This is a genomic window from Amycolatopsis decaplanina DSM 44594 (assembly GCF_000342005.1).
GTDB lineage: Bacteria > Actinomycetota > Actinomycetes > Mycobacteriales > Pseudonocardiaceae > Amycolatopsis > Amycolatopsis decaplanina.
Genome location: NZ_AOHO01000048.1, coordinates 57,672 through 170,647, shown reverse-complemented (window position 1 = coordinate 170,647; position 112,976 = coordinate 57,672). Strand labels below are relative to the sequence as shown.

115 protein-coding genes and 1 tRNA gene (1 of these 116 only partly in view) are annotated in these 112,976 nt (G+C 68.7%); 45 read left to right on the top strand and 71 right to left on the bottom strand.

What is annotated here, in order from left to right; genetic code table 11:
* Positions 1-729, bottom strand: the 5' portion of a protein-coding gene (serS, locus tag H074_RS13365) for a serine--tRNA ligase (RefSeq protein WP_007030577.1). 540 nt of this gene lie to the left of the window's left edge; only the first 729 of its 1,269 coding nucleotides appear in the window; the start codon lies at positions 727-729; its stop codon lies off the left edge, out of view.
* 166 nt (positions 730-895) lie between these two features.
* On the opposite strand from serS, the gene H074_RS13360 reads away from it, so the two are divergent.
* Positions 896-2,179: an aspartate aminotransferase family protein gene (locus tag H074_RS13360; protein ID WP_007030576.1), complete on the top strand. Its 1,284-nt coding sequence runs from the start codon at positions 896-898 to the stop codon at positions 2,177-2,179.
* 52 nt (positions 2,180-2,231) lie between these two features.
* Here the strand turns inward: H074_RS13360 and H074_RS13355 are convergent, their stop codons facing one another.
* From H074_RS13355 to H074_RS13340, 4 genes are all read right to left on the bottom strand, one after another.
* The gene (locus H074_RS13355; protein WP_007030575.1) at positions 2,232-3,137 is read right to left on the bottom strand and encodes a haloalkane dehalogenase; all 906 of its coding nucleotides are present in this window, start codon (positions 3,135-3,137) and stop codon (positions 2,232-2,234) included.
* Between the two features lie 55 nt (positions 3,138-3,192).
* Positions 3,193-3,645, bottom strand: coding sequence for a DUF350 domain-containing protein (locus H074_RS13350; RefSeq protein WP_007030574.1), 453 nt, complete (start codon positions 3,643-3,645; stop codon positions 3,193-3,195).
* 111 nt (positions 3,646-3,756) lie between these two features.
* Positions 3,757-4,923: a glutathionylspermidine synthase family protein gene (locus H074_RS13345; RefSeq protein ID WP_007030573.1), complete on the bottom strand. Its 1,167-nt coding sequence runs from the start codon at positions 4,921-4,923 to the stop codon at positions 3,757-3,759.
* A complete protein-coding gene (locus H074_RS13340; protein ID WP_007030572.1) occupies positions 4,924-5,475 on the bottom strand; it encodes a hypothetical protein in 552 nt (183 codons plus the stop codon).
* Between the two features lie 154 nt (positions 5,476-5,629).
* Between H074_RS13340 and H074_RS13335 the strand changes: the two genes are divergently transcribed.
* The 4 genes from H074_RS13335 to H074_RS13320 all read left to right on the top strand — a co-directional run bounded on the left by H074_RS13335 (position 5,630) and on the right by H074_RS13320 (position 8,961).
* On the top strand, positions 5,630-6,634 hold the full coding sequence (locus tag H074_RS13335) for a septum formation family protein (RefSeq protein ID WP_007030571.1): 1,005 nt from the start codon (positions 5,630-5,632) through the stop codon (positions 6,632-6,634).
* Between the two features lie 4 nt (positions 6,635-6,638).
* On the top strand, positions 6,639-6,989 hold the full coding sequence (locus H074_RS13330) for a metallopeptidase family protein (protein WP_007030570.1): 351 nt from the start codon (positions 6,639-6,641) through the stop codon (positions 6,987-6,989).
* Positions 6,990-7,202: 213 nt separating this feature from the next.
* Entirely contained in the window at positions 7,203-8,462 is a 1,260-nt protein-coding gene (locus tag H074_RS13325; protein WP_007030569.1) for an MFS transporter, read from the top strand.
* 61 nt (positions 8,463-8,523) lie between these two features.
* Positions 8,524-8,961 carry a hypothetical protein gene (locus H074_RS13320; RefSeq protein WP_007030568.1) on the top strand — a complete coding sequence of 146 codons (438 nt, stop codon included), beginning with the start codon at positions 8,524-8,526 and terminating at the stop codon, positions 8,959-8,961.
* Here H074_RS13320 and H074_RS13315 read toward each other — a convergent pair.
* The 3 genes from H074_RS13315 to pheA all read right to left on the bottom strand — a co-directional run bounded on the left by H074_RS13315 (position 8,958) and on the right by pheA (position 11,284).
* Complete coding sequence (locus H074_RS13315; RefSeq protein ID WP_007030567.1) at positions 8,958-9,602, bottom strand: DUF4232 domain-containing protein; 645 nt, start codon at positions 9,600-9,602, stop codon at positions 8,958-8,960. The two genes, H074_RS13320 and H074_RS13315, sit on opposite strands and share 4 nt — an antisense overlap.
* A gap of 156 nt (positions 9,603-9,758) precedes the next feature.
* Positions 9,759-10,379, bottom strand: a complete 621-nt coding sequence (locus H074_RS13310; protein WP_007030566.1) for a histidine phosphatase family protein — start codon at positions 10,377-10,379, stop codon at positions 9,759-9,761.
* On the bottom strand, positions 10,376-11,284 hold the full coding sequence (gene pheA, locus H074_RS13305; protein ID WP_007030565.1) for a prephenate dehydratase: 909 nt from the start codon (positions 11,282-11,284) through the stop codon (positions 10,376-10,378). The genes H074_RS13310 and pheA overlap by 4 nt, the downstream gene beginning before the upstream one ends.
* A 97-nt stretch (positions 11,285-11,381) precedes the next feature.
* Here pheA and H074_RS13300 point away from each other — a divergent pair, with 97 nt between their 5' ends.
* From H074_RS13300 to H074_RS40985, 3 genes are all read left to right on the top strand, one after another.
* The gene (locus H074_RS13300; protein WP_007030564.1) at positions 11,382-12,023 is read left to right on the top strand and encodes a macro domain-containing protein; all 642 of its coding nucleotides are present in this window, start codon (positions 11,382-11,384) and stop codon (positions 12,021-12,023) included.
* 157 nt (positions 12,024-12,180) lie between these two features.
* On the top strand, positions 12,181-13,113 hold the full coding sequence (coaA, locus tag H074_RS13295) for a type I pantothenate kinase (protein WP_007030563.1): 933 nt from the start codon (positions 12,181-12,183) through the stop codon (positions 13,111-13,113).
* A gap of 347 nt (positions 13,114-13,460) precedes the next feature.
* Positions 13,461-13,631: a hypothetical protein gene (locus H074_RS40985; protein ID WP_007030562.1), complete on the top strand. Its 171-nt coding sequence runs from the start codon at positions 13,461-13,463 to the stop codon at positions 13,629-13,631.
* 53 nt (positions 13,632-13,684) lie between these two features.
* Here the strand turns inward: H074_RS40985 and H074_RS13290 are convergent, their stop codons facing one another.
* From H074_RS13290 to H074_RS13270, 5 genes are all read right to left on the bottom strand, one after another.
* Positions 13,685-14,101, bottom strand: coding sequence for a type II toxin-antitoxin system VapC family toxin (locus H074_RS13290; protein WP_007030561.1), 417 nt, complete (start codon positions 14,099-14,101; stop codon positions 13,685-13,687).
* Entirely contained in the window at positions 14,098-14,397 is a 300-nt protein-coding gene (locus H074_RS13285; RefSeq protein ID WP_039922337.1) for a type II toxin-antitoxin system Phd/YefM family antitoxin, read from the bottom strand. Before H074_RS13285 ends, H074_RS13290 begins: the two co-directional genes overlap by 4 nt.
* Before the next feature lie 69 nt (positions 14,398-14,466).
* The gene (locus H074_RS13280; protein WP_007030559.1) at positions 14,467-16,023 is read right to left on the bottom strand and encodes a DUF1841 family protein; all 1,557 of its coding nucleotides are present in this window, start codon (positions 16,021-16,023) and stop codon (positions 14,467-14,469) included.
* 198 nt (positions 16,024-16,221) lie between these two features.
* On the bottom strand, positions 16,222-17,535 hold the full coding sequence (locus H074_RS13275) for a hypothetical protein (RefSeq protein WP_007030558.1): 1,314 nt from the start codon (positions 17,533-17,535) through the stop codon (positions 16,222-16,224).
* Positions 17,532-18,425 carry a nitrate- and nitrite sensing domain-containing protein gene (locus tag H074_RS13270; RefSeq protein ID WP_007030557.1) on the bottom strand — a complete coding sequence of 298 codons (894 nt, stop codon included), beginning with the start codon at positions 18,423-18,425 and terminating at the stop codon, positions 17,532-17,534. The genes H074_RS13275 and H074_RS13270 overlap by 4 nt, the downstream gene beginning before the upstream one ends.
* Before the next feature lie 151 nt (positions 18,426-18,576).
* Between H074_RS13270 and H074_RS13265 the strand changes: the two genes are divergently transcribed.
* Together H074_RS13265 and H074_RS13260 are read left to right on the top strand one after the other, a co-directional pair.
* Positions 18,577-18,894: a nucleotide pyrophosphohydrolase gene (locus tag H074_RS13265; RefSeq protein ID WP_007030556.1), complete on the top strand. Its 318-nt coding sequence runs from the start codon at positions 18,577-18,579 to the stop codon at positions 18,892-18,894.
* Positions 18,895-19,031: 137 nt separating this feature from the next.
* On the top strand, positions 19,032-19,658 hold the full coding sequence (locus H074_RS13260) for a response regulator (RefSeq protein ID WP_007030555.1): 627 nt from the start codon (positions 19,032-19,034) through the stop codon (positions 19,656-19,658).
* Positions 19,659-19,662: 4 nt separating this feature from the next.
* On the opposite strand, the gene H074_RS13255 is transcribed toward H074_RS13260, so the two are convergent.
* From H074_RS13255 to H074_RS42045, 8 genes are all read right to left on the bottom strand, one after another.
* Entirely contained in the window at positions 19,663-20,928 is a 1,266-nt protein-coding gene (locus H074_RS13255; RefSeq protein ID WP_007030554.1) for an HAD family hydrolase, read from the bottom strand.
* Between the two features lie 135 nt (positions 20,929-21,063).
* Positions 21,064-21,696 (bottom strand): class F sortase, encoded by a 633-nt coding sequence (locus H074_RS13250; RefSeq protein ID WP_051071933.1) that lies wholly within the window; start codon positions 21,694-21,696, stop codon positions 21,064-21,066.
* Between the two features lie 2 nt (positions 21,697-21,698).
* Entirely contained in the window at positions 21,699-22,310 is a 612-nt protein-coding gene (locus H074_RS13245) for an excalibur calcium-binding domain-containing protein (protein ID WP_007030552.1), read from the bottom strand.
* Between the two features lie 133 nt (positions 22,311-22,443).
* On the bottom strand, positions 22,444-23,589 hold the full coding sequence (locus tag H074_RS13240) for a GAF domain-containing sensor histidine kinase (protein WP_007030551.1): 1,146 nt from the start codon (positions 23,587-23,589) through the stop codon (positions 22,444-22,446).
* A gap of 14 nt (positions 23,590-23,603) precedes the next feature.
* Positions 23,604-26,855 carry a thiol reductant ABC exporter subunit CydC gene (cydC, locus tag H074_RS13235; RefSeq protein ID WP_083920413.1) on the bottom strand — a complete coding sequence of 1,084 codons (3,252 nt, stop codon included), beginning with the start codon at positions 26,853-26,855 and terminating at the stop codon, positions 23,604-23,606.
* Positions 26,852-27,859, bottom strand: coding sequence for a cytochrome d ubiquinol oxidase subunit II (gene cydB, locus H074_RS13230; RefSeq protein WP_007030549.1), 1,008 nt, complete (start codon positions 27,857-27,859; stop codon positions 26,852-26,854). Before cydB ends, cydC begins: the two co-directional genes overlap by 4 nt.
* 501 nt (positions 27,860-28,360) lie before the next feature.
* Positions 28,361-29,872 carry a cytochrome ubiquinol oxidase subunit I gene (locus tag H074_RS13225; protein WP_007030548.1) on the bottom strand — a complete coding sequence of 504 codons (1,512 nt, stop codon included), beginning with the start codon at positions 29,870-29,872 and terminating at the stop codon, positions 28,361-28,363.
* An 81-nt stretch (positions 29,873-29,953) separates the two neighbouring features.
* Entirely contained in the window at positions 29,954-30,088 is a 135-nt protein-coding gene (locus H074_RS42045) for a hypothetical protein (protein ID WP_007030547.1), read from the bottom strand.
* Positions 30,089-30,282: 194 nt separating this feature from the next.
* Between H074_RS42045 and H074_RS13220 the strand changes: the two genes are divergently transcribed.
* Entirely contained in the window at positions 30,283-30,870 is a 588-nt protein-coding gene (locus tag H074_RS13220) for a TMEM165/GDT1 family protein (RefSeq protein ID WP_007030546.1), read from the top strand.
* Positions 30,871-30,958: 88 nt separating this feature from the next.
* A complete protein-coding gene (locus tag H074_RS13215; RefSeq protein WP_007030545.1) occupies positions 30,959-31,630 on the top strand; it encodes a DUF998 domain-containing protein in 672 nt (223 codons plus the stop codon).
* A gap of 4 nt (positions 31,631-31,634) precedes the next feature.
* Here H074_RS13215 and H074_RS13210 read toward each other — a convergent pair whose 3' ends face one another.
* Together H074_RS13210 and H074_RS13205 are read right to left on the bottom strand one after the other, a co-directional pair.
* Positions 31,635-32,276, bottom strand: coding sequence for an IclR family transcriptional regulator (locus H074_RS13210; RefSeq protein WP_007030544.1), 642 nt, complete (start codon positions 32,274-32,276; stop codon positions 31,635-31,637).
* A complete protein-coding gene (locus tag H074_RS13205) occupies positions 32,273-33,127 on the bottom strand; it encodes a hypothetical protein (RefSeq protein ID WP_007030543.1) in 855 nt (284 codons plus the stop codon). The genes H074_RS13210 and H074_RS13205 overlap by 4 nt, the downstream gene beginning before the upstream one ends.
* A gap of 85 nt (positions 33,128-33,212) precedes the next feature.
* Here H074_RS13205 and H074_RS13200 point away from each other — a divergent pair, with 85 nt between their 5' ends.
* The 3 genes from H074_RS13200 to H074_RS13190 all read left to right on the top strand — a co-directional run bounded on the left by H074_RS13200 (position 33,213) and on the right by H074_RS13190 (position 37,154).
* Positions 33,213-34,391 carry a homogentisate 1,2-dioxygenase gene (locus H074_RS13200; RefSeq protein WP_007030542.1) on the top strand — a complete coding sequence of 393 codons (1,179 nt, stop codon included), beginning with the start codon at positions 33,213-33,215 and terminating at the stop codon, positions 34,389-34,391.
* Positions 34,392-34,581: 190 nt separating this feature from the next.
* Positions 34,582-36,399 (top strand): substrate-binding and VWA domain-containing protein, encoded by a 1,818-nt coding sequence (locus tag H074_RS13195; RefSeq protein ID WP_007030541.1) that lies wholly within the window; start codon positions 34,582-34,584, stop codon positions 36,397-36,399.
* Positions 36,400-36,410: 11 nt separating this feature from the next.
* Positions 36,411-37,154 carry a hypothetical protein gene (locus H074_RS13190; protein WP_007030540.1) on the top strand — a complete coding sequence of 248 codons (744 nt, stop codon included), beginning with the start codon at positions 36,411-36,413 and terminating at the stop codon, positions 37,152-37,154.
* Between the two features lie 32 nt (positions 37,155-37,186).
* On the opposite strand, the gene H074_RS13185 is transcribed toward H074_RS13190, so the two are convergent.
* Together H074_RS13185 and H074_RS41555 are read right to left on the bottom strand one after the other, a co-directional pair.
* Entirely contained in the window at positions 37,187-37,990 is an 804-nt protein-coding gene (locus H074_RS13185; RefSeq protein WP_235096749.1) for a hypothetical protein, read from the bottom strand.
* Positions 37,987-38,193, bottom strand: coding sequence for a hypothetical protein (locus H074_RS41555; RefSeq protein ID WP_235096748.1), 207 nt, complete (start codon positions 38,191-38,193; stop codon positions 37,987-37,989). Before H074_RS41555 ends, H074_RS13185 begins: the two co-directional genes overlap by 4 nt.
* A gap of 93 nt (positions 38,194-38,286) precedes the next feature.
* Between H074_RS41555 and H074_RS13180 the strand changes: the two genes are divergently transcribed.
* Positions 38,287-39,078 carry a DUF2470 domain-containing protein gene (locus H074_RS13180; protein ID WP_007030537.1) on the top strand — a complete coding sequence of 264 codons (792 nt, stop codon included), beginning with the start codon at positions 38,287-38,289 and terminating at the stop codon, positions 39,076-39,078.
* Here the strand turns inward: H074_RS13180 and H074_RS13175 are convergent.
* Positions 39,075-39,536 (bottom strand): PPOX class F420-dependent oxidoreductase, encoded by a 462-nt coding sequence (locus tag H074_RS13175; RefSeq protein ID WP_007030536.1) that lies wholly within the window; start codon positions 39,534-39,536, stop codon positions 39,075-39,077. The two genes, H074_RS13180 and H074_RS13175, sit on opposite strands and share 4 nt — an antisense overlap.
* 23 nt (positions 39,537-39,559) lie before the next feature.
* Here H074_RS13175 and H074_RS13170 point away from each other — a divergent pair, with 23 nt between their 5' ends.
* From H074_RS13170 to H074_RS13160, 3 genes are all read left to right on the top strand, one after another.
* On the top strand, positions 39,560-40,357 hold the full coding sequence (locus tag H074_RS13170; protein ID WP_007030535.1) for a CPBP family intramembrane glutamic endopeptidase: 798 nt from the start codon (positions 39,560-39,562) through the stop codon (positions 40,355-40,357).
* Positions 40,358-40,370: 13 nt separating this feature from the next.
* The gene (locus H074_RS13165; RefSeq protein WP_083920412.1) at positions 40,371-41,582 is read left to right on the top strand and encodes an arginine deiminase; all 1,212 of its coding nucleotides are present in this window, start codon (positions 40,371-40,373) and stop codon (positions 41,580-41,582) included.
* Positions 41,583-41,737: 155 nt separating this feature from the next.
* Positions 41,738-42,289, top strand: a complete 552-nt coding sequence (locus H074_RS13160) for a ferritin (RefSeq protein WP_007030533.1) — start codon at positions 41,738-41,740, stop codon at positions 42,287-42,289.
* A gap of 76 nt (positions 42,290-42,365) precedes the next feature.
* Here the strand turns inward: H074_RS13160 and H074_RS13155 are convergent, their stop codons facing one another.
* The 5 genes from H074_RS13155 to H074_RS13135 form a co-directional block, all read right to left on the bottom strand.
* Entirely contained in the window at positions 42,366-43,208 is an 843-nt protein-coding gene (locus H074_RS13155) for a hypothetical protein (protein ID WP_007030532.1), read from the bottom strand.
* Positions 43,205-43,717: a SigE family RNA polymerase sigma factor gene (locus H074_RS13150; RefSeq protein WP_007030531.1), complete on the bottom strand. Its 513-nt coding sequence runs from the start codon at positions 43,715-43,717 to the stop codon at positions 43,205-43,207. The genes H074_RS13155 and H074_RS13150 overlap by 4 nt, the downstream gene beginning before the upstream one ends.
* Positions 43,718-43,922: 205 nt before the next feature.
* Positions 43,923-44,276 carry a DUF952 domain-containing protein gene (locus H074_RS13145; RefSeq protein ID WP_007030530.1) on the bottom strand — a complete coding sequence of 118 codons (354 nt, stop codon included), beginning with the start codon at positions 44,274-44,276 and terminating at the stop codon, positions 43,923-43,925.
* An 86-nt stretch (positions 44,277-44,362) separates the two neighbouring features.
* Positions 44,363-45,247: a DUF5926 family protein gene (locus H074_RS13140; RefSeq protein WP_007030529.1), complete on the bottom strand. Its 885-nt coding sequence runs from the start codon at positions 45,245-45,247 to the stop codon at positions 44,363-44,365.
* An 82-nt stretch (positions 45,248-45,329) separates the two neighbouring features.
* Positions 45,330-45,887: a hypothetical protein gene (locus tag H074_RS13135; RefSeq protein WP_007030528.1), complete on the bottom strand. Its 558-nt coding sequence runs from the start codon at positions 45,885-45,887 to the stop codon at positions 45,330-45,332.
* Between the two features lie 347 nt (positions 45,888-46,234).
* Here H074_RS13135 and H074_RS13130 point away from each other — a divergent pair, with 347 nt between their 5' ends.
* Positions 46,235-46,447 (top strand): hypothetical protein, encoded by a 213-nt coding sequence (locus H074_RS13130; RefSeq protein ID WP_007030527.1) that lies wholly within the window; start codon positions 46,235-46,237, stop codon positions 46,445-46,447.
* Positions 46,448-46,507: 60 nt separating this feature from the next.
* Positions 46,508-47,677, top strand: coding sequence for a cytochrome P450 (locus tag H074_RS13125; protein WP_007030526.1), 1,170 nt, complete (start codon positions 46,508-46,510; stop codon positions 47,675-47,677).
* Positions 47,678-47,775: 98 nt separating this feature from the next.
* On the opposite strand, the gene H074_RS13120 is transcribed toward H074_RS13125, so the two are convergent.
* From H074_RS13120 to H074_RS13075, 10 genes are all read right to left on the bottom strand, one after another.
* A complete protein-coding gene (locus H074_RS13120; protein WP_007030525.1) occupies positions 47,776-48,702 on the bottom strand; it encodes a DUF4328 domain-containing protein in 927 nt (308 codons plus the stop codon).
* 35 nt (positions 48,703-48,737) lie between these two features.
* Positions 48,738-49,088, bottom strand: a complete 351-nt coding sequence (locus H074_RS13115) for a rhodanese-like domain-containing protein (RefSeq protein ID WP_007030524.1) — start codon at positions 49,086-49,088, stop codon at positions 48,738-48,740.
* Positions 49,089-49,135: 47 nt separating this feature from the next.
* Positions 49,136-50,767: a solute symporter family protein gene (locus H074_RS13110; protein ID WP_007030523.1), complete on the bottom strand. Its 1,632-nt coding sequence runs from the start codon at positions 50,765-50,767 to the stop codon at positions 49,136-49,138.
* Complete coding sequence (locus H074_RS13105; RefSeq protein ID WP_007030522.1) at positions 50,764-51,135, bottom strand: DUF485 domain-containing protein; 372 nt, start codon at positions 51,133-51,135, stop codon at positions 50,764-50,766. Before H074_RS13105 ends, H074_RS13110 begins: the two co-directional genes overlap by 4 nt.
* 113 nt (positions 51,136-51,248) lie before the next feature.
* Positions 51,249-53,039, bottom strand: coding sequence for a sodium/solute symporter (locus H074_RS13100; protein WP_039922332.1), 1,791 nt, complete (start codon positions 53,037-53,039; stop codon positions 51,249-51,251).
* A gap of 73 nt (positions 53,040-53,112) precedes the next feature.
* Positions 53,113-53,637: a hypothetical protein gene (locus H074_RS13095; RefSeq protein ID WP_007030520.1), complete on the bottom strand. Its 525-nt coding sequence runs from the start codon at positions 53,635-53,637 to the stop codon at positions 53,113-53,115.
* Positions 53,634-54,470, bottom strand: a complete 837-nt coding sequence (locus H074_RS13090) for a LytR/AlgR family response regulator transcription factor (RefSeq protein ID WP_039922511.1) — start codon at positions 54,468-54,470, stop codon at positions 53,634-53,636. The genes H074_RS13095 and H074_RS13090 overlap by 4 nt, the downstream gene beginning before the upstream one ends.
* 143 nt (positions 54,471-54,613) lie before the next feature.
* Positions 54,614-56,026 carry a carbohydrate-binding protein gene (locus H074_RS13085; protein WP_007030518.1) on the bottom strand — a complete coding sequence of 471 codons (1,413 nt, stop codon included), beginning with the start codon at positions 56,024-56,026 and terminating at the stop codon, positions 54,614-54,616.
* A 174-nt stretch (positions 56,027-56,200) separates the two neighbouring features.
* A complete protein-coding gene (locus tag H074_RS13080) occupies positions 56,201-57,046 on the bottom strand; it encodes a S49 family peptidase (RefSeq protein WP_039922331.1) in 846 nt (281 codons plus the stop codon).
* Between the two features lie 19 nt (positions 57,047-57,065).
* Positions 57,066-58,361 (bottom strand): histidine kinase, encoded by a 1,296-nt coding sequence (locus tag H074_RS13075; RefSeq protein WP_007030516.1) that lies wholly within the window; start codon positions 58,359-58,361, stop codon positions 57,066-57,068.
* Between the two features lie 169 nt (positions 58,362-58,530).
* On the opposite strand from H074_RS13075, the gene H074_RS13070 reads away from it, so the two are divergent.
* Positions 58,531-59,646 (top strand): serine hydrolase domain-containing protein, encoded by a 1,116-nt coding sequence (locus H074_RS13070; protein ID WP_007030515.1) that lies wholly within the window; start codon positions 58,531-58,533, stop codon positions 59,644-59,646.
* Positions 59,647-59,693: 47 nt separating this feature from the next.
* Here H074_RS13070 and H074_RS13065 read toward each other — a convergent pair whose 3' ends face one another.
* The 3 genes from H074_RS13065 to H074_RS13055 all read right to left on the bottom strand — a co-directional run bounded on the left by H074_RS13065 (position 59,694) and on the right by H074_RS13055 (position 62,689).
* Complete coding sequence (locus tag H074_RS13065; RefSeq protein WP_007030514.1) at positions 59,694-60,557, bottom strand: Fpg/Nei family DNA glycosylase; 864 nt, start codon at positions 60,555-60,557, stop codon at positions 59,694-59,696.
* A gap of 32 nt (positions 60,558-60,589) precedes the next feature.
* Positions 60,590-61,030, bottom strand: a complete 441-nt coding sequence (locus H074_RS13060) for a hypothetical protein (RefSeq protein WP_005161585.1) — start codon at positions 61,028-61,030, stop codon at positions 60,590-60,592.
* A gap of 105 nt (positions 61,031-61,135) precedes the next feature.
* Positions 61,136-62,689 (bottom strand): sigma-70 family RNA polymerase sigma factor, encoded by a 1,554-nt coding sequence (locus H074_RS13055; RefSeq protein WP_007030513.1) that lies wholly within the window; start codon positions 62,687-62,689, stop codon positions 61,136-61,138.
* Positions 62,690-62,886: 197 nt separating this feature from the next.
* Here H074_RS13055 and H074_RS13050 point away from each other — a divergent pair.
* Positions 62,887-62,959 (top strand) — tRNA-Gly (locus H074_RS13050).
* A 278-nt stretch (positions 62,960-63,237) separates the two neighbouring features.
* Here H074_RS13050 and H074_RS13045 read toward each other — a convergent pair.
* From H074_RS13045 to H074_RS13020, 6 genes are all read right to left on the bottom strand, one after another.
* Positions 63,238-64,980, bottom strand: coding sequence for an ArnT family glycosyltransferase (locus H074_RS13045; RefSeq protein ID WP_235096747.1), 1,743 nt, complete (start codon positions 64,978-64,980; stop codon positions 63,238-63,240).
* A gap of 31 nt (positions 64,981-65,011) precedes the next feature.
* Positions 65,012-65,305, bottom strand: a complete 294-nt coding sequence (locus tag H074_RS13040; RefSeq protein WP_007030511.1) for a YiaA/YiaB family inner membrane protein — start codon at positions 65,303-65,305, stop codon at positions 65,012-65,014.
* A gap of 65 nt (positions 65,306-65,370) precedes the next feature.
* The gene (locus H074_RS13035) at positions 65,371-65,772 is read right to left on the bottom strand and encodes an immunity 7 family protein (RefSeq protein WP_007030510.1); all 402 of its coding nucleotides are present in this window, start codon (positions 65,770-65,772) and stop codon (positions 65,371-65,373) included.
* A gap of 38 nt (positions 65,773-65,810) precedes the next feature.
* The gene (locus H074_RS13030) at positions 65,811-66,350 is read right to left on the bottom strand and encodes a DUF2716 domain-containing protein (protein ID WP_007030509.1); all 540 of its coding nucleotides are present in this window, start codon (positions 66,348-66,350) and stop codon (positions 65,811-65,813) included.
* A 187-nt stretch (positions 66,351-66,537) separates the two neighbouring features.
* Entirely contained in the window at positions 66,538-67,146 is a 609-nt protein-coding gene (locus tag H074_RS13025) for a hypothetical protein (protein ID WP_007030508.1), read from the bottom strand.
* A 75-nt stretch (positions 67,147-67,221) separates the two neighbouring features.
* Positions 67,222-67,728: a hypothetical protein gene (locus H074_RS13020; protein WP_007030507.1), complete on the bottom strand. Its 507-nt coding sequence runs from the start codon at positions 67,726-67,728 to the stop codon at positions 67,222-67,224.
* Positions 67,729-67,956: 228 nt separating this feature from the next.
* Here H074_RS13020 and H074_RS13015 point away from each other — a divergent pair, with 228 nt between their 5' ends.
* From H074_RS13015 to H074_RS12990, 6 genes are all read left to right on the top strand, one after another.
* Positions 67,957-69,099: a flagellar basal body-associated FliL family protein gene (locus tag H074_RS13015; RefSeq protein WP_007030506.1), complete on the top strand. Its 1,143-nt coding sequence runs from the start codon at positions 67,957-67,959 to the stop codon at positions 69,097-69,099.
* A 144-nt stretch (positions 69,100-69,243) separates the two neighbouring features.
* Positions 69,244-70,584, top strand: a complete 1,341-nt coding sequence (locus H074_RS38770) for a flagellar basal body-associated FliL family protein (RefSeq protein WP_007030505.1) — start codon at positions 69,244-69,246, stop codon at positions 70,582-70,584.
* A 3-nt stretch (positions 70,585-70,587) separates the two neighbouring features.
* Complete coding sequence (locus tag H074_RS13005) at positions 70,588-71,931, top strand: methyltransferase (RefSeq protein WP_039922507.1); 1,344 nt, start codon at positions 70,588-70,590, stop codon at positions 71,929-71,931.
* Entirely contained in the window at positions 71,928-73,829 is a 1,902-nt protein-coding gene (locus tag H074_RS13000) for a glycosyltransferase family 4 protein (protein ID WP_007030503.1), read from the top strand. Before H074_RS13005 ends, H074_RS13000 begins: the two co-directional genes overlap by 4 nt.
* A complete protein-coding gene (locus tag H074_RS12995; RefSeq protein WP_235096746.1) occupies positions 73,822-74,361 on the top strand; it encodes a hypothetical protein in 540 nt (179 codons plus the stop codon). The genes H074_RS13000 and H074_RS12995 overlap by 8 nt, the downstream gene beginning before the upstream one ends.
* Entirely contained in the window at positions 74,358-76,127 is a 1,770-nt protein-coding gene (locus tag H074_RS12990; protein ID WP_007030501.1) for a glycosyltransferase family protein, read from the top strand. Before H074_RS12995 ends, H074_RS12990 begins: the two co-directional genes overlap by 4 nt.
* A 350-nt stretch (positions 76,128-76,477) precedes the next feature.
* Here H074_RS12990 and H074_RS12985 read toward each other — a convergent pair whose 3' ends face one another.
* The 3 genes from H074_RS12985 to H074_RS12975 all read right to left on the bottom strand — a co-directional run bounded on the left by H074_RS12985 (position 76,478) and on the right by H074_RS12975 (position 79,613).
* Positions 76,478-77,209 carry a Crp/Fnr family transcriptional regulator gene (locus H074_RS12985; protein WP_007030500.1) on the bottom strand — a complete coding sequence of 244 codons (732 nt, stop codon included), beginning with the start codon at positions 77,207-77,209 and terminating at the stop codon, positions 76,478-76,480.
* Between the two features lie 614 nt (positions 77,210-77,823).
* Positions 77,824-78,492 (bottom strand): response regulator, encoded by a 669-nt coding sequence (locus H074_RS12980; RefSeq protein ID WP_007030499.1) that lies wholly within the window; start codon positions 78,490-78,492, stop codon positions 77,824-77,826.
* The gene (locus H074_RS12975) at positions 78,489-79,613 is read right to left on the bottom strand and encodes a sensor histidine kinase (protein ID WP_007030498.1); all 1,125 of its coding nucleotides are present in this window, start codon (positions 79,611-79,613) and stop codon (positions 78,489-78,491) included. Before H074_RS12975 ends, H074_RS12980 begins: the two co-directional genes overlap by 4 nt.
* 27 nt (positions 79,614-79,640) lie before the next feature.
* Between H074_RS12975 and H074_RS12970 the strand changes: the two genes are divergently transcribed.
* Positions 79,641-80,249 (top strand): helix-turn-helix domain-containing protein, encoded by a 609-nt coding sequence (locus tag H074_RS12970; protein WP_235096745.1) that lies wholly within the window; start codon positions 79,641-79,643, stop codon positions 80,247-80,249.
* 2 nt (positions 80,250-80,251) lie between these two features.
* Positions 80,252-80,809 (top strand): PIN domain-containing protein, encoded by a 558-nt coding sequence (locus H074_RS12965; RefSeq protein WP_039922328.1) that lies wholly within the window; start codon positions 80,252-80,254, stop codon positions 80,807-80,809.
* Here H074_RS12965 and H074_RS12960 read toward each other — a convergent pair.
* Positions 80,783-81,640 (bottom strand): MPN domain-containing protein, encoded by an 858-nt coding sequence (locus H074_RS12960; protein ID WP_235096744.1) that lies wholly within the window; start codon positions 81,638-81,640, stop codon positions 80,783-80,785. The genes H074_RS12965 and H074_RS12960 overlap by 27 nt on opposite strands.
* A 64-nt stretch (positions 81,641-81,704) precedes the next feature.
* Positions 81,705-82,538 (bottom strand): helix-turn-helix transcriptional regulator, encoded by an 834-nt coding sequence (locus tag H074_RS12955; protein WP_007030494.1) that lies wholly within the window; start codon positions 82,536-82,538, stop codon positions 81,705-81,707.
* Positions 82,539-82,646: 108 nt separating this feature from the next.
* On the opposite strand from H074_RS12955, the gene H074_RS12950 reads away from it, so the two are divergent.
* The 3 genes from H074_RS12950 to H074_RS12940 are packed head-to-tail and all read left to right on the top strand — an operon-like array spanning position 82,647 to position 85,520.
* Positions 82,647-84,077, top strand: coding sequence for an MFS transporter (locus H074_RS12950; RefSeq protein ID WP_007030493.1), 1,431 nt, complete (start codon positions 82,647-82,649; stop codon positions 84,075-84,077).
* Between the two features lie 53 nt (positions 84,078-84,130).
* Entirely contained in the window at positions 84,131-84,649 is a 519-nt protein-coding gene (locus tag H074_RS12945) for an RNA polymerase sigma factor (RefSeq protein ID WP_007030492.1), read from the top strand.
* A complete protein-coding gene (locus tag H074_RS12940; protein WP_007030491.1) occupies positions 84,642-85,520 on the top strand; it encodes a VOC family protein in 879 nt (292 codons plus the stop codon). The genes H074_RS12945 and H074_RS12940 overlap by 8 nt, the downstream gene beginning before the upstream one ends.
* Before the next feature lie 58 nt (positions 85,521-85,578).
* Here H074_RS12940 and H074_RS12935 read toward each other — a convergent pair whose 3' ends face one another.
* The 3 genes from H074_RS12935 to H074_RS12925 are packed head-to-tail and all read right to left on the bottom strand — an operon-like array spanning position 85,579 to position 88,973.
* Complete coding sequence (locus tag H074_RS12935) at positions 85,579-87,342, bottom strand: gamma-glutamyltransferase family protein (RefSeq protein WP_007030490.1); 1,764 nt, start codon at positions 87,340-87,342, stop codon at positions 85,579-85,581.
* 32 nt (positions 87,343-87,374) lie between these two features.
* The gene (locus H074_RS12930) at positions 87,375-87,770 is read right to left on the bottom strand and encodes a hypothetical protein (protein ID WP_007030489.1); all 396 of its coding nucleotides are present in this window, start codon (positions 87,768-87,770) and stop codon (positions 87,375-87,377) included.
* 9 nt (positions 87,771-87,779) lie between these two features.
* Positions 87,780-88,973 carry an FAD-dependent monooxygenase gene (locus H074_RS12925; RefSeq protein WP_007030488.1) on the bottom strand — a complete coding sequence of 398 codons (1,194 nt, stop codon included), beginning with the start codon at positions 88,971-88,973 and terminating at the stop codon, positions 87,780-87,782.
* A 112-nt stretch (positions 88,974-89,085) separates the two neighbouring features.
* Between H074_RS12925 and H074_RS12920 the strand changes: the two genes are divergently transcribed.
* Positions 89,086-89,664: a TetR/AcrR family transcriptional regulator gene (locus tag H074_RS12920; protein ID WP_007030487.1), complete on the top strand. Its 579-nt coding sequence runs from the start codon at positions 89,086-89,088 to the stop codon at positions 89,662-89,664.
* Here the strand turns inward: H074_RS12920 and H074_RS12915 are convergent.
* The gene (locus H074_RS12915; RefSeq protein WP_083920411.1) at positions 89,659-90,969 is read right to left on the bottom strand and encodes a UDP-glucose dehydrogenase family protein; all 1,311 of its coding nucleotides are present in this window, start codon (positions 90,967-90,969) and stop codon (positions 89,659-89,661) included. The two genes, H074_RS12920 and H074_RS12915, sit on opposite strands and share 6 nt — an antisense overlap.
* A 160-nt stretch (positions 90,970-91,129) precedes the next feature.
* Here H074_RS12915 and H074_RS12910 point away from each other — a divergent pair, with 160 nt between their 5' ends.
* Positions 91,130-91,888 (top strand): SDR family NAD(P)-dependent oxidoreductase, encoded by a 759-nt coding sequence (locus H074_RS12910; RefSeq protein ID WP_007030485.1) that lies wholly within the window; start codon positions 91,130-91,132, stop codon positions 91,886-91,888.
* A 70-nt stretch (positions 91,889-91,958) separates the two neighbouring features.
* On the opposite strand, the gene H074_RS12905 is transcribed toward H074_RS12910, so the two are convergent.
* The 3 genes from H074_RS12905 to H074_RS12895 all read right to left on the bottom strand — a co-directional run bounded on the left by H074_RS12905 (position 91,959) and on the right by H074_RS12895 (position 95,141).
* Positions 91,959-92,633 (bottom strand): class I SAM-dependent methyltransferase, encoded by a 675-nt coding sequence (locus tag H074_RS12905; RefSeq protein WP_007030484.1) that lies wholly within the window; start codon positions 92,631-92,633, stop codon positions 91,959-91,961.
* A gap of 117 nt (positions 92,634-92,750) precedes the next feature.
* A complete protein-coding gene (locus H074_RS12900) occupies positions 92,751-93,377 on the bottom strand; it encodes a PadR family transcriptional regulator (RefSeq protein ID WP_152521424.1) in 627 nt (208 codons plus the stop codon).
* A gap of 81 nt (positions 93,378-93,458) precedes the next feature.
* Positions 93,459-95,141: a TM0106 family RecB-like putative nuclease gene (locus H074_RS12895; RefSeq protein ID WP_420805386.1), complete on the bottom strand. Its 1,683-nt coding sequence runs from the start codon at positions 95,139-95,141 to the stop codon at positions 93,459-93,461.
* A 54-nt stretch (positions 95,142-95,195) separates the two neighbouring features.
* Between H074_RS12895 and H074_RS12890 the strand changes: the two genes are divergently transcribed.
* Positions 95,196-95,660, top strand: a complete 465-nt coding sequence (locus H074_RS12890; protein WP_007030481.1) for a DUF6474 family protein — start codon at positions 95,196-95,198, stop codon at positions 95,658-95,660.
* Between the two features lie 221 nt (positions 95,661-95,881).
* Here the strand turns inward: H074_RS12890 and H074_RS12885 are convergent, their stop codons facing one another.
* Genes H074_RS12885 through H074_RS12870 form a run of 4 tightly spaced genes read right to left on the bottom strand, consistent with a single transcriptional unit; the run spans position 95,882 to position 99,450 of the window.
* The gene (locus H074_RS12885) at positions 95,882-96,856 is read right to left on the bottom strand and encodes a glycine betaine ABC transporter substrate-binding protein (protein WP_039922322.1); all 975 of its coding nucleotides are present in this window, start codon (positions 96,854-96,856) and stop codon (positions 95,882-95,884) included.
* Between the two features lie 2 nt (positions 96,857-96,858).
* The gene (locus H074_RS12880; protein ID WP_007030479.1) at positions 96,859-97,635 is read right to left on the bottom strand and encodes an ABC transporter permease; all 777 of its coding nucleotides are present in this window, start codon (positions 97,633-97,635) and stop codon (positions 96,859-96,861) included.
* Positions 97,632-98,816 carry an ABC transporter ATP-binding protein gene (locus H074_RS12875; protein ID WP_420805377.1) on the bottom strand — a complete coding sequence of 395 codons (1,185 nt, stop codon included), beginning with the start codon at positions 98,814-98,816 and terminating at the stop codon, positions 97,632-97,634. The genes H074_RS12880 and H074_RS12875 overlap by 4 nt, the downstream gene beginning before the upstream one ends.
* Positions 98,803-99,450, bottom strand: a complete 648-nt coding sequence (locus tag H074_RS12870; RefSeq protein ID WP_007030477.1) for an ABC transporter permease — start codon at positions 99,448-99,450, stop codon at positions 98,803-98,805. Before H074_RS12870 ends, H074_RS12875 begins: the two co-directional genes overlap by 14 nt.
* Positions 99,451-99,753: 303 nt before the next feature.
* Between H074_RS12870 and H074_RS12865 the strand changes: the two genes are divergently transcribed.
* The 4 genes from H074_RS12865 (at position 99,754) to H074_RS12850 (ending at position 102,695) form a co-directional block, all read left to right on the top strand.
* Positions 99,754-100,260, top strand: a complete 507-nt coding sequence (locus H074_RS12865) for a hypothetical protein (RefSeq protein ID WP_007030476.1) — start codon at positions 99,754-99,756, stop codon at positions 100,258-100,260.
* A gap of 69 nt (positions 100,261-100,329) precedes the next feature.
* Positions 100,330-101,103 (top strand): YcnI family copper-binding membrane protein, encoded by a 774-nt coding sequence (locus tag H074_RS12860; protein WP_007030475.1) that lies wholly within the window; start codon positions 100,330-100,332, stop codon positions 101,101-101,103.
* Positions 101,104-101,667, top strand: a complete 564-nt coding sequence (locus H074_RS12855) for a copper resistance CopC family protein (protein WP_007030474.1) — start codon at positions 101,104-101,106, stop codon at positions 101,665-101,667. It begins immediately after the preceding gene.
* Positions 101,664-102,695: a copper resistance D family protein gene (locus H074_RS12850; protein ID WP_007030473.1), complete on the top strand. Its 1,032-nt coding sequence runs from the start codon at positions 101,664-101,666 to the stop codon at positions 102,693-102,695. The genes H074_RS12855 and H074_RS12850 overlap by 4 nt, the downstream gene beginning before the upstream one ends.
* Here H074_RS12850 and H074_RS12845 read toward each other — a convergent pair.
* Positions 102,692-103,258 carry a dihydrofolate reductase family protein gene (locus H074_RS12845; RefSeq protein WP_007030472.1) on the bottom strand — a complete coding sequence of 189 codons (567 nt, stop codon included), beginning with the start codon at positions 103,256-103,258 and terminating at the stop codon, positions 102,692-102,694. The genes H074_RS12850 and H074_RS12845 overlap by 4 nt on opposite strands.
* A gap of 279 nt (positions 103,259-103,537) precedes the next feature.
* On the opposite strand from H074_RS12845, the gene H074_RS12840 reads away from it, so the two are divergent.
* Positions 103,538-105,547: a tetratricopeptide repeat protein gene (locus tag H074_RS12840; RefSeq protein ID WP_235096743.1), complete on the top strand. Its 2,010-nt coding sequence runs from the start codon at positions 103,538-103,540 to the stop codon at positions 105,545-105,547.
* A 211-nt stretch (positions 105,548-105,758) separates the two neighbouring features.
* On the opposite strand, the gene H074_RS12835 is transcribed toward H074_RS12840, so the two are convergent.
* Together H074_RS12835 and H074_RS12830 are read right to left on the bottom strand one after the other, a co-directional pair.
* Complete coding sequence (locus H074_RS12835) at positions 105,759-106,697, bottom strand: phosphotransferase family protein (protein ID WP_268744762.1); 939 nt, start codon at positions 106,695-106,697, stop codon at positions 105,759-105,761.
* A complete protein-coding gene (locus H074_RS12830) occupies positions 106,657-108,060 on the bottom strand; it encodes a helix-turn-helix transcriptional regulator (RefSeq protein ID WP_007030469.1) in 1,404 nt (467 codons plus the stop codon). Before H074_RS12830 ends, H074_RS12835 begins: the two co-directional genes overlap by 41 nt.
* Positions 108,061-108,378: 318 nt before the next feature.
* Between H074_RS12830 and H074_RS12825 the strand changes: the two genes are divergently transcribed.
* Positions 108,379-108,753, top strand: a complete 375-nt coding sequence (locus H074_RS12825) for a hypothetical protein (RefSeq protein WP_007030468.1) — start codon at positions 108,379-108,381, stop codon at positions 108,751-108,753.
* A gap of 13 nt (positions 108,754-108,766) precedes the next feature.
* Positions 108,767-109,192, top strand: coding sequence for a hypothetical protein (locus H074_RS12820; protein WP_007030467.1), 426 nt, complete (start codon positions 108,767-108,769; stop codon positions 109,190-109,192).
* Between the two features lie 314 nt (positions 109,193-109,506).
* On the opposite strand, the gene H074_RS12815 is transcribed toward H074_RS12820, so the two are convergent.
* Together H074_RS12815 and H074_RS12810 are read right to left on the bottom strand one after the other, a co-directional pair.
* Positions 109,507-110,763, bottom strand: coding sequence for an MFS transporter (locus H074_RS12815; RefSeq protein WP_007030466.1), 1,257 nt, complete (start codon positions 110,761-110,763; stop codon positions 109,507-109,509).
* Positions 110,756-112,078: a GH1 family beta-glucosidase gene (locus tag H074_RS12810; protein ID WP_007030465.1), complete on the bottom strand. Its 1,323-nt coding sequence runs from the start codon at positions 112,076-112,078 to the stop codon at positions 110,756-110,758. Before H074_RS12810 ends, H074_RS12815 begins: the two co-directional genes overlap by 8 nt.
* Before the next feature lie 126 nt (positions 112,079-112,204).
* Here H074_RS12810 and H074_RS12805 point away from each other — a divergent pair, with 126 nt between their 5' ends.
* Positions 112,205-112,846 (top strand): TetR/AcrR family transcriptional regulator, encoded by a 642-nt coding sequence (locus H074_RS12805; protein ID WP_007030464.1) that lies wholly within the window; start codon positions 112,205-112,207, stop codon positions 112,844-112,846.
* Positions 112,847-112,976 lie beyond the last annotated feature (130 nt).

Below are 112,976 nucleotides of genomic sequence, written 5' to 3'. Positions count from 1 at the left end.
CAGGTCGAGGATCTCGTCGGCGTGGTAGCCGGCGAGCGGGACCTCGGAGGTGCCGACGAGGTACAGGTCGTCGTCGCGCAGCCGGTAGACCTCCGACGAGTGCGCGCCGAGGAAGCCGGTGCCGGCCATGATCTCCGGCCGCACCAGGGTCGGCGTGATCATCGGGGTGAAACCGTTCGCGGTCGCCTGCGCGATCGCCATGTTCAGCAGGCCGAGCTGCAGCTGGGCGCCGACGCCGGTGAGGAAGTAGAACCGCGAGCCCGACACCTTCGCGCCGCGCTCCATGTCGAGCGCGCCGAGGCCCTCGCAGAGTTCGAGGTGGTCCTTCGGCTCGAAGTCGAACTTCTTCGGCTCGCCGACGTGCTTGAGCACGACGTAGTCGTCCTCGCCGCCTTCGGGCGCGTCAGGGTGGACGAGGTTCGGCACCAGGCGGTGCAGCTGCTCGAACTCCTCCGACGCCTCGGTCTGCTCGACCTCGGCAGTCTTGACCTGGGCGGCGAGGTCCTTCGCCTTGGCGAGGAGCTCGGCCCGCTCGTCACCCTGAGCCTTGGGGATGAGCTTGCCCAGCGACTTCTGCTCGGCGCGCAGCTTGTCGGCGGCGGCGATGGAGGACCGGCGGCGGGAGTCGAGGGAGAGCAGTTTGTCGACCACTCCTTCGTCCTCGCCACGGGCGCGCTGCGAAGCGCGCACGACGTCCGGGTCATCGCGCAGAGTCCTGGGGTCAATCACGAGTGCAGAGGGTAGTCCGTGGCCTTCACGCACTTCGAGGCAGTTTCCCCGTACACACTGTGCGGGCCGCTGCGGATAACCCGACAGTCTGATCGTTGTCGCCCGTTTCGGACCGTCCCCATACTGAGCCCGGCCCCGGATTCCCTGCTGCGGACGGAGAAACCCGATGACCGATGCGGACCTGCTGGCGCGGCACAAGGCGGTACTCCCGTCGTGGCTTGCGCTCTACTACGACGAGCCGATCGAGATCGTGCACGCGCAGGACCGCCGGGTCATCGACTCGACCGGGCGCACCTACCTCGACTTCTTCGCGGGCATCCTGACGAACTCGATGGGCTACGACGTCTCGGCGATCAGCGACGCCGTGCGCAAGCAGCTCGACACCGGCATCCTGCACACCTCGACGCTGTACCTGATCCGCTCGCAGGTCGAACTGGCCGAGCGCATCGCGAAGCTCTCCGGCATCCCCGACGCGAAGGTGTTCTTCACCAACTCCGGGACCGAAGCCAACGACACCGCGCTCATGCTCGCCACCCAGTACCGGCGCAGCAACCAGGTGCTGGCGATGCGGAACTCGTACCACGGCCGGTCGTTCGCGACGGTCGGCATCACGGGCAACCGCGGCTGGTCGGCGTCGTCGCTCAGCCCGGTGAAGGTGAGCTACGTGCACGGCGGCTACCGGTACCGCAGCCCGTTCCGGGCGCTTTCGGACACGGAGTACATCGACGCGTGCGTCGCGGACCTGGTCGACGTCCTGGAGACGGGCACCTCGGGCGACGTCGCCTGCATGATCGCCGAGCCGATCCAGGGCGTCGGCGGCTTCAGCTCACCGCCGGACGGCCTGTTCAAGGCGATGAAGGAGGTCCTCGACCAGTACGGGATCCTGTTCATCTCCGACGAGGTCCAGACCGGCTGGGGGCGGACCGGGGAACACTACTGGGGGATCCAGGCGCACGACGTCGTCCCCGACGCGATGACCTTCGCGAAGGGTCTCGGCAACGGCCTCGCCATCGGCGGGCTCGTGGCGCGCGGCGACCTCGTCGACTGCCTGACCGCGAACTCGATCTCGACCTTCGGCGGCAACCCGGTCGCGATGGCGGGTGCGGCCGCGGTCCTCGACCACATCGCCGACCACGATCTGCAGGCCAACGCGCTCGCCCGTGGCAACGAACTGCTCGACGGCCTGCGCGCGGCCGGGAACCCGCTGATCGGGGACGTACGCGGCAAGGGTCTGATGATCGGCGTCGAACTGGTCGAGCCGGGCGGCATGAAGCCGAATCCGGGGGCCGCGGCGCGGATGATGGAGGAGACCAAGGCGCGCGGGCTGCTGATCGGCAAGGGCGGGCTGCACGGCAACGTCCTGCGGATCGCGCCGCCGATGACACTCACCGCCGAGGAAGCCGCCGAGGGCCTCGGGATCATCTTGGACTCGCTGGCGGCGATCTCCTGACACTCTCGTGAGTGGCAAGGACGGTTAGAACCGTCCTTGCCACTCACGAGGATCAGGACTTGACGAAACGGGCGATGACCTCGCCCAGCCGCCCGCCGGCGTCCTCCTGCAGGAAATGACCGGCGCCGGTGATCGTCGGATGCTCGAGTTCGCGAGCGCCGCGCATCGACCCCCGCAGTTCGAGACCCCACGGCGCGGTGATCGGGTCGCCGTCGGAGAACGAGACCAGGAACGGCTTGTCCAGTTCGGAAAGCACCTTCAGCGCGGCCCGGTTGGCGGCCGAGGCCGGATCGTCCGGGGTGATCGGCACCAGCGACGGCATCGCGCGCGGCGCGGCCTTGTACATCTCGTTCGGGAACGGCGCGTCGTAGGCGGCGCGGACCTCGTCGGACAGCCTGGTCTGGCAGCCCGACTGGACGAATCGCCCGACGTCGAGGACCTGGGCGTTCTCGACGGTGTCGCGGAACTTGTGCCAGAGCTCGGGCATGTCGGTGTCGCCGCTGGGGAGGCCGGTGTTGGCCGCGACGACCCTGGCGAAGCGGTCGGGGCTTTCGGCGACCAGCCGCAGGCCGATCAGGCCGCCCCAGTCCTGGCCGACCAGGGTGACGTCGGTCAGGTCGAGCACGTCGAAGGCGAACGCGCGCATCCACTCGACGTGCCGCTGGTAGGTGTGGTCGACCATGTCGCCGGGTTTGTCGGAGCGGCCGAAGCCGACCAGGTCGGGCGCGATGGCGCGCAGTCCGGCGTCGGCGAGCACCGGGATGACCTTGCGGTAGAGGTAGGACCAGGTGGGCTCGCCGTGCAGCAGGAGGACGGGCGGCCCGTCTTCGGGTCCGGCCTCCACGTACCCCACTCTGATCACGCCGCCGTGAAGGTCGACGAGTTCCGCGTAGCGCGGTTCGAAGTCGAAATCGGGCAGGTCCGAGAACCGGTCGTCCGGTGTCCTTAAAAGGCGCACGACTCCCACGTTAGTGGGAATCGTGCGCCTATGCCGGTTTCAGTGAGTCAAGAAATCACGAGATGGCAACGGCCACGATGAGGCCGAGGGCCAGGTGCGCGGAGGCCACGACGACGCTGGCCGGGGCGAACTTCTCGCTTTCGATGGTCGAGCGGATGTCGATCCGGGTCGCCCACTCCAGCAGCCGGACCGCGAGCACCTGCACGACGATGCCGAGCAGGCCGTAGACCAGCGAGGTGATGAGGCCCTCGGTCAGGTCGCTGGCGGAGTTCGCGATCGCCACGACGATGATGAAGGCCATCGACAGCAGCCCCGACGCGGTGACGATGACCGCGTTCGGCAGGCCGCGGGTGACCAGCTGGGACAGCTTGCCGGGCGTGGTCCAGTCGATCGCCCAGAACCCGGCGAACATCATCAGCAGGCCGACGACGCCGTACAGCAGGATCGCGCCGATCCCTCGCACGAGGTCGGAGCCGAACGTGTCGGACAGCGCAAGGGTGGTGGTCACAGGGTGCTCCCATAAATGCGGACAGTCAGGCGAAGCCTGTCAGTTGAGGGTGGTGGCGGGGCGGGGCCCGGGATACGGGTCGAGAATGTCAGGTTTGTGCGGTTGCTTCTATCACGACTCGACGATGCGGTGCGGGACGAACGCCGCACCGTCGTCGGTGACGAGTCCCGCGGTCTCGCGGATACCGAGGCCGGCGGCTTGGTCCCCGACGATCCACGCGCCGAGCGCGGGCCGGTAACCCTGGAACTCCGGGAGCGGGTCGAACGCCTGGTAGACGTACCCTTCCGCGCCGTAGACCCCGTCGGTCTGCGTCTCGTACCCGGTGGCGACGATCTGCACGTTCGCGCCCTCGCGGCCGAGTTTCGGCTTGCGGACGTACTCGGTCAGCAGACCGGGGTCGTCGGCGAAGGCGGGCAGCAGGTTCGGATGCCCCGGGTAGTTCTCCCACAGGATCGCGAGCAGCGTCTTGTTGGAGAGGATCATCTTCCACAACGGTTCGATCCACAGCGTGCGAGGCATCGTCTCGACGGCGAAGCGGCCGAACTCCTCGTCGACCACCCATTCCCACGGGTAGAGCTTCACCACGGTCGCCATCTGCGCCTCTTCGAGGTCGACGAACCGTTTGAGCACCGGGTCCCAGCCGATCTCCTCGATCGACAGGCCGACGGTGTCGAGCCCGGCCTCGGCCGCGGTCTCCTGCAGGTACGCCGTCGTCACGTGGTCCTCACCGGACGGATCGGCGGAAGACCAGGTGAAGTGCAGTTCGTTGGAGGGGAGCTTGTCGGCGAGTTCGCCCCAGCGCTCCACCAGCTTCTCGTGGATCGAGTTCCACTGGTCGTTCTCGGGGAAGACCGCGGTCTTCCAGTGCCACTGCAGCACCGCGGCCTCGAGCAGCGAGGTCGGGGTGTCTGCGTTGTACTCGAGCAGCTTCGCCGGGCTCTTGCCGTCGTAGCGCAGGTCGAAACGGCCGTAGACGTGCGGATCCTGCCGCTTCCACGACTCCGCGATATGCGGCCAGACCCACTCGGGGATGCCGAAGCGGTGGTACTGCTCGGTGGTGATCACATTGTCGACGGCTTCGAGGCACATCGAGTGCAGCAGTTCCACGTCCGCCTCGACGGACAGGATCTCGTCCATGTCGAAGACGTAGTGGACCGACTCGTCCCAGTACGGCCGGGACTTGCCGGAGCCGTCGCGGGCGGGGGTGCCGAAGACCAGGCCCTGTTCCTCGACGATGCGCTGCCAGTCCCGCCGGGGCGGCTTGGAATCCCGATACAACTACGAGCCCCCGCTCTTGCCGGTACCGCCGGAGGTACCGCTCTTGCCACTGATGCCGAACCCGCCGCGCTGGACGGTCTTGCCCGACTTCGTGCTGACGTTCGCGTTCGACGGTGCGGTGTACGAGCCGCCGGACACCCGCTGCCCGATGGTCCCGGTGCCGCCGTAGTTGTAGCGATAGCTGTTGTACCCGCCACCGCCGCCGATCGGGATGAAGAAGAACCCACCACTGACGTGACCACCGTGCGACCGCACGTAGTTCTCGTCGCAGTTCTGGTCGTTGTCGACGATCTCGTCCTTGGTGGTGCAGACGGCCGTGACGTTCTCCGGCTTCGCGACGGTGTAGAACGTCGCGACCAAACCGACCAGTCCGACGGTCACACCGGTGCCGATCAGGAGCTTCTTCTTGGTCGAAGACTTCTTCTCGGCGGCGCGTGCGGCTTCGGCGGCGAGCGCCTCTTGGCGTTCCTGCTCAGCCAGCGCCTGCTGCCGTGCCCGCTGCTCGGCCAACGACGGCTGCCGCGCCTGCGTGCTGCTGTCCTGAAAGCGCATGGTGCCGCGCCTTGGCGGCTCCTGAGGCGGCTGTGCCCCCTGGTTGTCATCCTGCGTCATCGAAGCTCCGTAATCGCCCGCCGGCCCGAACCCGTGTCCAACACTAACCACCCGGTACGCGCACCTTACGTGCGGCGCGGGCATCATGGAGTGGATGTCTCAACAGGCCGAGCGGTTCCGTGATCCGCGAAACGCGCTGAGCACCCTGCGCACCCGGCTCGTCATGGCCGGCGTGTTCGTGGGCGCGATCATCGCGCTTTCGCTGAGTGTGGCGTTTTCGTGGAACGTGGGCCCGGAGGGCGGTGCGGGCGGCGGCGCCCCCAAACTGTCGCCCGCCGCGGCCGAGGCGTTCCAATCTCCCCCGGGCACCTGCCTGACCTGGAACAACCTGGACGCCACCGACGCGCGGCGCGTGCCGTGCACGGAGTCCCACCTGTTCGAGGTCACCAGCATCGTCGACATCGGCGCGCAGTACCCGCCGGGCGCGCCGAGCCCGAGCCTGGAGCAGTGGCAGGAGATCTCCAGGTCACAGTGCACGATCGACGTCAAGCCGTACCTCGGCCGCACGCTGGACCCGTACGGCAAGTTGAGCATGAACCTGCTCCGGCCGACGCCCGCGCAGTGGGCCGACGGTGACCGGCAGCTGCGATGCGGGCTGCAGTGGGCCGGCCAGGGCGGCAAGCTGCAGCCGACCAAGGGACCCGCGAAGGAGCAGAACCAGTCCGCGGTGTGGGAGCCGGGCACCTGCCTCGCGCTGCTCAACAACAGCTTCGGCGATCCCATCGACTGCGCCCAGCCGCATTCGTACGAGATGATCGCGACGATAGACCTCAAAACGAAGTTCAAGGACGGCTACCCGTCGCAGGAGCAGCAGAACACCTGGCTGGACACCGAGTGCTCGACGGCCGCGCAGGAGTACAGCGGCAACGCGGACCTGGCGGCGAAGAAGCTCATCCTCAGCTGGGACGTCCGCGAGCAGGAGAGCTGGGACGCCGGGTCGACGCTGGTGAACTGCAAGGTGGCGGCGGTCCTGCCGGAGAACAAGGGGCTGGCACCGGTCACCGGGAGTATCAAGGTCGGCAACGGCGCGGGTCAGCCGTCGGACGGCGGCCAGGCGACCCCTCCGGCGTCATCTTCGGCGCCGAAGACCGGCGGGTGACCCCGTGCCCGTCGAGATGACCCAGCAGCGCTTCGAAGAGCTGGTTTCGGAGGCACTGGACGAGCTTCCGCCCGAGTTCGCGGACGCCATGGACAACGTCGTGGTACTCGTGGAGGAGTTCAACGAGGAGTCGCCCACGATTCTCGGGCTCTACCACGGGGTCGCGCTGACCGAGCGGACGCACGAGTACGGCGGGGTGCTGCCGGACCGGATCTCGATCTACCGGCGCCCGCTGCTGCAGATGTGCGACACCGAGGAAGACGTCGTCGAGGAGGTGCTGATCACGGTGGTCCACGAGGTCGGCCATCACTTCGGCATCGACGACGCGCGGCTGCACGAACTCGGCTGGGGCTGAGTCGCCGGGCGGGCGATAGCAAAGGTCCCTCGCTCCCCCGCGGCGGATTCCGCGACGAAGGTGGCATGGTCGGTGATTTTTGTGCGTGGAGCACCAAGGGTTCTCCGGATTCTTAACTGGGCGTAACAAGCCCGCCACTTTGGGCGACAGCCCCGCTAAACTTTCGCCACGTTGTCGCCGGCCCTCGCCGGCGAATGCCCGGGGAGGCGGTGCATGGCCGAGTCGACGGAGCACGGGAGGGGTGACCGGCGGTTGCGCTGGCTGCTCGCGTCCAGCGCGGCGTCGAACCTCGGCGACGGGATCGGCAAGGTCGCGTTCCCGCTGCTCGCGGTCACCCTGACCCGTGATCCGCTGCTCATCGCCGGTCTTTCGGCGACCCAGTTCCTGCCGTGGCTGCTGTTCGCGCTCCCGGCGGGCGCGCTCCTGGACCGGATCGACCGGCGGCGGGCGATGATCCTCGCGAACAGCGCCCGCGCGGTGGTGGTCGGCGGGACGGCCGTCCTGGTCGCGGCGGGCGGGGTGACCATCTGGATGGTCTACGTCGCCGCCCTGCTCATCGGCTTAGCGGAGGTGGTCGCCGACAGCGCCGCGAACGTGCTCATCCCGGCGGTCGTCGGCAAGGGTTCACTGGACAGCGCGAACAGCAAGCTCCAGGCCTGCGAGATCGTCGGCCAGACCTTCCTCGGTGGCCCCGTCGGCAGTGTCACCTTCGCGCTCTTCGCGACGTTCCCCTTCTTGCTCAACTCGGTGGGCTTCGCGATCGCGGCTGCCGTCCTGATCGGACTGGCGGGGAGCTATCGGCCACGCGGCGCCGAGAGCACGGCCACCGACCTTCGCGCCGAACTGACGGAGGGTTTCCGCTGGTTGAAGGGCAACCGGCTGGTGCTGCGCCTGGTCGTCATCGCCGGGTTGATCAGCCTGGTCAGCGAACTCGCGCAGGCGCAGTTGGTGCTGTACGCGATCGAGTACCTGCGTCTCAGCGAAGCGACCTTCGGACTCTTCGCGTTCGTCGGCGGAATTGGCGGCTTGCTCGGCGCGGCAGTCGCCCCGCGGCTGGTGAAGGCGTTCAGTCGTCGCGCAGTGCTCCTCGGGGGCACGGCCTGCTGCGGCGCGGCGTTCACCGGCATGGGCCTGACGAGTTCGCCGGTGGCGGGGGCGGCGCTGTTCGGCCTGTTCGCGGCGGCCGTCGTCGCGGTGAACATCGTGCTCGGGACGGCACGGCACACCCTCGTCCCCGGCGACCTGCTCGGCCGGGTCCTCGGCGTGTGGCGCACCGTCGTCTGGGGAGCGATCCCGATCGGCGCCCTGCTCGGCGGCGTCCTCACCCACGCCCTCGGTTCCCCGGCCCGGACGTTCCTCACGTCCGGGCTTCTGCTGTTCGGAGTAGCCGGTTTCGCGTTCGTCTCGTTACGGCGAGACGCCTTCGATGACGAATCGGCCACGGAGGTGCGGGTTCTCCACCAAGACCGGTGAAAGCAAAGGCCTTTGGTGCTGAAATAGCCCATCACCGCCACGGGTGACGGGGAGGTCCGCGATGCAGCAGACACTGGTGCCGGAGGCCGGCGTGGGGACGACAGAACCTTCCAGACGCCCGCAGGTTCTCACGGCTGTAGCCGGTTTCGTGATCGGCGGCGGCGTGATCGGCATGCTGTGGGCGCTCTCGGGCGTCGACGCGGGGGCACTCGAAGACGCGCAAGACGCGTGTTCGGCACTGGCCAGGGTCGGCACGATCCCGGACACCACCGACTCCGCGCCCGGCGACCGGACCGTGGCCGTCCTGGCGCCCGAGGTCCTGCACCGGATGACGGCCGCACGCGAACTCTCCGCCGCGGCGGCCGCCGCCAACGACACCTACCGGCCGCTGGCCGACCACATCGACGGCGTCAGCCGGATGGTGTTCAGCCTGCACTTCAACCAGATCTCGGGCCAGCGGCACCTGGTACAGGCCGAACAGCTCTGCACGCAGCTTTAGCCCTTGTGGACCGTCTTGACGGTCAACTGGTTGCCGGGAATCTTCCCTGTGCAGCCGAGTCCCTGCATCGGCACGAAGTTCGACGCCGTCTCCTGCGGCAGGTACACGCGCAGCCCTCGGGTCTCGGTGGGCTTGCAGGCCGCCTCGTCGTAGTTGCGGACGTTCACGAAGCCGACGTCGGCGATCGCGCTCTCGCCGTTGTTCAGCTGGACCGGGCCGCCCTTGGCCCCGTCCCGGTACGCGGCCTCACCGACCTGGTGGCCGTCGGCGCCGGTCACGTAGGAGATGCCGGGGAATCCCTGGATGGTGCACACGTGCCCGCTCGTGTTGGTGATGACGAGCTTCCGGTACACCGTGCCCGCCGCGGCGTCGCCGTCCTCGATGGACAGTTTGACGTCGCCCGCCTTGCAGAGCCCGTCGTTCTTCGGTGCCTGTGCGGGCGACTGGGCAGGCTGCGGGGCCGGGCTCGACGAACTCGCGCTGGGCGCGGCCGAGGTGTCCGGCGCCGAACTGGACGGCGACGCGGACGTGTTCTGCGCGACGGGCGCGGTCTCCGAACCGCAGGCGCTGAGCAGCAGGAGCCCGGCGGTACCCGCGATGAGACCGCCGATGGAGATCAGTTTCGAACGAACCATGGTCATTCGCCTCCCTGTAGTCCGACGCTGCCGGGTGACCCACCGTTGAAGTAGACGTGCTGTCCGCCGTGGGGGTTGCGCTCCACCGGTTAATTCCCCACAAGGTGTTAATCGATCTTGTGGGGTGTATTCCCCGGCGGGCGCGGAGGCAAACGCGCCCGGTCAGCGTTCGACGCGGACTTCCGCCCAGGTGAGACAGGTCCAGCCGGCAGGGGTCGCGACGAGTTCGACGACCCCGGTGTTCGGGATGAGCCCCTGGTTGGCGACCTCGGCGGTCACGTTCCCGGCGAGCCATTCGCCGCCCAGCCGGATCGCGCCGCCGTGGCTCACCAGCACCACCGTGCCGTCGGGGTCGGCCTGCTCGTGCTTGGCGCGCAGGCGGGCGACCGCGTCGAGCATCCGGGCGCGGACCTGCGCGCCGGTCTCGCCGCCGGGGATCGGCGGGTCGAGTTCGCCGAGCGTCCACCGGCGCACGACGCTCATGTAGGTCGTGATCGAGTCCTTGTCCGTCTTGCCTTCGAGGTCGCCTGCCGCGACCTCGTGCACGCCGTCGAGGACCTGGACGTCGAAGCCGAGTTTGGCGGCCAGCGGCGCGGCGGTCTGCTGGGCGCGGACCGCCTGCGAGGCGTAGACCGCGACGATCGGCTCGCCGTCCAGCCGCGTCGCGAGGTCTCGGGCCTGCTCGCGGCCCAGCTCGGTGAGCGGCGGCCCCGGCAACGCGGTGTCGAGGGCGCCTCGCACGTTGCCGTCGGTCTGACCGTGGCGGACCAGGAGAAGTTTCACGCCTGCGCTCCCTTCCGTACCGACTCGACCCAGTCGATCGCGTCGGTGAAATCCTCGTTGGCGGCCCCCGGCTCGATCTCGGTCGTGCCGTCGTCCGCGCGCGGGTGGGAACCGAGGAACCGCACGTTGCGGCACCGGCGGCGCAACGCGGCCAGCGCGTCGCCGATCCGGGGCTCGGCCACATGCCCCTCGAAGTCGATGAAGAAGCGGTACTCGCCGAAGTTGTTCCTGGTCGGGCGGGCGTCCAGTTTGGTCAGATTGATCCCGCGGACCGCCAGTTCGGTGAGCAGTTCCGCCAGCGCGCCGGTCCGGTTGGTCGCGGCGGCGACGATCGACGTGCGGTCGGCCCCGGTCGGCTCCGGCAGCTCACCGGGGGTGCGGACCAGCAGGAACCGGGTCTTGGCGTCGCGGACATCGGCGACCTCGGTGGCCAGCACCTCCAGCGGGTAGTGCTCGACCGCGACCGGCGCGGCGACGGCGGCGTCGAACTCGCCCGCGTCGACCGCGACCGCGGCCGCCGCCGTGGACGACGTCGCGACCGGATGCGCCCCGGGCAGGTTCGCCTCGACCCAGTGACGGACCTGGGCGAGTGCGTGCGGATGGCTAGCCACGGTACGGATCTCGGTCGTGCCCGGCCGGGTCAGCACGCTGAAGTGGACCGGCAGCAGCACCTCCGCCACCGCGACGAGCGGCTCGGCCTCGCTCAGGCTGTCGAGGGTGGCGGTGACCGCGCCCTCCACGGAGTTCTCGATCGGGACGCAGGCCGCGTCGGCCGCACCCGAGCGCACCGAGGCCAGTGCCGCCGGGATGGTCTCCGCGGGGATCAGCTCCTCGCCGGGGGCGAGCCGGCGCGCGGCCTGTTCGGTGAAGGTTCCCTGGGGGCCGAAGTAGGCGATCCGTGACACCCCGCCAGATTACGCACGGCGCGGGTGGCGACTTTCACTCGGACAGCCGGTACGCACACCGGTTACGCCGGGTGCCATTTTTTGCCATGCTTAGGGCGTGACCGCCGAACCGGGCACCCACACCGGCCACGACGATGTCGGCTCCTCTTTTGCTCCCCTGCCGGACCGTCCCACTCCGGAGCTGGTGCTGTGCGCCGTCGATGACCTGCTCGCACAAGCCTGGACCACCGTCGCGGACACTGTGGACGGCCGGGTCTTCGTGCACCGAGGGTCCGTGCTCGACGTCGTCGCACAGGCCGTCGTCAGCCCCGCGAACTCCTACGGCTGGATGCGCGGCGGCATCGACGCCGTCTACGCCCGTGCCTATCCCGATGTCGAACAGAACGTGCGCAGCGCCGTCCTCGCCTACCATGGCGGGGAACTCCCGATCGGCGAAGCGGTGATCGTGCCCACCGGCGAGTCTGAGCCCGCCTGGCTGATCAGCGCGCCGACGATGCGGGAACCCGGCGAACGCCTCCCCCGCGACACCGTGCATCCGTACCTCGCCGCCCGGGCGGTGTTCCAGCAGTGGCGTGACGGCAGGCTCGACCAGGGCCGGGTCCGTGATCACGTGCACACGATCGCGATGCCCGGACTCGGTACCGGCGTCGGCGGGGTCGCGCCCGCTTCCTGCGCCCGGCAGGTCGCCGCGGCGTGGGACGAGGTCTTCACGCCCGACCGTCCCCGTAACGGACGGTAACTCCCCGGAGCGGGGTACATCACATCGAAGCGCGTTCACGAGCCGTAAGCCCTACCGTTAAAGCGGCTTCATCCGGTTCGAGGCACGTTCACCCGCCGAGAACTCGTCAACACGGTTTTGTACGGCGCCAGCGCAGGCGACGGGCGAGGAGTGTGCGATGCCGCGGGTCCGTGAGCTCAGTCCCTACGTCGAGCTGCACCGTGAGCAGTGGCGCGAGTTGCGCAGGTCGACTCCACTGCCACTGACCGCCGCGGAACTGCTGCGGCTGCGCGGTCTCGGCGAACAGGTCGACCTGGCCGAGGTCGCCGAGGTCTACCTGCCGCTCTCCCGGCTGATCAATCTCCAGGTCGCCGCCCGGCAACGGTTGTACGAAGCCACCACCACCTTTCTCGGTGAAGACAGCCGGGGCACCAAGGTGCCGTACATCATCGGGATCGCCGGCAGCGTCGCCGTCGGCAAGTCGACCACCGCGCGCATCCTGCGCACCCTGCTCGCCCGCTGGCCGGATCACCCCAGGGTCGACCTGGTCACCACCGACGGGTTCCTCTACCCGCGGGCGGAACTGGTCCGGCGCGGGATCATGCACCGCAAGGGTTTCCCGGAGAGCTACGACCGGCGGGCGCTGCTGCGGTTCGTCACCGAGGTGAAGTCCGGGGCGGAACGGGTCAGCGCGCCGGTGTACTCGCACCTCGCCTACGACATCCTTCCCGACGAGGAACAGGTCGTTCAGCGGCCCGACATCCTGATCCTCGAAGGGCTGAACGTCCTCCAGCCCGGCCCTCGGCTCACCGTCTCCGATCTGTTCGATTTCTCGATCTACGTGGACGCACCGACGACCGACATCGAACGCTGGTACATCGAGCGCTTCCTCAAGTTGCGGCACACCGCGTTCGCGGACCCCGCGTCGCACTTCCACCACTTCGCCGGCCTCCCGGACGACGAGGCCCGTGCCGAGGCGCGCCATCTGTGGCGCACGATCAACGAGCCGAACCTGATGGAGAACATCAAGCCGACGCGCCCCCGGGCGACCCTCGTCCTCCGCAAGGACGCCGACCACGCGATCAACCGGGTCCGGCTGCGCAAGCTCTGAAGGATCCTCCGCACGAGACACCGCGAGCGGCATCCAGACGAAGCCAGCACCACTGTCGTGAGTGGTAAGGACGGTTAGAACCGTCCTTACCACCCACGAGCCCCACCGGCCACACGGGCGAATTCCGGCCGTTCCCTCACAAGGAGCAGCCTTCTCACCACCGGCGAGCCGGTCGTGCCCGCCGGTCGCGCACCGCTGTCGGCGAGCGGCTTTCCTCGGCCGATCGGCCGATCCACGCCCGGTACGTGTAACCGGTTGGCCGATACCGGCTACAGCCCCCCGAGGCGACCCTTGTGTCAGGGGTTGAAGAGGTCTCGAAAAGACCTTGAGCAGGGAGGAGACTCACGATGTTCTCGATCATCCTGACTTGGGTCGGCTCGATTCTCGGACTCGCACTCATGGTGGCCATGGCCGTCGGCGCCTTCGTCGTCGACTTCGACGACGCCCGCGGGGACCGTCGCCGGAAGAAGCCGCAAGTCACGGAGAGCAAGGGCACCCCCGCCGCACCGCTGGGCTGAGTACGGCCGATCAAGGCGTCCGGACGTCTTGATCCCTTCCTCGGGCCGGGATCTCAGTCGAACGGGTTGTGCACCTGCGCACCGAGCCCGGCCATGTCGGCGAGGTTCCGGGTGACCAGGGTCAGCTCGTGGACCCGGGCGGTCGCGGCGATCAGCCCGTCGATGGACGGCACTTTCCGCGGCGCGTGCTGCCTGCCCCATTCGGCCGCGATTTCGGCGGTCACCGGAAGGATCCGTTCCGAAAACTGCGCGGTGAGACCGGCCAGCCAATCGGCCAGCGCTTCCGCTCGCTCCCTGTCCTGCTCCCCTCGATGCCTGAGCTTGCTTATCCCTCTCTCGATCTCCCCCACGGTCAGCGCGCTCAGATAGAGCCTGCTCGACGACACCCCGCCCCACCACCGGTCGAAACCCGGATTCCGCGTGCGGCGCCGAGCCTCGGACACGATGTTCGTGTCCAGCAGAAAGCTCACCCGCTCACCTCCACGACATCTCTCGGCAGGTCCTCCGCGCGTTCGGCGGCGATCTCCTCCAGCACGTCGGCGAGCGCCTCCCCGTACTCGGGATGGTGCTGCTCACCGGAGAGCACGGCCTTGAAATCGACGGCTTCGCCTCCCCCGGCCAACCTGCGGTAATCCACGATGTCCAGCACCACGGCCACCTCCTCCCCGTGTTTGGTGACGAACTGCGGCCCCTCGGTCGCGGCGCGGCGCAGCAGCTCACTCAGCCGCTGCTTGGCGTCCTGCACTTGCCAGGTTGCTGCTTCCATCTAGACAGACTAGACAGAACAAGGAGGGGTGGCGAGGGCGAGAAGGGGGTGACCGGGGGAAACGAGTCGTCAGGCGAGTTCGCCGAGCGCCTTCCGGTAGTCGTCGACGTCGTAGTCCATCTCGTGTTCGCCCGCTTCGGCGAGCTGAGCGGACAGCGCGTCGATGAGACGGTCGAAGATCTCGTCGCGCTCTTGCCCGGTCTCGCTCAGCCGCCGCACGGCCTGCCAGACCTCGGCAGGTTCGTCGGCCCAGAGCTGGTCGACGATCGTGGTCTTGAGCGCGAGCCGCATCCTCGGCTCGCCGTCGAAGGTCTCCTCGGCCAGCGCCTCGTGGTACTCCGGGTGCTCGCCGATCACCAGCAGCCGTCGCTGTTCGGGATCGGCGGGCTCGAGTTCCAGCTCCTCGTCGCCGATCTCCGCGTAGACCGTCGGGACGGCGAACATCCGGCGCGCGAGGGCTTCCGCGAGTTCCGCCGGATCTTCGATCCCCTCGGAGCCGTCGAAGTAGACATCGAGCGCGGAGTCGTCGTCCTGCGCGAACTCCTCCAGGAACTCGGTCGTGCTCTCCAGCAGCGCCACACGCGCGGCCTCGGGGAGTCCGGCGCGGTCGGCGGCCCAGGTGACCCAGCCGAGCAGAGCGGGCTCCAACGCGCCTTCGTAGGCCTCGTCGATCTCGAACTCGCCGTCCAACAGCGACTCGAGGAACCGGGCGAGCTTCTCGGGCCCGACCCGCAGCGGGCTGCCCGGCTCGGTCTCACAGCCGTAATCGACGAGCAGACGCGCGTAGGACCTCGTCGCCTCCGTGTCCTCCACCAGCCCGGACCCGATGAAGTCGGCGACGACCTCTTCACGGACCTGCTCGGGCCATTCGGTGATCTCGGGCGACGGTTCGGGGGCGGGAAGCGCCCGGATCCAGGCCAGCGCGAGCGCGTGGAACCGCGCGTAGTCCTCGCTGACGTCGGGTTCCTCGACGACGTCCGTCGCGGCCAGCCCGTCCGCGAGCAGCTGGTGGGCGCGCTCGGGCAGCACCCGCTCCAGCGTGACCAGCTCCGGGTCGTCGGCGGCCTGCTGCCGCATCTCGGCCAGCACGTCCTGCGGCTTGTCGACCACGACGACGTCGCGGATCCGGCCGCCTTCGGTGGAGTCGACCAGCGCGAGCAGACCGTGCTCGACACCACCGCGGGAGAAGACGCAGAGAAGGGAGGACTCGTCACCGAAGACGTCGCCGGTCCGCCAGCAGTCCCCGACGGTCACCGCGGCCAGGCCGGCCGCCCATTCCGGTTCCGGGATCCCGCGGCCCAGCACGGTGTTCAGCGCCGAGGCGGCCGCCTCGCGCTCCTCCTCGGTCTCGGCGAAGACACGCAGCCCGGCGAGCAGCGCGGCCGCGGCGGGGGTGATCTTCCGCTCGGCGAACGCGATGAGCTCCATCCCGAGCGGCTGTTCACCCTCCTCCAGCTCGATCTCCCACCACTGGCCGAGCACCTCGGAGGTCAGCAGCTCGACGTCGAGCACCTCGGGTTCGGCGCCAAGGGTCGAGAAGTCCCGGAGGACGTCCTTGAAGAGGCCCGTCACACTCGGCGTGGAGGGCTGGGCTGCCTTCTTGCGGGCACGGCTGACCGGACTCATGGCGACATGTTTTCACGCGGACCCGATCGGGCTCGTCGCGGTGGTCCCGGGCGCGAAACACGGCGTCCCGGTCGCGGGGAGGACGCGGGCGGACACCGGTTCAGGACCACCGCGACTTCGACGGCCCGCCAGTGTGGCTCGACCTTCTTCGCCGGGTTTCCTCGGTTCACTTCAAATAACGACCGGCGGCGGATGTGGTTACGCCCTTGCCGGTTTCGGAATCGCGATCCTCGCCGCCTTGACCTCGGCGATCAGCCGCGTCTTGCGTTTGTGTATTTCCACCAATGTGCCCAGGTACGAGCTGAATTCTTCAGCGGTACCGGCATTTTTGTGCACCGTGCGCAGTTTGCGCAGTTGCCGGGCCGCCTCGCGGTAGGAGTTCGAGTCTTTCCGTGTGATCAATTCTTCGACATGGTCCCGATACACGGGAATGGTTTCGGCCGGATGGGCGACGGAACGTGAATCCGCGAGTTCGACGCGCACCGCCAAAGAGGCCTCGAAACGCACGGCGGCCCGCCATGCCTCGTCGGCGCGATCCTCGCCGAGCAACGCGCGGACGAGTTCGTCCGCGGCTTCCGTGCTTCCGGCGGCGAGTTCACGCAACCGGGCCAGCGCGGTCTTCCGCTGCGCGACCCAGTGCCCCGCGTCCATCGACTCCGCGCGCAGGGCAAGGTACGTCGCGGCGACGGGATTCTCGTCGAAGTTCTTGCGCGACAAGGGAACCGGTTGTTCCTCCGGCGGAGGCGCCTCCTCCTTCTTGTCGTGCGTGAGCGCCCGCGCCGCATGCGCGATGGCCTCGCTGTGCCGCCCCGCCGCGCGCAGTACGCGCACGATCTTGAGGCTGACATCCACCCGCGGCGGCTTGGCGGCGAGGATCGCGACGAGCGCGTCGACGTCGCCGGACACTTCCGCCAGCTCCTCGCGCAGCCGCTCGGCCGTCTCGCGTTTCGCACCGGACGGATGCTCCGCCAGCACGCTGTCCACAGTGGACTTTATACGCGCGATTCCCTTTTCCCCCAGGGCGGAAGCGAAGTCGGCCAGCTCGATGGCCGGTCGGCGGGGGCCGTCGAACTCCACTTCGAGGATCCAGGCCGCCAGGCTCTCCGGATCCGGCGGGCGCGCCACGCAGGCCCGCGCGTACAGCTCGACGGCACGGTCCAGCCTGTCCGCGACCTCGCCCGAGGCGTCGTCGATCTGCTCGAGCATCTCGCTGATGTCGTCCACGGTCCGGCGGGCGAGTGGGGCGAGATCCGCCTGGCTGCCGGCGTCGAGAAGCCGCTGAAGCGTGTCAAGGACGGAACCGACCTTCGCGGCGTACTCGACGTTGCCCGCCAGCACGGCGGTGTCGAGGAGGCGGTGCGCCTCGGCGAGATCACTCCCCTGGGTGGCGAAGCGGTTCTCCAGCGCCTGCCGTAACACAGGGTCACGCTCGGCTTGAGCGTGCAGCAGGTCCGCCAGCGTTTCCGCGTCCAAAGTACGCAGGTAGGGGCGCAGATCCGTCGGGGAACTCACCCGGACAAGTCTGCCCGACCGGTTCGCGGACTCGTGTGGGCCAACAGCGTGCTCTTTTCGGCGTAATCGTTGACCAGGTGTGACCAGGTCAGCGGCGTCGCGTCGAGGCGCGAAGGGCAGCGGACGATCGGGATCGGCAGCCGCCGGGCGAGCCGCATGACGATCGCCATCACCACCCCCGCGAGCAGCGAGATCGCCGCGGCGGCGGCGAGGGCACCGCTCAGCACCCGGCGTCCGCCGTCGATCGCGAGCTGCGCCGAGTACTCGATCTGGCGGGCGGCGAGGTCGCCGAGGGTCCGGCCGACGACACCGGCCGCGGCACGCCAGGCGACCTGGCCGAGGGGCGGCGGCATGGCCGCGGTCAACGCGGTTTCGACCGCGCCGAACCGGCTCCAGTCCTCGCTCCCGATGAGATCCCGGTAGGTCTGGCGGTTACTTTCCGTCAGCTTTCCGGCGATCGCGTCGAGCCTGGACCGGTAGGCGCCCACGGCCGCGGCGTAGTAGCGCCGCCCCTCGTCGTCGATCCCGGCGATCGCGAGGGAGTCGCTGCGGTCCATGCCTTCGACGGCGGTGAGCAGTTCGACGGCGATCGTCTGCTGGTAGCCGATCTCGGCGTCGGGGGCGGCCCGCGCGATCTCGCGCAGGGAAGAAAGCGAGGTGTCGATGCGATCGGCGTACGCGGTGTAGGTGGCGGAGCGGCTGCCAGGCGCCTTCAGCGCGTCTGCCCGCTCGCGCTGCAGCGACGCGATCCCCCGGCTCGCCTCGGCCATGGTGATCGCGCCGCTTTCGGCGTCGTCACGATCCTGGATGGCCTGCCGGACGAGGAACCCGCCGATGAACAGGGCCACGAGCAGCAAGGCCGCGCTGGGCACGAACGCGATGGACAGCATGCGAGAGCGAAGGCTTCGCTGGTACGTCAAGGCTTTCCTTCCGGATCGGTCTCCCGACGCCGAGCGACGTTATGCAGTCCGCAAATTGCCCGTCAACGCTCGTCCGCCATACGGCCGTTAGCGCACCGTGACGATCTGGTAGGCACGGCACGTGACTCTCGACGACCTCAACCAGCGCCTCCGCGACTTCGCCGCGGCACGGGCGTGGGAACCGTTCCACACACCGAAGAACCTGGTCATGGCACTGTCCGGCGAAGTCGGCGAGCTGACTTCGCTGTTCCAGTGGCTCACCCCGGAGGAGTCCGCGAAGTGGCGCTCCGACCCTGAGCTGGCGCACAACGTCGTCGACGAGATCGCCGACGTCACGCTGTACCTCCTCCAGCTGGCGAACAGCCTCGGGGTGGACCTGATCGAGGCGGCCAACGCCAAGATCGACCGGAACGAGCACCGGTTCCCGGCGCCCGATTAGCCGCCTTTCGGGTCTTGTGGGCGTTCGATCGGCGGAACCACCGTGCCACATCGGCGCGCTGATCGGTGGCCGGCCGGACGACACCGTCCGCGCTGGTGGAGGGGATGGTCGCCCAGGCGACGAAGTAACGTGGGGGTATGCCGATCCAGGTGCTGCTCATCGACGACCACGAGGTGGTGAGGCGCGGTCTGCGCGACCTCCTCACCGACGAGCCCGACATCGAGGTCGTCGCCGAAGCGAGCGGGGTCGACGAGGCCCTCGCCGTGGCGATGCACGTCGAGCCGGACGTCGCGGTGGTCGACGTGCGGCTCGGTGACGGCGACGGTATCGCGCTCTGTCGTGAACTGCGTTCGAAGGTGAACCCGCCGCAGTGCCTGATGCTGACCGCGTTCGACGACGAGGAGGCCATGGTCGGCGCGATCATGGCGGGCGCCGCCGGGTACCTGCTGAAACAGGTCCGCGGTCAGGACGTCGTCAACGCGGTCCGTGAGGTCGCGGCTGGCCGGTCGCTGCTCGACCCGTTGTCGACCGCGCGGGTGCTGGACAAGCTGCGGCATCCGCCCGAGGACGAACTCGGTTCCCTCACCGAACGCGAGCGCGAAGTGCTGGAACTGATCGGGCAGGGCATGTCCAACCGCGAGATCGCGGAACGCCTGTTCCTCGCCGAGAAGACGGTGAAGAACTACGTCACGTCCGTCCTCGCGAAGCTGGGCATGCAGCGCCGCACGCAGGCCGCGGCGTGGGTCGCGCGCCGGGACCGCTAGCGCTTCAGGGGTGCACGGTGTCCCGCTGGTCGGGGATGACCGTGCCGTCGTCGCGCAGCACCGGGCCGTGCGTGCCGTCGGCGTTTTCGTACGCCGTCGTCGAGCACGGGTAAGTGCGGTCCAACGCCGGGAAGGGCTCGATGAACATCGGGTTCACCGCCCATTTCCCGTCCGCGTTGTCGTAGGCGCGGCACATCAGCTCGTCCTTGTTGCGGTTGAGCGTGACGCGGACTCCGGTGGCGTCGCGCAGCATCGTGACGTCGGTGGTCGCGTCGCCGCCGGCGAGCGCCTGCCGTTTGTCCGCCGGCGCCGCTTCCATCGCCTTCGCGCCGCGGATCCCGAGGATGCGTTCGTTGATGTAGCAGCGTTTGCCGTCGATGTAGGTCATGATCTCGTCGGCGCCGTCGGCGTGCCCGCCGCAGCCTTCGAGGTGCCCGTTGATCCGGCCGTTCGTGGTCTGCGAGTAGATGCCGAGGGTGCGGCTCGGCGGGATGCCGACCGCCGATCCCCAGACGTCCGCGAACTCCTTGGGCGAGGCGGAAACGACCCAGGTCGAGAAGCCAGCCTTGGTCAGCGTCGCGATGAGGTCCCTGATCTCCGGGTAGTAGCGGATCCACGCGATCTGGGTGCTCGAACCGACCTTCTGGGTCGCCCCGACCGGCGCCAGCAACGCGGCGGCCCTGGCCTGCCGGGCGATCGCGCGGACCTCGTCCGGGCGGTATCCGGCGTTGATCTGCGCGACCCAGGCGTAGGCCGCCTCCATGTACCGCCGGTTGTTCCCCGCGAAGACCTCTTCGCCGGTGGTCGTCCTCGCGGTCTTCCGCACCGAGAGGAGCTCGTCGGCGCAGGCGACGTTCTTGCCGGTCGGAAGCGGTTTCCCGGCGGGGGTGGCGGTGCCGCACGCCTTGCTCAGCGCGTTCGCGCCGGCCTCGGTCATGAACCGGCTGGTCGTGCGCCAGTCCTTGTTCCGCGGCTGCAGGACCTTGTCGTGCCGGATCATCCAGAAGACGGTCTGGTCGGAGATGTCGTTCTTGATGACCGTGTTGTCCCAGTCGAACACCGCGACCGGCCGCTCGCCGCGCTTCGCGCCGCAGCGGCCGCGTTCGTCGATGACCTGCTGGATCTTCGCCGCGTTGCCGCCATACCAGTGGTCGGCCAGCCGAAGCTGCGGACAACGCGCCGCGGTCGAGGCGGCGGACGTCCCGGGCAAGGCCACCGGTACGACCGCCACGGCGGCGGCAAGGGCCACGGCTCGCAGGAACCTCGGCATGTCATCTCCCCACGTGATCGTCGACTGTCCGGGGAGATCCTGTCATTTCCCGGCGAGAGTCACGACCTGCCGATTGTGGAAGTAGTCGTCCTCCGCCCACCAGGCGGTCGACGTGGTGCGTGGCCTCCGGAGAATCTACGTGCGGGTCAGTTTCGCGAAGGCGACCACGTTGTCGAGGTAGTTGCCGGTGGAGGAGTCGAAATCCCCGCCACAGGTGATCAGCCGCAGTTCGGGTCCGGTCGTGTCGCCGTAGACCTTCTCCGTGGGGAAGGACGCCTTCGGATGCCGTTCGACGGCGTACACGGTGAACACCGCGGTGACGCCGTCCTCGCGGTGGACGATGGCTTCGTCACCGGTCTCCAGTTCCTTGAGCCGGACGAAGACACCGGGGACCTTCTTGTAGTCGACGTGCCCGGCGAGGACGGCGGGCCCGACCTCACCGGGTGCCGGGCCGCCGGTGAACCAGCCGGTGGTGATCGCGTCGTCCGGCACCTGCAAGGTGCCGTCACCGGCCAGGCCGAGGTCGACGATCTCCCCGGTGCGGACCCCGATCGCCGGGATCTCGAGTCTCGCCGGTCTCGCGGGCGGGAGCGGCGAGACCGTGGTGGGCGAAGGCGCCACCGCGGACACCGTCGAGGGCGACGGCGGTGACACGATCCTGCCCGATACACCGACGGCGCACGCGGACAGCGCGGTCGCGAGCACCACCCCGATGAGCGTGCCGATGACCAGCGGAAACGGCCGCCGGCGCCGGAAAGCCCCGGTCATCACTAGGCACGCCGCCGGAGAATCAGGGACGCGCCCGCGGTCGACGCGGTCAACAGGGCGGCACCGGTCAGCGCGACCGCGGCGATCTCCAGGAGGCCGCCGTTGGCTTCGACGGGTTCCCCGCCGCCGGTCGCGACACCGCCCACGGGCTTGACCTTCACCTGTCCGGAGTTCGCGGGCTCGCCGAACCGGGACTCGCAGGCGTAGCCGTCGTGATCACCATCGAGCTTGTGCGGGTCTCGCGGGTTCTTCTTGAGCTCGGCCTGCGCGGCGGCTTGCGAGGGGAAATCGGCGCAATCCTTGTCGGCGAATTGCGGGGCCCGCGTTTCCGTGGTGATCGGCGGAAGAGTGGGTGCGATCGTCTTGGCCGGCGGCGTTCCACGCTTGGGAAGCGTTTCACAGGCGATTCCGTCGTTGTCGTCATCCAGGCGATGCGGATCGGATCGATCTTTGTCGAGCACGGCCTGCGCGTCTTCCTGATACCGGAAGTCACGGCAGTCCAGATCGGCGATCGCGGGCGCCCCCGCCAGCGCGAAAGCGACGGAAGCCGGGCCGAACAGGGAGAACCCGGTGATGATCGCTGCCATACCGAGGGCGCGACGAACCGAGGACATGTGTAGTCCTTTCGCTGGGAATCCGCGCTCGGAGCGCGTTCGATGCACTTACAATCGCGCACCGGCCCCGGCCGTTACGGATTAATCCGAGAACACGAACTGTCGCTTGATTGTGCGACGCCGACCGTTAATTTCACACGGTTTGATCAAGTGGAACGTCGAAAGCGACCAAAGTACCCAGGCTCGGCGAAGAATTGATCGAAAAGCGTCCGCCGGACGTCGTCGCGCGTTCGGCGAGATGACGGAGACCGCGTTTCGCGACCCCCTGCGGGACCCCGGATCCGTTGTCCCGCACCCGGAGTTTGACGCCTTCCGCGTCACGGCTGAGCGTCACACGGGTTTCGCTCGCACCAGAGTGTCTGACCACATTGGACAATGCTTCGCGAAGGGCGGCGCGGATGTGGTCCGCCTGTTCGGCGGGGATGTCGGCCAGTTCTCCCGACAGTTCGAGGGTCGGCGGATAGCCGAGTAGCTCGCCCGCGATGCGCACCTCGCCGCGTGCGGACTCGGCGAGATCGGTGGCGGTGACCGTCTCGTTCGCGGGTTCGGGGCTGCGCAGGGCGCGCACGGTGCCCCGGATCTCTTCGATGGTCTGGTCGAGCTGATCGATCGCCTCGGACAGCCGCGCGCCGTCGGCCTGCGCGAAGCGTTTCCGCATGTTCTTGCGGACCCGGTCGAGCTGCATCCCGGCGCCGTAGAGACGCTGCACGATGACGTCGTGCAATTCGCGCGCGATGCGTTCGCGCTCTTGGTAGAGGGTCACGCGGTGCCGGGCGTTGGCGCCTTCCGCGAGCGCGAGCACGACGCCCGCCTGCGCCGCGAAGGCGGTGAGCACCTCGACCGTACTGGCGGAGAACGGGTCCCCGCCGTGGCGGCGGTACACGGTGAGCGCGCCGAGGACGCGCCCGCCCGCGCCGAACGCCGAAGCGGCGAAAGGTCCGAAGCCCTTGAGCTCCGGCGGCACGAACGGCGCCGTGCGGGGATCGACGGTGAAGTCCTCGCTGACCACCGGTTCCCCACCGCGGGCGACCTGGCCCGCGGCGGAATCGGCGGAAAAGGCGAGTCCTCGAAGACCCTGTGTGGTGGCCCCGTGCGCGGCCTCGGCGACCACCTGGCCGTCGTCCGCGCGCACCATGACGAGACCGAGGTCGGCCTCGGCCAGTTCGACGGCGCGGGCGACCACGGTCTCCAGCACGTCGCCGGGGTCGTCGCCGGACAAGGCGGTGCCGGTGATCTCAGTGGCGGCGGACAGTGCGCGCGCGGCAAGCGTGGGATCCATGAGCGCTATCGACATTAGTCGGCTCCGGCCAGTGCGCGCGCTGTGACGCGACCCTCTCGCACCTCCAGGATCACGTCCGCGTCGTCGGCTTCGGCGGCGTGGTGCGTGACGTGGACGACGGTCTTCCCGGCGAGCGCCTCGCCGAGCCGTTCGCGGACGGTGCGCGCGGTCGGTTCGTCGAGGTGGGCGGTGGGCTCGTCGAGCAGGACGAGGTCGGCTCGCTCGGCGCCGAGCACGGCCCGCGCCAGCGCGACCCGCTGCGCCTGCCCGCCCGAAAGCCCGGCTCCCGCGCTGTCCAGCATCGTGCTGATCTCGACGTCCTCGAGAACGGCCTGATACAGGGCTTTTCGCAGATCGGCTTCGGACGCCGACGGCTTGGCGAGGCGCAGGTTCTCGGCGACCGTGGTCGAGACGAGCATCGGTTCCTGCGGCGCCCAGGCGACGTTCTCGGGAGCGTCGACGGCGCCCTTGCTCGGCTCGAGGAAGCCGAGCAAGGCGGCGACCAGCGTCGACTTCCCGGCGCCGCTCGGGCCGATGACGGCGACGTGCGTACCGGGTGCGATGTCGAGATCGACCCCGGTGAGGACCGGGTGCTCCGTGCCGGGCCAGCCGAGATCGGCGTTCCGGATCCGCACCCCGCCGGCGCCGGGAAAGGAGCGTTCCTGACGTTCTTCGACCTGGACGACCCTTTCCTGACACTCGGCGAGGCGCAGACGGGCCTGGCGCAGGGTGTCCCAGTGCTGCGCGGCGGGCGGAAGAAGGGAGAGAACCTCCGCCAGCGCGAGCGGCACCAGGGCGACCACGGGCGCGAGCACCGGGTTCAGCGCGCCGGCGGCGACGGCGCTCACGGCGAACCCGGTGCTCGCGACGGTGGCGGCCCCCGTCGCCAGGATGATCAGGGCGTCGGCCGCGCCGGCGCCGAAAGCCTGTCGCCGGGCTTCGGCGGTCAGTGCGGCGTCCGTCGTGGCGATTCGGCGACGTCGCTCTTTGTCGACCCCGTACGCGATCAGTTCGGCGGCGCCTTCGAACAGGCTCAGCACCTGCGCCGACACCGAACGCCGTCCGGCGGCCAGCGCACTGGTCGCGCGGCGTTCCGCCCGGAGCGCGAGCAGCGGCGCGAACGCGCTGACCAGCACGGCCGCGGCCAGCGCGAGTCCGGCTTCGGGCAGCACGGCGGCCTGGACCGCGACGGCGCCGACGGCCACCAACGCGACCACGACCAGAGGCGTGATCACCCGCGGGAGCAGGTCACGCACGGTGTCGGTGTCGCCGACCAGCCGTCGCTGCTCCTCGCCCGCCCGAAGCGCTCGTGCCGGTCCGAGCCGCACCAGCGACTCCCACAGCCGGACACGCAGACTTCCGGCGATCCGGAACGCGGCGTCGTGCGTCACCAGCCGTTCGAGGTACCGCAGCCCCGCGCGGCCGAGGCCGAACGTCCGCACGCCGACGATCAGCACCGTCAAGGTCAGGATCGGCGGCTGTTGCGACGCCTTGGCGATCAGCCAGCCCGAAAGCGCGGTCAGCGCGACCCCGGCGAGCAAGGCGGCGGCGCCGAGCAGCCCGCCACCGAAGAACCGGGGGTGGAGCAGGTCACGCCAGGGCAGTGGCCGGACCGACCGCGCTTCTTCCACGACTCCGGCTTCGGCCGTCGCGATGGTCGGCATGTCGACACCGGAGCCGCGTTCGTGTGCGGCGATGATCGCGGCGGCGCCGTTGTCGACGGCCTCGTGGACCGCGGTCATGACGAGCGCGGCGTTGACCTCGTCGAGATGAGCGGTGGGTTCGTCGAGCAGGAGCAGCCACGCGCCCGACCGGACGCGCACCAGCGCCCGCGCCACCGCGACGCGCTGCCGTTGTCCCTGCGACAGCTTCGAAACCGGCCGTCCGGCGAGGCCGGTCAGCCCGAGTTCGCCGAGGATGTTTTCGGCACCGACCTCGTCGCGGACCGTGCTCCCGCCGAACACCGGCGACTGCGGCACCCAGGCGACGTTCTCGCGCCACCTCTCCAGATCGGCGTCGGCGAGGTCGGTACCGCCGACGGTGATCGTCCCGTCGGCGGTCTGCACGAAGCCGAGCAGGGTGGCGAGCGTCGTCGACTTGCCGCCGCCGCTGGGCGCGCGCAACCAGGTGATCTCACCGGGCCGGACGCTGAACGTCTCGCCGTCGGGCGCGAATCCGCCGCGCCTGGCGACGCGCAGTCCGCCGACGTGGATCTCGCCCTTGGCCGGTGTCTCGGAACCGTGGGGCGGCAAGGGTTCCGCGAGCACGTCCGCGACCCGGCGCACGGCCTCGACGCCGTCCTCGCTCGCATGGAACGCGGCACCGACCGCGCGCAGCGGCTGGTAGCACTCCGGTACGAGGATCAGCACGCCGAGCCCGATGACCAGCGACAGTTCGCCGGAGACCAGCCGGACGCCGATGACGACCGCGACCAGCGCGACCGAAAGCGTCGCGATCAGTTCCAGTGCGAACGCCGACGCGAACGCGACCTTCAACGTCTTGAGTGTCGTGCGGCGATGACGTTCGGAGATCTTCCGCACCGTCTCGGCTTGCGCGCCGGCGCGGCGGAACGCGCTGAGGATCGGCAGCGCGCGGACGAGTTCCAGCAGATGCCCCGACAGGCGTTGCTCGGCGTCGGCGGCTTCGGCGACTCGCTCGGCGGTGTGCTTGCCGATCAGGATGGCGAAAAGCGGCACCAACGGCACGGTGATCACGACGAGCACGGCCGACGGCCAGTCGGCGAACAGGATCGCGACGCCGGCGGCGAGTGGCACGATCGCGGCGGTCACCAATGCCGGGAGATACTGGGTGAAGTAGGCGTCGAGCGCGTCGAGGCCCTTGGTGGTCAACGACGTCAGCTCGCCGTGACCGCGGCGCGCGATCCATTCCGGGCCGAGTTTCAAGGCGTGGTCGAGGGCTTTGGCGCGCAGTTCCTCCTTCGCGCGGGCGGCCGCGCGAACGGAAACCGTCCGCACCGCCCAGCCGGTCACCGCGCGTCCCGCGACGAGCGCGAGCAGCACGGCCAGCTGGGCGGTGCGGTCCCCCGGTGTTCCGCGGACGACCGCGGAGAGGACGTCTGCCAGCAGGAACGCCTGTCCCACCAGCAAAACCGCGTTGACGAAGGAAAGGATCCCGCTGAGGATCAACGCCCGGCGCGCCGCACTCGAAAGCGGGGCGAGCGCGCCGAGCGGACCCTTCCCCGGTCGCGCTGGGTCCATTGTGGACTCCGTGGCGGAAAGGGTGTCGCGGCCGGGAAGTTCGGTCATGGTGCGTGCACCGGTGGGATGTGCCGGGTGCCGATGCGCTTGCGGAACACCCAGTACGTCCAGCCCTGGTAGATCAGGACGGCGGGCGCGCCGAACAGCGCGACCCAGGTCATCACGGTCAGGGTGTACGGGCTCGACGCCTCGCCCGCGATCGTCAGCGTGTCGGCTGCGTCCAAAGTGGACGGGAGCACGTTCGGGTACAGCGCGACGAAGATCGCGACCGCGGACGCCGCGATGACGCCGCCGAGCGCGGCGAACGCCTGCCCTTCGCGGCCCATGCGGATCTTGAACCACGCGAGGACCGCCGCGATCACGGCGACACCGATGAGCAACAGCGTCCACAGGTCGCCCGAGCGCAGTTGCACGACGACGAGGAACGCCAGCAGCGGCAGGAGCGCGACCGGGAGCAGACGGGTGGCCAGGTTCCGCGCGCGGTGCCGGAGGTCGCCTTCGGTCTTGAGGGCGAGGAACGCGGCGCCGTGCACCAGCGAGAACCCGACGACCGCGATCGCGCCGAGCAGGGTTTCGAACCGGACCGCGGCGAGCGGGCCGCCGACCCGGTCGCCGTCGGCGTCGAGCGGAAGGCCGAGGACGGTGGTCGCGAGGAGCAGGCCGACACCGAACGGCGGGATCCACGAGCCGATGCCGATGACGCGGTCCCAGTTGCGGCGCCAGCGGTCGGAGTCGACCTTGCCGCGGTACTCGAACGCGACGCCGCGGCCGATGAGGGCGAGCAGGACCACCAGAAGCGGGAGATACGCGGCCGAGAAGAGCGACGCGTACCAGCCGGGGAACGCGGCGAACATAGCGCCGCCCGCGACGATCAGCCAGACCTCGTTGCCGTCCCAGACCGGGCCGATCGTGTTGACCATGACGCGGCGTTCGGTGTTGTCCTTCGCGAGGACCGGCATGAGCATGCCGACGCCGAAGTCGAAGCCTTCGAGGAAGAGGTAGCCGAGCCAGAACAGCGCGATGACGCAGAACCAGATCGTTTCGAGGGTCATCGGGCACTCCTGCTTGCTTTGTTCACTTCGCGTGCTTCAGACGCTTCGAGTGCTTCGGAGGCTTTGGAGGGCTGGAGGACGCTTTCGCCGCATGCGACGCGGCGTCGGCGGGGAAGGGAACCTTCGCTGCGTGCGATGCGGTGAAGGGAACCTTCGCTGCGTGCGATGCGGCGAAGGGCCCCTTCAGCCCGCAGCCCTTCCGCTTCCCGCACCGGGCCGCCCTGCCGCTGACTGCCCTTCCCCGCCGACGCCGCGTGACGTGTCGCGAAAGCCACTTTCGGGACATCCAACGTCGCGAAAGTGGCTTTCGCGACACTCCCTACCCCACCAAGGCACTCAAACCGGCCCCTCAAACCCTCGTAGCCGTGAGTTATCCACAACCGCTCAAGTTGTCCACAGATCGGCTGTGGGTAACCCGCCTGAGCGATACCCCCGATACGCTGGGTGCGGGGCCGTCCCCCGGGAAGGGCGGGGGGCTGGGTTGGTGAGGTCAAGAGGCGATCAGTAGGCGAAGGCCAGCGCTTCATCGTCGCCGTCACCGCCTTCGGAATCGCTGTTCTTGCTGCTCGAGGCCGGTTTCTTGGGTGGCATGACGGCGTCGACGCCGCCTCGGACGTACTTGCGCATCAGGTAGACCTCGACCAAGCCGAGCACCGCGTAGACGGTCGTCAAAGCGATCAACGACGTCCAGACCTCGCCTGTGGACAACTTCGAGACCGCCTGCGCGGTGAACATCCACACCCCGTCGACACCGGTCGGGTTCGGCACCACCACGAACGGCTGACGACCCATTTCGGTGAAGATCCAGCCGGCGCTGTTGCCGATGAACGGGGTCGCGATCCCGCCGAGCACGAGCCACGGGAACCAGCGTTGCCCGGGCATCCGCCCGCGCCGGGTCAGCCACAGCGCGAGCACCCCGATCCCGGCCGAGATCGCGCCGAAGCCGATCATCGCGCGGAAGCCCCAATAGGTCACCGGCAGGCTCGGCACGTAGTCGATCGGCTTGCCCGCGAGCGAACCGAGCTGCGGGTCGTCCGGGTAGTTCGTGCCGTACTTCGCCTGGTACTCGGTCACCAGGTTCTCGACACCCTTGACCTCGGTCGAGAAGTCGTTGTGCGCCAAGAACGAGAGCAACGCGGGCACGCTGAACGTCTTGACGTCCTCGCAGTTCGCGTTCCGGACGTCGCCGATCGCGATGATCGAGAAGCTCGCCGGTTTCTCCGTGTGGCACAACGCTTCCGCCGAAGCCATCTTCATCGGCTGCTGCTCGAACATCAGCTTGCCCTGCATGTCGCCGGTGATCGCCAGCACCGCGAACGCCACCACACCGGTCCAGCCGCCGAGACGCAACGACGAACGCCACACCGCGCGGTGCTCGTCGTCCTCCGCACGCTTGCGCCACAGCTGCCAGCCCGCCACGCCGACCAGGAACGCCGCCGCCACCGAAAACGCGCCCGCGAGCGTGTGCGGGATCGCGGCCAGCGCCGTGTTGTTCGTCAGCACCGCCCAGATCGAGTTCATCGTCGGCTTCCCGTCGACGAACTCGACCCCGACCGGATGCTGCATCCACGAGTTCGCCGCCAGGATGAAGTACGCGGACGCCACGGTCGCCAGTGAATACGCCCACGCGCACGCCAGGTGGACCTTCTTCGGCAGCTTGCCCCAGCCGAAGATCCACAGTCCGAGGAAGGTCGACTCGACGAAGAACGCGACGAGCCCTTCCATCGCCAGCGGCGCGCCGAACACGTCACCGACGAAGCGCGAGTACGCGCTCCAGTTCATCCCGAACTGGAACTCCTGCACGATGCCGGTGACCACACCCATCGCGAAGTTGACCAGCAGGAGTTTCCCCCAGAACTTGGTCATCTTCAGGTACCGCTGATCACCCGTGCGGACCCAGGCCGTCTGCATCCCGGCGACCAGGACCGAAAGCCCGATGGTCAGCGGGACCATCAGGAAGTGATAGACGGTGGTGATGCCGAACTGCCACCGAGCGAGATCGAGAACTTCCACCCCTCAAGCCTGCTCAACGCCCGATGAGCTCGCCAGTTCAAGTGGTCCCGATCTTGCCGGGACGTAGGTCCCGCGCCCTGGTCAGCCGAGGCCCGCGAGTGTGAGCCGCGCCTCGTCGGCGACCTGCCGCCGCACGCCGGCGCCTTCCCAGTTGGTCCCCGTGACCGGGTTCACCGGCTGTCCATCCCGGACGGTCACCTCCAAATGGGTGTCCACTTTGTACTGCTGACACACTGCCAGTGAGGCCTGAAAAAAGAATTCGGCTCACCGAAAAGACAATTCCGCCCCGCCAAGAAATACAATTCGCCCGCACATGCCGCGCGATTCGGAAAAGCGATCAGCTTGCCTTTCTCTTAATTGCCCCTTTATCGTTGCAGTGAAAGGGGTGAAGAACCATCATGTCTAGCGCGATGCTGGCTTTGATCAGTGCATTCGGCCTGGTACTGGTCGTGGAGCTGCCGGACAAGACCCTCGTCGCCACCCTGGTTCTCACCACCCGTTTCCGCGCGTGGCCGGTATTCGTCGGGGTCACCGCCGCGTTCGCCGTGCAATGCGCGATCGCCGCCACCTTCGGCAGTGTGCTCACCTTGCTTCCGGAGACGCTGGTGACCGTCATCGTCGCCACGATGTTCGGCATCGGCGCGTACATGCTCCTTCGCGAAGGGTTCAGCCCCGGCAAGGACGGCGGAGAGGACGCCTCGCGTTCCGGCCCCGGTCCCGCGACCTTCCTCCGGTCCGCGCTGACGTCGTTCGGCGTGCTGTTCGCCGCCGAGTGGGGCGACGCGTCCCAGCTCGCGACGGCCAGCCTCACGGCACGCTTCGGCAACCCGTTCGCTGTCGCCCTCGGCTCCTTCGTCGCGCTGGTCGCCGTCGCCGGTCTCGCCGTCTTCATCGGCGCGAAGGTCCGTAGCCGGATCCGTCCCAAGCTCATCCAGCGCGTGGCGGGATTCGTCTTCGCCGGGTTCTCGCTGTTCGCGCTGGCCCAGCTCGCGTTCTGAGGCGCACGGGGTTTTCACAGGTTCGCCGGGTAACCTTTCGGGAACGAAAAGGTGAACACCCACCCCGACGTGCCTGGAGAAACCGGTCGTGACCTCGCCGAAGACCCTCGCGGCCCGTGCCGTCTCCCCCGTGCACGGCAGGCTCGCGATCTTCGGCATGGCCGTCGCCGTCGCCATCTCCATCGACCTGCACCTGAGGTTGTCCAGCCAGGTCAGCCCGATCTGGCAGACGCTGTCCGAGTACGTCTACGGCTACCTCTCGCCCGGTTCGACGGCGGCCCCGCTGTTCGGCGCGATGTGCCTGGCGCTGGGGTTCGGTTCGCTCGCCCTGCTCGGCGGGATCGCGAAGGCGCACCGCAGCGGATACGAGTCCGTTCTCGTCCTGCTCGGCGTGTGGTGCACCGGGCTGTTCGTCCTCGCGCTCGTCCCCGTCGACCCCGAAGGCCAGGCCCGTTCGCTGGCCGGGCAGATCCACAACTACGCGGCGCTGGCGGCCTTCCTCGCGCTTCCCGCCGCCGCCTGGGTGCTGACCCGCCCTGGCCGCGCGCGCTGCCCGTGGGAGCCGCGCCGCACGACGATCCGGCGGCTGTCGGTGGCCAGCTTCGCCGCGGTGGTGGTCGTGCTCGGCGGATTCGTCTGGACGATGCTCACCGGCCCGTCGCACCAGGAGGTCACGCTCGGCCTGTTCGAGCGGCTGCTGTTCGCGGTGGACCTCACCCTGCTGGCGACCATGGTGCGCCCGCTGCTCAGCCACCGCTGACGCGCTATTCGGGCTGTTTCAGCACCTCGGCCAGCCGGACGGCGGCCGCCATGACCGCAGGGCCCACCACGGAGGCGTCCAGCGGTTCGAGGGACACGACGCCGAGGCTGGCCTTCAAACCCGGCACCCCGCGCACGGGTGCGGCGACCCCGGACGCACCCGCCTCCAGTTCACCGGACGAGGTGACCCAGCCTTCGCCGCCGCCGGGGCGCAGCGTCATCGCTTTGCCCGCCGCGCCGGCGGACAGCGGATGGCGGGTGCCGACGCGATAGGCGACGTGGAAGCTCGTCCACGACGGTTCGACGACCGCGACGGCCTGTGCCTGGTCCCCCTGTGCGACCGACAGGTGCGCCGTCGCGCCGACCTTCTCCGCCAGCTCACGCAGGACCGGCCTCGCGGCCTCGCGCAGCTGCGGGAGGACCTGCCCGGCGAGCCGGAGCAGGCCGACACCCAGCCTTACCTTGTTGCCGTCGCGCCACACCAGGCCGCGTTCGGACAGGGGGACGAGCAGCCGGTAGACGGCGGCCCGGCTCGCGCCGATGGCGACGGCGAGTTCGGAGATCGTCGCCGCCTCGCCACCGGCGTCCGCGACCGCTTGGAGCAGCGCCAGCCCTCTGTCCAGGGTCAGCGACCCTTCGCGCGTCACAAGAGTCCGAGTTCCCCGAGGTCGGCGACCGGCTCGTCGAACGAGGCCGCCGCGTACGAGGCGAAGAGCCCGCGCACGGCCTTCGCGGCCGGCTCCGACATCCCCTTGGCCTCGGCGGCCAGCGCGGCGCCGTCGGTCGATTCGAGAGCGGCACGAACGTCGCCACCCGAAAGGCAGCGCGCGGACGCCACGATCAGGTTCAGGAACCCGTGGTGGGTGAAGCCGCTCGACTCCTCGGTGTGCCGGACGGCGCGGTGCAGGCTGTTCGTCGCCTTGAACGACGCCCCGGTCGAGCCGCTGACCACCGCGAGGAAGTCGGCGACCTCGTCGACGCTGGGGAAGTTCTCGCCCGCCTTGCCGCCGCAGCGGATCTTCGGCCAGCTGCCGTGCTCGATCACCTTCCGCACACCGTCCAGCCAGCCGACGCCGCGCCGCGGTTCGACCACGCGGATGACGTCCTCGGGCACGAACTCGGAGACGCGCTCCAGCCAGACCTCGTCGACGTCCGACGGCGCCGGCATCTCCACCATGCGCAGGCTGAGGATCTCGCTGCGCGATTCGACGATCGAGATCGCCTTCGGGACCCCGCCGAGGCCGGTGTCGATGATCAGCGACAGCGGCAGCGGTTCCTTGGGTTTGATCTTGATGAGTTCGGTGATGAGCTCGGGCAGCCGCGACGCCTGGCACAGGAACACGCCGAGGACGCCGGAGTGCTCACCGGCCCTCGACGCGAAGTGCGCACGCAGCGCTTCGGGCATGGACGCCTCACCGGGCGGGAACAACGCCGAGTCGTCGACGAGCCGCGCGAACAGGGGAGGGATTCCTCGGGGGCCGGGTGGCGTGAGTTCCACAGCGCTTGACACGACTGACACGCTAGTAGCGTACGACATCAGGACAAAATCGTTCGCACAACGGACACGTTCCGGGGAGATTCCGATGCCTTACTACCGGCAGGTAGGCGAGATCCCGCACAAGCGCCACACGGCATTCCGCAAGCCCGACGGCGGCCTGTACGCCGAGGAACTGATGGGTGTCGAGGGCTTCTCGGCGGACTCGGCGCTGCTCTATCACCGCGGGCTGCCCACCGCGATCGTCGACGCCGTGGCGATCGAGGACGAACGCGGTCCGATCACCCCGAACCACCCGCTCAAACCCCGTGCCTTCAAGACCCAGGACCTCAAGTTCGGCGACGCCGACGCGGTCACCGACCGGCGGCGGCTGTTCGGCAACGCCGACGTCACCATCGGCTTCGTCCACGCGACCCGGCCTTCGCCGCTGTACCGCAACGCGGCGGGCGACGAGCTCTTCTACGTCCAGGGCGGCAGCGCGACCGTCGAGACGATCTACGGCTCCCTGGAGGTCGGTGACGGCGACTATCTCGTCATCCCGACGTCGTGCACCTATCGCGTGCTCCCGCACGACGACGACGGCGGGGTCAAACTGCTGACCATCGAGGCGCGCGGCCACATCGGCCCGCCGAAGCGGTACCTGTCGGCGAAGGGCCAGTTCCTGGAGCACTCGCCGTACTGCGAACGCGACATCCGCGGCCCGTCCGAACCGCTGGTCGTCGACGGCACCGACGTCGAGGTCCTCGTGCGGCACCGCGCCGGGCTGACGCGCTACACCTACGCGACCCACCCGTTCGACGTCGTCGGCTGGGACGGCTGCCTGTATCCGTGGGCGTTCAACATCGACGACTTCGAGCCCATCACCGGCCGCGTGCATCAGCCGCCGCCCGTGCACCAGACGTTCGAGGGCCCGAACTTCGTGGTCTGCTCGTTCTGCCCGCGCAAGGTCGACTACCACCCCGAGTCGATCCCGGTGCCGTACAACCACGCGAACGTCGACTCGGACGAGCTGATGTTCTACGTCCGCGGGAACTACGAGGCGCGCAAGGGTTCCGGGATCGAGGTCGGCTCGCTTTCCCTGCACCCGTCCGGCTTCACGCACGGGCCGCAGCCCGGGGCGGCGGAGGCGTCGATCGGGGCGCAGTTCTTCGACGAGACCGCGGTCATGGTGGACACCTTCGCGCCGCTGGATCTCGGCGAGGCGGCCGACGCGTCAGAGGACCACCGCTACGCGTGGACCTGGTCCGGCCGGGGCCCCGGCGCCTGACGACCACGCAATCAGTCACCTACTTGCGGCGTTCGGAGAGGTGCACCGGCAGGCGCCCACGCAAGTAGGTGACTGATTGCGGGGAACGTGGCGGGATAAGTACCGCCATGGCCGCAACGGTTCGGCAACACCAAGCCTGGCAAGGCGAAACCTCCGGATAATCGGTGTTCCTCACCGGCGGAGGTTCTCCATGGTCGTGAATCCTCAGCAGTCCCGCGGCGGCCGCAAGGTCCTGGCGTTCGTGGCCGCGGCGGTGGTCGCCATCGGCCTGATCGTCGGTTTGCGCGCGCTCACGAGCGACTCCGGTGAGGAAGCCGCGGAAGCGAAGTGCACGACGGGTGACGCGGTCAAGCTGCAGGTGTCGTCCTCGCCGGAGAAGGCGGGCGTGGTCGCCGAGATCGCCAAGGGGTACAGCGGACGCACGGTGGCCGGACGCTGCGTCGATGTGCTCGTGCGGTCGAAGTCCTCCGGCACCGCCATGCAGGCGCTGTCGCGCGGCTGGAACGAGGCGGTGGACGGCCCGCGACCGGACGTCTGGACCCCCGCCGCGTCCGGCTGGGTGAACCTGTTGCGCCAGAACCTCACCGGCTCCGATCACCCCGCCCTGGTGCCCGAGGGTGAACCGGAATCGGTCGCGAACGCGCCGCTGGTCGTCGCGATGCCGAAACCGATGGCCGAGGCGCTCGGCTGGCCGGGCAAGGGCATCGGCTGGAAGGATCTCGCCGCGCTCGCCACGGATCCGCAGGGCTGGGCGAAGTACGGCCACCCGGAGTGGGGGAAGTTCCGGCTGGGCAAGACGAATCCGAACATCTCGACGTCCGGCCTCAACGCCACCATCGGTGCCTACTACGCGGCGACGGGCACGTCTTCGGACCTCACCGCGAACGCGCTCGCGAAGCCGGAGGCGCGGACGTTCGTGCAGAACGTCGAGCAGGCCATCGTCCACTACGGCGACAACACGCTGACCTTCCTGACGAACCTGCAGAAGGCCGACGACCGCGGCGCCGCGATGTCGTACATCTCGGCGGTGACGGTCGAGGAGAACTCGCTCGTCGGTTACAACCAGGGCGATCCCACGAACGATCCGGCGAAACGCGGGCAGCACGCGCCGCCGAAGGTGCCGCTCGTCGGGATCTACCCGAGCGACGGAACGCTCGACTCCGACCACCCGTTCACCGTGCTGAACTGGGCCGACGACCTCCACAAACAGGTCGCGGCGGACTTCCTCGCGCATCTGCGCGGCGCCGAAGCGCAGCAGAAGTTCAGCGACATCGGCTTCCGCACGTTCGACGGCAAACCCGGGTCGCAGACCACGAAGGAGAACGGCGCGGAGCCGGACTCGAAGCTCAACCTGATCCGCCCGCCGAGCCCGCCGGTGCTGACCGAGGTGCTGAAGTCGTGGAAGGACCTGCGGAAGAAGGCGAACGTGCTGCTGGTCGTCGACGTCTCCGGTTCGATGGGTGACGGCGTCAGCGGGACCGGGAAGAACAAGATGGATCTCGCGAAGCAGGCGGCCGTGGCGTCGTTGCCGCAGTTCAGCGACGCGGACAAGGTCGGGCTGTGGATGTTCTCGACGAAACTGGACGGCGACAAGGACTTCCGGGAACTCCGGCCGGTGTCGCCGATCGGCGGCGAGCCGGGCAGGCAGGAGCTGGCGTCGCGGCTGAACGGGCTGACCCCGCAGAACGGGACGGGGCTCTACGACTCGTCGCTGGCCGCCTACGAGTTCATGAAGCAGCGGCTGGATCCGAACGCGATCAACGCGGTCGTCGTGCTCACCGACGGCCGGAACGAGGATCCGGGCGGGATCGATCTGCCGAACCTCGTCGGACGGTTGCGGACCGAGGGCGGCGGCGAGGCGGTGCGGCTGTTCACCATCGCCTACGGTTCCGACGCGGACTTGGACGTGCTCAAGGAGATCGCCGAGACCACACAGGGCGTCGGGTACGACTCGTCCCGGCCGGACTCGATCGACCAGGTCTTCACCGCCGTGATCTCGAATTTCTGAGATCCTCGGATATGCGTTTCGTCCGTGAGCTGGGTGAGCCGTGGGGACTGCTCCTCGCGGCGACGTCGGCGGGTGCGGCCTGGGCGGTGCAACTACCGGTGCTCGCCGCACTCGGCGTCGGTGTGACCGTGCTGACCGCCCGCGCCGGGATCGCCGCCGCCACGCGGCCGAAACCCGTGTCAGAGCTCGAAGAACGACCGCTTCCCGACGTCGAGCCGGGCTCGCCCGAGGCGGATTGGCTGCGGCGCGCGGAAGCCGCGGCCGACGGCTTCCGCGCGATCTCCGCTTCGCTCGACACCGGCCCGCTCGCCGACCGGGTGGCCGACATGGAACCGGTGGTGCGGGAAACCGTCGACACCCTCCGGCGGCTGGCCACCCGTACGTCCGCCACCGGGAAGGCGCTGACGCGTGTGGACCTCGGCGCGGTGTCGGCCGAGAAAGCCCGGCTGCGGAAGGAATTGAAGACCGCCGACGACGACATCCGCGGCGACCTGACCCAGTCTCTCGAAGCGGTGCAGGCACAGGAAGACGTGCACGCGCGGCTTTCGAACGCGCGGCGGAAACTGCTGGCACAGCTGCGATCCGGCGCGCTCGGACTCGACGGCCTGGTCGCCAGGGCGGCCGAACTGTCGGCCGCCACCGGCGATTCGCTGCTCGACACCACCACGATCGGCGAGCTGGGCGAGCAGCTGGAAGGGATCCGGCGGGGTGTCGTGGAGACCGAGGAAGCGACGAGGCGCTGGCGAGCCTCGTGAGTGGTAAAGACGGTTAGAACCGTCCTTACCGCTCACGAGCCGAACTTGACCGGCCCGAAAACCGCGTGCCCTGGCACTCCGGCCTTCGCCATCTTCCCTGCCACGGGCACGCCTAGCACCCAAAGCCGTCCGGTCGCGGCGATGTTCGCGGCCAGCGACGGATCCGAGCCCCCGGCCTGGACGGTGACTTCGCGACCGTCGGGCAGGACCGTCCGGCCCTTCACGGTGACCATGCCGAAGAGGTTGATCGACGCCGGCCCCGGCACGACGGCGAGTTCGGTCCACGTCGGCTCGGGGAGTCTCCTGAGCAGCAGCACCGCGGCGAGGGCGAGTCCTATGGCACCGATGCCGCAGCCGATGCCGAAAAACCACGCGCATTCCACCAGGACGCTGTCCCGCCGCGGATAGTCCGCCGCCGTCCAGAGGCCGAACGCGCTCATGACGAGCAGCATCGCGACGCTGAAAAAGTAGTACGCCGACAGGAATCGGCGTTGGATCGCCAGCATCCGTCCCGGCGACACCGCTTCCGCGGCGAACGGGACCGAACCCTTCACCGGGGTGTCGCGGAACGCGCCGCGACGCGGGACGACGACACCGGGGAGCATGACGAACCGGCCGAGCACCCAGAGTCGTCGCTGGGCGGCGAGTTGCGCCCTGAGCGGGGCGGGCAACCGCACGACGAGCCACCGGCCGTCCAGCGGAACACTCACTCGCGCACCGGCGACGAGAGCGCCGTCCAGCCCGCTCACCAGGCGGAACGGCTTGTCCGCCAGCTTCCGCATCGAGGAGGATCCGGCAAGGGCGGAGTAGCCGAAGTAGAGCGAAGACGGTGTCATGAAGACGAGGAGGGCCAAGGGCGCGGCGACCCCGTATCCCCGGACACCGCGATCACGACGCCCAGCACCGCGAGCAGCCCGGTCGCGATGGCCATCGTCCCGGCGGTCACGGTGTTGCGGTCGAGAAGGGGTGTCAGGACCGGCATGTTCTTCGCCGGAATCCCTTCGGGTGGTTCGAGCACCCGGATTCTGTGGTCTTCCACCTGGTCAACGTATACGTGTGCGGTGAGACGTGATCCAGCCTACTTCCACCCCAGGCGAGATCAGGTTAGGCTCACCTAACCAGGAGGTGAGCCGTGACCACACCGACGTCCATCCGCCGCCCGCCGGCGCCGAACCCCGCGGAACGCGCGAAGACGATCGCCACCCGCAACGGGCCGGCGACGCTGATGCCGACCGCCGAGCAGCGTGACCAGCAAGGACAGTACGGCCGTGTCATCCCCGAGCTGCACCACGTGCATCCGAGCGGCAGCGTCAGCGTTCTGCTGCCGGACGAGCACCACCTGGTGAAACGCGCGCACGAGGCACAACGCGGCGAGCTCGCGGTGATGGTCGAACTGACCGATCAGGCGCCGGTCGACCTGCGTGAACCCATCCGCGGATTGCTGTGGATCACGGGCTGGCTCCGGCCGCTCTCCGAGGTCTCGGCGCGCGCCCGCGCGGTCTCCATCGCGGAAACCCGGCCGGACGAGCGGCTGCTGGACGTCGGACACGGCCTGACGCTGCTGAGGCTGACCCCGGCGTCGCTGGTGCTCGCCGACGCCGAGGGCACGCACTCGCTCCGGCCGCATATGTTCAGCGCCGCGCCGCCGGATCCGTTCCACGACTACGAGGCCGCGTGGCTGCGGCATCTGGAGACCGACCACGCCGACGTCGTCCGGCAGCTCGCCAAACACGTGCCCGCCGAACTGCGGGGCGGCTGGATCCGGCCGCTCGGGCTGGACCGCTACGGACTGCGGCTGCGGGTCGAGGCCGACTCCGGCGACCACGACGTCCGGCTCGCGTTCTCGCGTCCGGTCGAAGGGCCGCAGCAGCTGAGCGGCGAGATCCGCCGTCTCGTCGGCTGCCCGTACTTTCCCCAGGGTTAGGCCAGCTCGGCCGGGAATCCGCCCTTGGCGATCGGGCCCCACGACTCGATGGTGACGCGGATGATGCTCTTGCCCTGCTTCACCATCGCTTCGCGGTACTCGTCCCAGTCGGGATGCTCGCCGGAGATCGCGCGGTAGTAGTCGACGAGCGGCTCGACCGAATCAGGCAGGTCGAGCACCTCGGCGGTGCCGTTCAACTGGACCCATTGGTCGTTCCACTCGTCGGAGAGGACACAGGCGGACACTTTCGGTTCGCGTCGCACGTTGACGACCTTCGCGCGCTTCGGATACGTCGAGATGACCAGGCGGCCTTCCGCGTCGACTCCGCAGGTCACCGGGGAAAGCTGGGGGCCGCCGTCGGCCTTGGTGGTCATCAGGATGGCGCGGTGGCGAGTGGACAGGAAGTCGACGAGCGCGGCACGGTCGACGGTTTCGTTGGTCGCGATGCTCCTTGGCATGACTCGACGGTAGCTTGTGCGGGATGAGCTGGCTGCGTCCCGAACGCCCGGCGCTGCCGGAATTCGTGGAAGATCCGGCGCGCCGCCGCGCGATCGTCATCGAACTGGTCGTCGTCTTCGGAATCACCCTCGGCCTGTCCGGGCTGCGCAGTCTGCTGTCCCTTGTGGACTCGCTGCTGCAGCCGGTGCCGCTGGCGCGGCAGCAGGCCCAGTTGAACGTTCCCCAGGCGACGCTGAGCCTGGTCGACCTGCTCAAGCAGCTCCTGAGCGCCGGCCAGCTGGTCGGCTGGGGCGCGCTCGGGCTGTACCTGTTGTGGCGCGGCGGGATGAAGCTCGCGGAGGTCGGCCTCGACAAGCGACGTCCCGGCCGCGACGTCGTCCATGGGCTCCTGCTCGCCGCGGTGATCGGGATTCCGGGACTGGGGCTGTACTTCCTCTCCTACAGCCTCGGGTTCAGCCTGTCGGTACAACCGTCCACTTTGGGCGAGACGTGGTGGCGTCCGATCACGCTGACGTTGTCGGCCTTCGGGAACGCGTTCGCCGAAGAGGTGCTCGTCGTCGCGTACCTGCTGACCCGGCTGCGGCAACTCGGCTGGCGCGAGAACACCTCGCTGGTCGCGTCTTCGGTGCTTCGCGGGTCGTATCACCTGTATCAGGGTTTCGGCGGTTTCGTCGGCAACGTCGTGATGGGCCTGGTGTTCGGCAGGCTGTGGCAGAAGACGAACCGGCTGTGGCCGCTGATCGCCGCGCACACCGCGCTGGATTTCGTCTCCTTCGTCGGATACGCGCTGCTCAAAGGGCGAGTTTCCTGGCTTCCCTAGCTAGTGTGAACCGGTGATTGACGAGACGACTCCACCCCGAGTTGACAGCGAAGTCGGCCCCCTGCGTGCGGTGCTGCTGCACAGGCCCGGCAACGAGCTCAAAAGGCTCACGCCTCGCAACAACGACCAGCTCCTGTTCGATTCCATCCCCTGGGTGGACCGCGCCCAGGAGGAGCACGACGCGTTCGCCGAGGTGCTGCGCGGCCGCGGCGTCGAGGTGCTGCTGCTGGCCGACGCGCTGCGCACGGCGCTCTCGGACACCCGTGCCCACGCGGCCGGCGTACACGCGGCTGTCGACGAGCGGCGACTGGGACCCGACCTGGCCGATTCGCTCCGTTCCCATCTGTCGAGCATCTCCCCGGCGACGCTGGCCGAGGTCCTGATGGCGGGCATGACCTTCGAGGAACTGCCCGCGGCCGAAGGCGCCTCGCTGGTCCGGCTGATGAACCATCCGAACGACTTCGCCGTCGATCCGCTGCCGAACCTGCTGTTCACCCGTGACTCGTCGGCGTGGATCGGCGACCGGGTCGCGGTCTCCTCGCTCACCATGCCCGCCCGCGTCCGTGAGACCGCGGTGCTGGACCTCATCTACGCCTACCACCCGTGGTTCCGCCACGCGTCCCGCGCTTACGGCGCGCATTCGGCGCCGATCGAGGGCGGCGACGTCATGCTGCTCTCGCCGGGTGTCCTGGCCATCGGCGTCGGCGAGCGGACGACCGCGGCGGGCGCGGAGTCGCTGGCGCGCTCGGTGTTCGCCGACGGGATCGCGCACACCGTGCTCGCCGTCCCGATCCAGCAGACCCGCGCGACCATGCATCTGGACACCGTCTGCACGATGGTCGCGGCCGACGCCGTCGTCATGTATCCGCTTTCCCGCGATTCACTGACCGCGTTCACGATGCGACCCACCGACGACGGTTCCGTGAAGGTGGAAGGCCCGGCCCCATTCCTCACCGCGGCCGCCGCGGCAATGGGAATCGACCGGCTCCGCGTCATCGACACCGGGCTCGATCCGGTCACCGCGGAACGCGAGCAATGGGACGACGGGAACAACACCCTCGCACTCGCGCCCGGTGTCGTCGTCGGGTACGAACGCAATGTGGAAACCAACGCGCGCTTGGCGGACGCCGGTATCGAGGTACTGGCCATCGCCGGCTCCGAGCTGGGCTCCGGCCGCGGCGGGCCGCGTTGCATGTCGTGCCCGATCCGCCGCGAAAGCATCTGAAACAAATAAAGTAAGCCTTCCCTAATTGATTTCCTTTGATTAGGGAAGGCTTACTTAATTGAGGTGAACCTATTGTTGGGAATGGTAACCTAATAGGGGGGAGATCACCAGGGAAAAGTGGAAATCAAATAGGGACATGACGTATCGTCGAACACATGGCCCTCACCAAGAAGCAACCGCGCTCGAAGTTCTACGAACTGCTGCAGGCGCAGATCCACAACGAGTTCAACGCCTCCCAGCAGTACATCGCGCTGGCGGTCTGGTTCGACGCCGAGGACCTTCCGCAGCTCGCGAAGCACTTCTACAAGCAGTCCGTCGAGGAGCGGAACCACGCGATGGCGCTGGTCCAGTACATGCTGGACACCGACCACCACGTGGAGATCCCCGGCACCGGCGACGTGCGCAACGACTTCTCCGACGTCCGTGAGCTCATCGAGCTCGCGCTGCAGCAGGAGAAGGACGTCGCGACCGACATCCAGCAGCTGGCCAAGGCCGCCCGCGCCGAAGAGGACTACATCGGCGAGCAGTTCACGCAGTGGTTCCTCAAGGAGCAGGTCGAGGAGATCTCCCAGATGTCCACCCTGCTCAACATCGTCAAACGAGCCGACGGCAACCTGTTCGAGGTGGAAAACCACCTGCACCGCGAGTCCGTCGGGGACAGCGGCGCCGACTCGGGGATGCCCCCGGTCGCCGGCGGCGCGCTCTGACGCACTGACCAACGCTCCCACCACGGGAAAACCCGGGCTCTCCCCCTTGGAGCAGCCCGGGTTTTCTTCGTTCGCCTCAGCTGAACTGACAGTCCTGGTTGATGCTGGTCAACAGGATGCCGACGGCCGACCCGTCGTCGGCCACGAAGATCCGGTACGCGCTCGCCGCACTGACCGGCGCGACGTAGGCGCTGCCGTCCTTGGTGCTGCCGGGGTAGGCGGCGAGGATGTCCGCCTCGGTCGAACCGACGCCGATCCCCTCCGGGGTGTGCACCGTGCCCGCCGGGTTGATGACGGTGATCCCGTCGCTCTCGGTCAGCGACACCGACGTCGGCCCCGGAACGGCGGCTCCTTCCGCGTAGCCGTACGTGCAGGTGCCCCGGACTTCTTTCGCACGCAGCGGACCGGCGGTGGCTTCCGCCTCGGACTCGCTCATCCCGAGCCGGAGCTTGCCGAAGCCCGCGGAGGTCAGCAACGCGCCGGAGGTCACCTCGCCTTGCGTGGGCGGCTTCGTGGCGGCTGTGCTCTTCGGCGGCTTGGCGGGCCCATCGGAGACCGTCGACTGCGGTGGCACGGTCGTCTGGTTCGGCGGCCCCACCGCGGAAGACACCGGCGGCGCCGAACTCCCCGGTCCCGGCTGCACCAGGCTCGACGAGGCCGCCCCCATGGTGAGCTGGTCGCCGCCGGGGAAGGCCGCGCCGTTGTCCTTGTCGTGGATCGTGAAGACCGTGAGCCCGCCGCCCAGCAGGACCACCGCGGCGGCCATCCCGCTCGTCGTCTGCATCAGCTGACGGCGGCGACGGCGACGGCGGGCGCCCGCGACGATCGTCTCGGGATTCAGCACGGACCCCACGCCCAGTCGCTCATCGGAAAACAGGTCGCGCAGCTTCCGCTGCACGTCCTGGTCGGACATGTTCATCCCGCTTCCCTCCCTTCGTCCTCGGACTCGAACAGGGCGAGCTTCGTGCGCAACGACGCGATCGCCTTGCTCGCCTGGCTTTTGACGGTGCCCTGGCTGACCCCGAGCGAATCCGCGATCTCCGCTTCCGACAGCCCTTCGCAGTAACGCAGGACCATCACCGCGCGTTGCCTCGGCGGCAGCGCGCGTAACGCCTGCCACAGCGGCTCGTGCTCGAACGGGTCGGCCGGACTGTACGGCCGGCTGTCCGGCAGGTCGGCGACCAGGCTCTCGCGTTTGGTCCGGCGCCAGCGGCTGATGTGCGCGTTGGCCATCGAACGGCGGATGTAGGCCATCGGGTCGCCGGTCTTGTGCTGGACGTACGACCAGCGGGAACCGATCTTCTCCAGCACGGTCTGGACCAGGTCCGCGGCGTCGTGCGGATTCCCGGTGAGGGCGTGGCCGTATCTCAGCAGACCCGGCAGACTGGCCCGCACGAAGTCGCCGAAGTCGGTGAGCTCACCAGGCACGTCACTCCTCCGGCTCTCGCCGGCCCCCCAGACGTCCGTCCCCGGTATGACCGTCGCGGCAGCGGTCACCGTATCGCCTCCTCCCGGGGTCACTCGGCCAGGCCTGCCTGGCTCACCTCTCCCGAAACGCATGACCGCCCCCACAGGTTGTCTCTTGCCGCGAACCAGTTCGGGAGACGCTCATCTCCCTGAGGAGTTGCCTGCCTCACCGTCTCGACACGGACTCGGGAATTCTGAACGAACCGTCCCCCTGAACAGGGAATTCGTGTACGGCCACCACGGCGTTACGGGGTATCGGCCCGTACACGTGGGGGAACTGGAGACCGGCCGGATGCGGCGGATCGCCGTCCTCCCAGACGACGGGCGCGCCGACGAGCGCCGGGTCGATCTCCAGCAGCACCAGATCGGTGCGGCCGGGGAACACGGCGTTGGCCGGGATATGCGCCGTTCCCGGATCCGAGCAGTGGATGAATCCGTCGGAATCGAGCGATGCGGCGGTGTAGACGCCGTCTTCGGGCACCGCGGCCCAGTCGGCTTGTCCGCAGATATGGAGGATCACGCGACCATCCTCGCTCAATTCGTCATCTGGTTGCGGTAGATGCTCGTGCATCTACCGCAACCAGATGACGAAACGCGAGGGGTGGGTCAGCGGATGGTGAGCTGGCGGCCGATCAGGCCGTCGCGCGAGCGGCGCTCGGCGGCGTTGAGGGGCTCGGTGTCGAGGGACTTCAGCGCGGCATCGAGCCGGACGCCGAGCTGGTCCTTGGCGTCGGCCCACTCGCGGGCGTGGGCCTCGGGGTCGAGGTCCCACACCGGGACGAGCAGTCCGTGCGCGCGGAACGAACCGGCGTAGCGGGAACCCTCGCCGAGGCCCAGCTCACCGGCCGCGGACAGTCGCGCAAGCGCTTGCAGCAGCAGGTTCTCCGGTTCTGGGCGGACCCAGCGCAGGTGCGCCTTCTCGCCGGCGAGCACCCAGTACGCGCCCGAGCCGAGGCGTTCGGTCGGCATGATCGCCGCGTTCGCGCGCTCGAGGGACAGCGCGACGTCGCCGCTCGCGTCGGCGTCCTCGGGCAGCCACCAGGCGAAGTCGTTGTAGAGCGTGACGTCGAGTTCGACGTTCGTGTCGAGCAAGTCCTGCAGGCGGGCCTTCTCGTCGGCGGTGGGCGGCGTCGTGGTGTCCGGCACGGACAGGACGTCACCCTCCTTGGCCTCCAGCACCCACTTGAGCGCCCGGCCGAGGTCGCGGCTGATGTCCGAGGACCGGGTCTGCACCTGCATCCCGATGTAGCGCTCGCCGTCGGACCGGACGAACGCGGCCGCCGCCATCGGCAGCACCGTGCCGAGGGTGACCTTCTCGCCGGAGCCCGCCAGCGTGAGCGCCGCCGTCGCCGACGGGACGAACTCGCGCAGCGCGATCAGCTCGGTCTCCGCCGCGAGCCCCTCGAAGGGCTGGCCGACGAAGACGTCGCGCACCTTCGGCTTGCGGTCCGAGGTCGTCTTGGGACCCTTCTTGCGCGAACCCTTGCCCACGTCAGCCTCCTCGAAGTTCGGTTCGGAACGCTATCGCGGGAAGGGCGCGGGCCCGTAAGGCCCCCGCCCTTCCCGCGCGCGTTCAGGACCGCGAGGCCGGACGACGGCGCATCAGGACCGCGCCACCGGCGCCCGCCACCCCCGCTCCGGCCAGCCCGGCGATGAGCCAACCGGCCGAAGCGGGCTCGTCGACCGGCCCGCCACCGGTCTGCGGCGCGCCCGCGGGCACCTTGGAAACCTGCTTCTTGACCGGCTCCTTCTTGGCCGCCGGGACGACCTTCACCGTCGCCGCGGGCTCGACGGTGTCGCACAGCAGGACGAACAGGTGATCGCCGGGCTTGACGTTCGGCCGCACCTGGTAGGTCACCTTGACGTCGGTGCCACCGGCGCGCTTGACCGATTTGTCGGCGACCTGCGTGAATCCGTCCGGAGCGAGGAGCGAGAACCCGTGCGGCGTGACACAACGCCCCTGCGTGGTCACCTTTCCGCCCGCCTCGACCGTCTTCGGCGACACCCAGAACTTGGTGCCCTTCGGCTTCTCCGGCGCCTCTACCGGTGCTTCGGCGGCGAAAGCGGTCGCGGGCAGCAGCGCGAGCGCGGCGGCGGTGAGCCCGGCGAAAAAGGCATGACGAATACGCATGGAAATACCCCAGTTCCGATGAGTCGATTTCTTTCCGGGCCAGACGGCCACGGAATCCCCTGCCGTCCCGCGCTTCCGCGTTCCGACATCCCTAGAGACGCCACGCCGTGCCCGAGGTTCAGCGGGGTCGGTAACGAAATCATCGCGAGAAACACCCCGCCTGCCAGCGGATAGACCGGATCGGCGGGTTTCAGCGGCCATTCGGGTACCACGGAAACATGACTGAAAACGGTTGTCATCATCCGGACGATCTAATCGCGGGTGATCAGCCTGCCGTTTTCCCCTCACCGCACCGAATACTCGATCACGGCGCCACCCGGCGCCGTAGTGCGGAGAAGGGATCACAGATGAGCACCTCGAAGCGCCGGGCCGCGTTGGCCGCGTTTCCCGTGGCACTCGGGCTGATGCTGGCCGGGCCCGCGGTGGGCACGGCTTCGGCCGCGCCGCAGTCAGACAGGGACGACCAGGCCCGCCATTGCCTGCTGCTGTGCGTGGGCCATCCCCACGGGCATCACCACCACGGCATCGGCCTGCACCTGGGGCTTTGGCTGCATCTGTAGCTCCCTGCCGCGCCGGGGCGGACACCTCGGCGCGGCGCCCGGCCGGGTTACAGTCGGCGGGTGTTCGACCTCGCCGACCCGGCCTTCCTCGCGAATCCGTATCCGTACTTCGCCGACCTCCGCGAACGCGGCGAAGTCCACCGGCATGACGGCCTCGGCATCGCCGTGGCGGTGTCGCACGCGGCGTCGGCCGCCGTCCTGCGGCATCGCGGGCTCGGCCGGATCTGGCAGGACGCGCTGCCGGTGGAGCGGTTCGCGTCGTTCAACCTGCTGCACCGCAACTCGCTGCTGGAGAACGAGCCGCCCGCCCACACGCGATTGCGGCGGGTGATCGCGAGCGCGTTCGGGCGCGGCCACGTCCAGCGGCTGCGGCCGATGGTCGCCGAACTGGCGGACGGCATGGTCGACGGGCTCGCCGCCGAGATCGCCGAAACCGGCTCGGCCGACCTGCTGGCGCACCTCGCGCAGCCGCTGCCGGTCGCGGTCATCGCGGAGCTCCTGGGCGTCCCCGTCGAGGACGGGCCGCGCATGGTCACCCTGTCCAACCACATCGTGAAGATGTACGAGTACGGGCTCGCCGAGGACAAGCGCGACGCCGCCGAAGCCGCGGCCGCGGAATTCGTCGAGTACCTGCGTGACGTCGCGAAGCGGCGCGCGAACTCCCCCGGCGACGACATCGTCAGTGACCTACTGCGCAGCGAACTCACCGAGGACGAATTGGTCGCGACCGCGGTCCTGCTCCTGATGGCCGGGCACGAGGCGACGGTGAACGTCATCGGAAACGGCGTCAACGCGCTGCTGACCCACCGCGACCAGTGGGAGCGGCTGGTGGCCTCCCCGGATCTCCTGGACCCGTGCGTCGAGGAGCTGATCCGCTTCGACGCGCCGCTCCAGCTCTTCGAGCGGACGGCGACCGCCGACGTCGAGATCGCCGGGTTCCGGGTGGCCGAAGGCGAGAAGATCGGCGCGCTCCTCGGCGCCGCCGCACGGGACCCGAAGGTCTTCGACCGGCCCGACACCCTCGACATCGGCCGTACGCCCAACGCGCACCTCGGCTTCGGCATGGGCATCCACTACTGCGTCGGCGCTCCGCTCGCGCGGGTGGAGATCGCGGCGGCGCTGACCTCCCTGGCGTCGAAGCTGCCGGGATTGAAACTCGCCGAAACCCCGGAGCGACGGCCGGAGTTCGTGATCCGGGGGCTGCGCTCGCTCCCGGTCACCACGCGATAGCAAAGGTCCCCTGCTCTCCCAGCGGACAAGTCCGTGAAGGCCTCCTTGAGGGACTCTGGGTCCCTCAAGGAGGCCTTCACGGACCAAAGTTTCGCAGGTCAGCGGGCAGAAGCGGCGGGGCGTTCGCGACGTTCCGGGTCCGGCGCCCCCTCCACCTTCAGAACGCGAAGCAGGCGAAGGCGCTTCTCCGCCACAGGCGCGAGCAGGCCGGACATGCGCTTCACGAGCAGCGCCGTCACCACCGCCAGCCCGGCCGCCGACAGGTCGGTCAGCGCGACCAGCACGACCCCGTCGGCCAGTGCCTGGACGCCGTCGCGGAACCGCCAGACGATGACGAGCCCGAGCAGCACCCAGTTGAGCGCCCAGACGCCCCACCAGATCAGCACGAGCCGCGACGGCTTCGGCCGGGTTTCGCGTGTCCGGCGCAGGACGGCGTGTTCGAGTTCGGCGACGATCGGCAGCACCATGATCAGGTTCACCACCGGCACCAGCACGAACACCATCACGTGCCACAGCCGCCTCGGCGGCTCCTCGCCGGAGACGTCCGCGGCGGCGTGCCTGGCCACGAGCAGCCACCACACGGTGAGCCCGGACGGCAGCAGCGAAAGGATCGTCGTGAGCAGGCCGGCGGTGATCACGAAGCTGTCGGAGACCGAGACGACGGACGTCGACAACGCGGAGTCGCGGCTCTGCACGAGCAGGACGTAGCGCCAGATCTCGGCGGCCGAAGCGACGACGGCGAGGGCGGCGAAGGTCCACAGCACCGGCAGGAGGCTGCGCGTGATCACCCGCAGCCGCTCCCCCGCGGTGATCTCGCCGGACGCGGTCCCGGGAACCGCGGTCGGACGGCGCCACACCAAGTTCGGGAAGCCCCACCGCGGCGGGACCGGATACGACGGCGGACCGGAGTAGCGCTCGGCCACGGGTTTACGCCGCTGCGGCCAGGCACCGGGCGGCGGCGACGCGACCCAGCGGACACGATGATGCCGCGGCTGCCGCATCGGCGCGGGACGCACCGGCGGCACCGGTGTCCTCGGCGGGTAGTGGCCTGGCTGCACGATTACAGCACTTCGGGTTCGACGCCGGGATGGTCGCCGACCATCGGGCGCCCTTCCTGCTTCCAGGAGCCCATCCCGCCGGCGACGTTCACCGCGTCCCAGCCGCTCGCGTTGAGCCACGCGGCGGCGCGCGCGGACCGGCCGCCGCTGCGGCAGATCACGTAGACCGGCTGGTCGTCGGGCAGGTCGTCGAGTTCGCCGACGCGCGCGGGCAGTTCACCCATCGGGATGTGCTTGGCACCCGGGGCGTGCCCGGCGGCCCACTCGTCGTCCTCACGGACGTCGAGCAGCGCGACACCGTCCTTCGGCAGATCACGGACGGCGACGGTCGGGATGTCAGCAGGGCTCACCACCCTGCCATCCTCGCATCCCGTCCCGTTGCGCGCGCGTGAAGAGGGACTCAGTGCCGGACGGCCTTTTCGGCGCCCGCGCCGGTGAGGGATCGGACCTCCATCTCGGCGTACTTCTTCTGGTTGTGGTCCTTGGACAGCACGGTGCCGAGCCAGCCGAGGAAGAACGCGACCGGGATCGAGACGATGCCCGGGTTGTCCAGGGGGAACCAATGGAAGTCGACGCCCTGGATCATCGAGGCGCTCTTGCCGGTCTTCGGGTCGACGGGCTTGCCCGAGACCGCGGGTGAGAAGACGATCAAGACGACGCACACGATCAGCCCGCCGTAGATGCTCCACAACGCGCCCTGGGTGTTGAACCGCTTCCAGAACAGCGAGTACAGGATCGTCGGCAGGTTCGCCGACGCCGCCACCGCGAACGCGAGCGCCACCAGGAACGCCACGTTCTGGTTCTTCGCGAGGATCCCGCCGACGATGGCGACCGCCCCGATCACCAGCGCGGTGATGCGCGCGACGCGGACCTCGCTGTCGGCGTCGGTCTTGCCCTTCTTGATCACGTTGGCGTAGACGTCGTGCGCGAACGACGCCGACGCCGTGATCGTCAGGCCGGCGACCACCGCGAGGATCGTCGCGAACGCCACCGCCGCGATGAACCCGAGCAGCACCGGGCCGCCCAGTTCGAGTGCCAGCAGCGGGGCCGCCGAGTTGGTCGTCCCCGGTGCCTTCGCGATCACGTCCGGACCGACGAGCGCGCCCGCGCCGTAACCGAGCACCAGCGTGAACAGGTAGAAGATGCCGATCAGGCCGATCGCCCAGACCACCGAACGGCGCGCGTCCTTCGCGGTCGGCACCGTGTAGAAGCGCATGAGCACGTGCGGCAGACCCGCGGTACCGAGCACCAGCGCGATGCCCAGCGACAGGAAGTCGAGCTTCGTCGTGCCTGTCTTCCCGTACTGCTTGCCCGGTCCGAGCAGCGCTTCCCCCGCCTTGCCACCCTTGTCGACAGCGGCCTGGAACAGGTTGGAGAGGTTGAAGCCGTACTTCCCGAGCACCCACACCGTCATCGCGAACGCGCCCGCGATGAGCAGGACGGCCTTGATGATCTGGACCCAGGTGGTGCCCTTCATCCCGCCGATCAGCACGTACAGGATCATGATCACGCCGACGACGGCGATCACCAGGTCCTGGCCGAGGTTCCCCTCGATGCCGAGCAGCAGGTTCACCAGGCCGCCCGCCCCCGCCATCTGCGCGAGCAGGTAGAAGAACGAGACGGCGAGCGTGGAGATCGCGGCCGCCGCGCGGACCGGGCGCTGCTTCATCCGGAACGCCAGCACGTCGCCCATGGTGAACTTGCCGGTGTTGCGCAGCAGTTCCGCGACCAGCAGCAACGCCACCAGCCACGCGACGAGGAAGCCGATCGAGTAGAGGAAACCGTCGTATCCGTTGATCGCGATCGCACCGGCGATACCCAGGAACGACGCCGCGGAAAGGTAGTCTCCCGAGATCGCGATCCCGTTCTGCGGACCGGTGAACGCGCGCCCCGCGGCGTAGTAGTCGGACGCGGTCTTCGTATTCCGGCTCGCCCGGAAAACGATCACGAGTGTGATCGCGACGAACACCGCGAAAATGGTGATGTTGAGCGCCGGATTGCCGCCCTGTACGCCCGCTGCCAGCGTTTTCACCGTTCGGTCCCCTCGATCTCGTGCCGGATCTTGTCCGCGAGCGGATCGAGTTCCCGGTTCGCGTACCGGACATAGAGGCCGGTGATCACGAAGGTGGACACGAACTGCAGCAGGCCGAAGACCAGGCCGACGGTGATGTTGCCGGAGAGCTTGGTGCTCATGAACCCGGTCGCGTAGTCGGCGAGAAGCACGTAGAGCAGATACCAGAGGAGGAACAGGGCCGAGACGGGGAAAACGAATGCCCGGAGCCGTCGTCGCAGCTCGGTGAATTCCGGACTCGTCTGGACCTTTTCCCAATCGGATTCCGGATCGGACCCGGGGCCTTGATCGGTATCGCTCACGTCGGACCTCCCACCTTCCGCGACCATTCCGAAACTTCGTTGTCACGAAAGATCATGCCCCTCACGGGGCGCGATAGGGGCAATCCATTTGAGTGAACGGTAAGACTCTGGGTAGACGATCATGACCCGAAAGGGTGATTTTACTTCCGGTGGCGGCCTTTGCCGGTGGTCCGCGTCTTCTCTTCGGCCTGCCCGAACCGGGCGACCGCACGATCACGCATGAACCCGAGCGGATCGGGCGCGTGCAACCGCAGCATCACGCCGTGCACGTCGTCCGGCCGTCCGTATCCGGTCGCCCGGCTCACCACGTAGGTGGTCAGGAACGCCGCCGGCACGGTGATCAGCGCGGGCTGGTTCGAGAACCACGGCGCCCAGCCGCCTGTGTTCTTGCTGACGATGTTGACCACCAGCGCGGTCAGCACCAATCCGCCGCCGACGAGCATCCCGGCCAGCGCGCCGGGCCAGCTGAGCTTGCGCCACCAGACCCCGAGCAGCAGCAGCGGGCTGAACGTCGACGCGGCCAGTGCGAACGACATCCCGACCGAAAGCGACAGGTCGTCCGCGGGCAGCAGAAGGGCCAGCCCGAACGGGATGGCCGCGACGATCGCCGTCGCCACCCGGAAATCGCGAACGCGGCCGGGCAGGACGTCGGTGGACACCACCCCGGCCACGCTCACCAGCAGCCCGGAAGAACTCGACAGGAACGCGGCGAAGGCGCCTGCCGCCGTCACCGCGCCGAGGAGCTGACCCCAGAACCCGGGGAGGACCGCGGACGGCAGCAAGAGGATGGCGGCGTCGGTCTTCCCGGTCACCAGCAGCTCCGGGACGTACATCCGGGACAGCGCGCCCAGCAGCGTCGGGAACAGGTAGAACAGCCCGAGCAGCAGCAGGACGTGCACCGTCGTGCGGCGCGCGGCCTTCCCGTCGGGGTTGGTGTAGAAGCGGACCAGGACGTGCGGCAGGCCCATGGTGCCGAGGAAGGTCGCGAGGATCAGCGAGTAGACCTGCAGCAGATCCGTGAGACTGCCCGAACCCGGCCGGAGCCAGTCGCCATTGGACGCGGGCGCGTCGCTGACCACCGGCACCGGGGTCCCGGCGGTGAACTTCAGCGTCGTGCCCTTGGCGACCTTGTGCCCGGCCTCCGGCGTCCACACCGCGAAACCGTTGGCGCGCGCGCCTTCCACCTGACCGTAGGCCTCGAGCACGGTCACCGAGGTGACCTTCAGCGTGACGTCGGCCTGCACCGACACCGTGGTGTTCTCGGGGAACGTCGGCGGGGCGGGCTGCCCCAGCGGACGTGCGCTGCCCGGCCCGCCGGAACCGAGGAACACGATGCACAGGATGAACGCCGGCACCGCGATGGAGAACAGTTTCAGCCAGTACTGGAAGGCCTGGACGACGGTGATGGCGCGCATCCCGCCCGCGATCACGTTGAACCCGACCACACAGGTCACCAGGATCGCGCCCGCCCACGCGGGCACCGGCAGGATGGTCGCCAGTGTCAGGCCGGCGCCCTGCAGCTGCGGGACCATGTAGAGGATCCCGATGAACACCACGAACGCCGTCGAGACCCGGCGCAGCATCGTCGAACCCAGCCGCATCTCGACGAAGTCCGGCAGCGTGTACGCGCCGGACCGCCGCAGCGGCGCGGCGACGAACAGCATCAGCGCGAGATAGCCCGCGGTGAAGCCGATCGGGAACCACAGCGCGTCGGCGCCGTCCTTGAGCACGATGCCGGCGACGCCCAAGAACGACGCGGCGGACAGGTACTCACCGGAGATCGCGGCGGCGTTGCGCCGGGAGCGCACGGTGCGCCGGGCGACGAGGAAATCGTGCGTGCTGACGGCCGACCGCGAGGAGCGGTGCCCCAGGTAGAAGGTCAGCACCGCTACCAGCACGATGCCGGCCATGGCCCACGGATTCAGCTGCACGGTGTCATTTAATCGCGCGCTGACGAAAACGCGCTGCCAGGGCGCGGCGAAGGCTCTCCGTGCGGCTCCGCAATCAGTTCTCGATCATGTCGACGAAGTCGCGTTCATGACGTTCGGCGAGCCGGTTGTACCAGAGGCCGATGCCGAACAGGAACGGAAAAGGCGCCACCCCGAGGATCAACCAGGGCAACGGAATGCCCACGACGGCCACCCGTCCGAATGACGGGATCAGGTAGAAGAGCACCGGAAGCGAACACAGCGTGACCATCACCAGCAGCGCCAGCAGGGAGGCCGTCCGCAGCTGGATCTTCACCAGATCCTTGACCAGGAGCTTGCCCCAGCTGGTCTGTTCTTCGAGTTCGACCCTGGCCCGCAGGCTGCTGGTCGCCTGCCGCCGATCGGCGAGGATCACCCGCTGCCGCTTGGGTTTCGCGTGCTGTTCGGGTTTGGCCTGCTCGTGCTTCGGACCGGACGGCGCGCCCGGCACGGGCTCGACCGCGGCGCCCTCCGGTACCGCCGGTTTCCTGTTCCTGCCCTTGCCCAGCGTCGGGTCCGGTTCGCGAACGCCGTTGACCCGGCGGTAATAGTCGTCCGTCACGTCGACCGGTTCGCGCCGACCAGCCTGTCCTTGAGGGCGCGCGTGTGACGGCGGCTCACCGGCAGCACCTTCTCCTCGTTACCGATCACGACCTGATAGCCGCCCTGCCCCATGCGCAGTTCGGTGATCAGCGGCAGCGAGACCAGGAACGACCTGTGGATGCGGACGAAACCCGCCTTCTCCCAGCGTTCTTCGAGTTGGGCGAGCGGGATGCGGACCAGGTGACTGCCGTCGGTGGTGAACAGCCGGGCGTAGTCGCCCTGCGCCTCGACCCAGCGGACCGAAGACCGCGGGATGAGCTTCGTGGTGCCCGCGAGCTCGACGGGGATGACCTCGTCGTCGTTCTTGACCTGCCCTAGGCCGCCTTCCTGGCGGTACTGCGGCGCGGCGCTGGCGGCGAGCTTGTCGATCACGCGGGTGATCGCGCGGTCGAGACGATCCTGCTGGTACGGCTTGAGCACGTAGTCGAGCGCGCCGAGGTCGAAGGCGTTGACCGCTTCTTCCGCGTGGCCGGTGACGAACACCAGCGCCGGCGACGGGCGCAGCGCGGCGAACACGCGGGACATCTCCATCCCGGACAGACCGGGCATGTCGATGTCGGCGAACACCGCGTCCACGATCGGCAGGCCGCGGGCCTTGCGGTCGGCCAGCCTCGGATCGTCCGCGGACAGCAGGCGCAGCGCCTCCGAAGCGTCTATCGCCGGGTAGACCAGGGCGACGTGCGGGCTGTTCCGGAGACAGTGGACGAGTTCGTCTAGCCCTTTGGGCTCATCGTCCACCGCCAGGACGATGAGCTTTCGGGTGTCATCGTGAGCACTCACAGTGAGACGCATCCTGCCCATTGCCGGGTTCCTTGTCCAGCCCGCTTCACGAAAGTCGAACGAAAGGACGGCACCGGCACCCCCGCGCCTGGGGTGGCCGGTGCCGTCATCTTTTCCGGTGGCACGAACCGCCTCGCCGTGCCACACCTATCCCTTCACGAGGTGAAGGTGAACCAGTTGACGCTCACGAAATCGGCGGGCTGTCCGCTCGTGAAGGTCAAATAGACGTCGTGCTTCCCGGTGACGCCGCTGATGTTCGCCGGGATGGTCCGCCAGCTCTGCCAGCCTCCGGTGTTCGCGACGGCGAAGCTGCCGACGGGCGGGTTCGACCGGCTGTCGAGCCGGACTTCGACGAGGCCGCTCACGCCACCCGCCGCTCCGGACGCGACGCGCGCCTGGAACTGTCTGCCGGTCTGCGTCCCGAAGTCGATGCCTGGGTACAGCGCCCAATCCCCGTTGCCCGCGGGGCCGATGTTCTGGCCGCCGCCCGAATCGGACGTGGCCTGTTTGGCGATCCCGGCCGCCTGGCCGTACGACTCCGCCTGGATCGTGCCGTACGCGCTGCCACCGCCGGGACTTGCCGTGGTCGTCGTCGGCGTGGTGGGTGTCGTGCCGCCGCCTCGGGTCAGGACGGTGACGTAGTCGACGAGCATCGGATGCCCTGGCACGATCCCGGGTCCCGGGGCCGTGGTGCCGGAGTTGTTGTTCGGGAACGCGCCGCCAATGGCGACGTTCAGCAGCACGAAGTAGCCCGCGTGGTTCGTCATGTTCGCCCACGTCGTGGCGTCGACCTGGTTCTGGCCGACCGAATGGAACTGCTGTCCGTCCACCAGCCAGCGGAACACGTTGGGGCTGACGCTCGTGTCCCATTCGAAGGTGTAGGTGTGGAACGCGCTCTGGCAGCTCGCGCCCGGACAGGTGCGACTGCCGACGAGGCCGGTGGTCTCGTCGCACGGGCCGCCGGGGTTGACGCCGCAGTGCAGCACGCCCCAGACCGTGTTGATCCCGTTGACGTTCTCCATGATGTCGAACTCGCCCACGGCGGGCCAGTTCCAGTAGTTGCCGCGATACGGCGAGCCCAGCGCCCAGAACGCGGGCCAGTAGCCGAGCGCCGCCGCGCCGGTGACGTTCGGCATCTGGATGCGGCCTTCGATCCGCAGCGCGCCGCCCGCGGGCGGTTTGAAGTTCGTGCGCTGCGTTTCGATCCGCGCCGAGGTCCAGTTGCCGGCGCCGTCACGCAAAGGCGTGATCCGCAGGTTTCCGGCCCCGTCCTGGGCCAGGTTGGCGGGATTCGCCGTGTAGTTCTGGATCTCGCCGGTGCCCCAGTTGGCCGGGCCACCGGGATACGCGTGGCCGGTGTCGATGATCCAGTTCGCGCTCGACGGGAGCGAACCCGCGGCGCCGGTGAAGTCGTCGGTGAACACGGTGGTCCAGCCCGACGGCGGCGGTGGGACGGCGGCGGAAGCGGGGATCGTGAGCGGGACCGCGATCAAAGCCGCGCCGAGCGCCGAACCGAGCGCGATCTTCCAGCGACTCCGGCGGCTCGTATGGGGAGAAGTAACGGACATCGGACCTCCTCGTCAACGCTGTCGAGGTTTGTTGCCGTTCACAACAAAGCGGTATGTCCGATATGAGACCTGGTCTGAACCACTTACGCCTACCACCGTTCGGGTGAATCAGTCCGAGCCCGAACGCGAAGAACGGCCCGATCCGCGAAGACCGGGCCGCTCATCTCATGCGGGTCAGAGGCCGAAGCGGCTCCAAGCGGCCTTGTGCTGCACTGCGTCCAGCAGCGCGCTCGCCGCGGCGGGGGCGCCGATCCCGAGCCGCGCCAGCAGCGGCTTCTTCGGTTCGGCGACCGCGATCTCGGCGTCCGGGTACCGCTCGGTGATCACCTGGCGGAGGCTGCCGACGCCGTCGATCAGGCCGAGTTCGACCGCGCGGGCACCCAGCCAGACGTCTCCGGTGAACAGGTCGTCGGAGCCGGACAGCCGGTCCCCCCGGCGTTCGGTGACCCAGTCGACGAACAGTTCGTGGAGCTGGCCGTGCATCTTCTTCAGCCACTCGACGTCTTCCGGCTTCTCCGGGCTGAACGGGTCGAGCCGTGACTTGTTCGCCCCCGCGGTGTGCAGCCGCCGCTCGATGCCGAACCGCTCCAGCAGGCCGGTGAACCCGAATCCGCCGCTGATCACACCGATGGAGCCGACCATCGACGTCCGGTGCGCGTAGATCTCGTCGGCCGCGCAGGCCAGCCAGTACCCGCCGGACGCGGCGACGTCCTCGGCGAACGCCAGCACCGGCACGTTCTTCTCGTCGGCGAGCTGGCGGATCCGCTCGGCGACCAGACCCGACTGCGTCGGCGCCCCGCCGGGGGAGTTGATCTGCAGCGCGACGGCCTTCAGCCGCTCGTGCGCGAACGCGCGGGTCAGCGCCGATTCGACGGCGGTGAGGTTGATCGACCCCCTGGCCAAGGGTGAGGGGGTCGGCGTGATCACCCCGTGCAGCTTGACCACGGCGACGATGTCCTTGCGTTCACCCCGGTCGCCGATCATGGGTAAACGGGAGGTCAGCTTGTCCGCAACGCTCATACTCCCAGGTTACCGACGTTCAGGACGGCAGCACGCCGCTGCGCGAACCGCTCACCCCACTGGCCTCGTTCGGACCGCCCTGAGGTGGGACGGCCGCGCTGTCGGCGGAGAAGTCCGGCAGGTTCGGCCGCACGCCGGGCATGAACTTCGGCACCCGCAGGGTCACCTTCATACCGGCGCCGGGCGCCGTTTCGACCATGAGCGCGTAGTCGCGGCCGAACACCTGCTGCATCCGCTGGTTGATGTTGCCGAGGCCGACGTGCGCGCCCGTGCGGTGCTGGCTGCGGAGGTCCGCGAGCTTGGCGGGCTCCATGCCGATGCCGTCGTCCTCGACACTGATCAGCGCTTCGGCGCCGTAGTCCTCGGCGATCACCGTGACGCATCCTCCGGAAGGCTTCGACGCCAGACCGTGTTTGACGGCGTTCTCCACCAGCGGCTGGATGATCAGGAACGGGACGACCACCGAAAGCACCTCGGGCGCGATCTTCATCCGCACTTCGAGCCGTCCGCCGAAGCGAGCGTTCTCGATGGTCAGATACCGGTCGATGTTCCGCAGTTCCTCGGCGAGCGAGATGAACATGCCCGACGTCCGGAACGAGTAGCGCGTGAAGTCCGCGAAGTCCTGAAGCAGCTCTCGCGCTTCCTCCGGGTCCGTCCGGATCAGCGACGAGATGGTGTTGAGCGCGTTGTAGACGAAGTGCGGCGAGATCTGCGCGCGCAACGCCTTGATCTCCGCCTGCTGGAGCTGGTTCTTCGATTCGTCCAGGCGCGCCAGCTCGAACTGGGTGCAGACGAACTGCGCGACCGCGTCGGCCATCTGCACCAGCCGCCCGCGCGTGCGCCCGACGACCAGCAGCGCGGCCTCGGTCTCGCCCTCGACGATCAGCGGCACGATCACCGCTGTCCGCATCCGGCAGGTGCCGCGGTGGTTGCACGGCATCTTGTCGTGCGCGACGACCTCGCGGCGGTGCTTGCGGATCGCGTTGCCGATGGCGTCGACGAGGTCGACGTAGTGGTCGTTGGCCTCGCCGTCCCAGGACAGCAGCGTGCCTTCGCTGTCGGTGATGCCGACGGCGACGCAGTCGAGCATCTCCAGCAGCTGGCTGGTGATCTTGTCCGCGACCTGTTCGTCCAGTCCCTCGCGGAGATCCGGTGTCGCCTTCGACATCCGGTGGACGGCCTGCAGCACCGCGTTCTCCACGATGCTCGCGGGACGCCGCAGCTTGATCAGCAGGACGACGACGAGGATCGCGAGCAGCAACGCCACACCCCAAGGGATGATCTGCGCGATCTCGAGCCCGGACACGGCGTCCATGCTCTGCGCTCGACCAACCGGGTGCAAGGCCTGCTCCCCACTTTCCGTTGAGTTGTGACAACCGAGGGTGGGGCCGACCCTACCCAAGACCGGGGTGTCGTCCCCATGGTCGCTCCCCGTCACACGGGAAAGACTGTGGGCAGGCAATCGCTTCCGGGGGAGGAACACAATGCGCGGATCGGGGAAACTCGCGGCGGGGGTGCTGGCGGGGGTCCTGCTGGCGAGCGGGACGGCGGCCGCGACCGGGGACCCGGTGCGCGCGGCGGTCGGCGACCTGGTCGCCAAAGGGGGTTTTCCGGGAGCGGTCGTCCAGGTCCGGAACGGTGAGGCGGTCTCGCGCTTCGGCGCCGGGTACGCGAACCCGGTCACCCACGAACCCGCGGGGCCTCACCACCGGTTCCGGATCGCCAGCAACACCAAGGCCTTCGTCGCCACCGTGGTCCTGCAGTTGGCGGGCGAAGGCGCGCTTTCGCTCGACGATCCGATCGAGCGGCGGCTGCCCGGTGCCGTGCGCGGACCGGGCTACGAACCGGAGAAGATCACGCTGCGCATGCTGCTGAACCACACCAGCGGTTTGCACGACCCGCTGGATCCGCACTTCTTCGACCCGTACCTCGTCCAGGGGAACCGGGCGCACATCATCACTCCGTCCGAGGTGATCCGGCGATCGCTCGTCGATCCGCCCTCGTTCGCGCCGGGCACCGACGTGAAGTACTCGAACACCGGATACCTGTTGCTGGGCAAGGTGATCGAGAAGGTCACCCGCAACGACGTCCGCGAGGAGATCCAGCGGCGGATCCTCGATCCGCTCGGTCTCGGCCGGACGTATTTCCCGCTGTGGTCACCGTTCCTGCGCGGTCCGCATCTGCACGGCTACGACATGAGCGCGCAGGACATGACCGTGTTCAGCCCGTCGTACGACTGGACCGCGGGCGCGATGGTCTCGACCGTCGACGAGCTCGCGACGTTCCACCGCGCGTTGCTGGCGGGACGACTCCTGGAACCCGCGCAACAGGCGGAACTCAAGCGACTGGTGCCGTACAGCGAGTTGGGCGCGTACGGCGCCGGCGTCGAGACGCTCAACCTGCCTTGCGCGGGTGGCACGAAGACGGTTTGGGGCAACACCGGTGCCGGGCCGGGGTTCTACAGCGTCTCGATGAGCACCGCGGACGGCGCGAAGCAGATCGTGCTGGCGCTGAACGTGTACGACCTCGCCGCGGAATCGCGCGGCGGGAAGCGGGTGCCGAAGCCGCCGATGCCCGCGGTGATGGCCGCCCTCTGCTGACCTCGTGAGTGGCAAGGACGGTTAGAACCGTCCTCACCACTCACGAGTCACTTGAGCAGGCGCGACATCCGCCGGTCGGCCAAGGGCTTCCCGCCGGTCTGGCAGGTCGGGCAGTACTGGAACGACTTGTCCGCGAACGAGATCTCGCGGATCGTGTCGCCGCAGACCGGACACGGCAGCCCGGTGCGCGCGTGCACCCGCAGCCCGGACCGCTTCTCTCCCTTGAGCCGGGCCGCGGACTGCCCGACCGAACGCGTCACGGCGCTGGTCAGCACTTCGCGGATGGCCTCCGAGAGCCCGTCGAGCGCCCCGTCGGACAGCTTTCCGGTCGTGGCGTAGGGAGAAAGCTTCGCCATATGCATGATCTCGTCGGAGTAGGCGTTGCCGATCCCGGCGATCAGCGACTGATCGGTCAGCGCCGTCTTCAATCGTTCGGTGCGCCCGGCGAACAACTTCTCGAGCTCCGTGCGGTCCAGCGAAAGCGCGTCCGGCCCGAGCCGCGCGATACTGGCGACCTCCTTCTCCGGATCACGCACGATCCAGACCGCCAGCCCCTTCTTCGTCCCGGCCTCGGTGAGATCGAAGCCCGGCCCGGCGGCGGCGTCGAGGTGGACGCGCAGCGAGATCGGCCCCTTGCCAGGTTTGAGCGGCGTCGGCGACAACGCGTCGGACCAGCGCAGCCAGCCCGCCCTCGCCAGGTGGACGACCAGATGGAGATCCCCGGCGACGAGATCGAGATGCTTGCCGAAACGGCCGGCCCCGGTGATCTCGCGACCATGCAGCTCGGGCACGGGCGGCGTCGCCGTCTTCAGCACGCTGAGGGACGACACGTCGACGCGGAAGACCGTCTTGCCCACGGCGTGTTCACGCAGGTGGTGGGCGAGCGCTTCGACCTCGGGTAACTCGGGCATGCCCCCAGTCTCGCGCGTTCAGGCAGCCGCGACTACTCCACCGGGTGCAACGGGCCGTCGAAATCCGGCAGCGAGTGCTTCTGGATGGTCTTGGTGATCTTCGAGACCTCACCGCGCACCGTGAACATGCCGCGGATGGTGCCCACCCAGCGCTCCGACGGCCTGTCGCCCGCCAGATCGCCCTCGGTCTCGGCGACCACGGTCCACGGGCGGCGCAGGATCCACCGCAGCGGGAAGAACAAGGCGATCAGCAGAAGCGCCAGCGGAACCCACGACGGGATCATCACGTCGGCGGGGGTCCACATGATGAGCACGATCGCGAGCAGCGCCGTCACGGCGATCATCGCGATACCCGGGCCGTAGCTGCCCGCCACATCGTGCTCGAAATCGTCCGCTGTCGCGGGAGCACGCCATTCCATCTGGGCTCGGACCACCCAGTCACGGCCGTCCTCGCCGTGCACCAGCCGGTTCATTCAGTCGCCTCCCGCGCGGCCGCTCGCTCGTCGTGAGCGAGTCCCACCGTACCGTGACGGGAGCCGGATTCGCGAGAGTTCGAAGGTGATATGCCCGCTCGGGCGTTATGGGCACGTCGGGTAGTCGACACCCGGTTCCGGATAGTGGGAAGTCGGTTTCACCGGGCTCGGCTCGTCTTCCCACGGGTCGCCGGACGGTGTCCCGGTCGTGCTCCCGGGCGTACCGGTCACCGACGAAGAGGACCCTTCCGGGGCAGTCGTGTTCGACTCCGATGGCTCGGTGGAGTCCCGTGAGGTCGTCGTCGTGGTGGCGGTCGGGCTCAACGACTCCTCGGTGGGGTCGGGCGATTCCCCCGGCGGGAGGTCGTCCCGCTTCGAGGTGGTCTGGTTCGTGCCGGTGCCCGTGCCCGGGATCTCGTTCCGCGGCGAGGTCTCCTCCTGCGAGGGATTCCGCTCGTCCGGCGGCCGCACGACGTCACCGCCGCCGAGTTCCTTCCGAGACGTGCCCACGCCGGGCAGGCTCGGCATGTCGGACACACCGAGTTCGGCACTCGGGCCCCGCCCGGTCACGACCGGCTGAACGCCCATGCCGTGCAGCTGGTCTTCGGCGATCCGTTGCGGCGGGATCTCCACCGGCTGGTCATGGGCGGGCGGCGCGACCTGCGGCGGCAACAACGCCAGCTCCGGCTGCCCACCCCCGGACAGGCCGATGGTGTGGGTGAAGTCAGTGCCGAACACGGCCGGACCGGCGACGATTCCGACCGCACCCGCGGCGGCCGTCGACGCCACCGCCAGGCCGACCTTCACCTTCGAGCCGAGCAGAACCCCCTTGACCGACGCGGCGAATCCGGACAACGCCCCGCTCGCGTGGGCCCCGGCGGCCGCCGGCACCAGCAGTGCCACCACACCGGCGTGCGCCCGCAGCGAGGAACAGACGTCACGCAGCTCGTCGTGAGTGGCCCGGCAGGACTGACAGGCGATCAGGTGGGTCTTGATCCGGCGGGCCTCGGCCCCGGTCACGCTGCCCGCGGTGAACCCGCCCAGCTTCTCCACCACCGCGCGGCACGAATCCGGCCCGCGGTTCACCGACAGATGCGCCTGCAGATACGCCGCACGCAACCCCTGCCGCGCCCGACGGGCCAGCGCCGCCGTCGCGTTCGCGCTCAACCCGAAATGCGGCGCGACCATCGCCGGCTGCTCGCCTTCGACCTCGGTCTGCCACAACACCGAACGCCACCGCTCGGGCAAACTCGTGAAAGCGGTCGTGATCAGCGAATGCTCGGCCGTACGGGCGTGCGTGTCCGCCCCCGCCCCGGCCCGGAAGGTCAGCTCGTCGTCGCTCACCGGCACGTCACGACGCGCGCCGTGCCACTCCCACGAAACCCGGCGGGCCACCGTCAGCAGATACGCCCGCACGTAGTCGCGCGGCCCGGCGCCCCGGCGCAACGCCTGAAGCACCCGGAAGAAGGTCTCGGCCGTGATGTCCTCCGCCTCCGACCGATCGGAGGCCAGACTGCGGGCCAGCCGCCGCACCGCGGCGGCGTGAAGTTCGAAAAGCTCCCCGAAGGCGGCGTCCTCCCCATCACGAAGACGCTGGAGCAATGCCTGCTCGTCGGATTCCGAGGCCGCCTGAAGCGGCACCGTGCCCTGCTCGGTCATCCGGCCAGGCACCTCCTCCCCGAAGGACTCACCATTCGGTCGAATGGGGACACCATACGGAGGTATGCAGCTGTCGTCACCCCTTGTACGCCAGGTGTGACACCGAAGCACCTTTAGGGGTGGGTGCAAACCGCTACAGACGGTCGGTGTATGGTTGTTCCACTGCTTCAAACGAGTGCCGAAGCAGAGCAACACACGCGGATGTAGCGCAGCTGGTAGCGCATCACCTTGCCAAGGTGAGGGTCGCGGGTTCGAATCCCGTCATCCGCTCGCAAGTGAGCGCGATGTGTCCAGGGAACGCCTGTACCATGGCTTGCTCACCATAATTCCCGGGGCCTCGGCCTCCGGACCCCCACGGTGCCTGTGCCTCATCTTTTCGGGTGGGTGTATGGCTCGTGGGGTTTCTTGGTTTCGGTTTCCTTTGTTCTCTGATCTTGATGGTTACTAAGTGCTACAGGTTCGGTGAGCGGAGTCACACGACCGTAGTAATTCGAATTTGTGCATATGTGGGCGAGGGTGCACCGGCGGAACCGGTGCGCCCTTCGTGCTCAGGAAGGCACGCAGGTGGGCTGCGGGCGCTTCCACAAGGTCACCAGCCGACCGTTCGGTAGGGGCCGCGTCGCGACCGGCATGAACCCCGACGCCGTCGCGGCGGAGACCATGGACGGCGGATCCACCTTCGGCTCGAATTCGTTGATCGTTCCCGTCGCCGTGAACAGCAGGCACGTCTTGCTCGCGTCACCGCTGTTGCTGTTCTGGTACGACGTCAGCCAGCCACGGTAATCCGGCTCGGTGTTCCCGTTCGCCGTCGGATCGACCTGCGGCAACGCCACCCCGTAGCCGAACTTCCGCAGCATCTCCAATTGCACGGTGTTGGTGTTGAAGAGCCGGTCACGGAACCCGAACGCCGTCGCCCCGCCCAACGCGTGATGCTCTTCCACCTGACCGGCGGCCCATTCCGACGCGGCCCGCCACTCCCGCGCCGTCTCCACACTCACCGGCTCGGCGACCTGACCGTCCGGGTCGGCGTAGATCTGCGGAACGCCGCGACCGTCGGTGACCTTGGACGTGCCCAGCACCGGCAGATCCACCTCCCAGGGACGAGCGGTCGGCAGGCGCAGATCCACCATCGGCACCAGCGCCAGTAGCCCGACCGCGGCGACCACGAACGGCAGAACCCGCCGAAGCGAACGGTGTGCCCTGTACAGCCCCCAGAGTGCCAGGATCGCCATGGACGGGATCAGCGGGAGGAAGAAGGCGGTGCCCGTGTTCTTGGACGTCAGCACCGTCAGCCCGCCTTCCGCAACGAGCAGCGCCGACGGAAACAGCGGCGACGCCACCGACGAGCGAAAGGCGTCCTTCACCGGACCGGTCCGGAGCTTCACGACCGCCACGACGATCGCGGCGACAAGGCCTGCGCACAGCAGCAGCGTGTGCGGCAGCCCGTGGTCGAAGATCAGCAGCCGGAGCCGCGCGACCCAGGCCGCAGGGTTGAACACCCCCGCTTCCTCGCCGAACTCCACAGATTGCTTCCCGTAGCCGAAACCAGTCAGGTACCTGAAGACCCGGGCACCGTTGGGCACCAGCCACATCGCCGCGACGCCGGCAGCCACAAGCGCCGCGAGGGCCAAACGCTTCAGGCGTTCCTTCCGGCCGTCGGAGACCATCGCCTGGATCAACGCGGCCAGCACCAACGCGGGTACGAACGCGATGGCCATCGTCCTCGACAACGGCATCAGTCCGACGAAGACGCCGAAGAGCACGACGAACCGCGTTTTCGACAGCCCTTCGGAACGAATCAGGCAATAGACGGCCGCTGTCGTCATGACCGCCGCGGGCAGGGCGAAGTGGTAGGCGCGGGCCTCGAAGAGCACGCCCGGAGCGGTGGCGATCAGCACCGTGGCGATCCAGGCGAACGGGCGGCCTGCCACCCTGTTGGCCACGGCGTGCGTGAGCAGGATCAACGCCACCCCGGCCACCAGCGGGACGAGGAACGCGGCCACCGTGCCGGTCCCGGTCGCGAAGAAGTGCAGTGAGGTCAGCGCGGGCAGCAGCGGCGCTTGGATGCCCGGGGACTCGACGGCTTCGACCCAGCCGGCGGCACCGTCCCGGAGTGCCGCGCCGTGGTTGTTCAACGCCATGCCGAAGTAGCCGGCCTCGTCGATGTCGAAAACCTGGCCATCGCGATACAGAACGATCCACCGGAAGTTGACGAGCAACCAAGCGATCGCCACGCCTAGCAGTACCCATGTGTTCACCTGGACGCGGCGAATCCCCCTGGTCAAGACCATGGTCGAGAATGTAGCCGCGCCCCTGAGCCGGCTAGAGCGCGGGCGCTTTGAAGGGGTCGTGCTCGGACAGGAGCTTGTCGACCCGTGCCTGGTCGACTCTGCTGACGACCGAGTTCTCGTCCTGCCGGTCACGGATGCACTTGGCGAGGGTGAACGCCGAAGTGGTCAGGAAGAGCATGCCAAGGGCGAGGAAGCCGCGGACCCAGCCGTCGACCGGCAGGTACCAAATGCCGACTACGACCGCGACCAGCGCCAGGCCGAACGAGAGGGCGGCCTGGACGAAGAACGCGACGGTGGCGGGAGACGCTGCGGAGGTTTTCGTCATGCGTACCAAGGTCGCGCCGGCACCCCGCGATGTCTTGAGTACGGCTACTCAAGATGGGTTGCGATTCAGATCTCGTAGCCGTCGATCACGGTCGGCGCGACCGGGGACAGGTGGTCGTCGCCGCGTTCGGTGACCAGGCCGCGGGCCATCCGGTACACCTTGAATTCGTTGTCGTGCTCGGGATCCTGGTCGTCCCAGACGTGGAGGAGACCGTAGGAACCGGGCGCGAGATCGCCGACGCGGATGAACAGGTCCACCAGCTCGGGGGCGATCGCCGTGCCGTGCTTGTCCATGCCGCCCAGGTGCAGCACCGGCACCCCGGCGGCCCAGCGAAGGTCGAGAAGGTCACCGCCGTCGAAATCGCGGACGGCGCGGTGCACCCGCTCGACGATGCGCTCAAGCAGCGCCGCGTCGTCGTCACCGGAAGGGCTCGCTTGGATGGTCACCCACCCGTGGTATTCGAACACCCGCCTGAGTTTAGGCAGGTCCGCCCGCCGGACGGTGGTCAGCCCGCCATCGCGGCCGGCGCCCCGTCGCGCCGCAGCGCGTTCTTGAAAACCTGTCCGCCGTGCTTCTCGAAGGCGGGCACGAACTTCTCGCCGTAGACGCACAAGGTCCGTTCCCAGGGGTGCCCGAGCGTGCCGAAACGGAAGTCGTTCGCCAGGAACATGTGGTAGTCCGTGCGCGGGAACACCGGGACCGGCCATGGGTCGAGCGCGGCGTGCCGATGCGGGTAAAAGCGGTACGACTGGTGCTGCCAGTGCAGCACCCACACCCACTCGTCCTCGGCGACGCAGTCCTTCAGCGCCGAGAGGGCGACACGAGCGACGTCGTTCTGCTCGACGGCGTACGGGCCGAGCCGGAATTCGGGCGACGAGCGGTCGAGACCGCCGGGCGCGAGATCCCACGCGACGGACGGAGCGGGTTCACGGAAACCGGGCCAGGCGTGCGCGTAGGTGCTCGGCCAGAACGCGAGCTTGTCGTAGACCCAGTACCAAGCGGGCTCATCTGCGACCCTGGAGATGGCTTCCCAAGCGTTGTTCACGAGCGACCCTCGGTGGTTCGGCCGATTAAGACTGGGAAAGCTTCGTGTTCGGGGCCCAAGTTGTCCAGCTCGTGGGCATTCTCCGCGAAACTGTCACCTGATCAGGTGTCTTGCGCCGTCGCCGGAACCGTGAGAATGACGGTACGTGAACGGCGAGCCCACCGAATGCGGGCTCGCCGTCGTTCGATCACGCGGCCGCCTCCCAAAGGCTCATGAAGGCCGAGGCCTCACTCCGCACCCACGGTCGCACCTTGTCGCGATCGCGCGGCGACAACGCGAACTCCTTCGAACGCCGGACGTCGACGACCAGAGGACGCCCGCCCGGTCGCAGCTCGTCCATGGTCTGTTCGAGCAACCACAGCACCATCTGTGCCGCGTCCCGGCTCAGCGGCTCCTCCTTGAAGTAAAGCCAGGTCACGTACACGGGGCCGTCGCCCTTGCGCAGGCCGAGGTGCGGGTTGATACCCACTTCGAGCGAGCCGAGCCGCCATCGTGACCGGCCGACCTCGGCCAGCCGCAGATCGCGCCGCCCGACGTAGCGAAGCCAGCCATTGGCGATCTCGGTGTAGTGCGGCCGCGTGCGCTCGTCCGCGTTCTCGACCAGCGCCCGCAGTACCTCGCGATCCCGCCCGGAGATGCGTCCGGCGCGGATCGCGTTCGCGGCGCGGAGGTAGAAGTTGAACCCGCCCCGGGCCGGATCCTCGTACTGGCGGCGCCAGCGCCGGACGAACGAGGAACGCGAGGGACCCGAGCTCGTGCTGTACCCCACGAACGTGGGCAGGGTGATGTAGGCCATCCGTGTCTGCCTTTCGCCGCTGTTCCTGCTGTACAACGACCATTTTAGAACACATGTACGACAGAAAACGGGGCTTTACGGGTGACGCGGGAAAGGCGGCCAAGGCCCTTCGAGCAGCTCGGCCGACTCCTCGAGGATCGGCACCTCGCAGACGTCCCTCGGGGTGAGATCGGTCGGGATCCAGCTGTCGAGCATCGCCGACCAGCGCGTGATCCCCCGCAACGACAGCGGGGATCCGAGCAACTCGCCGACCTCGCTGACCAGCGCGCCGCCGGCCGCGGGCGAGAGGCGGCCCTCGACCATCGCGGTGAGCCAGCCGTGGATCAGCAGCCAGCGGGCGGCCGTCGGGTCGGCGGGCAGTTCGAGCCCGAGTTCGTCGACGACCTGGCCGAACGCCTTGTCGACGGCGTCTTCGGCGGAAGATCCGAGCCCGGCGAGCAAGGCGAGGGACGGGGTGTCGAGTCCGGCGACGATCGCGTCCAGACCGGCCTCGACCAGGTGGGAGGTGCGGACGTCGCGTCCGGCGAGCCTGCCGATGGCCAGCTCGCGCAGCGCGCCGCGACACGCGTCGATTTCCGTCACCCGGCACTTCCCACGTCCGCCACCGTACCGCTGAAGGGGACTTTCACCTCGTCTCACGCGGCGAAGGGAGCTTTCGCCGCGTGCCATGCGGGGAAAGTCCCCTTCAGCTCGCGCAAGATCGGTGCTGGACCCGGTCGTGAGTGGAGGCAAGAATGAGGAAAGACCACATCAACCACCCATAAGGGTGCATGCAACACTGGCTGCCCACACCCGGCGGCAGGGGGCTGAATGAGCTGGCAAGACGAGCTTCGACTGCTGGACGTCGAGCTGGCCGCGGGTCGTATCGGGCACGCCGAACACCGCAGGAAGCGTGACGAGCTCCTGGCGGAGGCCTCCGGCGGGACGATGCCGTCGCCGGTCCCGTCACCGCTGCGGCGCCCGGGCGGGGAGTGGCACAGCGCCAATCCCGCCGCGCGCCCGGTCGAGCCGCCCACGGTCACGGTCCAGCAGCCCCAGCCGTACCAGCAGATCCAGCCGGTGCACACGCCGCCGCCGGTGGTCGTCGAGCAACCCGAAAAGAAGACCGCCATCCCGCGGATCGCGGACCACAAGACCACCGCGCCCTCACCCGCCGACATCAACCCGACGGTCTACCTGCGCGCCGAGCCGCCGCCGGTCAAGGACAGGCCGTCGACTCGCGAGATGAACCGGCCGCTTCCGCCGCTGGCCCCCGAGCCCGGCCCGCGCCACCACGCGCCCGCCGAGGACTACGCGGTCGTCGGCGAACGCAAGCCGACCTGGCTGTTCATCGGCGCCGGCGTGCTGGTCGTGCTGGCGTTGATCATCGGCGGGACGCTGTGGCTGGGCTCGTCGCGGTCCTCGAACGTCGCCGAGCAGCCTCCCGCGCCGAGCGTGGCCCAGCCGCCGGAGGGCCTGGCGCCGTCGGGCCGGCCCGGCAGCGCCCAGACCCCGTTGGAGGACCGGCTGCCCGCGCTGCCGGGGACTCCGTCGAAGGACAACTCGACGATGTCGGTCGCGAAGGGTGTCGAGCTCAACCTCTACTCGAAGGCCGCGGGCGACTACCTCGCGTCGAAGAACGTCACGTCCGTCACCTACAAGGGCTCGAACGAGGGAACGAACAGCTACCTCGTCCTGGTGATCCCGGCGAACGACGCGAAGGACGCGGCCGCGATCGTCAAGTATTTCCGGGAGAACTCGATCAACGCCGGACTGCGCGAGCAGCGCGTCGGCGATCGGCTCGCCCTCGTCGGCGCGAACAAGAACGGCCAGCTCAGTGGCATCGGTTATGTCTCCGGGACGATGGCCGTGACGACCTGGGTCTCGCAGCCGCTCGGCGGCGACCCGCAGGCACTCGACACCCGTCTGGAGCAGACGCTGACCTCGTTGGACACTGTTCTGCCGTCGAGCTGAGAAGCGCAGGTCGCGGGGAGATCACGATTCGACCCGCGAGGGCGCAGCGAGTCCGGGCAGTGCAGAATGTGCGAGGTCACCGCAGTGGTGGTATCGCGACGGCCGGGAGCGTTCCTCCCGCCGGAAATTCGGATAAGGGGGCCGGTGGTGTCCTGGCAGGAAGAGCTGCGCAATCTGGACGAAGAGCTCGCATCTGGACGGCTCTCCGCGGACGATTACCGGCTCCGCCGTGACCAGGTGCTGTCCTCGGCGGTCGCGTACGGCGACCCCGCCCAGCAGCAGGTCCAGCAGCCCGGCCAGCAGCCGCAGCAGCCGTTCCAGCAGCCGCCGTTCCAGCAGCCGCCCGCTCCGCAACAGCAGCAGGCGCCGCAGCAACAGCCCGGCCAGCCCAGCGCCGACTCGACGCAGATCATCGCGCCGGTGAACCAGCCGCAGCAGAGCGGCGAGGGCGAGCGCACCCAGGTCGTCCCGAACTGGCAGCAACAGCAGGCCGATCCGAACCGCACCCAGGTCGTGCCGCCGGTGGCGTCGCCGCCGGGCGGTTTCCCGCAGCAGGGCCAGGCGTCCCCGGCCGGTGGTTTCCCCCAGCAGGGGCAGGCCTCGCCTGCCGGCGGCTTCCCGCAGCAGCAACAGCAGGGCTACCAGCAGCAGCCGCCGCAGCAGCAGGGCTGGACCGACAACGACGCCAGCCCGCCGTGGGGTGGTTCGGACTTCCCGCCGATTTCGCCGGTCGGCAGCACGGAGTGGGTCAAGCAGGGCCCCGAGCTGTTCGAGGACAAGCCCAAGGGCAAGGGCGGCAAGATCGCGATCATCGCGATCGTCGCCGTCCTGGTCCTAGCCGGTCTCGGTGTCGGCGGTTACTTCGCCTTCTCCGGCGGCGGTGACACCCCGCCGGACCCGACGGCCGCGCCGCAGTCGCCCCAGTCGCAGGCTCCCCCGCCGTCGTCGACCAAACCGAAGACGCCCGAAGAGCTGCTGTTCGAGAAGATCCCGGAGCAGTCCGGTGAAGAGGACTCGAAGAGCGGCGCGATCCCCGTGGCCCAGCTCGCCGAGATCACCGGCATGGAGAAGGGCGAGGCGGATCTGGTCATCGCCGCCGGCGTGAAGCAGGTCGCGTACCGCGGCTCGCAGAAGCAGCCGGACGAGACCGGCCCTCAGCCGGCGAAGATCTCGATCACGGTCATCCCGCTGACCAGCCCCGGCGCCGCCGGTGACCTGGTCAAGCAGCTGCGCCAGTACCAGACGAGCAACGGGTTCGTGCAGATCACCGAGCCGCTGCCGGGCATGCCGCCGAAGCTGAACTTCCAGAAGAAGATCGACGGCGACAAGGGCACCTACCGCGGCACCTGGATCAGCGGCAACAACATCGTCCGGGTCGACATCCTCCAGAACCCGCTCGGCGGGGAAGAGGGCGAGAAGGCGTTGAGCGGCACGTACCAGCGTGCGGTGAAGAAGACGCTGGAAAACTACGCCGTCACCAGCTGAGTGATGACCGCGGAGACGGCACGGCTGATCACGACCCTGCTCTCCCTGGCCGAGGACACCGGTTCGTTGTCCGACGAACTGCACTTCGCCGGCTGGGACGCCGCCGAGCGTGTTCCGCTCGACCACGGCGCCGCGAACGTCCTCCGGGCGCTCGTGCTGCCGAAGGCGGCGCGGGTCCTGGAGGTCGGCGCCGGTTTCGGTGGTCTGACGCGGTACTTGGGTGAGGTTTCGGCGACGGTGCACGCCGTCGAGGCCGACCCGGTCCGCGCCGCCGCGGTGCGGTTCCGCACCCGCGACCTCGGCACGGTCTCGGTGCACGACCGGCCGCCCGCCGACGGTTACGACCTCGTCGTCGTCCAGCAGCCGTACGCGACGCGGGGCTTGCTTGACTCGGTTCGCGAGCGGCTGTCGCCGATGGGCGCCGTCGTGGTGCTGACGTCGTCGCGCGGCGTCGCCAGGACGCTCGCGGCGGCGGGCCTCGAAGTCCAGCGTGAGCTGCTCTGCTCCCCCGGTCACGAGGTCGCCCGCGCGGTGCGCGGCGCGCAGATCGACGCCGAGCTGCCCCGGCTGTCCGCGGCGATCTCCGATGGTCCCGCGAACGGACTCGCCCTGCTCTGCGGTCCCGGCGCCGCCGCGCTCTGGCCCGCGTACCGGCTCGCGACCTACTTCAACACCGCGGAGCGCGCCGCGTTCGCGTGCACTCGCGCCGACGTCGTGCGGACCGGGGAGGGTGCCGAAGTCCGCCGCGTGCCGCTGGTGCCGTCGCCGCCGGTGGCCGGGATCTCGGTCGGACCGTGCACGGACAAGGTCTACGACGCCCCGACGATGGTCGAAGTCCTGCTCGACGAGCCGGAGCGCGTCGCGGAATTGCTCACCGGATGGCGGGATCTCGTCCGTGCGGAGGCCGCGCGCGGGGTCGAGGCGCTGTGGGATCTGGTGCCGCACAACGTCCTCGTCGACGGCGCGACACTGCGCCCGATCGACCTCGAGTGGCGGCACGCGGGCGCCGGCGTGTCCGAAGTGGTCGAGCGCGGGGTGCTCGTGCTGGCCGACAAACTCACCGACGCGGGCTGGTCCGCTGCGGCGGAGGGCGGTTCGATGCGCGACCTGGCGGGCTGGCTCGGCGTGCTGATCGGACTCCATCCCTCCTTTGTGGACAGTGCACTGGCGCGTGAGGCCGCCTTCTCCGCGATCGGCTCGTGCGGCACCGCCCACGGCACGGACGAAGTACGCGCGGCGATCGCCGGGGTCTGGCGAACGCGCCTGGCGAGAACCGTCCACGAGTACCGTTCACCCAAGGTCGGCGCCGGTGTGGCGGCGAACGAAGACGAGGTAGCGAAGCGATGACGAGCCTGCATACCGCCGGCATCCTGACCCCGGACCGGCCGGTCGGGCACCTGTTCGAACTCCGGGGCTGGACGACCGGGATCAGCCGGATCGACGAGATGTCCGTGACCATCGCGGACGTCGAGGCGAATCTGTTCCCCGAGCCGTGCCCGGGCGCGCCCGAAGGCACTTTCGGCTGGCGTGCGGTCCCGGCAAACTGGGTCCCCGCGGGCACCCAGGACATCGTCGTCACCGGTCCGGGCGAGCGCGTGCTGAACCAGGCGACCGTCCACGTCGGAACGCTGCCCGGCGAAGAACCGCTGTGGCTCGGGGAACTCGAGGCACCGAAGCAGGGCAAGGTTTCCGAAGGGCACGTCGTCTACGTGACGGGTTGGGCGCTGTTGCAGGGCCGCGCGCCGAGCCTGATCGAGGTCATGGTCGAGGGCGGCGGCACGGTCAGCGCGCGCACCCGCCTGCCGCGCAAGGACGTTCCCAAGGAATTCCCCGGCTTCGACGACGCCGCGGTAAGTGGCTTCGAGGCCTGGGTGCCTGTCGACCTCCCGTACGGCGAAGAGCGGACGCTGTCGCTTCGCGTCCGGTACCGCACCGAAGGCGTCGGCGAGGTCGTGTCGGCGAAGCGCACCTTCACGCTTCGCAACCCTGTCGCGGACCTGGACGACGCCGAACTCGCCGACGAGCTGGCCGGGGACACCGCTCGCGCGATGGCGCGGGTGAACATCCCGACCGACCCGAGGCACGTGCTGGTGTTCACGCACAGCCTCGGCGTCGGCGGCGGGCAGCTGTGGCTGCAGGAACTGCTGAGCCGGATGGTGACCGACCACGGCTGGCAGGTCAGCCTGGTCAGCGAAACCGACGGCCCGCTGCGCGCCGACTGCCACGAACTCGGCATTCCCGTGCACGTCACGACGCACTACCGGAACCAGACGGTGCCCGCCTACGAAGGGCACGTCGCCGAGCTGGCTCGCTTCGCGAAGTGCTCCGGAGCGGGCGTCGCGCTCGTCAATACTCTCGGCGGCTTCGTCGGCGCGGACGCGGCCAAGCGCGCCGGGATGCCGACGGCGTGGGTCATCCACGAGAGCTTCTCGCTGCCCGCGTTCGCCTACCAGAACTGGGGCCCGGTGAAACCGCCCGCAGCGGTTTGGCAGCGCTGGGAGAGCACCCTCGCCGAGGTCGACAAGCTGCTGTTCGTCGCGGACGCGACGCGCGAGATGTTCCTGCCGTACAGCAAGCCGGAGCGCTGCCGGACTGTCCGATACGGCACGCCGATGCACAAGTTCGGCGGCCGGACGCGGTCGGAGACGCGGCAGCAGGCGCGCAACATGCTCGGCTACACACCGGACGACATCGTGCTGGTCAACATCGGCATCGCGGAGTCCCGCAAGGGGCAGGCGCCGCTGATCTCGGCGATGGAGCGGATCCACAAGATCCACCCCGAGGCGAAGCTGTCCATCGTCGGCCTGCACCCGTCGCCGTACGGGCTGGCGATGGAGGAATCCGTCGAGCGCGCCGGGCTGGAGAAGTCGGTCAGCCTGGTGCCGATCCAGCCGGATCCGCTGCGCTGGCTGCAGGCCGCGGACATCTTCGTGAACAGCTCCGACATCGAGTCGCTGCCGCGGTCGATCCTCGAAGCCGTCTGCTGTGGCGTCCCGGTCGCGGCGACCGACGTGTTCGGCGCGCGGGAGATGATCGTCGACGGCGAGACGGGCTGGCTGTTCGAGACCAACGACGTCGACGCGCTGACCGCGGCGTTGCTGCGCGCGCTGGGCACGTCGGCCACGCGCCGCCGTGAGATGGCCAAGGCCGCGCACGAGAAACTGCTGCCGTGGCTCGATCCGGCGGGCTACGCGCGCGAGTACTCCGAAATCCTGACCGAACTGAGTGGGGGCGTTCATGTCTGACACCGACATTCCCGGCCGTGTCCAGGCCGAGCTGACCCGGCTCCGGGCCGAGCGGCAGGTTTTCACCGCCGAGCAGGACCGGCTGAAGGCGAAGCTGGCCGAAACCGAACACGAGCTGCGTGAGGCCACCTCGGCCGCGTCCGACGAAGACGAGTCGGCCGCTGTGCACGAGAAGCTCGCCTCACAGCAGGAAGAGCTCGATGTCGCGAAGGCGCGTCTGCAGGCGCTGGAGGCCGAGGTCCTGCTCGCCCACCAGCAGCGTGACTCGCTGCGCGCGGAGCTGAAGACCTGCCGTGAGGAGCGGGACAAACTGCGGCTCGCGCTGCTCGACGCCGAACTCGTGGTGTCCGCGGGCGTCGTCGACGCGGACGTCCTGCCCGGCGGCGAGCCGTCGGCCGACCGGCAGCGCCTGCTCAACGCCGAACGTCTCGCCGCCGAGATGGCCAGGGAACTCGACGCCACACGTCGCACCGTCAGCTGGCGGGTCACCGCTCCGCTGCGGGTCGTGCGGAAGAAGATGGATCGGCCGTGACCGAACTCTGCTTCGTCTCCGCCGAGGGCGGTTCCGCCTTCATGGAGGAGCTCCTGGAGGTGGTCGCCGACGCCGTGCGCACCGCGGGCGGCAAGGCCAGGACCGCGATCGGCAAGTATCCCGAGGCCGGGGGCGACACGGTGTACGTCGTCGTCCCTCACGAGTATTTCGTGACCGTCCCGGACGGTGACTTCCCGACCGCCGCACAGTGCCGGCGCACCATCGGGTTCTGCGTGGAACATCCCGGGACGGCGACCTTCGAGCGCAACGCCGAACTGCTGTCCATCCTGGGCGGCGCCGTCGACATCAACACCGATTCGACCGCCGAACTGCGGCGGCGCGGGATCGCCGTCGAGCACTTCCAGCTCGGCTACAGCCCGCTGTGGGATCTGTGGGGCGGAGACCTCGACAGCCCGCGCGACCTCGACGTCACCTACCTCGGTACGGCCGAGCGGCGGCGTTCGGTGCTGCTCGGTTCGTACGCGCGGGACCTCGCCGGGCTGCGGACGCGGCTGCTGACCCCGCCGCACGAGCCGATGACCGCCGCCCGCGTCGACTTCCTGCCGGGCAAGGCGAAGTTCGAGCACCTCGCGCGGTCGCGGTTCCTGCTGAACCTGCACCGCGAGCGGAAGCAGACCCTGGAGTGGGTGCGCACGCTCGAAGCGATGACCAACGGCTGTGTGGTGGTCAGCGAGACGTCCGTCGACGTCGAACCGCTGGTCCCCGGCGAGCACCTGGTCCTCGCGAGGCCGGAGGCGCTGGGCTCGGTCGCCGCCGCGCTCGCCGACGAACCCGAACGGGAACGGCACCTGCGTTCGGCCGCCTACGGCTTTGTGAAGTCGCTGGACATGACGGCGTCCGCGCGGCGGCTGATCGAGCTGGCGTCTTCGCTGGGTTCGGCACCGGCCGCGGACATCGCCCCGGCGCGGGCGCTGGCGACGAGTCTGCGGAACCCGGAGAACGCGCTGGCCATCGACACCCCGTCGTTCGACGCACGGTTCGCGGGTGACCGGTCCGCCGGCGGACCGGCTTCGGCACGCGGGACGGCGTTGTCGGCGCGGATCGCGCAGCGCGCGGCAGGTGCGCGGCGGGTCGCCACGCGGCGCTGGGAGCCCGCGGCGGCCTCGCTGCCGGGTACCGCCGATGTCGACGCGCTGATCGTGCGCCGGGCCGGCGAAGTCGACCCGGACGAACTCGCGAACGACCTGCTCACCGGCAGCGTGCCGCCGCGGAAGGTGCTCGTCGGCGAGGACGGCGTGCACCCGTGGCCGCGTCCGCGCCCGTACGACGTCCTGCTGCACGACACCCCGCTCGGCCGCGGGCTCACCCGGAACTCGCTGCTGGAACGCTCGACGGCTTCGTGGCTGCTGGTGCTCGACGGAGGGATGCGTGCTTCGGAGTTCCTGCTGGAGCGCCTGCTGGCCGCTTCGGAGGGGGCCGACGTCGTGCACTGCCCGGTCGCGGACCCGGTGGACGGCCTGGTCGGCGCACTGCCGCCGGAGGAGCGGCGCCTGCGGACGCTGCCGTATCTGGGCAGCGGATACCTGGTGCGGCGGTCGCTGGTGGACGAATTCGGCGGGTGGAACACCGAGGTACTGTTCGAGGGCCTGGAAGATCACCTGTTCTGGCGGCGGGTGGCCGCGGCGGCCCGGCCGACGACGCTCGTGCAGCAGGTGCTGCTGCGACGGCTGCGACCGGACCCGGACTCGCGACCGATGGACCTCGACCCGCATCGGGTGTGGGCGGCGGTCGGCAGCGCTCTGTAGCTCACCTCAAGCGCAATGAAAGGCCCCTTTATCGCAAATTTTGCGATGAAGGGGCCTTTCATTGCACGGTAGCGGGCGTGGCGTTAGCCCGAAAGTGTGAGTTGGGCCGTGTCGGTGAACGTCCTCCCCCGGTGATGCGCCTTATGGGCAGAGCATCTGTGAATCCGGATGCCGGACGAGGAGGAGCAGCCATGGCCTGGGAAATCGCCCTGGTCGCCGCGCTGGCCGTCGTGTTCGTCATACGGCTCGCGCTTCAGCTGAAGCGCAGTTGACCCGATCTTGCGCACCCCGCGGCGCAGTGAATGAGATGAACGGGGTTTTCCTCGTGGATTTCGCGAGGAAAACCCCGTTCACCCCATCGCGATCCGCCTTATCCGCATTTGCGGTATCCGCCGAGGCCTGGAGGCGGGGGCGACGGGCAGGGAAAGCGGAGGACCGTCGTCGCGCAAGCGCTTCTTCACGTGGATCGTCTTGTAGCCGGTGCTCAGGTAGCCCTCGTTCTTCAGTTTCGCCATCTCGGCGTTGACCGACGCGGGCGAAGCGCCGATCGCGGAGGCGATGTCCGTGTGATTCAGTCCCACGTCGATGACGACGCCGTCTTCGCCGGGAACCCCGTAGAGCGCCTGCAACCTGGTCAAGAACACGGTGAGCCTGATCCGGACCTTGGCCGCCGCGAAACCCAGCGCGACGTTCCGCAGCCGCTGCCGGACGGCCAGGTCCACGGCGATCAAGGCCATCGCCTGGTCGTCGTCGTCGAGAAAACCGTGGAAGGCGTTCTGCGGGATCTCCAGCACGCGAACCGGTTTCGTGGCGACGTACGAGAGATGACTCGGTTGTCTGGCCAGGCAGTCCTCGAAGCCGAGCACGTCACCGGCGCCGAGCAGGTCCACGATCACCGGCGGTGTGCCGCCCTGTGCCGCGCGCAGCGCCTTCACGAAGCCGGACCGCGGGATCAGCACCGGTGGTGCCGGGTCGCCCTGGTTGAGCAGTGTCGTGCCCGCCGCGTGGTCCACGTGTTTGCCCAGCTCGAGCAGCCGCTGTCGCTGCCGTTCGGTGACCGCGGCCAGGAAATCCCCGCCCATCAGCCGATGACCTTCGCGGGCTGGGCGACCCTTGACCAGCAGAAGCGGGTCAGGTGTATTCGCCGTCAATAGTGACTCCCAGTGAGAGAAGAAAGGTGAATCGAGTTCTTGCCCGGCCGGGTGAGAATCACGTCAGGTAGGTGACATCGCCCCTTGCCGTTCAGCCGGAGACTAGTGCTCAGCGCCATTGCAACAAAGCAACACAGTGTGGGCCAAACCCGTCCAGGGAGCGATTTCGCGACGGAAAGTGACCGTCATTCCTTGCGGCCACCGAAGAAAAGATCACGCACCGTACATGAAGACGAGAGGAGACTTCACGCGATACTCCTGGACTCGTCAGGAAATCAGAAATAGCCGTACGCCTGTCTGATTTCGGATCGCCGACCGGAAATGCGCCCGTCACGTCGCCGGACCCCTGGTGGAGACGCAGATGATGCGACGGCGCTCGAAGTGCACGTGCAGATGCACGTCCTGGATTTGGCCCGACAGCAAGCCGAGTGGGCATGGAATTAACGGAGTGTCAGCGCTACGTCGGACTTGTCGACTCCCCGTGACCGGCGGAGTTTTTCGGCGATCTCAGCTTTTTGGGGGAATCTCACGCCGCTTCGCGTCGGTCAACCCCGGCGAGGGCTGACCAGACCGGACTCGTACGCCAGCACCACCAGCTGTGCCCGGTCACGCGCCCCGATCTTGGTCATGATGCGGCTGACGTGCGTGCGCGCGGTGGCCACCGAGATGACCAGCTGCGCCGCGATCTCGTCGTTCGACATGCCACCGGCGACCAGGCCGAGGACCTCGCGTTCGCGGTCGGTGATCTCGCGGACGGCGCTCACGTCGATGCGGCGGTTCTCCGGCCGGTCGACGAACTCCGCTATCAGCCTCCGGGTCACGGTCGGTGCCAGCAGCGCCTCCCCCGCGGCGACCACCTTCAGCGCCCGCAGCAGTTCCACCGGATCGGTGTCCTTCAGCAGGAACCCGCTCGCGCCGGCGCGCAACGCCTCGTAGACGTACTCGTCGACGTCGAAAGTGGTCAGGACCAGGACCTTCACCCCGGCCAGCCCGGGGTTGGCGGTGATCCGCCGCGTCGCTTCGAGCCCGTCGACGCCGGGCATCCGGACGTCCATCACGACGATGTCCGGCTTGTGCTCGACGGCGGCCGCGACGGCCTGCTCGCCGTCGCCGGCCTCGGCACAGACCTCGAACCCGTCTTCGGTCTCCAGCAACACCCGGAAACCGGCGCGGACCAGCACCTGGTCGTCGGCGAGGACCACCCGGATCGTCATCGTTCCCCCTCGATAGGCAGGTCCACGCGAACCTGGAATCCGCCGTCCACCACGGACGTCGTGAGCGCGCCGCCCAGCGCGGCCGCCCGTTCGGACATCCCGCGCAGCCCGTGACCGGGTGCGGGATCGACGGCGCCACGGCCATCGTCGCGGACGAGCAGCGTGAGCGCACCGGTTTTCCGCTCGAACCTCACGTCGACGCCCCGCGCCTGATTCGCGTGGCGGACCACGTTCGTCAGCGATTCCTGCAGGATCCGGTACGCGGCGCCGTCGACCGGGGCGGGCAGCTCCCCCGGCTCGCCGTCGACGCGGACCTCCAGTCCGGCGGCGCGCGCGTGCTCGAACAGCTCGTCGGCCTGGGCGAGGCTCGGCGCGGGCGCCTTGTCCTCCCCGGACCGCAGCACGGCCAACGTGGCGCGAAGGTCCTTCAGCGCCGAAGCGCTCGCCTCCTTGATGTTCAGCAACGCCTCTTTCGCCTGTTCAGGACGCCGGTCTGCGACGTGCGCGGCGACCCCGGCCTGGACGTTGATCATCGCGAGGCTGTGAGCGACGACGTCGTGCACCTCGCGGGCGATGGTGAGCCGCTCCTGCTCGGCCATCCGGTGCCGGTGCTCGTCGGCCTGCTCTCGGCGGGCCCGCGCGGCGGCCATCCCGTTGCGCACCGCCGTCCCGATTCCGACGACCGCGATCACCCAGACCAGGCCCAGCCCGGCCCGCAGGTCGAAGCCGGCGAACCCGTGGCGGACGAACAACGCGATGCCCGCCACCGCCAGCAGTGCTCCGCCGGTGCCGCCGGCGACGATCGGCCCGCGGATCTTGGTGAACAGGAACAGCGCGATGGTCGGCAGCACGATCGCCGGACCACCGGGGTTGCCGGACGCGTAGTAGCCGAGCGTCAACGCGGAGGTGAGCAGGAAGATCGTCATCGGGAAGCGGTGGACGATCAGCAGCGGTACGGCGATGGCGGCCAGCCACAGCACGCCGGACGTGGTCAGCTGCGGCGCGTCGGGCTGCCAGCGTGAGGCGCCGCTCGTGGCACCGAGGACGAACCCCAGCGGCAGCACCACGCGCAGGACGCGGCCCACCCAGGGGCTCCACGGATACCGTTCCTTCTGCAGCACAGGACGAAAGCTACCCGGGGCGGGGGCGTGTCGCGTCCGTTGAAAAGCGGCTTCCCGGCTACGCCGCGTGCGGTAGCCGCCGCGGGGATGCGGCTTTCGTTTTTTTCGATTATCCTGGATCGGCACCGGACAGCCGAGGGAGGCGACATGACATCGACGATCGAACAGCACACCGTGCTACCGCCTTCCGACACCGAGCCGGACGCTCGGCGAGAACTCCGACGGCTCGACGAATTCATCACTCTCGCGGCCTCTCCACCTCATCAGGCGAAACTGGTGGGCCCGGACGGCAGCGAGGTGACGCTTCCCGAGCAGGTCTACGACGTTCTTCGAGACGTCGTGAAGGCGATGTCCCAGGGCTTCGCCATAAACATCGCTCCGTTGAACGCCGTCCTGACCACCCAGCAGGCGGCCGACATGCTCAACGTCTCCCGGCCGACGCTGGTCAAGCTGCTGGAATCCGGCGAAATCCCATTCGAGAAACCGGGACGTCACCGACGGGTCCTCCTCAGCGATCTGCTCGGCTACAGGGCACGCTCTCGTGCGGAACGGCAAGGAATACTCGATGAGCTGACAGCTTCGGCGAGCCGGGATGGCAGCGATGACATCGTCGACGGGTTCATCCAGACTCGCTAGCCGTGCCATTTCCCGCTTTCCTCGATGCTTGCGTGCTCATCCCGATCCGGCTGACGGATCTCTTGCTGCGCCTGGCCGAGGCCGGCACTTATCGCGTTCTCTGGTCGGACGAAGTGCTCGATGAGGTCGAGCGGAACCTCGTCGGGCGCTTCGGCCTTGAGCCGGTGCGGGCGAAGCGACGATTGACGGGCATGCGCTCAGCTTTCCCCGATTCCGGGGTCACCGGCTACGAGCCGCTGATTCCAGCCATGACCAACGATCCGAAGGACAGGCACGTGCTGGCCGCAGCCGCACACGCGAACGCCGCCGTGATCGTGACGGCCAATCTCAAAGACTTCCCCGTCTCAGCCCTCGAGCCATACCGGATCGAGGCCGTACATCCGGACGACTTCCTGCTCGATCAACTCGATCTGTTTCCGGCGGCAACTCTTCGCTGCTTGCGTGAACAGGTCAGTGCCCTCGAACGACCGCCGGAAACGTTGAGCGAGTTCCTCGAACGATTCGAGCGGACGGTTCCCGGCTTCAGCAAGGAATCACGTCGCCTGCTCGACCACCGGTAGCCGCCTCAGGATCGAGGTCATCATCAGCACCCCGCCGATCACCTGGACGGCCAGCACCGCCGCGTGCCCGGTGGATCCCATGGTGAGAGAGCTGAAGAGGCCCCACACTCCCGTGCCCGCCATCGCCCCGGCACCGGTCCACACCAGCACCAGCCGCGGCCAGAACCGCCCTCGTGACACGTTCGCCAGCGCGATCGCGGCGAGGACGCCGAGCACCGCGAGCACGACGTCCTGCCCGCGGGCCGCGATGCCGCCGGGGCCGAACGCCCAGATCGAGTGGCCGATCGCGGAAACGAGTGCGGCGACGATGCCGAGCAGGCCCGCCACGCCGATCGTCCCCGGCTTCACGGTGCCGGTGACGACGAACCACCAGCGATCACGGGCGTAGAGCACGAACGCGGTCAGCAGCAGGACACCCTGCCAGGCGAATCCGCCGTAGACGACGGCCCAGACCCAGTTCTCCAGCGGCATTTCGGTCAGTTGCGCCGTCGTCAGGTCGGCGACGATCACCGGGAGGTCCAGCACGATCGGCGCGAGCAGTCCGGTGCCGATCCAGATCGGGAACAGGACGAGCGGCGCGGGGATCCGGCGGCCCCAGGAGTAGGTGAACGCCAGCGCGAGGATCACCGCGACGACGTCCATCCCGCCGGTGACCAGGTTCGCGAACAACATCAGGTCGGAGTCCACAAAGGACGGATCACGCAGGCCGAGACTGCCGCCCGTGACCCAGGACGCCTTGAGGGTCAGGTACGGGAGCGTGCCCAGGATCGCGGCGTAGCAGACGATCAGGCGGACGCTGGAGATCTTGGGTGGAGCCATCGCTACGGTCATGCTCCCCAGCGTCGGCGTTCACGCCGCGGAATGGCTCCCTCGCGAGCCTGGTCCGCCTCCCTCTTCAGAAGGAGCCGGGCAGCTTCGCCGCGGTTTCCTCGTCCGCCGGGGTCAGCGTCGCCAGGGAGATCTCGGAACGCCGCCCGAGGTACAGGTACGAGAACTCGAACCGGAGCAGGCCGACGTCCGGGTGCAGGTACCGCTTGAGGACGATCCGATCGCCGGAGACGTCGTGCTCCTTCCACATCCGTTCGAAGAGCTCGGACTCCTGCCGCAGCCGCTTGACCAGGTTCTTCCACGCCGGTTCGGCGATGTGCTCGGCCATCGCCGCGCGGAAACCGGCGACCACCCGGGGCAGGTTGAGCTCCCAGTCCGGGAGCCTGCGGCGCCACTCGGGATTGGTCAGGCACTGGATCAGCGTGTTGCGCTCCTCGAACGGGATGTCGTCGAGCCCGCCCATCAGCCAGTCGTAAGCGCGGTTGTAGGCGAGGATGTCGCACCGCGCGTTGCGCACGCAGACCGGGAACGGCTCCAGCTTGTCCATCATCCGGTGGATGTTCTGGCTGAGGAGCTTGCAGTCCTTCTCCAGCGGCGGCTCGGGCGCGCCGGCGAGGGTGAACAGGTGCGTGTGCTCGTGCGGGTCGAGCCGCAGAGTGCGGGAGATCGCGTCCAGCACCTGCTCGGACGCGTTGATGTCGCGTCCCTGCTCGAGCCACGTGTACCAGGTGACCCCGACCCCGGCCAGCTGCGCGACCTCCTCGCGGCGCAGCCCCGGCGTGCGGCGCCTGCCGCTGACCGGCAGGCCGACCTGGTCCGGGGTGATGCGCTCGCGGCGGCTGCGCAGGAACGCGGCCAGTTCGTGCCGTCGTACCTCGGCCACTCGCGAATCGACGGTCATGGTCACCTCATCAGGTTCGCAAAGCTCGAAGCCGGTTACCAGGTAGTGGTGGTACCAGGATAAACACACTCCTGGTACCAGGGTCGCGATCGGCTGATCGTGGTACTCATGACTTCGACGCAAGTTCCGGCGACGCCTGTCCGCGTCGCCGCCGGGCCGGCCCTGACCTCGGCGGGCCTGGCCACCGTGCTGCTGGGGGCGGCACTTCCGCTCATCGACTTCTTCATCGTGAACATCGCCCTGCCCGCGATCGGTGCGGACCTCCGTACCTCGTCCGCCACCTTGGAACTGGTGGTCGCGGCCTACGGGATCGCCTACGCCGTCCTGCTCGTCGTGGGCGGACGGCTCGGTGACGCCTTCGGCCGCCGCAGGCTGTTCCTGATCGGGCTGGCCTCGTTCACCGTCACTTCCCTGCTCTGCGGGATCGCGCCGACGGCGTTGACGCTGGTGCTGGCGCGGGCCGCGCAGGGGGCGGCGGCCGCGCTGATGCTGCCGCAGGTGCTGTCGATCATCCAGGCGACGACGACCGGCGAGCGCCGGTCCAAGGCGCTGGGCCTCTACGGCGCGACAGCGGGGCTTTCGATGGTGCTCGGCCAGTTCCTCGGCGGGGCGCTGGTCGCCGCCGATCTGTGGGGCACCGGCTGGCGGCCGATCTTCCTGGTCAACGTGCCCGTCGGGATCGCCGGTCTGGTGGTCGCGCGGCGGCTGATCCCGGAGAGCCGCTCGCGGAACCCGATCGGCATCGACCGTCCGGGCACGGTCTTCCTGGCGATCGCGTTGGTGTCGCTGCTGCTCCCGCTGGCGGAAGGACCGGTGCTGGACTGGCCACTGTGGACGATCGTGCTGCTCGTGGTCTTCCCGTTCGCCGCGGCCGGTTTCGTCCACGTCGAGCGACGGCTGGAACGTCGGGGCGGTGTACCGCTGTTGCCGCCGTCGGTGATGCGGATGCCGAGTGTGCGGCAAGGGTTGCTGGTCGGCGTGCCGTTCTTCATCGGCTTCAGCGCGTTCATGTTCGTGTTCGCGGTGACGCTGCAGGACGGGCTGCACCTCGGTCCGCTGGGTTCCGGTCTGGTGACGGCGCCGCTTTCGCTCGCCTTCTTCGCGATGTGCCTGGTCAGCAGCCGCCTGGTGACGCGGTTCGGGCAGCGGGTCGTGGCCGCCGGTCTCTCGGTGCAACTGCTCGGGCTGCTGGTGCTGATCGGCACCGTGCTGCTGGAGTGGCCGGACCTGGGGGTACTCGATTTCGCGCCGGGGATGCTGTTGTGCGGCCTCGGGCAGGGGCTGGCGATGACGACGGTGTTCCGGATCGTGTTGTCGAAGGTGCCGCCGGAGATCGCCGGGGTCGGCAGCGGGATGCTGACGACGTCGCAACAGGCCGCGATGGCGCTGGGCGTGGCGACGCTGGGGACGTTGTTCGCGTCCGCCGGGGCCGGGCAGCTCGGGATGAAGGGCGCGTTCGTCCTGGTCATCGGGATTCAGGCGGTGCTGACGGTCGGCGTGATCACGGTGGCTCGGCGGTTGCCGGATCCGCGGAGCTGAGAAAGTTCGATTTCACCCGTCGGAGTCGTGGCTCCCCGAGCGACGATGGGGATGTGACGGAACCACGGGTGCACCGGGACCCGGCCTTCGCGCTGCTTTCGCTGTACGAGACGGCGTTGCCGGAGGTCTACGGGTACCTGCTGTCCCGGTGCGGTGATCGCACCCTCGCCGAGGAGCTGACGTCCGAGACGTTCCTCGGCGCGGTGAGGGCCTGTCGCAAGGAGTTCGCGCCTCCGGTGAGCACCGGGTGGCTGATCGGCGTCGCCCGGCACAAGCTCGCCGATCACTGGCGGCGCAAAGAACGTGAGGAACGCGGGCTGCGGCTCGTCCACGAGGAGGAGTACACCGATCCGTGGGACGAACGGCTGGACGCGCTTCTGGCGCGCGAGGTGCTCGCGTCGCTCGGGGCGCATCACCGAGCCGCGTTGACGCTCCGCTACGTCGACGGCCTCCCGGTACCGGAGGTCGCCGACCATCTCGAGCGCACGGTGCACGCCACGGAGGCGTTGCTCGTACGGGCCCGTGCCGCGTTCCGGCGTGCTTACCAGGAGAAGGAGGGTCGCGATGCCTGATCCGTTCGATGCGCTTCGCGCGCCCTCACAGCCTGTCGAGCCTGCTCCGCTCTTCGCCGCCGAACTGCGCGACAACCTTCGTCGCGCCGTCCTGAACGGAGCCGAGATGACACTGACCACCGCGGCCGAAGTCCGCTCTTTGACGCCGTACCTCGTGGTGACGGATGCCCGCGCCGCACTCGACTTCTATGTCGAGGTGTTCGGGGCACAGCGGCGGTCCGATCCGATCGTGCTGGAGGACGGTCGCGTCGGGCACGCGGAACTGACCATCGGGGACAGCGTGCTGATGCTCGCGGAAGAGTTCCCCGAACTGGGGAACGTCGTGGCGGCCGCGGGCGGTCCGCTGATCCGGATCGAGGTCGCGGACGCGCACGCGTCGGCCGCGAGGGCCGTGGAACTCGGCGGGGAACTGGAGCGTCCCGTCGCGGACGAGGGTCACGGGCTGACCGGGGTGATCAAGGACCCGTACGGCCAGCGGTGGCTTGTCGCGCAGGCAGCGCCGCGGCCCGCTTCCGGCGCTACGCCGATCCGGCACGGCGAAGCGGGTTACTTCACCTTCCAAGTCCCCGACGACGAGCGCGCGAAGGCGTTCTACGGCGCCGTTCTGGGCTGGCAGTTCTCGCCCGGACGGGTCGAAGGCGGTTGGGGTGTCGAAGGTTCCGGCCTGCAGGGCGGGCTCTGGGGCGGCCCCGGGCGGCAAGTGGGCTGGAAGGTCATGTACGCCGTCGACGATCTCGCCGCCGCGCTCGACCGTGTCCGAGCCCAAGGCGGCCAGGTCGGCGAAACCGAACAGCAGCCGTACGGCCTGAGCGCCGATTGCGTGGACGACCAGGGCATCGAATTCTGGCTCTGGGAACAGCCGCGCTCTTGACCTCGTGAGTGGTAAGGACGGTTCTAGCCGTCCTTACCACTCACGAGGTCGGGGAGCGTCAGCGTCCGACCGCGTAGCCCTGCATACCCCGCGCGTTGGCGGCGGCACGCAAAACGCCACCGGAACGCGAAACGGCCGAAAGCCGTCCGAGCGCCCAAGGGCCGGCGTCGACGACGTCGTGCCCGCGCGCGGCGAGAGCGTCTATTGTGGACTGACCGAGCCGCGACTCGACCACCAGTTCCCGCGGCGTCCACGAACGCGGATAGAACGAACTCGGGAACGCGGTCGTATGCCACGCGGGCGAGTCGATCGACTCCTGCAGGTTCAGCCCGCCGAGTGTGTGCGCGAGCCAGAAACACAGCTGCCACTGGTCCTGCTGGTCGCCGCCGGGGGTCCCGAACGCGAGCACCGGCTCGCCGTCACGCAGGCCCATCGACGGCGAAAGCGTGATCCGCGGCCGCTTCCGCGGCGCCAGAGAGTTCGGCAAACCCTGTTCCAGCCAGAACATCTGCCCGCGGGAGTCGAGACAGAAACCGAGTTCCGGGATCGTCGGACTCGACTGCAGCCAGCCGCCCGACGGCGTCACCGAGATCATGTTCCCGGCCGCGTCGACGACGTCGATGTGCACGGTGTCACCCCGGGTCTCGCCCAGCGGCCCGACCGTCGGCTCCCCCGTCGCACCGGAGCCGGATTCGAGTCCGCGCAGCTTTCCGAGGATCGCGGGCAGCCGCGGCGAGGGGCCTCCGGGCCGGAGTTCGGCCGACGCTTCGTCGGTGATCAAGGCCCGGCGGGCGTCCGCGTACTCGCGCGAGATCAGCAACTCGATCGGCACATCCGGAGAATCCCCGTACCACGCCTCACGATCCGCGAACGCCAGCTTCGTCGCCTCGACGGCCAAGTGCACCGTGCGTTCCGTCGGGATTCCGTCCACATAGGACAGCTCGTCGCGCAGACCGTCCAGCAGCCGCGCCTGCTGCAGCAATGCCGGCCCCTGCGTCCAGGCGCCCATCTTCACCAGGCCCCAGTCACCGAAGTCGACCTGCAGCGCGTCCTCGTACGTCGCCTCCCAGCCCGCGATGTCCTCGCCGGTGAGGAGACCGGCGTGATCGCGACCGGAATCGTCACGGAAAGCCTTGCGGCTGAACGCCTCGATCGCTTCGGCGACGAAACCCTGCGACCACGCGCGGCGTCCGGCGTCGATCTGCGCCTCGCGGCCGCCGACCGACTCGGCCTCGGCGACCAGGCGCTCCCACGTGTCCGCGAGCGCCGGATTGCGGTGCAACCCCTCGGCCGGCCTGCCACCTGGCAACCACAACGCCGCCGACGTCGGCCAGTGCTCGACGAGGAGATCCTGGACCGCGCGGATCGTGTCACCGACCCTGCTGACCAGCGGAATCCCATTGCGCGCATACGAGATCGCGTAACCGAGCACGTCGCGCAACGACTTCGTGCCGTGGTCCCGCAGGAGCAGCAGCCACCCGTCCCACGCGCCCGGGACGGTCGCGGGGAGCAACCCGCTGCCGGGGATCAGGTCGAGTCCGAGATCCGCGAAGTACTCCGGCGTCGCGGCCGCGGGCGAGACCCCCTGACCCGCGAGCACTCGCGGAGTTCGATCGGCGGCGGTGACGAAGATGCCGGGGACCTGCCCCGCCGGGCCGCACAGATGCGGCTCGGCGATCTGCAGGACGAACCCGGCCGCTACCGCCGCGTCGAAGGCGTTGCCGCCGTCTTCCAGCACCGCCATGCCGGTGGCCGAGGCCAGCCAGTGCGTCGATGCCACCATGCCGTGGGTGCCGGCCAGTTCCGGCCTGGTCGTGAACACGCGGCCGATACTACGCTTTGCTAACTACTTTTTCAGTCCCAGAAGTTGAAGAGGGCGTCGCCGAGTGTCGCGGGCCTCCAGCACTTCAGGTCGTACGGGGAGATCCCCCAGGCTTCGGCGTCGGGCGGGCCGAGCAGTTCGGCTCGCGTCAGCACCCGGAATCCCGGCTGCTCGGCCAGCACGGCGACCAACTCGGGCTCGTCGAGGTAGGTCAGCGGACTGCCGTCGACCCATCCTTCGGAGAAATCGATGGACCGCGGTTCGGTGATGGCCAGTACCGCGTCGCGGTTGCACATGATCGCGATGGTCCGGTCACGGTAGCCGATGACGCACTCGTCGAAATCCGAGTACTGGAACTCGGTGACCCGGCCGCGTGTTCGCCGAGCCGCCTCGTAGCAAGCCCGGCGAAACTCCTTCTCGTCCCTCACCCATCGAAACTATCCCCGCGCGGCGACAGGAGCGTCATAGTTTTCGAGTGTCGCCGCGTTCGCCGCTCGCGAGGTGATCCACGTGAACACCTTGGTCATCGGCCGCGAACCCAGCACCCGGTACAGGAAGTTCCGGTAGCCGATCATGAACCGCGTCTTCGGCGTGAGGAATGTGCCGATCCCGGCCGCCTGCTTCTGCGAGACCTTCACCGGACCGCGCAGTTTCTCTTCGTAGCGCGCGAAAGCGACTTCGTGGTCGCCACGCGCGGCGGCGAGTTCCCCCGCCAGGATGTACGCGCCCATCATCGCGAGCCCAGTGCCCGAACCGCCCGGGCCCGCGCACCAGGCCGCGTCACCGAGCAGCACGACGCGGCCCTGCGACCACTTGTCGAGATGGATCTGGCTGAGCGAATCGAAGTACAGCGCGTCGACGTCGCCGAGGCCTTCGAGCAGCGTCGGGACTTCCCAGCCGAAGTCGGCGTAGCGCTCGACGAGCGCCTTCTTCTGCGCCTCGACATCGCGGCGACGCACCTCCAGTGACCCCGACGCGAAGATCAAACTGACGTTGAGAGCCGAGCGGTCACGACCGCTGGCGACCATGACCGTCCGGCCGGGGACGCTGCAGATCTGGCCGAGGTGGTCGAGGCCGAGGTGGTTCGGCACGGTGAAGCCCGCGGTGTGGAAGCCGAGGTCGGTGCGGAACTGCTCTTCGTCACCGAAGGTCAGCCGCCGCACGCCCGAGTGCAGCCCGTCCGCGCCGACGACCAGGTCGAATCTGCGCGGCTCGCCATGGGCGAAGTCGACATCGACGCCGTCCGAAAGCTCGTCCAGCCCGGTGATCCAGTCGCCGAAGACGTACTCGACGTCGTCTTTCGTGCGGTCGTAGAGGATGCGCGTCAGATCTCCGCGCTCGATCTCGACTTCGCCACTGAAGAAGACCGACGGCATCTGGGCGACCTCTTTGCCTCGCTCGTCGACGATGACCTGCGCGCCCATCGCGGTTTCCTTCGCGCGGATGTCCTCGATGATTCCCATGCGCTTCAGCAGGGTCATCTGCTCGCCGCGGAAGTCGACCGCGCTGCCGCCTTCACGCAGGGCCGGGGCGCGTTCGACGACGGTCGGCGCGAAACCGCGCTTCCGCAGCCAGTAGGCGAGGGCCGGACCCGCGATGCCGGCGCCGGAGATCAGAACGGTGGTCGTCATGGCTTGCTCCCTGGGTTCGTGGTGATGGGAGCGACCGTACGGCAGATTTGCACGCTTGGTCAAGCCGCATGGTTAAACCAAATGGATAAACCGCATGGTCTAGGATCCCGGCATGGGTAATCGCGAGGACCTGATGGTGGGCGCCATCCAGTGCTTGAAGGAAAAAGGCTGGTCACGCACGACTGTGCGGGACATCGCGACGGCGGCCGGGGTCAGCCACGCGGCGATCGGTTATCACTTCGGATCGCGCGAAGCCCTGCTGGTGACGGCGTTCTCGCAGGCGATGGACGACTGGGGCAAAGAGATCCAGGTGGAGATGCGGAGCGCCGTCGACCCCGACGCCTCGCCGTCCGAGCAGTACGCGGCGTCCTGGCGCGCGATGATCGACTCCTACGGGCGCAACAGGAAGCTGTGGATAGCCTCGATCGAGGCGTTCGTGCAGTCCGAACATCATCCCGAGCTGAGGAAGCAGCTCGCCGCCGCGCAGCGCGAGGGCCGCCGGGGGATGGCGGCGGGCATCCTCGGGATCGACGAGGACACCCTCACCGAGGCGGACGAGCGCCGGATCGGCGCGGTGGCCGCCGCCCTGAACTCGGGCATGATGCTGCAGCACCTGCTCGACCCGGAGAACGGTCCGACGGCCGAGGAGGTCGTGGACGGCCTGCTGCAGCTCGTCTCCCGGGTGTCATGAAACGGCGACCTTCCGCCGCAGTGCCGCCCGCGGCCGCCCGACGCCCTGCCACGACAGGCCGGCGTCCAGGATTTTTTGCGGCTCGAGAAGATTGCGCGTGTCGACGACCGAATCGCCGTCCATCTGCTCGGCCATGTAGGTCCAATCGAGCCGTTTGAACTCGTCCCATTCCGTCAGCACGACCACGGCGTCGGCGGCCTTCGCGACCTGGTACGGGTCGTCGACCACGGTCATGCCGTCGATGTGGCCGCCGACGGCGGGGTCGTAGGCGGTCAGTTCCGCGCCGAGCGCGCCCAGCACGGAAGCGACCGCGAGGGCGGGCGAGTCACGCAGGTCGTTCGTCCCGGCTTTGAACGCCAGCCCGAGGACGCCGATCCGTGAACCGGCCGGCGTGCCTCCGACGGCGCCGGCGATCTTCGCGACGATCCGGTCCCGCTGCGCGATGTTCTCCTCGATCGCCGAGGTGAGCAGCGTGAAGTCGTACTGCACCGACTCGGCGACCCTGACCAGCGCGCTGGTGTCCTTCGGCAGGCACGAGCCGCCCCAGCCGGGACCGGGCTTGAGGAACGAGCGGCCGATGCGCCGGTCGTAGCCCATGCCTTCGGTGACCAGGTCGATGTCCGCACCGAGCCGTTCGCACAGTTCGGCGATCGAGTTCACATAGGACAGTTTCATCGCGAGGAAGCAGTTCGCCGCGTACTTCACCAGTTCCGCGCTGGCCGCGTCGGCGACGACGACCGGGGCGGCGAGGTCGGCGTAGAGGTCGCCGACCCAGCGGGCGGCCTCGACGTCGTCCGAACCGACGACGATCCGGTCGGGGCCGAGGAAGTCCTCCACCGCCGTGCCCTCACGCAGGAACTCCGGGTTCGACACGACCGGCACGTCCGTGCGGCCGAGCATCGCCTGGATGCGCTTCGACGTCCCCACCGGAACGGTCGATTTGGTGATCAGCGCGCAGCCCGGCGGGATGACGTCGCCGATCTCGTTGGTCACGGCCTCGACGGCCCGCAGGTCCGCCGAGCCGCCGGCCCCCATCGGCGTCGGCACACAAAGGAAAACGGCCTCCGCGTCACGAACGGCGTCGCGCGCGCCGACCACGAACTCGAGTCTTCCGCTGGTCAGCCCCCTCGACACCAGCTCGGACAATCCCGGCTCCAGGATGTCCACCCGTCCGGCGGAGAGCCTTGCGACCTTCGCCTGGTCGACATCGACGCAAGTGACTCGATGCCCCAGGCCGGCCAAGCAGGCTCCCGTGGTCAATCCGACGTAACCGGTCCCCACCACCACGATCCGAGCAGTGCTCATGCTGCTGAAGGTGACAGCCGGAGTTGACCTGGAAGCGAACGGAGTGCTTCAGGCCCGAATACTCCTCACGACATGCTGCGCACCGACGTGAGCCAGCACACCCATCCCGCCGATGCGAACGAGCGTTAACCTGGACCCGGTTGTCGACGAAAGGGAGAACATGCAGATCACCGATACCGCGGCGCTCGTCACGGGTGGCGCGTCCGGGCTCGGCGGTGCGACCGCGAAGGCGCTCGCCGCGAAGGGCGCGCGGGTCTTCGCGCTGGACCTCGCCGGTGCCATCGCGAACGCCGAGCAGGTCGAGGGCGTCACCTACGTCGAGGCCGACGTGACCGACCCGGAACAGGTACGGACCGCCGTCGCGACCGCCGCCGAATCCGGGGTACCGCTGCGGACCGTGGTGAACTGCGCCGGGATCGGACCGTCCGCGCGGATCCTCTCGAAGAAGGGCCCGCACGACCTCGCCCTGTACGCGAAGGTCGTCCAGATCAACTTGATCGGCTCCTTCAACGTGCTGACGCTGGCCTCCGAGGCCATCGCCAAGACCGAGCCGCTGGCCGACAACGCGCGCGGCGTCATCATCAACACCGCGTCGGTCGCCGCCTTCGACGGCCAGATCGGGCAGGTCGCGTACTCGTCGTCCAAGGGCGGCATCGTCGGGATGACCCTGCCCGCCGCGCGCGACCTCGCGTCGCACGGCATCCGCGTGCTGACCATCGCGCCGGGCATCGTCGACACCCCGATGCTGGCGACGGTGAGCGAGGAGTTCCGCGCTTCGCTGGCCGAGGGCGTGCCGTTCCCGAAGCGGCTCGCGCGGCCGGACGAGTACGCGCAGCTCGCACTGTCGCTGATCGACCACGATTACCTGAACGGCGAGGTCATCCGGATGGACGGCTCGCTGCGCATGGCTCCTCGCTGAGCCTCCCCCCGCGTGACATGAAGGACTCCTTCATCGCAAATTTCGCGATGAAGGAGTCCTTCATGTCAGGTCAGGGACGGGTGAGACGGACATCCAGGCTGATGCCCGAGGTGGTGACCTCACAGGTCCGGAACGCGGTTTCGGCGACCAGCCCGCTGAAGTCGAGCGGCGTGTAGGCGCGCCGCCGCAGCCCGCCGAGCGCCTGCCGGACGCCGAGCCCCGCCAGTTTCCCGAGCTTCATGCCCTCGACCTCGCGCACGATGTCACCATCGGTCGCGTTCCGGTTCATGTCCTGCACGACGGCCGTGCCACCCCGGCGCAGCACGCGGTGCATCTCGTCGAGTGCCTTCACCGGCCACGCGAAGTTCTTGAACGCGGCCTGGCAGACGACGAAGTCGAACGACTCGTCGTCGAACGGCATCCCCGCGACATCGCCCTCGTGGAACGAAACCTCGACGCCTTGAGCCCGTGCGTACTCGTTCGCGATCTCGACGAACGTCGGCGCGACGTCGAGACCGGTGACGGAGAACCCGAGCCGCGCGAGTTCGACGGCGAAGTAGCCGGGACCGAAGGCGACCTCGAGGATCTTCGCGCCTTCCGGCAGGTCCGCGGTGAGTTCGCGCGCCTGCGTCCGCCAGTGTTCGATCTGCGGTCCGGTGCCACGCTGCCGGGCGTAGTTCCGCGCCAGCGCGCCGCCCATCTCCGGCACGATCTTGAACCGTTTCCTGTCCTTGATGTTCGACATGTCTCTCCAGGTTGTTCGCCCGGAGCCCGGTTATCCTCGAAGTGCCGTCTCGTGGCCGGGTTCCGGTTGCGGGATCGTCGCCCCGGTGGGGTGCTGCAACACCTCGCCGGGGCTCTTTCAACTGCCGGTGCTCCCCCTTTCGGCCAGTGGTTCTCCGGTCTCGTGGAAGGCCCGCCACTCGGCGAGACCGGGCATCGAGCCGGAAGTCAGTTCCCCGAGGATCGAGCGGACCCATTCGGCCTCCGCCGCGCGGATCGCCAGGTGGTACTCGGATTCGAGCAGCACCAGCCGCGGAATCTCCTCGAGGAGCCGCGCCAGTTCCGCGCGCTCCGCGGCGATCTCCTCGTCCAGCGCCGCCAGCCGGGTTCGCAACAGGGCGATCACCTCGTCCGGTCCGAGCCACGCCATCACCGACAGCCCGGCGACGAACCTCGGCTCCTCCGGCGCGAGTTCGGCGAGCAGTTCGCGCAGCCAGTCGAGCATTTCGTCACGGCCGGCGTCGGTGATCCGGTACACCGTGCGCTCGGGGCGGGCGCCGTCGCGACCGCTCTCGGCGGCTTCGATGAGGCCGTGTTTCCGCAGGTTGCCGACGACCGTGTAGAACGAGCCCCATTTGATCCCCATGTCGCGGTCCTTGCCGCGACTCTTCAGGATCGACGCCATTTCATACGGATGCGCCGGACGCTCGTTCAGCGTGGCCAGTATCGCCAGCGCCAGCAGATTCCCCACCTTCCGCCGCTTCACCATGCCTCCTCGTCGACGAGTAATCGCCAACGAGTATCCTGACGAGAAGACTTGATCGCAAGTTTCTCGGCGACTGAAGGATCAGAGGTCGTTCATGTACGGCACGGACGTCTGCGCGTGGTCGGTCATCCAGTTCCGCAGCGCGTGCGTCGCCAGGACGTCGTCCTCGTTGTAACGCAGCAGGCGCTCTCGCTGGGCGTCGTCCGGGACACCGCCGTCCATGCCGACGGCGTCGCGGTACCACCTCATCGACGCCTCGCCACCGGCTTCGGGATCGCGCCAAGCGAACCCGGAAACCGGGGCGATCACCTTGAGTCCCTTGCCGTGCGAGCACAGGAACTGATCGGTGACGCTGCGGAAGAGGTCGATCCACTCCTCGGAGTCCACAAAGGACGCGATCTCGGCCTTCTTCGGAACGCCGGGGTATTCGCCGAACCGGTCGGCGGAGCCGAAGAGCCAGCGGTTCTCGGCGAGCGCGTTGTAGCAGTAGGCGCGGAAGGTCAGGCCCGCGGCGAGCGTGCGCTCGCGGACTTCGGTGAACCAGGCCCAGAACTCGGCGAACGACCGGGCCTCGTCCGCGGTCGGCAGCGGCTCCCACGTCGCGAACGCCCGGTAGCCCTGCTCCATCCCGATGTCGGCGCCGGTCAGCAGCGAACCCCACAGGTACGCGCCGGAATCACCGAAGCTCTCCATGTCGACGTCCACCTCGACGTCACCGCGCGAGACCTCGACGCGGTCGACCTTGCGCACCATCGTGAGATCGGCGAGCCAGGCGCGCGCGAGGATGATCGCGTCGGCGAAGGTACCACCGGTCCAGTTCATCGGCGGGGGCTCGTCGGCCGGATCGAGCGCGGCCAGCTTGTCCACTGTGGACACCCCGGCGCGGCGGAGTTCCATCGCGTCCTCGCCGCGGACGACCAGGCTGACGTCACGAGTCTCGGTGAGCACGACCTCGCACGTCGGCCACCAAGGGCAGCGCCGGCATTCGAGGACGCGAGACGGTTCGGCGAGCGGCTCTTCGCCATCGGCGGCGGCGCTCGCGATGGCGAGTCTGTCCACGAAGCGGCTCTGATACTCCGTCAGCGCGCTTCGGCCGCCCGGCCAGGTGCCCGCGGCAAGGTCGTGCCAGACGACGACGTCCGCGTCGAGCCCGATGACACCGCCGACGGCACGGTGTCCCTCGTGCTTCCCGAGCGCTTCGAGCATCCGATAGAGGTGCGCGAGCCGCATCTGGTCCCGCGGTTGCGAGCGAACCTTGCGCGCCGGGTCGGGCAACCGGTTCGCCGGGTCGAGGTCGGTCATCGCCGTGGTCGGCGCGCCCGCGCCGCGATCGGTGATGCGGTGCCGCACGACCAGCACCGGCACGTATCCGGCGCCGGTGTGGACGAGCAACTCGGAGCCGCCTCGCCGGTGACCGGCACGATCCGCCGGGAGCAGCGCGCCCCAGATGTAGCGCGCTTCGGCGGCGAAGGCCTCTTCGGTGAGCTGCACGCGCTCGGCGGCCGGGAGGTCGCGGGAGATCTTGACCCAGGTCGCGTCAGGTCCTGTCGCGTCCATGAGTTGCCGCACGATCGCGTCGCGATGTGCTGACGCGTCGGCGATCCGCTGCTGCGCGGCGGGGTCGGGCGGGGCGAGCGGGACCTCGCGCATCGCCGGATCGTGTTCGAGGTGCACGCGACGCCGGCAGCGGCTCACCGCTCCCGCGTCCAGTAGCACCTCGTTACTCACAGACAACACTCTAGAAGGCGACCGGCAAGCCGACATGCCCGCCACATCGGGGACCAGTAAGTTCGTCTGTGACACAGCGTGGGAGGTGCCATGGCGCGCAAGGCCAAAGCCGTCGAGGGCGAAGGCAGGTTTACCCCGAAGAAGGCGAAAAACGCCGTCGCGGTGGCCAAAGTGCTCGGACCGGCCGTACTGCCGGTGATCGCGCCGTACGCCGTTCGAGCGGCGGGGGCCGCCCGAGAGCTATACGACCGTTATCAAGCGAAGAAGCTCGGCGTCGCCGTCGACCAGCTCGGTGAGTTCAGCGGACGCGGTGCCGCACTCCACGCGCGGATCGCGGGGCTGACGCAGGGGCTCGCGGAGCTGAAGAGGTCCGCGAAGGCGACCGACGCCGACGCGGCCTTCGCGAAGGACACCCAGGGGACGCTGGAGCAGCTTTCGGCGACCGTTCGCGCGTCGGAGCGGATGCCCGCCGCGCGACGGAAGGCGGCGCACCGGGCCGTGGCCGGGGAGCTGGACCAGCTCGAGGGGAAGCTGCTGCACCGCCTGGGGGTCTGAGCGGGCGGGACAAAGACGGCGGCTGAAGGGGACCGGGACGGCGGCGAACCGGACCGAGAACGGTCTCCCCAAGGGCGCCCCGCGCCCGACGGAGACTTCACCCGTCGAGCGCCCCTTTCGGGCCGAAGGCCCACGGAAACGTGATGAAGGGGCGCCTCCCCTGCCAACGTGACGTTGACACGAGACGGCGCCCCTTCGGCACGTTTTCGTCAGCGCGAGATTTAAGAAATAAACCCCTTCTTCTTCATCCATTCGTAGGCGACCTCGCCCTGATCACGACCGTCGACGTCGACCTGCTTGCACAGCTCGATCATCTGCTGGTTGTCGAGGGCGGCGGTGACGGTTTCGAGCGGCCCGCGGAGTTCCGGGTGCTGGTTCAGGAATTCCGTCCGCAGCGTCGGCACGGCGTTGTACTGCGGGAACGCCTTCTTGTCGTCTTCGAGGACGCGAAGGTTCAGCCCGGCGATCCGGCCGTCGGTCGTGAAGATCTCGCCGATCGGGCAGGTCCCGCTCGCCACGGCCGAGTAGATCGTGCCGATGCCGAAGTTCTTGATCACCGGGTTCTGGAACCCGTACGCCCGCACGGCGGCGGGGAAACCGTCCTGGCGGCTGGTGAATTCGGTCTCCAGGCAGAACACGTTCTGGTCGGGCTTCCGCTTCAGGAACTCCGCCAGGTCCGACGTCGTCTTCAGGTTGTTCGCCGCGCCGTATGCCTCGGTGACCGCGAAGGCGTACTGGTCGTTGAGCGGCGAGTAGTTCAGCCAGGTGACGCCGAACTTCGCCTCGTCGGCCGCCTTCGTGGCTTCGTACTGGGCTTGTTCCCCTCCGGGGACGGGGAGTTCGTTGCCCTGGTAGTTGATCCAGCCGGTGCCGGTGTACTCCCAGGTGACGTCGGTCTGGCCGGCGAGCAGCGCCTGCCGCGACGAGTTCGAGCCCTTGATGTCGGTCAGGTCGACGACGTCCGCGCCCGCCGCGGAAAGCGCCATCTCGGCCATGTAGCCGAGGATGATGTTCTCGGTGAAGTCCTTCGACCCCACCGTCACCTTGACACCCTTGAGGGATTCGATGGGCTGGATCGACCCGGGTTCGATCTTGTACGGCAGCGCGGTGTTGACCTCGAGCCCGCACGCGGAAAGCGTGCCGCACAACAGGACCGCGCCGAGCAGTGCTTTCAAACGAAGTGCTCCGAGTCGCATTTTCAGCGCAGTCCCTTCGGTCCGAAGAACTGTTCCGCCACCGCGCCGAGCCAGTCCACCAGCAGCGCCAGCGCGACGGCGAGCACCGAGCCGGTGATCAGCACCTTCGTCAGGTTGAGCTTGTAGCCGGTGTCGATGAGCAGGCCGAAACCGCCGGCGTTCACGAACATGCCGAAGGTCGCCGTGCCGACGGCCAGCACCAGCGAGGTCCGCAGACCGGCCAGGATCAGCGGGATGGCCAGCGGGAACTCGACCCGCCACAGCACGCCGGAGGCCGACATGCCGATCCCGCGGCCGGCGTCGATCAGCGCGGGCTCGACCTGCTGGAGGCCGACCATCGTGTTCCGCAGCACCGGAAGCAGCGAGTAGAACGCCAGCGGCAGCGCCGCGACCCACAGCCCGCCGGTGGCGCCGGTGACGATGAACCACAGCACCAGCACACCGAGCGCGGGCGCTGCCTGGCCGATGTTCGCGACCGCCAGGAAGACCGGCGCCGCCCATTTCGCCCAGGGCCGCGTCACGAGCACGCCGAGCGGCACCGCCACGGCGACCACGATCGCGGTGACCACGACGGTCATCGCCAGGTGGTCGCGCAGCGCGGCGAACAGCCCGGCGGCGTTGAGGGTCTCCTTCTCCGTCGCGGTCAGATCGCTGGTGAACACCCAGATCAGCACCCCGGCGACGATCAGCAGCACCGCGGCGGGCTGCGCGAACAGCCGGACCCGTTCCGCGCTTCTCGACGAGGACTCGGTGGAGAACCCGGTATCGACGGCCGTCATGCGGTCACACCTTCCGCCGGGTTGTCGTCGGAGTGCTCCTCGCGCAGCTGCTGGATCGTCGAGATGACGGTGTCGAGCTCGATCGTCCCGGCGTACTCGCCTCGGGCGCCGGTCACCGGGACGCTGCCGCCCTCGGCGAGCATGGCTTCGAGCGCGTCCTGCAGTGTCGACTGGAGGCTGACCGAGTCGCGCAGCGGTTTGCCCGCGCTGGTCAGCGACGCCGACGCGGTCAGCTCGCGGACGTGCACCCACCGCATCGGGCGGCGGCGCTGGTCGAGCACCAGCACGAAATGCTTGCGCTGCCGGGTCAGCTTCTCGCGCACCTCGGACGGCGATTCGCTGACCGTCGCCGTCAGCGCGTCCTGCTTCAGCTCGACGTCGCGGACCCGCAGCAGGGTCAGCTGCTTCAGCGAGGCACCGGCGCCGACGAAACCGGCGACCGTGTCGTCGGCCGGGTTCGCGAGGATCGCGTCCGGAGTGTCGTACTGGAGGATCCTCGACTGGTCGCCGAGCACCGCGATCTTGTCGCCGAGCTTCACGGCCTCGTCGAAGTCATGGGTGACGAAGACGATCGTCTTCTTCAGCTCGGTCTGCAGCCGCAGCAGTTCGTCCTGCAGGTTGCCGCGGGTGATCGGGTCGACCGCGCCGAACGGTTCGTCCATCAGCAGTACCGGCGGGTCCGCCGCGAGCGCCCGCGCGACGCCGACGCGCTGCTGCTGCCCACCGGACAGCTGACGCGGGAAACGGTCGCGGAAATCGGCCGGGTCCAGCCCGACCAGGTCCATCATCTCCTCGACCCGGTCGTCGACCCTCTTCTTGTCCCAGCCGAGCAGCCCCGGCACCACCGCGATGTTCTGCGCGACGGTGAAGTGCGGGAAGAGCCCGGCCTGCTGGATCGCGTAGCCGATGCGGCGGCGCAGGGTGTCGACGTCGAGCTTCAGCGCGTCGTCGCCGCCGATGGTGATGCGGCCCGACGTCGGCTCGATCAGCCGGTTGATCATCCGCATGGTCGTGGTCTTGCCGCAGCCGGACGGGCCGACGAAGACCACGATCTTGCCCGCGGGCACCACCATCGAGAAGTCGTCGACCGCCGGCTCACGGGTGCCGGGGTAGCGCTTCGTGACGTTCTCCAGCTCGATTTCGACGCCGGATACGGTTTCAGGAGACTCAGCCACGGACACCCCTAGAGACGGTCAAACGGTTGATCAGGACGTAAACGGCGTCGAGGACCAGTGCGAGGACGACCACGCCGAGCGTCCCGGTCAGTGCCTGGTTGAGGGAGTTCGTGCTCCCCGCGTTGGTGAGGCCGGAGAAGACCTCCGAGCCGAGGCCCGGGCCCTTCGCGTAGGCCGCGATGACCGCGATGCCCATGAGCATCTGCGTCGCGACCCGCATGCCGGCGAGGATCGCGGGCCAGGCGAGCCGCAGCTCCACCCTGGTCAGCACGCCGAACCGGCTCATGCCGATGCCGCGCGCCGCGTCACTGACCGCCGGATCCACGCCGCTCAGCCCGACGATCGTGTTCCGCACGATCGGCAGCAGCGCGTAGAGCACGAGGGCGATGACGGTGGTGTTCGCGCCGAGACCGAACACCGGGATGAGAAGCCCCAAGAGGGCGAAGGAGGGAACGGTGAGGATCGTGCTCGCCAGCGCCGTGGCCACGGCCGAGCCGATCGGGCTGCGGTAGACGGCGACGCCGATCACCACGCCGAGCACGGCGGCCAGGATCGTGCACTGCACGACCGCGCTGACATGGAGGAGCCCTTGGAGGGCGAGTCTGTCCCACCGATCCGAGATGTACTCGAAGAGGTTCATCGCGTGCTGGTTCTCCCGCCGCCTCTGGGTGAGGCTCCTCACCCATTCGGAGTAGCTGTATCGGGAGCCTGACTACCCAAAAGCCGCGGGGTCAAACCCCTGTTTACCGCCTTTTATCCCGCCAACCTTCCCCATTCGGCCTAATTGGGCAAACGCACGCGCCACCCGGTCGGCATCTTTCCCACTGCTCAACAGCCGGGAGGACATCGACCACCCGACCGGGCGTCGCATACTCTTCATCCCGTGAGTAAGGGCGGTCATCACCGAAGCGCGTTACGCGCTGTACGTGGTGGATTGCTCGGCGTGAGTTCCGCCGCGCTGGCCGTGACCGCTCACCTGATCGGGGACGGCGACTTACCCGATACGGCGATGACGTTGTTGCTCACCGTGCTGATCGGCTGGAACGCCGCCGCGCTCGCCGCGAAGGCCCGCGGACCGATGGCCACCATCGTCGATCTCGGCGCCGGCCAGGTCGTGATGCACCTCGTGCTCAGCTCCCTGAGCAGTCATGAGCTCATGCACACTGTGCCTGCTCGAAGCGGACCCGCCCTCGTCTCGGGCGGACTCGCGATGACCGTCGCGCACGTCGTCGCCACGCTGGTCACCGCGTTGCTGCTGGCCAAAGCCGACGGACTGCTGCTCGGCGTCCTCGACTGCCTGCGCGCGCTGGTCCCGTTCATCCTCAACGCGCTCCCGGTGCCCGCCGCGGTGGCGTCCCCGGTGCTCGCCCGTCCGGCGGGTCCCGGTCACCTCGTCCGCGTGGACCTCCGCCGGGTCCACGGCAGGCGTGGCCCGCCGCTGTTCTCCTGAACCCCAGATCGTCCCCGTACTCCGGCGAGGTCCCCGAACCCGCCGTTTCACTCACGTTCAGGAGTTTTCGTGTCCAAGCACGTCTTCAAGCGCGCCGGTTTCCTGGCCGCGACAGTCGGTATCGCCGGTCTGCTGTCCGCCGGGGTCGCCTCGGCCCACGTCACCGCCAACGTCTACGGCCCCCAGCCCTCGAAGGGCGGCTACGGGTCGATCTTCTTCCGTGTCCCCAACGAGGAGAAGGACGCCGGCACGGTCAAGGTCGAGATCACCCTCAAGCCGGAGTACGCGCTCAGCTCCGTGCGCACCAAGCCGATCCCCGGCTGGAAGGCCGAGGTCGTCAAGTCCAAGCTGCCCGCACCGGTGACCACCGCCTCCGGCACGCAGATCACCGAGGCCGCCACCTTGGTCTCCTGGACCGCGGAGCCCGGCACCAAGATCGCCGCCGGTTCGACCGAGTTCCAGGAGTTCCAGATCAGCGCGGGCCAGTTCCCGACCAATGTCGACGCGATCGAGTTCCCGGCCACCCAGACCTACGAGAACGGCAAGGTCGTCGAGTGGAACCAGCCGACCCCGGCCTCCGGTGAGGAGCCGGAACACCCCGCGCCGAGCGTGAAGCTCGCCGAGAAGAGCGGTGACGGGCACGGCGGTGCCCACGGCACCGACGCGAAGGACTCGGACGACTCGCACGCCGCGTCGTCCTCCTCCGACAACACCGCCCGCTGGCTCGGCGGCGCCGGCCTGGTCGTCGGCGCGCTCGGCCTCGGCGTCGGCGCCGGTGCCACCCTGCGCGCCCGCCGTGCCACCGCCGCTTCCAGCAAGAGCGACACCAAGGGAACCGAGTAAATGCGTAAAGCGATCGTCGCGCTGGCGATCACCGGGGTGGCTTGGCTCGCCACGGCCACCCCGGCGCTGGCGCACAACGTCCTGATCTCCTCGGACCCGGCGAAGGGCGCTTCGATCGCCGCCGGACCCGCGAAGATCACGCTCACGTTCGACCAATACGTCCAGAACGCGAACGTCAACCAGATCGCGGTCATCGGACCGGGCGGCGGCCAGTGGGCCGAAGGCCAGGTCGAAGTCCGCGACAGCGTCGTGTCCGTGCCGCTGCGGCCACTCGGCCCGGCGGGCGAGTACAAGATCGGCTACCGGATCCTGTCCGCGGACGGGCACGCCGTGACCGGTGAGGTGCCGTTCACCCTCACCGCCGCGGGCACCGGGACCCCGGCGAGCGGCGACGCCGCGCGCGGCAACGCGGGCCAGGCCGAGACCACTCCGGCGACCGGCGGCGAAGGCTCGTCCGGGGTGCCGATCTGGGTATGGATCGCGGGCGCCGTCGTGCTGCTCGCCGTCGGACTGACCGTCGCACTGCGCACCGGCGCGGGTGACAAGGAGAAGAGCGGCTCATGACACAGGCCGAGACCACCTCACGCGCCCGCGTCGCCGTCCTGTTCTGCGTGGTGACGGCGGGGATCGTCGGCGCCCTGATCGGTGTCGCGCTGACGGCCACCGCCCCGGTGCCGGGGGTCGCGCAGGTCAGCGAGGTGGTCTCGGTCTCGATCCCGATCGTGCGGGTGCTGCTGGACATCTCGGCGGTCGCCACGATCGGGCTGGCGCTGCTTTCGGTACTGGTCGGCTACGACCGGCCGAAACTCTCCGAGCCGATCATGCGGATCGCGCGGCCGGCGAGTGTCGCGGCCGCGCTGGTCTGGGCGACCACCGCGCTCGTCGCGCTGATCCTGCAGACCGCCGAATACCGGCCGGGTTCCAGCACGCTGTCGATGTCGGACGTCGGGAGCTACATCGCCGACGTCGGCGCCGGGAAGGCGCTGCTGATCGTCGCGGTGCTGGCCCTGCTGCACGCGGGGCTCGGCGTCCTCACGCTGAAACACGGCGAGAAGGTGCCCGCCGAGGTCCGCGTCGGGCTGGGCCTGTTCGCGCTGCTGCCGCTGCCGGTCACCGGGCACGCGTCGAACTGGAACTACCACGACTACACGATGATCTCGATGGAACTGCACGTGATGAGCGCCGTCGCCTGGACCGGCGGGCTCGGCGCGATGGCGGTGCTGCTCGTCGGGAACCGGACACTGCTGGCGCACGCGCTGCCGCGGTTCTCCAAACTGGCGACGCTGTGCCTGATCCTCGGCGCGGCGACCGGGCTGTTCAACGGGCTGATCGAGATCTCGCTCAACCCGTCGCTGGGTTTCTGGGAAGGCGTCTTCACCACGCCGTACGGGCAGTTGGTGCTGCTGAAGCTGTTGTGCACCGGCGTGATCGCGGGCCTCGGCGCCTACACGCGGTGGAAGCTGATGCCGCGGATCATCCGGCACAACCGCACGGCGCTGGCCGCGTGGGCGACGCTGGAACTGACCGTGATGGGGCTCGCGTTCGGCTTCGCCGTCGTCCTCACGCGAGCCCCGGTCGTCCCGACGACCTAGTTCTCGACCGCGTAGCGCAGAAGGACGATGCCGTTGCCGAACGCGGTGGCCTCGACCGGCTTCAGGTCGCGCCGGTCGTGGAAAACGCGCGTTCCCTCGCCGCGTGACACCGGGCAGACCATCATCCGGACCTCGTCGACGAGACCGGCGTCCAGCATGGAGCGCATGAGCGTCAAGCTCCCCCACAGCCACAGGTCCTTGCCGCTCTGTTCCTTGAGCTCACGGATGGTGGCGGCCGGGTCGCGCGTGATGGTCGCGGCGGGAAAGTCGCCCCACGGGGCGGTTTCCAGCTTGGACGAGGCGACGAACTTGGCGAGGTTGTTGAGCTTCTCGCCGTACTCGCCCTGCTCTTCGGCGTGCGGCCAGTAGTCCTTGGACATGGCATAGGTGTTCGCGCCGAGGATCATCGTGTCGACCGAATCGATGAGCCCCATCACGCTCGCCTTGAACGCCGGCTCGGTCTTCTCGGAAAAGGGCTCCCCCGAGACGAAGCCGAGCCCGCCGTCCTTCTCCGCGGCGATGTTGTCGACGGTGACCCACTGCTGAACGATGAGCTTGCGCATGTCCGTCCCTCCGGTTCGCGCGGCCACTCCGGCCGCGTTCGCCCCGGGGACGAAGCCGTCGCGCGGGTCTCGACATCACGGCCGCGAATTCTTCGGGAGCTGTTACACGCCTTGCTCCATCCGGCCGCATTTGGCCGATTTCGCTGTCCTCCTCGGATCTCCACCGGGATGCTCTACGCGTTCGTTGGGGTTAACCCGAAGAGGGGATGGTCGATGGGCGGCCCGTTGCCGGGTGAAAGTGAAGTCAGCACGCCACAGGTACCGCGCCAGCGATCGGCGGTGAAGCTCACCAGGCAGGTGAGTTCGGGCCCACGTCAGCTCCCGCCCGCACCCGCTCATTTCACCAATCGCACGGCCGAGCTCGCGCTGCTCGAGAAGCTGCTGACGCGGGAGGACACCGACGGACCGGCGGTGCACCTGATCAGCGGCCAGGGCGGGATCGGGAAGACGGCGCTGGCCACCGCGTGGGCCCATCACCTCGGCGACCGGTTCCCGGACGGGCACCTCTGGGCGGATCTCGGCGGGTTCAGCACCAACGGCCCGCTCTCCGCCGGCGAAGCGCTCGGCCGGTTCCTCCGCGCCTTGGGCGTCCCGCCGGAGGGGTTGCCCGCGGACGTCGAGGAGCTCACCGCCCTCTACCGCACGACCACCGCCGACCGGCCTTTGCTCGTACTGCTCGACAACGCCGGGTCGACCGAACAGGTGCTGCCCCTGCTGCCCGCCGGCGGGAAAAGCCTCGTGATCGTGACTTCGAGGCGCCGTCTGGGCAGGCTCCAGACCGAACATCGCGCGCGGCTGATCGAGCTGGCCCCCTTCGGTTCCGCGCACAGCGCCGAACTGCTGGGTCGCGCGGTCGGCGCGGAGCGGGTCGACGCCGAAGCAGCTCAGGCGCGGGCCATCGCCGAACTGTGCGGCGGCCTGCCGATCGCTCTCACCACGGTCAGCGCCAGGCTCGCCGGACGGCCGAAGATGTCGCTGGAGAAGATCGCCACCGAGCTGGGGAAGGAATATCGTCGACTGGCCACGCTCTCGACGAAAGAGGCGCAATCGGTGGAAGCCAGTTTCAACCTGTCCTACGACGAACTCCCCTCGGACGCGGCCGCGCTGTACGCGGCACTCGGCCTGCATCCCGGACCCGACTTCGGCGTCGGCGTGGCGGCCGCGTCGATCGCCGTCCGCGAAGAGGTCGCCGACGACCTGCTGGACCAGCTCGTCGACGTCGGCCTGCTGATCGACCGCGGCGACGACCGGTACACCTTCCACGACCTCGCGCGGCTGCACGCCAAGGAGAAGACGGCGGGCAACGAGTACGACCGCGACATCGCGGTGCGCCGCATGCTCGAGTGGTACCTGTTCACGGCCTCCGCGGCCACCGTCATGACGGTCCCCGACCAGGACCCGATCCCGTACCGCTACGAATACCGGCCGCCGACGCCGACGTCGTTCGAGTCCTCCGAGGAGGAACTCGCCTGGCTCGAACTGGAACGCGAGAACCTCATCGCCGCCGTCGAGACCGCCGAAGCGTGGCAACTGCCCGAGCTCGGCTGGCAGCTCGCCGCCGCGATGTGGCCGCTCTTCCTGCTGCGCAAGCACTATCCGGACTTCCTGAAGGTGAGTCAGGCCGGCGTGCGCTGCGCACGGGCGTGGGGCAACGCCTCCGCGGAGGCCCTGATGCACAACCGCAGCGGAGCCGCCTGCCGCGGCACCGGCCGGTACGACGAAGCCGTCGCGCATTACGAGGCGGGTCGCGAAGCCGCGCGGAGGGCCGGGAACGAGGTCGTCGAGATCCGGTCGGTGGAAGGTCTCGGCCTGGTCGCGCTGGCACAGGGCAGGCTCGAAGACGCGGTGAAGTGGTTCACCGACGATCACCGGCTGAGCGAACGCCAGAACCGCACGCACGACATCGGGCTCGCGCTGATCAACCTCGGCTCGACCCAGCTCCGGGCCGGGCGGGCGGAACCCGCGATCGAGCACCTCACCCGGGCTCGCGAGGTCTTGGCCGCCGACCCCTACAACGTGGCCCGCGCCCGGACCGAACTCGGCCGCGCCCTCATCGCGACCGGAGATCTCGCCGCCGCGCGCACCGAACTCGAAGCGTCGCTGGCCACCATGGAGGCCAGCGGGTCGAGGTTCGAGGTGGCCAGGGCGCTGTCCGCCTTCGGCGAGATCGCCGAAGCGGAAGGAAAATCCGACGAGGCCAGGCGGTACTACGACCGGGCGTTGCCCATCCTCGTCGGTCTCGGCCGTCCGGAGGCTGACGCTCTGCGTACACGATTGGAACAGCTCTGACCCGACAGCACCGGTCGACGCAGAGCGATCGGGTGAACTCGCCGAGCCTAATAACACAGCGTAGCTGCAAGTTGCACATTCGGGGGAGTATTAGGCCGAGAGAAGTGATTAGCCCGGACGAATTTGTCACCGCTTGATCGACGAATTCGGACAAGCGACGAACGGTCATTCGTCATCGGCGAATGCACGTGCAGATGCCTGTCCGGACTGGTCACCGATACCGGTTCCAGCGGGCTCCGGTGCGTCCGTTCCGAAGATCGTCCAACCGTTTCCGCAGTTCATCCCGTACGCTGGGATGACTGCGGAGAATCGGGAGAACACTCGTGGTGAGCTTCAGTTCACGGATGGCACGCAGTACCGGGAACCCGGACCACGTGGTCACGTCGAATCCGTACCGCTCGGCGAACACTCGATAACGAGCAGGTGGATCACCGAACCGTTCATGGCCGACGGCGAGCGGCGTGAGATCCCATTCCGGCGGCCCGACACAAGACGAATCGAAATCGCACAGCACCGGCCCGTCCGGACCCGGAATCACATTCCCGGTGTACGCGTCCCCGTGGACCAGGCCCCGGGGCAGGGGGAAGTCGAGGTTCGCGAGCGCGGCTTCGACCTCGGCGCAGCGTTCGAGCAGGAAGCGCCGGTCGCCCTCGTTCAGCTCCTCCGCGTCCGAAACCCGGGCGCGGACCGCGTCGAGCGGCGCCCAATCGGCGAGCCCCTCGGGCGGCTCGAGCGCGTGGACCCGGCGCAGCAGCACGGCGAGGTCGGCCGACTTCGCCTTCCGGCCGGCCTCTGGCACCTTCCACCAGACCGTCACGAGATGCTCGCCGACCGGCAGCGGCTGGTCGAGGCCGGGGACCAGGCGGATGGCGGGCACATCGTGCCGTTCGAAATGCCGCGCGACCCGCACGACCGTGCCGACGCGGTGCCGCAGCAGGGTGGAACCGACGATCCGGACGACGAACGGCGCGCTCGCCAGCTCGTAGACGGCGTTGTTGGTGAACCTCAGCAGCCGGGCGCCTTCGGGGTCCACGCCCAGCACTTCGCACGTCCGCTCGAGGGCGTCACGCAGTATGCCGGGTGTGAACCGGCCGCCCGATCCGGTCGGTTCAGGCGGCGTAGAAGGAATTGAGGCGGTCTGCGAGGTCACGGGCGTCGGCGTTGTTCCGGCGGCGTTCCGCCTCGACCTGCAGCGGCCGCATCCGGTCCTTCACCCGCTCCGACTTGATGCCCTCGGCACAGTCGACGGCCTTCGAACCCACCTTGGCGCCATGGTCGAGATCGCCTTCGAGCAGGTGATTCGTGGCCAGTGCGCTGAGCATGAACGTCTTGCTGCGGGCCATGTCGTCGGTGTAGGACTCGACGGCCTTGCTCAGCGCCGGGATCGCGTACTTGGTGTGCTCGGCGTTCTTCGCGGCGAGCACGGTGTGCACGGTGCCGATCATGGCGTAGACGTCGGTCTCGGTGAAGAACTTGACCCACGATTCGGCCTCGGCCAGGTTGGCGCGGGCGAACTCGTCCTTGCTGCGGCCGAGCAGCTTCACGGCCTGTGCCTCGTTGCCCATCATCGCGTACGCCCACGCCTCGTTGGCGCAGAGCACGGCGACCGCCAGCTCCGAGCCCGATTCCTGGGCGGCGATCTGGCCGAGCTGGAACAGTTTCAGCGCGTCGTTGGGCGCGTCCTGGTGCAGGTAGACACGGCCCATCCGGTAGAGGACGTTGGCGACCAGCGGGTGGTTGTCGCCCTGTTTGGCCAGGTCCAGCGCGTTTGCGAAGTGGCCGCGCGCGGAATCCATGAGGCCGGTGTCGAAGGAGGTCCAGCCCGCGAGGCTGTGCAGGTCGGCGAGCTCGACGTACAGGCGGTTCTTGACCATCTCGGTGCCGTTGGACTCGAGCATCTGCTGTCCCCAAGACAGCTGCGCGACCACGGCGTCGCGGCAGAAACCGCCGCCGTACTGGTAATCGAGGGACCGGAGCGCTCTGGTCGCGGCTTCCACCTGGCGTACGTCGGTCATGCCGATCCGCCCGGGGGCGGGCGTCTTCGCGGGGCCCGCCGACCACGTACCCGATTCCGGACCGAACACCGCCGCACCCATCGTGACCTGGGCGGCGTGTGCGAGGAACCTCCGTCGCTTCACGGACTCGTCCTCCTCCGCCTGCTGGCCGTCGGCAGCGCCGACGACCTTTATCGCTGTCGCCTCGTCATAGGCGAGACCCATGTATCCCCGGGGGACACCAAGGCCGTCAGCGATGCGGGTGAGCACGTCGTACGCCATCACCTGGCGACCCTTGAGGATCTCGGACACCTCGGACTGCGACTGGCCGGTCATCGCGGCGATCTGGCGCTGCGAAACACCGTGCTTGCGCAACAGCCGGTACACGGAGGAGATCTCCCGTGTGGCCAGTGCGGCTCGCATCTCCGGCTGCTCCCAGGCATCCGGCGGCACGGGGTGACTCTGGCGGCTCGAAGCGTCCGAGCCGGCGACAGCGCCGCCACCGATACTGGCGTCCATTGCGCCCCCTCACAGTTCCGTTGGGGTCGAGAAACAGCGTAGGCACACCTATTCAACCGTGCGAAACACCGGATCGCCCGTCGTGATCGGCCCGGCAGAAGTCGTTTGACCGCTTACCGTGAAACCCCGTCCGGTCACCGCTATGACGGCGGTTCGACCTTCTATCGCACCCGGTTTCACATCACTGTAGTTGTCAGATCTCCGTGACCGGCCAGCCACCGGCAGCGATCACGGAGAGCTACCAAGTCTCCGAACCCCCTACAGGTGCGGACACGCGGATACGAAGACGACGTGGAACGAGAGAGCGGAGAAGAGCCAGTGGAGTTCGTGGACTCGATCGCAACAGGCTCCATCACCGCGGGACGGCCCGGTATGGCGACGCGCCACCTGCGTGCGGCCGCACCCCCCGGTCAGCAGGCGGTCGCCGTCGCCCCCGGCGCCAACCGTCCGGTCTCTCCTTCCGCCCCGGTCGACCCCCGTACCGCGAGTGTGCGCCGTTACGAAGGCGGACAGCTGGTCTGGCGGGTGCAGTGCGGCGATCTCATCAGCCGTGAACGCGCCGTCACCGTGTTCGTCGAAGACAACCAGGTGGTTCTCGTCTCGCCGCCAGGAGAGACCGCGCGCCTGACGTCCGGCCAGCTCGGACAGCTCAGGGCAGCGCTCAACGAAGCCGCCAAGATGGCGGAAAGGTAACGGTGAGTTCTCCGTGGATCAGGTCCTAGGGCAAGTCCTCCGCAACGCGGTTTGGGAACGCCTCGACATGCTCTCCGATCTCGCGAACCGGGCCGACGCGCAGTCGCTCGTATCGGTCGCCCGCTCGGAGCTTCCCCGGCTGACCGAAGGCTGGCGCGCGATGCTCCAGGCGCACGAGCCCGACGAGCGCGGGGACTGCCCCACCTGCTCGACCCGCTGGCACAAGTGCAAGGCCCCCTGCTCGGTATGGCAGGTCGCGCACGAGCACCTGGTCGCCGGTGGCCTCGCCCCCCAGCAGACCGCGGCCACCCAGGACCACCGGCGCGAAAACCGCCGCCGCGTCCCCGGGCAGACCCGCGGCGTGAGCCCGGCCGAAACCACCGGCAGGCACGCGCTGGTCAACCCGCGTCGTGCCGCCATCGGCGGCGTGCACGTATAGAAGGCCGGCGAGTGAACGGCGGTCCGAGCGCCCCCTCGGCAACCACGCCACGATCTCGCCTTCGCCGGCAGCGGTTCGCACGTACCCCCGAACGCGACGAGCCGCTCTCGGTAATCACTCCGGTCCCCACCGCGATTAATCGAAAATTATCGGCAGAACACCTAGCGAAGGCAGTAATCGGTCGCTAGGTTGATGATCACAAACGCAGCGCGATACCTGCCCCGAGGCCGCGCTGTCATCCCCCGAACCCCGCGGGCCGGTGCCGTTGCACTCCCCTCCCCCGACCGGCACCGGTCCGCGGTCTCCAACCTCGCTCAGCCGACCGTTTTCACCCGCGTGACCAGCACCGCGGCGATGACGGTGGACAGCGCCGAAGCCGCGAAGAGGCTCGGATACCCGCCAAGGTAGGCCAGGATCGGCGCGGTCAGCATCGGCGCCACCACCTGCGGCAGCGAGTTCGCGATGTTGATGACCCCGAGGTCCTTCGCCCGGTCCTGCGCGGCGGGCAGCACCTGCGTGAGCATCGCCAGCGCGACGGCCATGTACGCGCCGAAACCGACTCCCAGCAACGGTGACGCCGCGAGCGCGGCCGTCCAGTTCTGCCAGACGACCAGCAGCGACGCCGCGACGGCCATCACCGCCGACGCCGCGAGGACGTAAGGCTTGCGGCGTCCCGACTTGTCGGAGAAGTGACCGGCGACGAGCGCGCCGACGACGAGCGCGGCGCCGTAGAGGCCCATCATGATCAACAGGCCGGTGTCCGGGTCTTCGTAGTGCACCGCGTCCTTGAGGAAGAACAGCAGGTACAGCGTCCCGAAGGCGTTGCCGAGGTTGATCATGAAGTGGCAGGCCCACGCCCACGCGAAGTCCGGATGTTTGCGCGGGGAGATCCACAGGTTCGCGAGCACGTCCCGGCTCCGGGCGGACGGCCGGAACGTGACCGGCAGCCGCGCGTCCGGCGTGCGCAGGACGAACGCCGCCGCGCCGGCCAGCACGATGGCCGCGCACACCGCGTACCCCAGCGGGAGACCGGCGAGGTCGAGCATCACCACGACCACCACCGCGCCGAGCACCGTCCCGAGCATCTGGGCGATGCCGACCAGCCCGCCGACCTGCGCGCGCTGGGGTACGGGCACGCGGTCGGCGATGGCCGAGACCAGCATCGCGAGCATCCCGTTCAGGCCCGCCTGGACCAGGCACCAGCCGAGCACCATGACCGCGACGTTCGGCGCGAACGCGAGGACGAGCAACCCGGCCGCGGCGACCCCCGCACCGGCCGCCGTCCACGGATGACGGCGGCCCCTGGCGGAACAGGTGCGGTCCGACAGCAGGCCGACGGCCGGGTTGGCGATCAGCGCGACGACCGCGCCGATCCCGGTGACCAGGCTGAACACGGCTTCCTTGTTGGCCGCGTCGAGCAGTTCGGCCTGCTTCGGCAGGAGAACCTGGATGGGCGCGTAGACCCCGAGCCAGAGTGCGATGTTCGCGAAGAACAGCAGGCTCATCCAACCCGCGCGGACCCTGGCGACCGGTTCGGCGAGCGCCTCGGGCAGTTCCCGGACCTCACTCATGACGGATCAGTTCCCGGTACCAGCCGAAGGAGTCCTTCGGCGTGCGCTTCTGCGTCTCGTAGTCGATGTGCACCAGGCCGAAACGCGGCTGATAGCCCTTCGACCATTCGAAGTTGTCCATCAGCGACCAGACGAAGTACCCGCGGACGTCGACACCGGCGTCCATCGCTTCGCGCACCGCGACCAGGTGACTGTCGAGGAAGTCGATGCGCTCCTGGTCGTGTACGTGCCCGTCTTCGGCGACGACATCGTCGAAACTGCAGCCGTTTTCGGTGATGTAGACGGGCGGGAGGTGCTCCCGGTAGCGCTCGTGGAAGCCGACGAGCAGTTCGCGCAACCCGTGCGGGACGATCGGCGAATCGTTGGTGGTCATGGGATATCCCTCGATCGCACGTAGCTCGAAGGGAAGCGGGTTGCCCTCACCGGGCGCGGCGACGCCTTGCGGCTCGTAGTAGTTCACCCCGTAGAAGTCGAGCGGTTGCGCGATGGTGGGCAGATCGTCGGCGAAATCCCGGGGAAGATGTTCGACGACTTGTTCGGGATAACGGCCGAGCAGCACCGGATCCGCGTAGGTGCGATTGATGAGAGCGTCGATCCATTCGCCCGCGGCCTTGTCCTCCGGCGAATCGGAGGCCGGCCAGATCGGCGAATGATTGTTGGCCGTGCCGACGCTGCGGGCACCCGCCGCGCGGAGGGCCTGGACCGCGAGACCGTGCGCGAGATTCTGGTAGTGCGCGGTGGGGAGCGCATCGAGCAGGAGTGTCTTGCCGGGGGCGTACTCGCCGATCGCGTAGCCGTAGATCGACATGACCATGGGCTCGTTGAGCGGGATCCACATTTTCACCCGATCGGAGAAGCGCTCGCCCAGGATGTCTGCGTACTCACCGAAGCGTTCGGCGGTATCACGGGAGAGCCAGCCGCCCTTGTCCTCGAGCGCCTGCGGGAGATCCCAATGGAAGAGCGTCCCGGTCGGCGCGATGCCGGCGGCACAGACCTCGTCGAGCAATTCGTCATAGAAGGCAAGGCCTTCGGCGTTGGGCTTGCCTTCGCCGTCGGGCTGAATCCTGGGCCAGGCGAAGGACATGCGGTAGGCGCCGACGCCGAGTTCGGCCAAAAGCGCGATGTCCTCGGAGTAGCGGTGGAAGTGATCGGCGGCTATCTTGGCGTGCTCAGCCCGCGCGATCTTTCCCTCCGTTGCGGTGAACGTGTCCCAAATGGACTGCCCTCGGCCGCCTTCCCCGGTCGCCCCCTCGATCTGGAAGGCGGAGGTCGAGACACCCCACAGGAATTCGGACGGGAAGGTCGGATTCTCCACCGGCTACGCACCTTTCCTCTTCAGACTCGGCCGAACATGAAAAGTTCTCAGATACTATGCCTTCACTCGACCGGGGGGAACCCTGTCGGCACGATAAAGTCCCAGATCAGCGAAGGAGGAGCCCGAGTGTCCGACATCCAGGCCGCGAAACCGCAAGCGGAGATCACTCCGCTCCGGCGGCAGCCCGTCCAGCAGCGCAGCGCCAAGCGGGTGGAGCAGATGCTCGACGCCAGCGCCCAGCTGATCGACGAACTCGGTTACGACGCATTGACGACCACGCTGATCGCGAAGCGCGCCGGGGTGGCCGTCGGTTCGCTGTACCAGTTCTTCCCCGACAAGCGGGCCGTGGTGCAGGCACTGACACAGCGGAACCTCGAGCGGTTCGTCGCCTCGGTGTCGGAGACGCTGAACGAACTCGCGCCCGAGCACTGGTGGGACGTCGTGGACTCGATCCTCGACATCTACCTCGCCATGCACCGCGAGGTCCCCGGCTTCTCGAAGGTCCACTTCGGTGACGTCGTGGACCGGCAACTCCTGGACGAGACTCGCGACAACAACGCCGTCATCGTCGACGCGCTCACCGACGTGCTTTCGGCGCGGATCCAGTCGCCGCCGGACGACATCCGGTTCGCGCTGACGATCGCGAACGAGACGGCCGACGCACTGCTGAAGCTGGCCTTCCGTCGTGACCCGCGAGGGGACGAGCGGATCGTGGCGGAGGCGAAGTCGGTGGTGAAGGGATACTTGGCGAGCAAGTTCGGGGCCTGAGCTTTTCCGGGCGGTGTCCCGAGCGCCACGCTTGAGACGTCGAGCGTCCCGTGCGTGGCGCTCCGGACACCTCAGGTCACCGGCGGATCCCCCTTGCTCCATTCGTGTCCACCGGCGCCCGGACTCCGCG

Excerpts from the sequence above, each read along its gene's own strand:
- H074_RS13360 (WP_007030576.1), top strand. The coding sequence starts at position 896 with ATGACCGATGCGGACCTGCTGGCGCGGCACAAGGCGGTACTCCCGTCG.
- H074_RS13340 (WP_007030572.1), bottom strand. The coding sequence starts at position 5,475 with ATGCGCTTTCAGGACAGCAGCACGCAGGCGCGGCAGCCGTCGTTGGCC.
- H074_RS13335 (WP_007030571.1), top strand. The coding sequence starts at position 5,630 with ATGTCTCAACAGGCCGAGCGGTTCCGTGATCCGCGAAACGCGCTGAGC.
- H074_RS13325 (WP_007030569.1), top strand. The coding sequence starts at position 7,203 with ATGGCCGAGTCGACGGAGCACGGGAGGGGTGACCGGCGGTTGCGCTGG.
- H074_RS13320 (WP_007030568.1), top strand. The coding sequence starts at position 8,524 with ATGCAGCAGACACTGGTGCCGGAGGCCGGCGTGGGGACGACAGAACCT.
- H074_RS13315 (WP_007030567.1), bottom strand. The coding sequence starts at position 9,602 with ATGACCATGGTTCGTTCGAAACTGATCTCCATCGGCGGTCTCATCGCG.
- coaA (WP_007030563.1), top strand. The coding sequence starts at position 12,181 with ATGCCGCGGGTCCGTGAGCTCAGTCCCTACGTCGAGCTGCACCGTGAG.
- H074_RS40985 (WP_007030562.1), top strand. The coding sequence starts at position 13,461 with ATGTTCTCGATCATCCTGACTTGGGTCGGCTCGATTCTCGGACTCGCA.
- H074_RS13285 (WP_039922337.1), bottom strand. The coding sequence starts at position 14,397 with ATGGAAGCAGCAACCTGGCAAGTGCAGGACGCCAAGCAGCGGCTGAGT.
- H074_RS13280 (WP_007030559.1), bottom strand. The coding sequence starts at position 16,023 with ATGAGTCCGGTCAGCCGTGCCCGCAAGAAGGCAGCCCAGCCCTCCACG.
- H074_RS13270 (WP_007030557.1), bottom strand. The coding sequence starts at position 18,425 with ATGCTGTCCATCGCGTTCGTGCCCAGCGCGGCCTTGCTGCTCGTGGCC.
- H074_RS13260 (WP_007030555.1), top strand. The coding sequence starts at position 19,032 with ATGCCGATCCAGGTGCTGCTCATCGACGACCACGAGGTGGTGAGGCGC.
- H074_RS13255 (WP_007030554.1), bottom strand. The coding sequence starts at position 20,928 with ATGCCGAGGTTCCTGCGAGCCGTGGCCCTTGCCGCCGCCGTGGCGGTC.
- H074_RS13250 (WP_051071933.1), bottom strand. The coding sequence starts at position 21,696 with ATGACCGGGGCTTTCCGGCGCCGGCGGCCGTTTCCGCTGGTCATCGGC.
- H074_RS13245 (WP_007030552.1), bottom strand. The coding sequence starts at position 22,310 with ATGTCCTCGGTTCGTCGCGCCCTCGGTATGGCAGCGATCATCACCGGG.
- H074_RS13240 (WP_007030551.1), bottom strand. The coding sequence starts at position 23,589 with ATGGATCCCACGCTTGCCGCGCGCGCACTGTCCGCCGCCACTGAGATC.
- cydC (WP_083920413.1), bottom strand. The coding sequence starts at position 26,855 with ATGACCGAACTTCCCGGCCGCGACACCCTTTCCGCCACGGAGTCCACA.
- cydB (WP_007030549.1), bottom strand. The coding sequence starts at position 27,859 with ATGACCCTCGAAACGATCTGGTTCTGCGTCATCGCGCTGTTCTGGCTC.
- H074_RS13220 (WP_007030546.1), top strand. The coding sequence starts at position 30,283 with ATGCTGGCTTTGATCAGTGCATTCGGCCTGGTACTGGTCGTGGAGCTG.
- H074_RS13200 (WP_007030542.1), top strand. The coding sequence starts at position 33,213 with ATGCCTTACTACCGGCAGGTAGGCGAGATCCCGCACAAGCGCCACACG.
- H074_RS13195 (WP_007030541.1), top strand. The coding sequence starts at position 34,582 with ATGGTCGTGAATCCTCAGCAGTCCCGCGGCGGCCGCAAGGTCCTGGCG.
- H074_RS13190 (WP_007030540.1), top strand. The coding sequence starts at position 36,411 with ATGCGTTTCGTCCGTGAGCTGGGTGAGCCGTGGGGACTGCTCCTCGCG.
- H074_RS13185 (WP_235096749.1), bottom strand. The coding sequence starts at position 37,990 with ATGACACCGTCTTCGCTCTACTTCGGCTACTCCGCCCTTGCCGGATCC.
- H074_RS13175 (WP_007030536.1), bottom strand. The coding sequence starts at position 39,536 with ATGCCAAGGAGCATCGCGACCAACGAAACCGTCGACCGTGCCGCGCTC.
- H074_RS13170 (WP_007030535.1), top strand. The coding sequence starts at position 39,560 with ATGAGCTGGCTGCGTCCCGAACGCCCGGCGCTGCCGGAATTCGTGGAA.
- H074_RS13160 (WP_007030533.1), top strand. The coding sequence starts at position 41,738 with ATGGCCCTCACCAAGAAGCAACCGCGCTCGAAGTTCTACGAACTGCTG.
- H074_RS13155 (WP_007030532.1), bottom strand. The coding sequence starts at position 43,208 with ATGAACATGTCCGACCAGGACGTGCAGCGGAAGCTGCGCGACCTGTTT.
- H074_RS13135 (WP_007030528.1), bottom strand. The coding sequence starts at position 45,887 with ATGCGTATTCGTCATGCCTTTTTCGCCGGGCTCACCGCCGCCGCGCTC.
- H074_RS13130 (WP_007030527.1), top strand. The coding sequence starts at position 46,235 with ATGAGCACCTCGAAGCGCCGGGCCGCGTTGGCCGCGTTTCCCGTGGCA.
- H074_RS13105 (WP_007030522.1), bottom strand. The coding sequence starts at position 51,135 with ATGGTCGCGGAAGGTGGGAGGTCCGACGTGAGCGATACCGATCAAGGC.
- H074_RS13090 (WP_039922511.1), bottom strand. The coding sequence starts at position 54,470 with ATGCGTCTCACTGTGAGTGCTCACGATGACACCCGAAAGCTCATCGTC.
- H074_RS13085 (WP_007030518.1), bottom strand. The coding sequence starts at position 56,026 with ATGTCCGTTACTTCTCCCCATACGAGCCGCCGGAGTCGCTGGAAGATC.
- H074_RS13080 (WP_039922331.1), bottom strand. The coding sequence starts at position 57,046 with ATGAGCGTTGCGGACAAGCTGACCTCCCGTTTACCCATGATCGGCGAC.
- H074_RS13075 (WP_007030516.1), bottom strand. The coding sequence starts at position 58,361 with ATGGACGCCGTGTCCGGGCTCGAGATCGCGCAGATCATCCCTTGGGGT.
- H074_RS13070 (WP_007030515.1), top strand. The coding sequence starts at position 58,531 with ATGCGCGGATCGGGGAAACTCGCGGCGGGGGTGCTGGCGGGGGTCCTG.
- H074_RS13065 (WP_007030514.1), bottom strand. The coding sequence starts at position 60,557 with ATGCCCGAGTTACCCGAGGTCGAAGCGCTCGCCCACCACCTGCGTGAA.
- H074_RS13060 (WP_005161585.1), bottom strand. The coding sequence starts at position 61,030 with ATGAACCGGCTGGTGCACGGCGAGGACGGCCGTGACTGGGTGGTCCGA.
- H074_RS13055 (WP_007030513.1), bottom strand. The coding sequence starts at position 62,689 with ATGACCGAGCAGGGCACGGTGCCGCTTCAGGCGGCCTCGGAATCCGAC.
- H074_RS13045 (WP_235096747.1), bottom strand. The coding sequence starts at position 64,980 with ATGGTCTTGACCAGGGGGATTCGCCGCGTCCAGGTGAACACATGGGTA.
- H074_RS13040 (WP_007030511.1), bottom strand. The coding sequence starts at position 65,305 with ATGACGAAAACCTCCGCAGCGTCTCCCGCCACCGTCGCGTTCTTCGTC.
- H074_RS13025 (WP_007030508.1), bottom strand. The coding sequence starts at position 67,146 with ATGGCCTACATCACCCTGCCCACGTTCGTGGGGTACAGCACGAGCTCG.
- H074_RS13015 (WP_007030506.1), top strand. The coding sequence starts at position 67,957 with ATGAGCTGGCAAGACGAGCTTCGACTGCTGGACGTCGAGCTGGCCGCG.
- H074_RS13005 (WP_039922507.1), top strand. The coding sequence starts at position 70,588 with ATGACCGCGGAGACGGCACGGCTGATCACGACCCTGCTCTCCCTGGCC.
- H074_RS13000 (WP_007030503.1), top strand. The coding sequence starts at position 71,928 with ATGACGAGCCTGCATACCGCCGGCATCCTGACCCCGGACCGGCCGGTC.
- H074_RS12995 (WP_235096746.1), top strand. The coding sequence starts at position 73,822 with ATGTCTGACACCGACATTCCCGGCCGTGTCCAGGCCGAGCTGACCCGG.
- H074_RS12985 (WP_007030500.1), bottom strand. The coding sequence starts at position 77,209 with ATGGGCGGGGATTTCCTGGCCGCGGTCACCGAACGGCAGCGACAGCGG.
- H074_RS12980 (WP_007030499.1), bottom strand. The coding sequence starts at position 78,492 with ATGACGATCCGGGTGGTCCTCGCCGACGACCAGGTGCTGGTCCGCGCC.
- H074_RS12960 (WP_235096744.1), bottom strand. The coding sequence starts at position 81,640 with ATGACCGTAGCGATGGCTCCACCCAAGATCTCCAGCGTCCGCCTGATC.
- H074_RS12955 (WP_007030494.1), bottom strand. The coding sequence starts at position 82,538 with ATGACCGTCGATTCGCGAGTGGCCGAGGTACGACGGCACGAACTGGCC.
- H074_RS12950 (WP_007030493.1), top strand. The coding sequence starts at position 82,647 with ATGACTTCGACGCAAGTTCCGGCGACGCCTGTCCGCGTCGCCGCCGGG.
- H074_RS12940 (WP_007030491.1), top strand. The coding sequence starts at position 84,642 with ATGCCTGATCCGTTCGATGCGCTTCGCGCGCCCTCACAGCCTGTCGAG.
- H074_RS12925 (WP_007030488.1), bottom strand. The coding sequence starts at position 88,973 with ATGACGACCACCGTTCTGATCTCCGGCGCCGGCATCGCGGGTCCGGCC.
- H074_RS12920 (WP_007030487.1), top strand. The coding sequence starts at position 89,086 with ATGGGTAATCGCGAGGACCTGATGGTGGGCGCCATCCAGTGCTTGAAG.
- H074_RS12915 (WP_083920411.1), bottom strand. The coding sequence starts at position 90,969 with ATGAGCACTGCTCGGATCGTGGTGGTGGGGACCGGTTACGTCGGATTG.
- H074_RS12910 (WP_007030485.1), top strand. The coding sequence starts at position 91,130 with ATGCAGATCACCGATACCGCGGCGCTCGTCACGGGTGGCGCGTCCGGG.
- H074_RS12905 (WP_007030484.1), bottom strand. The coding sequence starts at position 92,633 with ATGTCGAACATCAAGGACAGGAAACGGTTCAAGATCGTGCCGGAGATG.
- H074_RS12895 (WP_420805386.1), bottom strand. The coding sequence starts at position 95,141 with ATGTCGGCTTGCCGGTCGCCTTCTAGAGTGTTGTCTGTGAGTAACGAG.
- H074_RS12890 (WP_007030481.1), top strand. The coding sequence starts at position 95,196 with ATGGCGCGCAAGGCCAAAGCCGTCGAGGGCGAAGGCAGGTTTACCCCG.
- H074_RS12885 (WP_039922322.1), bottom strand. The coding sequence starts at position 96,856 with ATGCGACTCGGAGCACTTCGTTTGAAAGCACTGCTCGGCGCGGTCCTG.
- H074_RS12880 (WP_007030479.1), bottom strand. The coding sequence starts at position 97,635 with ATGACGGCCGTCGATACCGGGTTCTCCACCGAGTCCTCGTCGAGAAGC.
- H074_RS12870 (WP_007030477.1), bottom strand. The coding sequence starts at position 99,450 with ATGAACCTCTTCGAGTACATCTCGGATCGGTGGGACAGACTCGCCCTC.
- H074_RS12855 (WP_007030474.1), top strand. The coding sequence starts at position 101,104 with ATGCGTAAAGCGATCGTCGCGCTGGCGATCACCGGGGTGGCTTGGCTC.
- H074_RS12850 (WP_007030473.1), top strand. The coding sequence starts at position 101,664 with ATGACACAGGCCGAGACCACCTCACGCGCCCGCGTCGCCGTCCTGTTC.
- H074_RS12845 (WP_007030472.1), bottom strand. The coding sequence starts at position 103,258 with ATGCGCAAGCTCATCGTTCAGCAGTGGGTCACCGTCGACAACATCGCC.
- H074_RS12830 (WP_007030469.1), bottom strand. The coding sequence starts at position 108,060 with ATGGACGCCAGTATCGGTGGCGGCGCTGTCGCCGGCTCGGACGCTTCG.
- H074_RS12815 (WP_007030466.1), bottom strand. The coding sequence starts at position 110,763 with ATGAGTGAGGTCCGGGAACTGCCCGAGGCGCTCGCCGAACCGGTCGCC.